Source organism: Georgenia wangjunii (assembly GCF_036421975.1).
Taxonomy (GTDB): Bacteria; Actinomycetota; Actinomycetes; order Actinomycetales; family Actinomycetaceae; genus Georgenia_A; species Georgenia_A wangjunii.
This window is the reverse complement of the sequence record NZ_JAZGON010000010.1, coordinates 57,672-141,331: the sequence shown is the minus strand read 5'-3', so window position 1 is coordinate 141,331 and position 83,660 is coordinate 57,672. Positions and strand designations below refer to the sequence as shown.

The 83,660-nt window shown below is 71.0% G+C and carries 68 protein-coding genes and 1 pseudogene (1 of these 69 only partly in view); 33 read left to right on the top strand and 36 right to left on the bottom strand.

Annotated features, from left to right (window positions below; genetic code table 11):
• Window positions 1-94 precede the first annotated feature (94 nt).
• The 8 genes from V2J63_RS13880 to V2J63_RS13845 form a co-directional block, all read right to left on the bottom strand.
• Window positions 95-1,546 (bottom strand): alkaline phosphatase family protein, encoded by a 1,452-nt coding sequence (locus V2J63_RS13880; RefSeq protein ID WP_491062242.1) that lies wholly within the window; start codon window positions 1,544-1,546, stop codon window positions 95-97.
• Window positions 1,543-2,709, bottom strand: coding sequence for a metabolite traffic protein EboE (gene eboE, locus V2J63_RS13875; RefSeq protein ID WP_331231582.1), 1,167 nt, complete (start codon window positions 2,707-2,709; stop codon window positions 1,543-1,545). The genes V2J63_RS13880 and eboE overlap by 4 nt, the downstream gene beginning before the upstream one ends.
• Before the next feature lie 3 nt (window positions 2,710-2,712).
• Complete coding sequence (locus V2J63_RS13870; RefSeq protein ID WP_331231579.1) at window positions 2,713-3,579, bottom strand: TatD family hydrolase; 867 nt, start codon at window positions 3,577-3,579, stop codon at window positions 2,713-2,715.
• A gap of 27 nt (window positions 3,580-3,606) precedes the next feature.
• A complete protein-coding gene (locus V2J63_RS13865) occupies window positions 3,607-4,263 on the bottom strand; it encodes an EboA domain-containing protein (RefSeq protein WP_331231578.1) in 657 nt (218 codons plus the stop codon).
• A complete protein-coding gene (locus V2J63_RS13860; RefSeq protein WP_331231577.1) occupies window positions 4,260-5,108 on the bottom strand; it encodes a sugar phosphate isomerase/epimerase family protein in 849 nt (282 codons plus the stop codon). The genes V2J63_RS13865 and V2J63_RS13860 overlap by 4 nt, the downstream gene beginning before the upstream one ends.
• Window positions 5,105-6,058 (bottom strand): SCO3242 family prenyltransferase, encoded by a 954-nt coding sequence (locus V2J63_RS13855; protein WP_331231576.1) that lies wholly within the window; start codon window positions 6,056-6,058, stop codon window positions 5,105-5,107. The genes V2J63_RS13860 and V2J63_RS13855 overlap by 4 nt, the downstream gene beginning before the upstream one ends.
• A 240-nt stretch (window positions 6,059-6,298) precedes the next feature.
• Window positions 6,299-8,698, bottom strand: coding sequence for a helicase-associated domain-containing protein (locus tag V2J63_RS13850; RefSeq protein WP_331231575.1), 2,400 nt, complete (start codon window positions 8,696-8,698; stop codon window positions 6,299-6,301).
• 62 nt (window positions 8,699-8,760) lie between these two features.
• Window positions 8,761-10,839: an SseB family protein gene (locus V2J63_RS13845; RefSeq protein WP_331231574.1), complete on the bottom strand. Its 2,079-nt coding sequence runs from the start codon at window positions 10,837-10,839 to the stop codon at window positions 8,761-8,763.
• A 212-nt stretch (window positions 10,840-11,051) separates the two neighbouring features.
• On the opposite strand from V2J63_RS13845, the gene V2J63_RS13840 reads away from it, so the two are divergent.
• Window positions 11,052-11,435, top strand: coding sequence for a cold-shock protein (locus V2J63_RS13840; RefSeq protein ID WP_331231573.1), 384 nt, complete (start codon window positions 11,052-11,054; stop codon window positions 11,433-11,435).
• Between the two features lie 24 nt (window positions 11,436-11,459).
• On the opposite strand, the gene V2J63_RS13835 is transcribed toward V2J63_RS13840, so the two are convergent.
• Entirely contained in the window at window positions 11,460-11,978 is a 519-nt protein-coding gene (locus V2J63_RS13835; RefSeq protein ID WP_331231572.1) for a hypothetical protein, read from the bottom strand.
• A gap of 132 nt (window positions 11,979-12,110) precedes the next feature.
• Between V2J63_RS13835 and V2J63_RS13830 the strand changes: the two genes are divergently transcribed.
• The 7 genes from V2J63_RS13830 to V2J63_RS13800 all read left to right on the top strand — a co-directional run bounded on the left by V2J63_RS13830 (window position 12,111) and on the right by V2J63_RS13800 (window position 19,493).
• The gene (locus V2J63_RS13830) at window positions 12,111-13,067 is read left to right on the top strand and encodes a DUF3027 domain-containing protein (protein ID WP_331231571.1); all 957 of its coding nucleotides are present in this window, start codon (window positions 12,111-12,113) and stop codon (window positions 13,065-13,067) included.
• 133 nt (window positions 13,068-13,200) lie between these two features.
• Window positions 13,201-14,862, top strand: a complete 1,662-nt coding sequence (locus tag V2J63_RS13825) for a sensor histidine kinase (RefSeq protein ID WP_331231570.1) — start codon at window positions 13,201-13,203, stop codon at window positions 14,860-14,862.
• Entirely contained in the window at window positions 14,859-16,076 is a 1,218-nt protein-coding gene (locus V2J63_RS13820) for a GGDEF domain-containing protein (protein ID WP_331231569.1), read from the top strand. Before V2J63_RS13825 ends, V2J63_RS13820 begins: the two co-directional genes overlap by 4 nt.
• A 237-nt stretch (window positions 16,077-16,313) precedes the next feature.
• On the top strand, window positions 16,314-16,925 hold the full coding sequence (locus tag V2J63_RS13815; protein ID WP_331231568.1) for an alternate-type signal peptide domain-containing protein: 612 nt from the start codon (window positions 16,314-16,316) through the stop codon (window positions 16,923-16,925).
• Window positions 16,926-16,930: 5 nt separating this feature from the next.
• A complete protein-coding gene (locus V2J63_RS13810; protein ID WP_331231567.1) occupies window positions 16,931-17,530 on the top strand; it encodes a hypothetical protein in 600 nt (199 codons plus the stop codon).
• Between the two features lie 11 nt (window positions 17,531-17,541).
• Window positions 17,542-18,567 (top strand): hypothetical protein, encoded by a 1,026-nt coding sequence (locus tag V2J63_RS13805; protein ID WP_331231566.1) that lies wholly within the window; start codon window positions 17,542-17,544, stop codon window positions 18,565-18,567.
• Window positions 18,564-19,493 (top strand): signal peptidase I, encoded by a 930-nt coding sequence (locus V2J63_RS13800; protein ID WP_331231565.1) that lies wholly within the window; start codon window positions 18,564-18,566, stop codon window positions 19,491-19,493. Before V2J63_RS13805 ends, V2J63_RS13800 begins: the two co-directional genes overlap by 4 nt.
• Here the strand turns inward: V2J63_RS13800 and V2J63_RS13795 are convergent.
• The gene (locus V2J63_RS13795; RefSeq protein ID WP_331231564.1) at window positions 19,415-20,173 is read right to left on the bottom strand and encodes a hypothetical protein; all 759 of its coding nucleotides are present in this window, start codon (window positions 20,171-20,173) and stop codon (window positions 19,415-19,417) included. The two genes, V2J63_RS13800 and V2J63_RS13795, sit on opposite strands and share 79 nt — an antisense overlap.
• Before the next feature lie 356 nt (window positions 20,174-20,529).
• Between V2J63_RS13795 and V2J63_RS13790 the strand changes: the two genes are divergently transcribed.
• Window positions 20,530-22,059 carry a glycosyltransferase family 2 protein gene (locus tag V2J63_RS13790; RefSeq protein WP_331231563.1) on the top strand — a complete coding sequence of 510 codons (1,530 nt, stop codon included), beginning with the start codon at window positions 20,530-20,532 and terminating at the stop codon, window positions 22,057-22,059.
• A gap of 29 nt (window positions 22,060-22,088) precedes the next feature.
• A complete protein-coding gene (locus tag V2J63_RS13785) occupies window positions 22,089-22,430 on the top strand; it encodes an Hpt domain-containing protein (RefSeq protein ID WP_331231562.1) in 342 nt (113 codons plus the stop codon).
• Window positions 22,431-22,550: 120 nt separating this feature from the next.
• Here the strand turns inward: V2J63_RS13785 and V2J63_RS13780 are convergent, their stop codons facing one another.
• Window positions 22,551-23,411 carry a response regulator transcription factor gene (locus tag V2J63_RS13780; RefSeq protein ID WP_331231561.1) on the bottom strand — a complete coding sequence of 287 codons (861 nt, stop codon included), beginning with the start codon at window positions 23,409-23,411 and terminating at the stop codon, window positions 22,551-22,553.
• A 240-nt stretch (window positions 23,412-23,651) separates the two neighbouring features.
• Between V2J63_RS13780 and V2J63_RS13775 the strand changes: the two genes are divergently transcribed.
• Window positions 23,652-24,533: a manganese catalase gene (locus V2J63_RS13775; protein WP_331231560.1), complete on the top strand. Its 882-nt coding sequence runs from the start codon at window positions 23,652-23,654 to the stop codon at window positions 24,531-24,533.
• A 100-nt stretch (window positions 24,534-24,633) separates the two neighbouring features.
• Here the strand turns inward: V2J63_RS13775 and V2J63_RS13770 are convergent, their stop codons facing one another.
• Window positions 24,634-25,224 carry an arsenate reductase/protein-tyrosine-phosphatase family protein gene (locus V2J63_RS13770; RefSeq protein ID WP_331231559.1) on the bottom strand — a complete coding sequence of 197 codons (591 nt, stop codon included), beginning with the start codon at window positions 25,222-25,224 and terminating at the stop codon, window positions 24,634-24,636.
• 429 nt (window positions 25,225-25,653) lie between these two features.
• On the opposite strand from V2J63_RS13770, the gene V2J63_RS13765 reads away from it, so the two are divergent.
• A complete protein-coding gene (locus V2J63_RS13765; protein ID WP_331231558.1) occupies window positions 25,654-25,944 on the top strand; it encodes a hypothetical protein in 291 nt (96 codons plus the stop codon).
• Window positions 25,945-26,005: 61 nt separating this feature from the next.
• Here the strand turns inward: V2J63_RS13765 and V2J63_RS13760 are convergent, their stop codons facing one another.
• The gene (locus V2J63_RS13760) at window positions 26,006-27,136 is read right to left on the bottom strand and encodes a hypothetical protein (RefSeq protein WP_331231557.1); all 1,131 of its coding nucleotides are present in this window, start codon (window positions 27,134-27,136) and stop codon (window positions 26,006-26,008) included.
• A 2-nt stretch (window positions 27,137-27,138) separates the two neighbouring features.
• On the bottom strand, window positions 27,139-27,468 hold the full coding sequence (locus V2J63_RS13755) for a PadR family transcriptional regulator (RefSeq protein WP_331231556.1): 330 nt from the start codon (window positions 27,466-27,468) through the stop codon (window positions 27,139-27,141).
• 81 nt (window positions 27,469-27,549) lie between these two features.
• Here V2J63_RS13755 and V2J63_RS13750 point away from each other — a divergent pair, with 81 nt between their 5' ends.
• Entirely contained in the window at window positions 27,550-29,133 is a 1,584-nt protein-coding gene (locus V2J63_RS13750; protein WP_331231555.1) for an OmpA family protein, read from the top strand.
• 96 nt (window positions 29,134-29,229) lie between these two features.
• On the opposite strand, the gene V2J63_RS13745 is transcribed toward V2J63_RS13750, so the two are convergent.
• Together V2J63_RS13745 and V2J63_RS13740 are read right to left on the bottom strand one after the other, a co-directional pair.
• On the bottom strand, window positions 29,230-30,069 hold the full coding sequence (locus V2J63_RS13745) for a M23 family metallopeptidase (RefSeq protein ID WP_331231554.1): 840 nt from the start codon (window positions 30,067-30,069) through the stop codon (window positions 29,230-29,232).
• Window positions 30,066-30,644, bottom strand: coding sequence for an ArsR/SmtB family transcription factor (locus V2J63_RS13740; protein WP_331231553.1), 579 nt, complete (start codon window positions 30,642-30,644; stop codon window positions 30,066-30,068). Before V2J63_RS13740 ends, V2J63_RS13745 begins: the two co-directional genes overlap by 4 nt.
• Before the next feature lie 311 nt (window positions 30,645-30,955).
• Here V2J63_RS13740 and V2J63_RS13735 point away from each other — a divergent pair, with 311 nt between their 5' ends.
• From V2J63_RS13735 to glpK, 3 genes are all read left to right on the top strand, one after another.
• The gene (locus V2J63_RS13735; RefSeq protein WP_331231552.1) at window positions 30,956-31,879 is read left to right on the top strand and encodes a beta propeller repeat protein; all 924 of its coding nucleotides are present in this window, start codon (window positions 30,956-30,958) and stop codon (window positions 31,877-31,879) included.
• 210 nt (window positions 31,880-32,089) lie between these two features.
• Complete coding sequence (locus tag V2J63_RS13730) at window positions 32,090-33,793, top strand: glycerol-3-phosphate dehydrogenase/oxidase (protein WP_331231581.1); 1,704 nt, start codon at window positions 32,090-32,092, stop codon at window positions 33,791-33,793.
• Window positions 33,790-35,304, top strand: coding sequence for a glycerol kinase GlpK (gene glpK / locus V2J63_RS13725; protein WP_331231551.1), 1,515 nt, complete (start codon window positions 33,790-33,792; stop codon window positions 35,302-35,304). Before V2J63_RS13730 ends, glpK begins: the two co-directional genes overlap by 4 nt.
• Before the next feature lie 61 nt (window positions 35,305-35,365).
• Here the strand turns inward: glpK and V2J63_RS13720 are convergent, their stop codons facing one another.
• On the bottom strand, window positions 35,366-36,964 hold the full coding sequence (locus V2J63_RS13720; RefSeq protein WP_331231550.1) for a SpoIIE family protein phosphatase: 1,599 nt from the start codon (window positions 36,962-36,964) through the stop codon (window positions 35,366-35,368).
• A gap of 758 nt (window positions 36,965-37,722) precedes the next feature.
• Here V2J63_RS13720 and V2J63_RS13715 point away from each other — a divergent pair.
• The 5 genes from V2J63_RS13715 to V2J63_RS13695 all read left to right on the top strand — a co-directional run bounded on the left by V2J63_RS13715 (window position 37,723) and on the right by V2J63_RS13695 (window position 48,151).
• Window positions 37,723-38,295 (top strand): P-loop NTPase family protein, encoded by a 573-nt coding sequence (locus tag V2J63_RS13715; RefSeq protein ID WP_331231549.1) that lies wholly within the window; start codon window positions 37,723-37,725, stop codon window positions 38,293-38,295.
• Between the two features lie 118 nt (window positions 38,296-38,413).
• A complete protein-coding gene (locus V2J63_RS13710; protein WP_331231548.1) occupies window positions 38,414-39,910 on the top strand; it encodes a peptide MFS transporter in 1,497 nt (498 codons plus the stop codon).
• 239 nt (window positions 39,911-40,149) lie between these two features.
• The gene (locus V2J63_RS13705; protein ID WP_331231547.1) at window positions 40,150-43,725 is read left to right on the top strand and encodes a glycosyl hydrolase; all 3,576 of its coding nucleotides are present in this window, start codon (window positions 40,150-40,152) and stop codon (window positions 43,723-43,725) included.
• 193 nt (window positions 43,726-43,918) lie between these two features.
• On the top strand, window positions 43,919-45,064 hold the full coding sequence (locus tag V2J63_RS13700) for a glutathione-independent formaldehyde dehydrogenase (protein ID WP_331230239.1): 1,146 nt from the start codon (window positions 43,919-43,921) through the stop codon (window positions 45,062-45,064).
• Window positions 45,065-45,799: 735 nt separating this feature from the next.
• Window positions 45,800-48,151 (top strand): glycoside hydrolase family 43 protein, encoded by a 2,352-nt coding sequence (locus V2J63_RS13695; protein WP_331230240.1) that lies wholly within the window; start codon window positions 45,800-45,802, stop codon window positions 48,149-48,151.
• A 159-nt stretch (window positions 48,152-48,310) separates the two neighbouring features.
• Here the strand turns inward: V2J63_RS13695 and V2J63_RS13690 are convergent, their stop codons facing one another.
• Together V2J63_RS13690 and V2J63_RS13685 are read right to left on the bottom strand one after the other, a co-directional pair.
• The gene (locus V2J63_RS13690) at window positions 48,311-48,904 is read right to left on the bottom strand and encodes a DEAD/DEAH box helicase family protein (protein WP_331230241.1); all 594 of its coding nucleotides are present in this window, start codon (window positions 48,902-48,904) and stop codon (window positions 48,311-48,313) included.
• A gap of 168 nt (window positions 48,905-49,072) precedes the next feature.
• On the bottom strand, window positions 49,073-53,068 hold the full coding sequence (locus tag V2J63_RS13685) for a discoidin domain-containing protein (RefSeq protein ID WP_331230242.1): 3,996 nt from the start codon (window positions 53,066-53,068) through the stop codon (window positions 49,073-49,075).
• Window positions 53,069-53,701: 633 nt separating this feature from the next.
• On the opposite strand from V2J63_RS13685, the gene V2J63_RS13680 reads away from it, so the two are divergent.
• The 4 genes from V2J63_RS13680 to V2J63_RS15830 all read left to right on the top strand — a co-directional run bounded on the left by V2J63_RS13680 (window position 53,702) and on the right by V2J63_RS15830 (window position 57,296).
• Window positions 53,702-54,172: a signal peptidase I gene (locus tag V2J63_RS13680; RefSeq protein ID WP_331230243.1), complete on the top strand. Its 471-nt coding sequence runs from the start codon at window positions 53,702-53,704 to the stop codon at window positions 54,170-54,172.
• A gap of 93 nt (window positions 54,173-54,265) precedes the next feature.
• Window positions 54,266-56,104, top strand: a complete 1,839-nt coding sequence (locus V2J63_RS13675; protein ID WP_331230244.1) for a DUF4012 domain-containing protein — start codon at window positions 54,266-54,268, stop codon at window positions 56,102-56,104.
• A 56-nt stretch (window positions 56,105-56,160) separates the two neighbouring features.
• Window positions 56,161-56,709: an LPXTG cell wall anchor domain-containing protein gene (locus tag V2J63_RS13670; protein WP_331230245.1), complete on the top strand. Its 549-nt coding sequence runs from the start codon at window positions 56,161-56,163 to the stop codon at window positions 56,707-56,709.
• 98 nt (window positions 56,710-56,807) lie between these two features.
• Entirely contained in the window at window positions 56,808-57,296 is a 489-nt protein-coding gene (locus tag V2J63_RS15830; RefSeq protein WP_434056337.1) for a CAP domain-containing protein, read from the top strand.
• 259 nt (window positions 57,297-57,555) lie between these two features.
• On the opposite strand, the pseudogene V2J63_RS13665 reads toward V2J63_RS15830, so the two are convergent.
• The 11 genes and pseudogenes from V2J63_RS13665 to V2J63_RS13615 form a co-directional block, all read right to left on the bottom strand.
• Window positions 57,556-58,406 (bottom strand): annotated as a pseudogene (locus V2J63_RS13665) (IS30 family transposase); the annotation flags it as partial.
• 55 nt (window positions 58,407-58,461) lie between these two features.
• Window positions 58,462-58,617 (bottom strand): hypothetical protein, encoded by a 156-nt coding sequence (locus V2J63_RS13655; RefSeq protein ID WP_331230246.1) that lies wholly within the window; start codon window positions 58,615-58,617, stop codon window positions 58,462-58,464.
• Between the two features lie 353 nt (window positions 58,618-58,970).
• Window positions 58,971-60,386 (bottom strand): tyrosine-protein kinase domain-containing protein, encoded by a 1,416-nt coding sequence (locus V2J63_RS13650; RefSeq protein WP_331230247.1) that lies wholly within the window; start codon window positions 60,384-60,386, stop codon window positions 58,971-58,973.
• Between the two features lie 16 nt (window positions 60,387-60,402).
• The gene (locus tag V2J63_RS13645) at window positions 60,403-61,830 is read right to left on the bottom strand and encodes an O-antigen ligase family protein (protein WP_331230248.1); all 1,428 of its coding nucleotides are present in this window, start codon (window positions 61,828-61,830) and stop codon (window positions 60,403-60,405) included.
• 159 nt (window positions 61,831-61,989) lie between these two features.
• A complete protein-coding gene (locus tag V2J63_RS13640) occupies window positions 61,990-63,321 on the bottom strand; it encodes a lipopolysaccharide biosynthesis protein (RefSeq protein ID WP_331230249.1) in 1,332 nt (443 codons plus the stop codon).
• A 20-nt stretch (window positions 63,322-63,341) separates the two neighbouring features.
• Window positions 63,342-64,433, bottom strand: a complete 1,092-nt coding sequence (locus tag V2J63_RS13635; protein ID WP_331230250.1) for a glycosyltransferase family protein — start codon at window positions 64,431-64,433, stop codon at window positions 63,342-63,344.
• A complete protein-coding gene (locus V2J63_RS13630) occupies window positions 64,433-65,344 on the bottom strand; it encodes a glycosyltransferase family 2 protein (RefSeq protein WP_331231546.1) in 912 nt (303 codons plus the stop codon). Before V2J63_RS13630 ends, V2J63_RS13635 begins: the two co-directional genes overlap by 1 nt.
• Window positions 65,341-66,486, bottom strand: a complete 1,146-nt coding sequence (locus V2J63_RS13625) for a glycosyltransferase (RefSeq protein WP_331230252.1) — start codon at window positions 66,484-66,486, stop codon at window positions 65,341-65,343. Before V2J63_RS13625 ends, V2J63_RS13630 begins: the two co-directional genes overlap by 4 nt.
• Complete coding sequence (locus V2J63_RS15825; RefSeq protein WP_434056290.1) at window positions 66,483-67,391, bottom strand: NAD-dependent epimerase/dehydratase family protein; 909 nt, start codon at window positions 67,389-67,391, stop codon at window positions 66,483-66,485. The genes V2J63_RS13625 and V2J63_RS15825 overlap by 4 nt, the downstream gene beginning before the upstream one ends.
• A gap of 32 nt (window positions 67,392-67,423) precedes the next feature.
• Window positions 67,424-68,170, bottom strand: a complete 747-nt coding sequence (locus tag V2J63_RS13620) for an MraY family glycosyltransferase (protein ID WP_331231545.1) — start codon at window positions 68,168-68,170, stop codon at window positions 67,424-67,426.
• Window positions 68,171-68,398: 228 nt separating this feature from the next.
• The gene (locus V2J63_RS13615) at window positions 68,399-70,192 is read right to left on the bottom strand and encodes a polysaccharide biosynthesis protein (RefSeq protein ID WP_331230254.1); all 1,794 of its coding nucleotides are present in this window, start codon (window positions 70,190-70,192) and stop codon (window positions 68,399-68,401) included.
• A 205-nt stretch (window positions 70,193-70,397) separates the two neighbouring features.
• Between V2J63_RS13615 and V2J63_RS13610 the strand changes: the two genes are divergently transcribed.
• Window positions 70,398-71,639, top strand: coding sequence for an MFS transporter (locus tag V2J63_RS13610; RefSeq protein ID WP_331230255.1), 1,242 nt, complete (start codon window positions 70,398-70,400; stop codon window positions 71,637-71,639).
• A gap of 140 nt (window positions 71,640-71,779) precedes the next feature.
• Here V2J63_RS13610 and V2J63_RS13605 read toward each other — a convergent pair whose 3' ends face one another.
• On the bottom strand, window positions 71,780-72,130 hold the full coding sequence (locus tag V2J63_RS13605; protein WP_331230256.1) for a hypothetical protein: 351 nt from the start codon (window positions 72,128-72,130) through the stop codon (window positions 71,780-71,782).
• A 225-nt stretch (window positions 72,131-72,355) separates the two neighbouring features.
• Between V2J63_RS13605 and V2J63_RS13600 the strand changes: the two genes are divergently transcribed.
• The gene (locus V2J63_RS13600; RefSeq protein WP_331230257.1) at window positions 72,356-73,195 is read left to right on the top strand and encodes an SDR family oxidoreductase; all 840 of its coding nucleotides are present in this window, start codon (window positions 72,356-72,358) and stop codon (window positions 73,193-73,195) included.
• Between the two features lie 39 nt (window positions 73,196-73,234).
• Here the strand turns inward: V2J63_RS13600 and V2J63_RS13595 are convergent, their stop codons facing one another.
• A complete protein-coding gene (locus V2J63_RS13595; RefSeq protein WP_331230258.1) occupies window positions 73,235-74,593 on the bottom strand; it encodes a cryptochrome/photolyase family protein in 1,359 nt (452 codons plus the stop codon).
• A 145-nt stretch (window positions 74,594-74,738) separates the two neighbouring features.
• On the opposite strand from V2J63_RS13595, the gene V2J63_RS13590 reads away from it, so the two are divergent.
• The 5 genes from V2J63_RS13590 (at window position 74,739) to V2J63_RS13570 (ending at window position 79,674) form a co-directional block, all read left to right on the top strand.
• The gene (locus V2J63_RS13590; protein ID WP_331230259.1) at window positions 74,739-75,755 is read left to right on the top strand and encodes a LacI family DNA-binding transcriptional regulator; all 1,017 of its coding nucleotides are present in this window, start codon (window positions 74,739-74,741) and stop codon (window positions 75,753-75,755) included.
• A 239-nt stretch (window positions 75,756-75,994) separates the two neighbouring features.
• Window positions 75,995-77,023, top strand: a complete 1,029-nt coding sequence (locus V2J63_RS13585) for a TRAP transporter substrate-binding protein (protein WP_331230260.1) — start codon at window positions 75,995-75,997, stop codon at window positions 77,021-77,023.
• Between the two features lie 21 nt (window positions 77,024-77,044).
• Window positions 77,045-78,154: a M24 family metallopeptidase gene (locus tag V2J63_RS13580; protein WP_331230261.1), complete on the top strand. Its 1,110-nt coding sequence runs from the start codon at window positions 77,045-77,047 to the stop codon at window positions 78,152-78,154.
• Between the two features lie 19 nt (window positions 78,155-78,173).
• Window positions 78,174-78,941 (top strand): 5-deoxy-glucuronate isomerase, encoded by a 768-nt coding sequence (locus tag V2J63_RS13575; protein ID WP_331230262.1) that lies wholly within the window; start codon window positions 78,174-78,176, stop codon window positions 78,939-78,941.
• Between the two features lie 16 nt (window positions 78,942-78,957).
• On the top strand, window positions 78,958-79,674 hold the full coding sequence (locus V2J63_RS13570; RefSeq protein WP_331230263.1) for a ribulose-phosphate 3-epimerase: 717 nt from the start codon (window positions 78,958-78,960) through the stop codon (window positions 79,672-79,674).
• Between the two features lie 132 nt (window positions 79,675-79,806).
• Here the strand turns inward: V2J63_RS13570 and V2J63_RS13565 are convergent, their stop codons facing one another.
• Entirely contained in the window at window positions 79,807-80,421 is a 615-nt protein-coding gene (locus tag V2J63_RS13565; RefSeq protein ID WP_331230264.1) for a helix-turn-helix domain-containing protein, read from the bottom strand.
• A gap of 114 nt (window positions 80,422-80,535) precedes the next feature.
• On the opposite strand from V2J63_RS13565, the gene V2J63_RS13560 reads away from it, so the two are divergent.
• Window positions 80,536-81,573 (top strand): NAD(P)/FAD-dependent oxidoreductase, encoded by a 1,038-nt coding sequence (locus tag V2J63_RS13560; RefSeq protein ID WP_331230265.1) that lies wholly within the window; start codon window positions 80,536-80,538, stop codon window positions 81,571-81,573.
• A 10-nt stretch (window positions 81,574-81,583) separates the two neighbouring features.
• On the opposite strand, the gene V2J63_RS13555 is transcribed toward V2J63_RS13560, so the two are convergent.
• The 3 genes from V2J63_RS13555 to aztD form a co-directional block, all read right to left on the bottom strand.
• The gene (locus V2J63_RS13555) at window positions 81,584-82,318 is read right to left on the bottom strand and encodes a cation efflux transmembrane domain-containing protein (protein WP_331230266.1); all 735 of its coding nucleotides are present in this window, start codon (window positions 82,316-82,318) and stop codon (window positions 81,584-81,586) included.
• The gene (locus V2J63_RS13550; RefSeq protein ID WP_331230267.1) at window positions 82,315-82,647 is read right to left on the bottom strand and encodes an ArsR/SmtB family transcription factor; all 333 of its coding nucleotides are present in this window, start codon (window positions 82,645-82,647) and stop codon (window positions 82,315-82,317) included. The genes V2J63_RS13555 and V2J63_RS13550 overlap by 4 nt, the downstream gene beginning before the upstream one ends.
• 233 nt (window positions 82,648-82,880) lie before the next feature.
• Window positions 82,881-83,660 carry the 3' portion of a zinc metallochaperone AztD gene (aztD, locus tag V2J63_RS13545; RefSeq protein WP_331230268.1) on the bottom strand. The gene runs 612 nt beyond the window's last position, so only the last 780 of its 1,392 coding nucleotides appear in the window; its start codon lies off the right edge, out of view; it ends in the stop codon at window positions 82,881-82,883.

The window sequence follows — 83,660 nt, the reverse complement described above, 5'->3', positions numbered from 1 at the left end:
ACCACAGCGTGGTCGAGCGGCGCTCTTGCATGATCACGACACCGCCCTGCGGCACTCCTTGATGATCACCGGGGTGGGGATCAGGAGGGGGGGATCAGGAGGGGGTGGGGGAGGGATGCCGGACGGGGGTCGGCTGGGCGCCGGCGGCCTCGAGCAGGAGGTCGCGAACCTCGGTCGCGGCCACGTGCGTGCGGGGGCGCGCAGGGTCGGAGCACAGGAGCACCGGCCCGTCCGCCGGGCTGTCCGGGAGGCGGCCGTGGCTGCCGCGCAGCGGCGACGGGTCGAGCGGGACGACGTCCATCGTGTACCGCATGCCCGCCTTCTTGCGGGCCAACGCCTTGGCGGCGCGGAGCTTGACCCACCGGTCCTCGGGGTCCATGAAGAGCTCCACCGGGTCGTAGCCCGGCTTCTTGTGGATCTCGACGAGGCGTGCGAAGTCGGGCGCCTTGGCGTCGTCGAGCCAGTAGTAGTAGGTGAACCACGAGTCGGGCTCGGCGACGAGGACGAGCTCGCCCGAGCGGGGGTGGTCGAGCCCGTGTGCGGCCTTGCCCTCGACGTCGAGGACCTCGGCGACGCCGGGTGTGGCGGCGAGGAGGTCGCGGATCGCCGGGACGTCGGCGGGGTCGCGCACGTAGACATGGGCGAGCTGGTGGTCGGCCGCGGCGAAGGCCGGCGACGTCCACGTGTCGAGGAGCTCACCCGTGCTGTTCGTGTGGACGTTGAGGTAGCCCGCGCGGCGCAGCACCCGGTTGACGTCGACGGCGCGCGAGACGCCGGTGATGCCGTACTCGCTCAGCACGACGACCGTCGCACCGAGGGCGCGCGCGTCCGCGAGGAGCGGTGCGAGGGCCGCGTCGACCTCGCGCGCCGCCTTGACCGCCTCGGGCCCGTCCGGGCCGAAGCGCTGGAGGTCGTAGTCGAGGTGAGGGACGTAGGCGAGGGTGAGGTCGTGGTCGGGCATGACCTTGCGGGCGGCGCCGATGATCCACGTCGAGCTCGCTATCGACGCGCCCGGCCCCCAGAAGGTGAAGAGCGGGAACGGGCCGAGCTCGGAGACGAGCTCGTCGTGCAGCGACGGCGGCCACGTCCAGCAGTCCGGCTCCTTGCGGCCGTCCGCGTGGTACTCCGGCCGGGGCGTGACGGTCGTGTCCGCGCTCGAGCCCATGGCGTACCACCAGCAGACGTTGGCCACCGTGTACCCGGGGCGCTGCTCGCGGATGGTCTCCCAGACCTTCTCCCCGCTGACGAGTCCGTTGTGCTGGCGCCACAGGAGGATCTCGCCGAGGTCGCGGAAGAACCAGCCGTTGCCGACGATCCCGTGCTCGGCGGGCATGAGCCCGGTGAGGAAGGTCGACTGCGCTGAGCACGTGACCGCGGGCAGGACGGTCTCCAGCTCCGCCTGGTAGCCCTGCTCCGCGACAGCCCGCAGGTTGGGGGTGTGCTCGAGCAGGCGCGGGGTGAGCCCGACGACGTCGAGGACGAGCAGCTTCTTCACAGCGCCTCCAGGGGTGAGGGGACTTCCAGGGGTGGCCGGGCGGTCGCTCACAGCGCCTCCAGGCCGAGGTCGACGAGGAGGTCACGGGTCCAGCGCAGCTCGGCGGCGAGGCCGGCGACGAGCCCGGCGTCGTCGGCGGGGCGCAGGTGCGCGGGCAGGACGGACCACGTGTACGTCTCGACCTCAAGGTGGTCGGTGAGGGCCCGGGGGCCGCCGACGAGTGCCCGGGCTGCCTCGCGCAGGTAGGTGCTCGTGCCCTCGAGCGGCGCGTCGGGCTCGGCGTGGACGGGGACGTGGAAGTGGACGCGCCACGGCCTCTCGCCCGGCAGCCCGCCGTCGGCGAGGGCCTCCGGGAGGTCGTCGACGGCGCGCACGGCCGCGCCGTCGTGCTCGCGCACCTGGTGGAGGAAGCGGTCCTCGGCGAAGCCGCCGAGGGCGGCGCGGGAGGCGGGCGCGGCCGGCTCGGCCACGTGGAGGGCCGCCGCGAGCTGGGACTTGACGACCTCGAGGCCGGCGCCGTCGAGCGCGGCGAGGGAGGCGGCCGGGTCCTCAAACCCCGTCGCCATGTGGCACATGTCGAGGCAGACGCCGAGGTAGTCGGGGTCGAGGCCGCTCAGGTGCTGCGCAGCGTCGGCCGCCGTCTCGACGACGCAGCCGGGCTCGGGCTCGAGCGCCACCCGCACCCGCCGGCCCGTCTCGCGCTCGACGTCGGCGAGACCCGCGGCGAGCCGGTCGAGGCCCGTGCGGGCCTGGGCGTGGCGCTCGGCGGACCACGGCGTGCGCCACGCGAGCGGCAGGGTCGAGATGCTGCCGCGGGCGGCGTCGTCGGGCAGGATCGCCGCGAGGACGCGGGCGCAGTCGAGGGTGTAGGTGAGCCGCTCCTCCTCGGTCCAGTCCGGCCGGTAGACGCGGTGCTTGACGACAGGCGCGTGGAAGCTCGCGTACGGGAAGGCGTTGAGCGTGACGACCTCGAGGCCGGCGCGCGCGAGGCCGTCCCGCAGGCGCGCGAGGTCCGGCGCGGAGCGCACGAGCTGCGCGGCGGCGTCGGCGGGCAGCCACAGGCCCACCCCGAGCCGGGCGACGTCGAGCTCGGCGCGCACGGGCCCGGCGAAGCGCTCCAGCTGGTCGAGGAGCCCGTCGACGTCCTCCGCGGGGTGCACGTTCGTGCAGTAGGCGAGGTGGACGACCGTGCCGTCGCCGTGGCGGAACCGCAGCGCTCAGCCCTCCTTGGTGACGGGCTCGCCGCGCAGGACGGAGTTGCCCTCGTACGTGGCGGCGTCGGTGGTCTCCTCGTCGAGCAGGAGGCGCCCGCTCTGCCCGTAGAAAGCGACGGGGTTGCGCCACAGGACCTCGTCGACGTCGTCGTCGGTGAACCCCGCCGCGAGCATGGCCTGACCGGTCTTGAGGGTCTTGAGCGGGTCGCTGCGGCCCCAGTCCGCGGCGGAGTTGACGAGCACGCGCTCGAGGCCGCGCCGGGCGAGGATCCGCACCATGCGGTCCTCGTCCATCTTCGTGTCCGGGTAGACGGAGAAACCCATCCAGGCGCCGGCGTCGGCGACGATGTCGACCGTCGTCTCGTTGAGGTGGTCGACGACGACGAGCTCGGGCGCGAGGCCCACCTCAGCGACGATCTCGAGCGTGCGGCGGGTGCCGGAGGCCTTGTCCCGGTGCGGGGTGTGGACGAGCACGGGCAGGTCGTGCTCACCGGCGAGCTCGAGCTGGCGGACGAAGACGTGCTCCTCCTCCGGCGTCATCGAGTCGAACCCGGTCTCCCCGACGGCGACCACGCCGTCCTTCTCGAGGTAGCGGGGCAGGATGTCGAGGACCCCGATGCAGCGCGGGTCGTTCGCCTCCTTGGGGTTGAGCCCGATGGTGGCGTGGTGGACGATGCCGAACTGGGCGGCGCGGAAGCGCTCCCAGCCCAGCAGGCCGTCGAAGTAGTCGATGAAGCTCTCCACCGACGTACGCGGCTGGCCGAGCCAGAACGCCGGCTCGACGACGGCGCGGACGCCGGCGGCGTGCATGGCCTCGTAGTCGTCGGTCGTGCGCGACGTCATGTGGATGTGCGGGTCGAAGATGCGCACTGCGTCTCCTGCGGGCTCGGTGGGGTCTCAGGGGGTGGGGAGGCGACCGGTGAGGCCGGCGGCGCTCACCTGGTCGGGGAAGTCGGCGAGGAGGGCGGCGGCGTCGGCCGGCACGTCGCGCCCGGCGGCGAGGCGCTCGTTCGCGTACGCGGCGACCATCTCGCCGAGCCGCGCGTCGGCGCGCTCCGGCAGGGCGTCGACGGCGGCGAGAGGCACCCCGACGAAGAGGCACTTGAGCACACCCTGGCGCCACGACTCGGTGTCGTAGTGACGGGTGGCGTAGGGGCCGAGCGCGGCCGCCACGAGCCGGGTGTCGTTGGTGCGCAGGGCGTCGGCGAGGAGAGGGACGGCCTCGGCGCCGAGCGGGAGGCGGTCGAGCGCGAGGAGGACGGCGCGCTTCTCGTCCGCGTCACCGAGGCGGTAGAGCTCGGCGACGTCGTCCGCGAGCCGGTCCGTGGGCACGGCGTCCGCGTGCGCGGCGAGGAGGGCCGCGCGGACCTCGTCCTCGACGCGGGCGTCCGTCCCGGGCAGCGGGCCGCGGCCGACGCGGCGCGCGGCGGCGGGGAAGAGCCGGTGGATGGCCGCCGGGTCGGCCGCGACCTGGGCGAGGAGCCCGTCGAGCTTCGCGGCACCGTCCTCGCCGAGGGCGGCGCGCAGCGTCTCGGCCGCCTGCGCGGCGCTCATCGCACGGCTCCCGCCGCGGCGCGGGCGTAGGTGCGCAGGGCGGTCATCGAACGGGCGGCGACGGCGGGCGCGGAGTCGCTGTGGCGGCTCAGCTCGACCGAGACGAGGCCCTCGTAGCCGATCTCCGCGAGCGCGGTGAAGACCGGCGGGAAGTCGATGTCACCCTCGCCGAACTCGAGGTGGGCGTGGACGCCGCGGCGCATGTCGTCGATCTGGACGTGGGCGAGGGCGCCCGCGCTGAGCCGGACGCAGCCGTCGGGGGTCTCCGCCTCGTTGCAGCGCGCGTGACCGATGTCGAGCGTGACCTGCAGCTGGCGGGGGTTGTCGAGACGGGCACGCAGCTCGAGGGCGTCGGCCACCCGGGAGACGAGCATCGACGGCTCCGGCTCGAAGGCGAGGGTGATGCCGGCGCGCTCGGCGACGGGCAGGAGCCGCCCGACGGACTCGACGAGACGGTCCCAGCCCTCCTCCTCCGACGTACCGTGCGGGAGGTTGCCGGACCACAGGTGGACCACCGGGGCGCCGAGGTCCCCGGCGATGTCGATGGCCCGGCGGATGAGCTCGGAGCGGCGTTCGCGGCCGGTGTCCGAGACGAAGGTCGGCTCGAACTGCCGGCGCGGGTCGAGGAGGAAGGGTGCGCCCGTCTCGACGACGGACGCGAGCCCGAGCCGCTCGAGGAGGCGTGCCGTGCGCGCCGTGCGGTCGACGACGTCGTCGGCGAAGGGATCGAGGTGGTGCGGGTCGAGCGTGATGGCGGCACCGTCGTAGCCGAGCTCGGCGATGATCTCGAGCGCGTCGTGCAGGCGATGACCGGTGAAGCCGTTCGTGCCGTAGGCGAGTCTCATGTTGCGGACAACCTCCTCGTGGCTAGCCGGGCGACGGGCCCGGCGGCGAGCACGACGGCCGCGGCGGGCAGTGCGCCTGCCCCGGCCGTCAGGGAAGCCTGGAGCGGGATCATCCCGCGGATCCCGACGCCGGTGGCCCGGCGCACCGTCGGGGCGTCGGGGCGGCGTGCGGCCTCGAGCTGGGCTCGGCCGACGGTCCAGGCGTACGTGGCGGCGAGCCCGGCGGCAGCGAGCCGGGTGAGGCCGCTCCGGTGCGGCGGCGCGGCGGCTGTCGTCGCACCCGCCGGCAGGGGGCGGCGCGCACCTGCCCCGGCGGCGCGCCCGCCGAGGGCGGCTGCCCCGGCGGGGCCGGCGAGGAGCGCCGCCGCGACGGCGACGATCGCCGTCGTCGCGGCGGCGCCGCGCGGCACGGCGGGGGTGGTGCCGGTGACCTCGCCGCGGGAGAGGGCGGTGACGGCGACCGTGTGCGCCGTGAGGGCGAGCGCCGCCGGAAGGGCGGGCCGGGGGTTGCCGGCCGCGCCGAGCATGACGTCGAGCCCGCGGTTGGCGGCCATGACGACCGGCGCGAGGGGGGTCGGCTTGGCGAGGAGGTCGTAGCTCCACACGGTCGCGGCGAGCGCGGCACCGATCACGAGGTGGCGCCGGCCGGCGGCGGCGGCGAGCCCGACCCCGGCGGCGGTGAGCCCCGCGGCGAGCGCGAGCGCGTGCCGGGGGCTCACCCGGCCCGAGGGGATAGGGCGCTCGGGGCGCTCGACGGCGTCGAGGTCCCGGTCGGCGTAGTCGTTGAGGGCCATGCCGGCCCAGTACAGGCAGGCCGACGCGGCGGGGAGGAACGCCGTGCGCGCCCCGGCGGGCCAGCCGGCGGCGGCCGCGCCCGCGAGCGTGTCCCCGGGGACGGTGAGGGCGGCGGGGAGGCGGACGAGCTCGGCGAGGTCGCGGGCCGTGGTCATGAGCGGCTCCCGTCGTTCGCGGGCGCCGCCGTGAGGCCGCGCGCGACCGGCGCCGGCGCGCAGCGCCGTGCCGGCTGACCTGGGATGCGGCAGCTCATCAGACCTCTTCGTCTCGGTGGAAAGTCCGCGCGGACTTTCGTTCGCAATCAACGGATAAAAGGTACCCCATCGACGTATGTGTCGGGGAGCTGCCGGGTGGGCGGGACGGGGCCGGGACGACGGCGGCCCACCGGCCCGCGGTCAGGCCCGTGAGTCGGGCCCGACGGCGGAGATCCGGTGGATGGCGACGATGATCTCCGCCTCGCGGCCGAGGTCGACCATGCGCACCCGGCCACCCTCGATGCTCACCGGGCGCACCCGGCGCTTCTCCGGCTTGCCGGTCGGCCCGATGACGATGACGGAGACCGGAGTCCCCGTCTGCGCGGCCTCGTGGAGGAGCGCGACGGTGTGGACGGGGTCCGTTGCGGCGAGGTCGCCGCTGGCACGGTTTGCGGCCGCGTGGGCGGCGCGGTCCTGCCCGGCGCGCATGCGGGCGACGAGGGCCGCCAGCTCGGCGTCGTCCATCGTCCGCACGTCGAGCTCGACGGGAGCGGGAGGCGCCACGGGCCGGCGTGCGCGCGAGGCCGGGCGCAGCCGTGCCCCGCCGGCGCCCCCGGTACGACCGCCGGTGCCGGGCAGGCCGACGACGACGGTGCCGTCCGGTCCCTCGAGCGCCGGAGCGGCGTCGGCCGCGCGCAGGGCCTCGATGAGCTCGGCCGGTGAGGCGCTCGAGACGAGCACGGTGGGCGCGATCGGGCGCAGGCGGAGCCCGGCGAGGCGCGGGTGGCTGACGAGGGCGCTCGCGGCGGCGGCGTCCTGGGTGCGGACGTAGCTCGCGGCGGACCCGACGCGGACCTGGCCGTGCTTGCGCGCGGTGTCCGTGACGAGGTACTCCAGCGCCTGGGGGAGCGGCGTGCGCGAGGCCGCGCGCAGCCGCTCGACGAGGTCCTCGCCGGCGACGCCCGCGTCGAGCGCGCGGCGGATCGAGACAGGTGTGAACCGCACGGTGAGGGCGGCGCCGCGGCTCTCGACGTCGGCGGACAGGGTGATGAGCTCGTCGAGCGCCGGGCCAGGGCGGCCCGGGACGATGCCGGTGAGGTCGCCCTGGACGACGAGCTCCTCGACCGGCTCGGGGAGGGCCGCCTCGAGCGCGGTGGCGGCGGCGGCGACCCCGATGGCGGTCGCGAGGCTCACCGTGCCGGAGCCCGCGGAGGCGGCACCCGCGCCGGGAGCGTCGAGGAGCGCGCGGCCGGCGGCGGTGAGTGCCCCGGCCCCCGTGAGCCCGAGGAGCTCGGCCTCCCCGAGGACGGCCGCGACGCTCGTCTCGGGCGGGGTGGCCCGCGGGGCGTGCCACGTGAGGATGGCGTGCAGCTCGGCGGCCGTGGGGGCGGCGCCCTCGGGCAGGTCGGCGAGCGCCTCGAGCGCGCGACGGCGCAGGCGGGCGGCCCACCCGCGCTCGAGGCCGGGCTCGAGCGCGGCGCGCAGGGCGCCGTGGTCGTTGCGGGTGCCGACGAGCCACGCCGTGCGCCGCGAGGCGAGCCACGCGGCGGCGAGGTGTGCCCAGCGCCGGCCGAGCGTGCTCTCCCGCCACTGGAGCGACTGCGCGGTGGGCTCGAAGAGGAGGCCGTCGTTGCCGTCGTCGACCGCCTCGACGAGGTCCGCCGTGGCCGCGACCTCGGCGATCGTCGCGGCGGTGGCCGGGTCCGTCTCCAGGGCGGTGGCGGTGCGCTTGAGCTCGCGCACGCCGAGGCCACCGCTGCGCAGGACCGCCGCGGGGGCGTCCTGCCACGCCATGAGGAGGAGGGCGACGAGCCGCACCGACTCCTCGGCGAGGCGGGCACCCTCGGAGCTGACGACGTGCGCGGGGCGCGTCGCGATCCCCGCCGTCGGGGGCGCGACGGCCGGCTCGGCGTGGGTGCGCCCGTCGCGGGCGGCGAGGCCGACCTCGAGCGGCAGGACGAGCTGGGTGGCGCTGAGCCGGTGGAGGATGCCGTGGTCGAGCAGCCAGCGGGCGCCGGGGCTCGGCGCGCCGGCGCTGACGACGCCGACGGGCGGGCCCCACCGGAGCGCGTCGAGCATCCGGGCGGCCGCCGACGGGGCGTCCTTCATGCGGGCGGAGAGCTCGTCCGCCGTGCGCGGCGGGGTGCCCCCCGCGGCGGTGCCCCCGGCCACCGCCGCGCCGAGCGAAGCGAGGCTGGGGCCGAGCCCGGCGGGGTGCGGGCCGAGCGCCTCGGCGAGGGCGAGGACGGGCCGCCCGCCGACGGTGAGCGCGAGCTCCTCCGCGCGGTCGACGACGTCGCGGGCCTTCGCGGCCGGCAGCCCGACGGCGCGCCCGAGGTCCTCGGCGGACGTCAGCCCCAGGGGTGCGAGGGCGACGAGGGCCTCGACCACCTGGAGGTCGCGGGTGGTGAGCCGGGCGAGGACCCGCTCGACGGACGGGCGGGACGCGGCGCGCCCGCCGAGCACCGTGACCGAGGACGGCGTGGGCACGCCGAGGTCGGGGCGCTCGCGCAGGAGGAGCGTGAGCTGGTCGTCGGTGCGCTCGGCGAGGGCGCGCGCGAGCTCCTCGCTCGTCGCGGTGCCGGGCTGCATCGGGTTCATCCGACCCACATTACGGCGCGCCCGGGGTCCCGGTGAGCCGCCGTCGCGCCGCGCGCCGGAACCTAGCCCTGCTCCGGCTGCGCGGTCGCGGCCGGCCTGGCCTCGAGGGGCGGGGTGCCGAGCATGTGCCACACCTGGAACGAGGAGAGCGTCGCGGACGGCCCCGAGGGGTTGATCCGCATCTCCTTGACCCGGCTGCGCAGGAAGAACCGCATGAGCCACTCGACCGGGAACCGGCGGCTGGAGAAGTCGGCGCCGTACGCGGCCACCTCGGCGGGCGAGGTGAAGACGACCATGACGGGGCTGCCGTCCGCCTCGTGGCGCGCGAAGACCGGGCCGGCCGTGGGTGTCCCACCCTCGGTGTCCTCGGTCTCGGGGCGCTTCTTCTCGGCGAGGAAGAGCTGGGAGTCGGGCGCGCGGAGCGCGTCGAAGAGCTCCTGGATGCTGTGCTCGCGGGCGAGGAGGTCCTTGACGGCGGTGTTGCTCGGCGCCGAGAGGGCGTAGTTGACCTCGGGCTTGCCGAGGGCGCACGAGGGGCCGCCCGGGTCGAGGATGAGCCAGCGCAGGTCCTCGTTCTGCCGGAAGAGCTCGAGCACGGTGGGGCCGGCCTGGGCGAGGCCGACGAGCTCCGCCGGCGGGGTGGTCCCGGCCTTCTCGTGGAGCTTGCGCCGGAAGTCGGCGAGCGCGACGTTGCTCGTGAAGGCACCGATCCCGCGCGAGCCGTCGGGCGCGGTGACGGTCGTCAGGCGCATGTCCGGCTTGCCGCCGTCGGTCTTGTGCACGTCGGACCCGGTCGCGTCGAGGACGAGGCGCCCGCCGAGGGCCTGGCGCAGCACGTGGAGCATGCGGTCGCGGTCGGGCTGGGCGGCGAACGTGGCGATCGCCTCGCGCAGCTGGGGGTTGTCCGGCTTGGCCCGCGGGGGCGCGGGCGGCGTCGTCCGGCCCTCCCGCGCGGCGGTGAGGACCTCCTCGACGGTGCCGGGAACGGAGCAGTAGTACAGGTGCAGCTCGTCGGCCGCGGTGAGGAGGTCCGCCGGCGCCGCGTCGCTGAGGAGGTGGACGCTCGCCCCGCCGAGGTCGCCCTCGACGATCCCGTCGACCTGCTCGACGACGGCGAGCACCTGGCCCTCGTCGGCGCTCGTGCCGTGGCGCACCACCCACGCGCCGCGCTTGTCCGTGAAGGGCAGCGGCGCGCCGACCGTCTCGATGATGTCCGCGAGGCCGAGCGAGCCGCCGAGGCGCAGCCGGCGCTGCTGGGGCCGCGAGCCGTCGGGGATGGCGATGCCGTCCCGGTCGACGTGCACGTGCACGGCGCCCGGCGCGCGGGTGCTGCGCGGGGGAGCGGGCACGTCCGGCACCGGCGGCACGCCCACCCGCGGGTCCCCGGGCGCCCCGTCGGCCGCGGCGACCGTCGCCTCGTCGGCCGCCGCCTCGTCGGCCGCCGCCGCGCCGCCCGCGCTCGTCGTCAGCCGCGGCGCCGACGCCGTCGTCGCGGGCGCCTCGATGCGCTCGGTGGGGCTGTTGCCGGTCAGGTCGCTCACGTTGCCGTCCTCGTTGTCGTGGTGCCCGACGTCGGTCGGCCGGGCGTCGTCGTCGGGCTGGGTCGTGCCGGTGGGTGGGGTCGGGCCCGCCTGCGGGGTCTCGCCCTCGGCGAGGGGGACGCTCAGGCCCGCCGCCGTGATGCGCTGCGCGACCCATTCCGGCACGAGCTCGCGCCGGCGGGGGTGGCGGGTGAGGAGGTGGACGAGGTCCTCGGCGTCGAGCGAGGCGTCCGCCGGCCCCCATGAGTCCGGCTCCTTGTCCGGGTTGAGCGTGGCGGCGACGGCGATGCGTGGCTCTGGCCAGCCGGTCGCCGTCGCGACGATCGTCGCGCTGATCCACGTGCCCGCGCCGGGGCGGGCGCCGATCTCCTGGAGCTCCCGGGCGTCACGGTAGGCGTCGCGCTCGGGGTCGAGCTCGCCGGTGCGGGACTGGCTGCCCTTGCCGCGCACCTCGGTGATGCGGATGCGGACCCGGTCGCGCAGGGGCCGCAGCTCGAGGTGCAGCTGGTCCCAGCCGGGCTGGGTCTGGACCGTGCGCATCATCCAGCGGGCGAGCGAGGTGACGAGCTCCTCCTGCCGCATCATGGGCGGGACGCTCATGGTGCTCGCTCCTCTCCGCGTACCGGCGGCGTGGTGCCGCGTCGTGGCGCGGCCGCTGGTGTGACGCGCCGCACTCTGCCCAGCACGCTACCTCGCACCGATTAGCACTGCGTAGGTGCCCGGTGGCCGGATACCCTGGGCCGGTAACGATGCACGTGTCCGCTGCGCCGCCGCAGGTGGCCCGACCCCCCGCAGAGAATCAGAGGTAGGACGTGCCCACCGGCAAGGTCAAGTGGTTCGACGCCGACCGCGGCTTCGGCTTCATCGCCGACGACGACGGCGGCGAGGTGTTCCTCCACGCGTCGGCGCTGCCGGCCGGGGTTCAGAGCCCGAAGCCTGGCACGAAGGTCGAGTTCGGCGTCGCCGAGGGGCGGCGCGGACCGTCGGCCCTCTCGGTGACGATCACCGAGCCGACGCTCTCGGTGGTCCGCGCGCACCGCAAGCCCGCGGAGGACATGGTGCCCATCGTCGAGGACCTCATCCGGGTGCTCGACCGCGCCTCCGGAGACCTGCGCCGCGGGCGCTACCCGGAGAAGGCCACGGGCGCCAAGGTCGCCCAGGTCCTGCGGGCCGTCGCCGACGAGTTCGACGCCTGAGCCTGCGCCGCCGCGGCTCGGTGCTCACTGCCCAGGTCGGGGCTCTCGCGGTCCGCTGCCCGCGTCGAGGCTCTCGCGCAACCACGGCAGCCGACCTGCGGGGAGCGCCATCTCGATGGTGCCTTCGTCCGTCGGGATGCGGACGAAGGCGCCGGCGCCGACCGGACGCGTGAACGCGTCGCGCCAGGTGTGCGGGCTCTCGACCACCTCGAGGCGCGTCGCGTCGATCGAGAACGGTGCGACCGACGACCCCGTGTAGGGAGTGATCCGCAGAGCGCCGCTGCCCGGCCAGATCTGGGCCTGCGACCACCGCCTGCTCAGCCGCGGGTGGCCGTCCCGCGTCCGCACATTGACCTCGAGGGAGTCCCCGGCGGTCGTCTGGCTGAGTCGGCGTGTGCCGAGGTACACGGCGACGAAGACCGAGAAGTGGAGCAGCGACGCGAGGCCGGCGTGAAGGGACTCGACGCGATCGCCACGCCACAGCCACAGGCTCGCGGTCACGGTGACGAAGGCGAGCGCGCCGACCACGGCCAGCGCAGCCACGCGGCGTCTTCTCGTCACGCCCGTCAGGATCGCACCGCCGGTGCGCGTCCGCTCCGGGAACGGGACGGCGACGAGGCAGGACCGCATCACGTCCGAGCCCAGCCGCCCGCCGCCACGCCTACACTGGTTGACGTGTCCGTAGCTACCACCGCCCCGGCCCGCGCTAGTTCGAGGTCCACCGCCAAGGAGGCGGTGCTCGTCGGCGCGGTCGATGTCGCGCGCGCGGCCGCCGTCGAGCTCGTCGGCGCCGGTGACATCGGTGAGCACCGCGGCGCCGTCATCGACGGCGAGCGGCTCGTGACGCACTACTTCGAGACGCTCAACCCCGGGTACCGCGGCTGGCAGTGGGCCGTGACGATCACCCGCCCGCCGCGCGGCCGCAGCGCCACGGTGTGCGAGGTCGAGCTCGTCGCCGGTGAGGGCGCGCTGCTCGCGCCCGTGTGGGTGCCGTGGGCGGACCGGCTCCGCCCGGGCGACGTCGGCGCGACGGACGTCCTGCCCTACGCGCCGCAGGACGAGCGGCTCGACCAGGGCTACGAGGCCACGGACGCCGACGCCGACGTGCTCGGCACCGACCTGCACCACGAGCTCGGCCTCGGCCGGGCCCGCGTCCTCTCTCGCGACGGCCGGAACCAGGCCGCCACCCGCTGGTACGACGGCGACCGCGGCCCGGCCGCGCCCCAGGCGCAGGCCGCGGCGGCGCCGTGCTCGACGTGCGGCTTCTTCCTCAAGATGGCGGGGTCGATGCGCACCGTCTTCGGCGTCTGCGCGAACGAGTGGTCACCCGACGACGGCCGCGTCGTCAGCGTCGACCACGGCTGCGGCGCGCACTCCGAGACCCACGCCCCCGAGGCTGTCAGCGACTGGCCGCTCACCCCGCCCGTCATCGACGAGTTCGACATCGAGGTCGTCGCGAACGAGCCGCTCAGGCCGGCTGATGACGCGAGCACCGATGCGGCCGACGCCGCGCCGGCTGACTCTGAGCCGGCCGACGCCGCGCCGGCTGACTCTGAGCCGGCCGACTCTGAGCCGGCCGTCGCCGCTCCCGCCGCCATCGAGCAAAGCGAGGCGAACCCGGGCGAGGCGTGAGCCTGGCCGGGCCTGACCGCCTTCTCGAGGCCCTCACGGGCCACGGCCGCCGGCTCCAGCACCTCGCCCGGGCGCCGCAGGAATGAGCGGCCCAGGTCGGCGGGGGCGGCCCACCACCGCTAGCCTCGGAGGCGTGCAGGAACCGACGGGGGGCGGTACCGCGGCGCGCCCGAGCTACCGCAGCGTGCTCGTGCGCCAGCTCCCGTTCGCCGGGGTCTTCCTCCTCGTCATCCTCGGCGTGCTGCTCTACGCGCCGGAGTCCTTCGCCAGCGCGACCTTCTACGCCGGCGCGCTCGCCGCGCTCCTCGCCACGACGCTGTCCATCGCGCTGCCGTGGCACTGGATGCACGAGCGCGCCCGGGTGGTCGTGCCGCTCCTCGACATCCTCGCCATCGGGCTCGTCGCGAACTCCGGCTTCCCCGCCTCGATCCTGCTCGTCTTCCCGGTCATGTGGATGTCGGCGACCTTCGGGGTGACGGGGGCGGTCGTCTCCGTCGTCGTCAGCTCGATCGCCGGGTGGGGCTCAGCCCTCACCCGCGACGCGACGGTGGTCGAAACCGACAACGTCCCGCGACTCCTCCTGCTCCCGGTCGTCCTCACCGCCATCGCCACGTACACCTACCTCGCGGAGCGCCGGTCCTCCGCGCGCCGGGCCCTCCTCACCCGCCAGAGCGCCCTCATCGAGGAGGCCCTCGCGGACGCGAGCCGCCAGCGGCAGGTGCTCGACTCGATCCTCAACACGATCGACGTCGGTGTCGTCGCCCTCAACCCGGACGGCACGATCGGGACGATCAACCGGGCCCACGCCGCCGTCGTCGAAGGACGCCTCAAGCTGGGCGACCACGTCAGCGTCCACGGCGGCATAGGCGGCTTCCGGGAGGACCGCGTCACGCCCCTGGGCCGCGACGGCTCGCCGCTCGTCCGCGCGGCGCGTGGGGAGTCGATCGACCGCGAGCTCACATGGTGGGACCAGGGCGGCGGAGAGTTCACGGCGTTCCGTATCTCCGCCGCACAGCTCGAGGAGGGCGACGGGACGGGTGGGGGCGCCGTCGTCCTCTACCAGGACATGACGGCCGAGATGAACGCCCTCGCCCAGCGCGAGGACTTCGTCTCCTCGGTCTCGCACGAGCTGCGCACCCCGCTCACGTCGATCCTCGGCTACCTCGAGCTGACGACGGACGACCCGGAGCTCCCGGAGCGGCTGCGCGGACAGCTGGGCGTCGTCGAGCGCAACGCCCAGCGCCTCCAGCGGCTCATCGGGGACCTTCTCTTCGCCGCGCGCACCCGCGTGGGGTTCGACCTCGAACCGAGCACGACGGACCTGCGGGAGGTGCTCCTCGACTCGGTCGAGAGCGTCGTCCCGCGGGCGCGCGAGGCGGAGGTCGAGCTCGACATCGTCGCGGACGAGTCCATCGTCGTCCTCGCCGACCGGACCCGTCTCGCGCAGGTGGCGGACAACATCCTGTCCAACGCCGTGAAGTACAGCCGGCCCGACGGACGGGTGACGGCGGTCCTCGACCGGGTCGACGGCGTCGCCCGGTTGCGGGTGCGGGACACCGGCATCGGGATCGCGCCCGCGGAGCAGGAGAAGGTCTTCGACCGCTTCTACCGGGCACGCTCCGTGCGGCAGGGCCCGGTGCCTGGCACCGGCCTCGGGCTGCACATCTCCCGCCTCATCATGGCCGCCCACGGCGGCGCGATCGAGCTTGCCTCCGAGCCCGGGGTGGGCACCGAGATGACGCTCACCCTGCCGCTGCACGCGGCGGGCGACGACGCACCGGAGCGCCACTCATGACCCTCGACGTCCCCACGCTCCTCGTGTTCTCGGCGGTCATCGTCATGACGAGCTCGGGCATGTTCCTCGCCGAGGCCTGGGCCCGTATCGGCCAGGAGGTCGACCGGCTGTGGTCCATCGCGTTCGCGTCGGCGATGACGACGGCCGTCGCCTACCTCGCCACCGCGGTGGAACCGGACCTGTGGTGGATCAATGCCATCGGGAACGCCACGAGCGTCCTCACGGTCTGGGCGATGTGGTGCGGCATCCGCGCGCACGAACGCCGCAGCTCGCGCATCGCCCTCGCGTTCCTCGTCGCGGGGGTGACCGCGGTGGCCGTCCTCGTCGAGGGGCCCGACGGCGGGTCCTGGGCGGGCGGGGTGGTCGTCCTCGTCGGCACGGCCCTTGGCGCACTCGGTGCCTCTGCCGCGATCCTGCGCGGGAGCCTCCGCAGCTCCCGTCCGGGGGCGCTGCTCGCGATGATCCTCGCCCTCGCCGGCGGGTACTACACCCTCCGGACCTTCATCTTCATCACGGCTGGGCCGACCTCGGAGATCTTCGTCACCTACCTCGGGACGGCGCCGTCGACGATCATCACGTCGGTCCTCGTCAACGCTGCCGCCTTCGTCGGCGTCATGCTCCGTACCCGGGGCATCGCGAGCGAGCGGGCACTCGCGGCGGCGAACTTCGACCCGGTGACCGGCGTGCGCTCGGCGGAGTCGTTCGCGACGTGCGCCACCCAGGAGCTGCGGATCGCCCGGGCTGCGGCGCAACCCGTCGCCTTCATCGTCATCGCACCGGAGGAGCTCGACGCCATCGCCGTTGCCTACGACCGCGGCGTCGCGGTGCAAGCGCTCGTCACGTGCGGCGAGATCGTCGGCGAGCACAGGCCCGCCCACGGCCTCGTCGGCAAGGACCCCGCAGACGAGGACGTGTTCCACGTGCTCGTGCGCGGGTACTCGGGGGCCGAGGTGCTCGAGTGGGCGACGTCGGTGCGCAAGGACCTCATCAACAGCCCCGTCCCCGTGCCGGGGAGCCACGTCCGGCTCACGGCAAGCTTCGGCGTTGCCAAGGCGGCCGACGCCGGGTACGACCTGCCCGCCCTGCGTGAGGCGGCCGCGGGTGCGGCGCGGGCGGCCCTGGCTGCCGGTGGGAACCGCGTCGTCGTCGCCGGCAGCGGGCCGGACACCCGGCCCGGGCGCGCCGCGAACGACGGGGCCCGCTCGGCGGGCTGAGCCGCCTCCCCCCGGTGCCGGCGCGCGACCCGCCGCCGGCCCTCGCGGAAGAGCCGTCCCACGGTGGCCTGGCTCACGGGGATGGCGCCGACCTTGAGGTTGGGCCCGATCCTCAAGACCGACGCGCACCACTCGCGCTGATCCTGAGGTGATCTCAGGCCTGCTTGAGCGGAGCGCTGAGGTTCGGTGAGCAGTATCGGTCTCGGTCAAGAACCGCTACCGAACGAAGGAAACATCATGTCGCGCTCCACCACCGCCCCCAGCTCCTCCAGGAAGGCCACGAAGGCCGTCGTCGCCACCGCCCTCGGTGTCGCCCTCCTCGCCGCCGGCGGCAGCACGTTCGCCAACTGGTCCGACACGCAGGAGTACGGCGCGAACGACATCAACAGCGGCCTGCTCACGCTGACGAGCACCGGCGGGGAGTGGACGAACTCGCTCGGCGACGACGTCGACCTCGCCGCGTACGCTGTCGTCCCCGGCGAGGTCCTCACCTTCTCCGACACCGTCACCATCAACGCCGAGGGCGACATCCTCGCGGCGACGCTCGCGACGAACGTCGCCACCATCGCCGCCGGCTCCAGCGCCGCCGCCGAGGGCTCCGTCCCCACCGAGCAGGACGTCGCCCTTGCCGACGCGCTCGTCGCCAGCTACGTCTTCACGGTCGACGGCACGGTCGTCAACGAGGCGAACCCCTTCGCGGTCACCGCCGACAACAACGGCGACGAGCTCGACGTCCAGGTCCAGGTCACCTTCCCCGACTCGGTCTCCGGCACCACCGCCCAGGACGCCACCGCGAACCTCGACGGCCTCGAGGTCGTCCTCACGCAGAACGCCGTCTCGGCCAACTGACCGCGATGATCTCCCTCCGCCCCCGCCTCCTCCGTGCGGCCGCCGCCGGCGCGCTGGCCCTCGTGCTGCTCAGCGGCACCTCGGCGAGCTACGCCCTCTGGTCGGACACGGTGGCGGCGGGGAGCGGTCAGATCGCCAGCGGCGCGCTGCGCCTCGAGCAGCAGCCGATGACGATCACGCTCGAGCGTCCCGCGGCCGACGGGACGGTGACGTCGCAGGACGTCACGACCACGCTGAGCGCCCGCCGCCTCGCCGCCGGCGACACGGTGGTCTACCGGGTGCCGGTACGGGTCGTCGCCCGCGGTGACCTGCTCACCGCGACGCTCGCCCTCGACACGACGGGGCTCGTCGGGCCGGGCAGCTCCACCGAGCTCGCCGCCGCGGTGCGGACGTCCACCTCCGTGGCGCTGACCGGGGCGGGCACCCCGGTCACCGGGACCGCCGCCTCCCGGCGCATCACCCCCGCCGACGACGGCGGCACCGTCCTCGCGACGGTCCGCCTGACGATCCCGGCCGCGCCCGCCGCGGGCCAGGACTGGGCCGGCCGGCTCCAGCAGCAGACGCTCGCCCCGGGCGCCGTCCGCTGGTCGCTCACGCAGAACTGAGAGGAGGAACGATGAACCGCACCCGCCCCGCGCGCCACCGCGCGCCGCAGCCCCGCCGTGGGCTGCCCGCCGCCGCCGCCGCCGCGACCGCCGTCGTCGCCCTCCTCCTCGCCCTCACGCCGTCGACCGGCACGCAGGCCCAGTGGTACTCCGAGGTCCAGGTCGCCACGCCCGGCGCGACGACGGACTCCCTCTCGCTGACGATGACCCCGGCCTCGGCCACCGTCGCCTCCGTGACGAACGGCTCCGCCGAGCAGACGGCCGCGTGGGCACCGCGCACGCTCAGCGTCACGCCGGCCGCCGGCAGCGGCACGACCAGCGCCGACGTCGCGACGTTCCTCCGCGGCGCGCGGGTCGGCTACACCGCCGGCACCTCGTGCGCCGCTCCCGCCGCCACGTGGACCGCGGCGCCGGTCACGTCCGGTACCGCCGCGGCCGTCACCCCAGTGACCGGCTCCGCCGCCCGGGCCACTCTTGTCGCCGGCGGCAGCCACGTGCTGTGCCTCGACGTGCGGCCCGCCCTCACCGGCTCGGCGCTGTCCGCAGCCCTCGCCGGGCGCACGATGACGCTGACGACCACCGCCGACTCCCGCTCCGTCGGCCCGGCCACGTGGACGTCCCCGGTGGCGACGTGGGCCACGACGTACCGGGTCGACCTCCCCCGACCCGACGCGCTCTCGTGCTCCGAGGGGGCCTTCGTCCCCACGACGCTGAGCTGGCGCTGGGCGGGCACGACGGCGGGGTCCACCCCCGCCATCGACCGCTGGGAGATCTGGCGGGTGTCCGGTGGGCGCGCCACCTCGCTCATGGCCACGGTCGGCGGCGCCGAGCGCGGCCTGCGCGTCACCAACGGCGACCTCGGGGTCTCCCTGTGGCAGCAGCAGGACCTCATGGTCCGCGCCTACCCCTTCGCCGGGAGCTCGGCGTACTACGCGGAGAGCACGCAGGTCGTCACCCTCCAGCGCAACATGCTCTCCAACCCCGGCTGCGCCGGGACCAAGACCAACACCTCGACGAACCCGGTGGTCCTCCCATGAGCGGCTCGCACACCGCCCCCCGTCCCTCCTCCACGCGGCACCGTGCCGCGGCGCGGCTCGGCGCGCGCTCGGTGGCGCCGTCCCGCCGGAGCACGTCCGGGCCGTCCGGCTCGCGGCCGACGACGCGGCGCGCTGGCGCCGGTGCCCCGGCCGTCCGCCGCCACGCCGCCCCGCGGGCCGAGGCCGCCGTCCAGGCCGAGGCCGTCGTCGAGGCGCAGGGTGCCGCGGAGGTGCAGGCCACCGTCGCCGCGAGCCCGGCCGTTCCCGCGGGGGCCGTGGCCCTCCCGGTGACGACCACCGCCGTCGCCGCGGCGCGCCGGCCCGTCGCCGTGCTCGCGTCGCGGATCGCGAACGTCGCGGTCTGGCTCGTCCTCGCCGTGGTCGCCGCGCTCGCGATCGCGATCGTCGTCCTCCCGCGGTTCATGGGCTGGGTGCCGCTGACGATCCTCACCGGCTCGATGGAGCCGACCATCCCGACCGGCAGCCAGGTCGTCGTCGAGCCGGTCTCCGGCGAGGCTGACGCCGCACGGCTCGGGATCGGCGACGTCATCACCTTCCTGCCCCACGCGGACGACCCGACGCTCGTCACGCACCGGATCGTCGGGCGCACGCTCGCGGCCGGCGGCGGCGTCAGCTTCGTCACCCAGGGCGACGCGACGAACGCCCCGGACCCGTGGGAGGTCACGGCGGTCCAGGTGCGCGGGCACGTCCGCTACCACGTGCCCTACGCGGGCTACGTCGCCAACGCCCTGTCCGGGGACCAGAAGACCACGGCCTCGGCCGTCGCGGCCGTCGCCCTCCTCGGCTACGCCGGCATCCAGCTCGCCGGCGCGGTGCGGACCCGCCGTCAGGCGACGTCGAGCGCGGCGGTCTCCGTGCCGGCGCGCTCCGACGTCGCGGGCGCCGGGGCTGTGGCCGGCGCGTGAGGGACGACGGCGACGCGCAGCGTGTCGACGGCCGTCTGCTTCATGTACTCCTCGGAGTACCCGGTGCTGACGAGCAGGTCGTAGCTGAGGGTGAGGACCACCTGCGTCGCGGCGGGGTCGAGCGGCGGCAGGACGAACGTCGTCGCGTAGCTGTAGGGGTCGCCGGTGACGTAGCCGGGGTGGACGCTCGCGCGGTCCTCGTACGCCGGCGGGGAGGGCAGCGGCGTGCCGTCGGCGTCGGTGACGGACGTCGTCACCGACAGGCGGGACAGGTAGACGTCGGTGCCGTAGAGCTCGGGGTACGTCGTCACCGAGAGGCTGACGGGCTTGTTCGCGTTGGACGTCCAGTCGCCCACGGCGAGGTCGGACCAGTAGTCGACCGTGACGCCGAGCGTGCCGGCGGTGAGCTCGCGCCGGGTGGACCCGCTGCCGAGGTCGTTCGGGAGCGGGGCGATGGGCGCTGCCGCGGTCGGCAGGGGCGCGGGTGCGTCCTCGACCGTCGGCTCGGCCGTGGCACCGGTGGCGGACGGCTCGGTGGAGGGCTCGGCCGTGGCCGGTGCGGCCGCGCCGCCCTCACCCTCGGCGGCCAGGGCCGCTTCCTCCCACGGCGGCGTCCCGCAGCCGGCGAGGGCCAGGGCGGCGATGGCGAGGAGCGCGGAAGCGCGGTGGCGACGTGACATGGGTTGACCTTCCTGGTCGCCGTGGGCACGGCGAGATAACTGAGCTTCGTACGGGTGGGGTGTCGTGGTGCGCCGGGCGGCTGAGGCTGGTGAAAGCGGGGCCGCAGCGGCGCCGTAAAAGCACGTTAGGGCCCGGATCGCCTAAAACCCGCACCCATGATGGAACCTTGAGGATCGATCACCCCGGGCCTTGCCCGGCACCGCGGGGGTTAGCCCCGGGGGTGAGGGTGAGTGGACATTCCGGTCATCAAACGATCACCCGCTGGTCATTAACCACGATGTCCGTTCACGCGGTGTGCTGTTCCGCGTCGCGGCCTGAGATTCCTACTCGGCTGCCCCCGAGAACGAGGAAGCGCATGACCGAGAACGCAACCCAGCCGCAAACCGCCGCCCCTCCGGGCCGCACCGCCACCGTGCCCACGGGCACCGGCACCCTGACCACGAGCCGGGCGCTCGTCACGAGCGAGCGCACGGTGGACTCCGTCATCGCCGAGATGGAGCGCTTCTCCTTCCAGCACGGGGAGCTCGTGCTCGAGGAGGAGACGGCGCCGGCCCGCATCGGCTGCGTCGTGCCCGCGTACAACGAGGAGGAGACGATCCGGCCCGTCCTCAAGAGCCTGCTAGCGCAGACCCGCCGGCCCGACGTCATCCACGTCGTCGTCAACAACACGTCGGACAACACCTTCAAGCTCGCCAAGAAGTTCTCCGGGCGCCACACGCGCAAGCGCAACGGGCACGAGCACACGACGACCGTCGTCGTCCACGACATCGGCAAGAACCCGGACAAGAAGGTCGGCGCGCTCAACTACGGCTTCCTCATGGTCCAGGACTACGACTTCCTCCTCGGCGTGGACGGAGACACGATCCTCGCCAAGGACACGGTCGCCGAGCTCGAGCACGAGATGCTCAGCGACCCGCGCATCGGCGGCGTCTCCGCGATCTACACCCTCGACAACCGCCAGCGCGGGCTCGTGGGGCCGCTCCTCCTCACGGGTCAGCGCGCGCAGTTCGCCGCCTTCAACATGCAGAACCTCGTGCGCGGCCGGAACATGGCCGTGCTCGGCGGACAGTGCTCGCTCTTCTCGATCCCGGCACTCAAGGACGTCATGGACGAGCACCACCAGCGCTCGCCGTGGGTGCGCGACTCGGAGGTGGAGGACTCCCTCCTCAGCCTGCAGATCAAGAACCTCGGCTACTCGACGAAGATCTCGCCCGTCGCGCGCGCCCAGGTGGGCGGCATGACGACGATGCGCGCGCTCGACGGCCAGCAGGTCAAGTGGAACTACGGGGCCATCGACCTCATGTGGCCCGGCCAGCGCGGGGACACCCACGGCCAGCCGTTCCACCCGAACATGCGCCTGCGGTGGATGGAGAACGTCTCCATGCTCACCAACATCGTCACGCGCATCAGCTTCCTGCTCCTGCTGTTCGCCAGCCTCAGCATCGGGGCCTTCGTCTTCTCGCCCGTGTGGCTCATCCCGCCGCTCGTCGCGATCGCGCTCAACGTCCGCACCGCACTCGCGATGAGGGACCACACCTGGCGGGACGTGCTGTTCGCCGTCCTGTTCCTACCGGCGGAGATCTACCTATGGATTCGGATGGGCCACTTCGTGAGAGCGTGGGCGAAGTTTCTCTCCGCCTCGCGCACGGACAACTGGGCGGCTCAGGCCCGGGCGGAGGGCGGCCGTGGATGGGCCTATCTCAGCCCGCTCGTCCTCGTCGTGTTCGCAGCCGCCGCACTGACGTGGATCTGGACGACGCTCCCCGAGATCGTCCAGGTGTCCCTCCTGTGGGTCGGGTGGCCGGCGCTCGGAGTCCTCACGGCGGTCCAGACGCTCTTCATGCTCCGCCGGCTCATGCGCCGGCAGCACGGGTACCGGGTCTGACCCCCGTGGCTCCGGGGAGAGTCAAGGGAGTGATCAACCAGCGCGTGCTCGCCGAGCTGAGCCAGGACATCGGCGCGGCGGCCACACGCGACTTCATCCGAGGCTTCGTCGCCATGCTCGACGGTCGGGTGACCCGGCTGCGCGACGCCCTCGCGGCACGCGAGATGGAGACTGCGCGGGTTGCCGCGATGAGCCTGCAGAGCTCGGCTGTCATGGTCGGCGCCGAGCCGCTCGGCGAGGTGGCGAAGGACCTCCTCGCGGCGCTGGACGCGGACCAGTACGACGCCGCCTGCGATGTGACGGTCGAGCTGTTCGTGCTCTCGGCCGCCACGCGGGTGGCGCTCAAGGAGCTCGTCAGCATGCGGCCGTGACCGCAGCTCATCCGCGCTCGCTCGAGCGGATGGGGCGCGGCCCCCATCCGCTCGAGCGTGTCTTGGTAGTGGCCGGCGTGCACCCGACCGGCCGGGAGCCCTCCCGCGCGGCCTCAGGCCTCAGCGGGAGGGGGTGAGGCGGTAGCCGATGCCCCGCACCGTCTCGATGTAGCGCGGCTGGGTCGCGTCCTCGCCGAGCTTGCGCCGCAGGTTGGCGACGTGGACCTCGACGGTGCGCTTGTCCGCGTCCGTCACCGGCGTCCCCGAGTTGTAGTCCTCGCCCCACAGGCGCCGCGCGAGCTCCGCCTTGGCCAGGACGCGGTGGGGGTTCTCGATGAGCGCCGCCAGCAGGTCGAACTCGCTGCGGGTGAGGTTGACGCGCTCGCCGTCGACGTCGACGAGGCGCCCGGGAACGTCCACGACGAGCCCGTTGTGCTTGCGGATGCCGGGCGGCGTTCCGGGCCCGGGCTCCGCGGGTGTGCCCGCCACCGCCGTCGGACCACCCGCGTGCTCGGGCGTCGCCGTGGCGGAGGCGTCGGCCGGGGCGGGCTCCGCGTCGGCGGTATCGCCGGGCATCGGTGCGCCTGGCGCCGCGAGGTTCCGCGGTCGGCGCAGCATGGCCTCGATGCGAGCCCGCAGCTCGCGGGGGCGGAACGGCTTGGTGAGGTAGTCGTCGGCGCCGGCGTCGAGGCCCATGAGGGTATCGATCTCCTCGGCGCGGGCGGTGAGCATGACGATGTAGGTGTCGGAGAAGAGCCGGATCCGCCGGGCCACCTCGAAGCCGTCGATGTCCGGCAGCGAGACGTCGAGCGTCGTCACGGCAGGACTCTCCGAGCGCACGAGCTCGACGCCCTCGGCCCCGCTCCCGGCGCTGCTGACGGTGAAGCCGGCCTGGCTGAGCGTGGCGACGAGAAGACCGCGGATGTCGTCGTCGTCCTCGATGACGACGGCAGCGCGAGCGCCGTATGCAGGATCAGCCATGTGGCCGAACGTACCGGGGGCGGTGCCACCGCGGCGACACATGTCGCTGGCGTGCTCTCACGACTGGACGTTGGTCGACGTGCGGGGTCCTCCACGCGGTGCGATTGTGAGGTTCCGCGAGCACGGTGTGCCGTGGACCGCGGCACCGGGGGGTGCTGCACAGGCCCGCGTCCCGCCTTCCGAGCGGACTCTCATAGCCGCCAGCAAGGGAGCCTCGGCTCCAAGGAGGAGAAGCGATCGATGTTCTTCCACAAGCAAGAGCTGCAGTTCAAGTCCACCCCTGACAAGCCGGACGCCATCTACGCCCGCAAGCTCCAGGAGGTGCTCGGCGGGCAGTACGGCGAGATCAGCGTCGCCATGCAGTACGCGTTCCAGGGCTGGAACATGCACCTGCCCGGCAAGTACCGCGACCTCGTCTTCGGGATCGGTGCGGAGGAGTTCGGGCACGTCGAGATGCTCGCGACGATGATCGCCCAGCTCCTCGAGAAGGCACCCCTCGGGATCACGACGGACGCCGTCCAGGACGACCCGACGGTCGCCGCCGTCGTCGGAGGCATGGACGTCCAGCACGCCATCGTCGCCGGCGCGGGTGCCCGTCCGGTCGACTCGAACGGCAACCCCTGGCAGGGCTCGTACATCACGTCGAGCGGCAACCTGCTCGCGGACTTCACGGCGAACGCGAACGCCGAGATGCAGGGCCGCATCCAGGTCGCCCGGCTCTACCACATGACCGATGACAGCGGCGTGCGGGACATGCTCGCGTTCCTCCTCGCGCGCGACACGATGCACCAGAACCAGTGGCTGCGGGCGATCGAGGAGCTCAAGGCAGACGGCCTCGAGGAGCTCCCCACGCCGAGCAACTTCCCGCAGAAGAAGGAGCACACGGAGGTCTCCTACCAGTACCTCAACTTCTCCGACGGCGTCCACGCCAAGGAGGGTGGGTGGGCGTCGGGCCCGTCCATCGACGGCAAGGGCGAGCACACGTACCACGACGGCCCGACGACGTCGGCGCCGATGCCGCCCCCGACCCGCCCCGACGCTCGGCTCTACGGCACGACCGACCTGCCGAACCGCGTCGAGAAGATCGCCGGGACGGTGCAGGACAAGCTGCACCGCGAGTAGTCGCCGGCGGGCTGCGGCGTCGTCGCGGCGTCGCAGCCGGAGCTGACGGGAGCGGGAGCCGGCCGAAGGTCGGCTCCCGCTCCTGCGTGCTAGGAGCCGGTCAGGGGAGGCGGAGCGCCGCTCGGGCGATGGTCCGCACGGCGGGGCGCATCTGGTCGAGGGACTGGCGGTACACGGCCTCGTCCAGGCGGTAGGGGTCGACGACGTCGTCCTGCTCGGCGGGCACGTGCGCCCGGCGTGCCGACGCGAGCGGGATGAGCGCCGCGAGCCGGTCGGCCGGTGCGGCGTCGGCCCCGGCGGCGGCGTCGAGGTCGGCGGCAGGGACCTGCTCGGTGAGGCGCGCGAGCTCACGGAGCGTGAACGTGCGCCGGACCGCGGCCGGGACGAGGTCGACGACGTCGCCCCGGTGCAGGCGGGTGGCGGCGAGGACGAGGTCGGCGTCGCGGACGAGGTCCGGGGTGAGCCGGCGGGCCGCGAAGCCGGAAGTGTCGACGTTGATGCCCTCGAGCAGGGCGCTCATGGGGCCGTGGATCGGCTCGCCCACGAGGGCCCCGGTGCCGGCGCTCGTCACTCGGATGTCCGGCACGTCGGCGAACGCCCCGCGGAGCAGGCGCTCGACGGCGGGGGAGCGGCACACGTTCCCGGTGCACACCACGAGGATCGTGAAGCTGTCGCCGCCGCGGTACGCCATGTGTGTCTCCTCGTGTCGTGCATCACCCGTAGGGGAGCATCATCTCGCGTCGGCGAGGTCGTCGTGACTGTTCGTGCGCGCACCGCGGATGGCCGCTCGGGCGACTGCTCCCGCGATTGCTCTGAGGCTTCGCTGGATCATCCCGGAGTAAGCGGTGAAACAAAGTCCGCGCGTCGAAGATATCCGCTCGCCGCATAATCCTGGTGAATGGCGAGTTGCGCACCGCGCAAAGCGCTGGCCGGGCGTAATTCGGTGGGCGGACCGATATCGCCGATGAAGGGATGCACAGCGACGCCGGTGCCCAGCTTTTCGCGCCGATGCCCTGCGGGCGTCGGTGGCGGGTCCGTGCCGACCTCGTAGGGTCGGGAGGATCGCTGCGTCCCTCGGCCCGCGCCGCTCTCGCAGGCCGTTCACGACCCGAGGAGCCCCGTGCCGTCCTATCGCGTCCGCATCGGCGTCGGGATGCTCCGCCCCGGAGTCGACCCGGAGAGCGTCCTGCCCTGCGGGGCGGACGCAGCCGCGGCGCTGACGACTGTCGAGGCGCGCGACGTCGAGCTGCGCGGAGGGCGTGCCAGGATCCTCGTGCGGTTCACGGCCGCCGACGACGCCGACGCGCACCTCACTGCCCGGGCCGTCCACGCCGCCGTCGACGCACTGGCGCAGGTCGGGTTGCCGGAGCTGACCTGCCGCTACGGGAACCGCTGGATCTCCGTGCGGTAGGTCGCGCCGGTCGGTCAGGCTCGGGGTGCCGGCTCGCGGAACCGCCGAGCCGGGCCGGGGCTCATCGCTCTCGGGCCGGGGCGCGGAGGAAGCCGGCGACGGAGAAGCACGAGGCGACGAAGGCGATCGCCATGATCCAGCGCACGTTGCCCCACTCCCAGCCGTGCTGCAGGCCTTCGAAAGCCAGGTACCCGAGGATCGGAACGGCGGCCACCCAGCCGGCGCGGCGCCAGCGCTCGCGCGCGCGCCTGCCCGACGTCGATCGCGGCAGCCGTGAGGCGTACGCGCCGGGAGAGCCGAACTCCTCCGCCATGCTGGTGCCATTGGTCGCAGCGTGACCACGGGCCTCGGCGATGGTCGAGCGCACGTCGTTCTCAGGCATCTCGATCCGGAGGCGCAGGATGCCGGCCAGCTGGGCAGCCCACTCGTCATCAGACGCCACCGTGCCGGCGGAGGTTGTGGTGCCGTCGGCGGCGGTGATCGTGCCGTGCGCCTCGATCGTCTCGGTCTGGCGTCGGGCGCGGATCTCGTCACCGCCGGGCAGGAAGCGCACGATCGCGACGGTGACGAGGGCGTGGACAGCGACCAGGGCGACGTACCACCACACAGATCCGGTGAAGAGCGGGCGGTCGTTGCCAAGGATGATGGCCGCCAGCAGGGCCGATCCTCCGGCGACGGCCGGAACGAGCGCGCCGGCGATCGCCCACAGGCGGCGGGTCCGCATGAGCAGCGTCTCGAACGTCGTGATGGACACGAAGGCTGTGATGCTGGTCAGCGTGGGCAGCAGCAGCTTGCCGAGGGAGTAGTCGGTCGTCCAGTTGCCGGAGACGACCTCCAGGACCATGAGCATGACGACGAGCAGGCTCGCCATGCACGCCGCCGGGCCCGGGACGTCCCACCAGCTCGTGCTCGGTTCGGGAGGGGCGAGTGGCGCGCCGTCGGCCCGCCACTGCTCCATCTGCGTCCCGACGTACTCGACGGCCTCGCCGAACAGCTCCTCCGGCCCCTCGCCGGACTCGCGCACAAGCTCCAGGACCCGCGTCAGCTCGTCGGTGACGAGAGCGGGGTTGATCCGGTCCAGGTAGAAGCGGCCGATGACAAGCTCGGCCCACTCCCTGTCGGCGGCTTCACCGCGGGCCCGCGCGAAGGCGGTGGGCAGCGCGTCGATGCTCGGTCGGCTCCTCGTGGTCATGCTCAGTGCCCCTTCGCGGGATCGAGTGCTTGCGTCAGGCCATGCCACTTCGTGAGCCCGTCGACGAGGTACTCCCGGCCGGTGTCGGTGATGGAGTAGTCCTTGCGGCCGGGACCGGAATTGCCCTGCTCCCAGGTCGTCTCGACGTGGCCCGCGTCCCCCAGGCGGCTGAGCGCCGGATAGAGCGAGCCGCCCTTGAGCCGGCCGAACCCTCGACCCTCGAGGCGCTGGGCGATCCCGTACCCGTGCAGCGGCGCGTCGAGCAAGCAGCCGAGAATGGCCAGGTCGAGGCTGGCTCGGATCCAGGGCAGAGGCCACTCGGGGTCGGGCATAGATCTAAGTATATGATGTACCTACGTACGTAATGCAAGGATGCCGGTCCGGACCGCGAGCGGGGCTACTAGGGTGGCTCGGTGCTTTCTCGACCTCTGCCCCGTTCCGTCCTGCCTGTTGCGGCCTGCGCGCTCCTCCTTGCCGGATGCTCGAGCCCGGCCCTCGCCCCGGCTGCGTCGCCGGGGGCGTCGCCCGCGCCGACGCAGACTACGGAGGAGGAGCCTGCCTCGCCGACGCTGCCGCCGCGCGACTCCGTCGTCGTCGAGGGCGAGATCAACGGTGCGCCGGTCGAGGTCGAGGTCGGTCCGGTCGTGCGCGACGGAGAGCTCGCCGTCCTGCGCGTGGCGACGACCGCGACCGGGGCCGAGGACGTCAACCTCGGCGGTGCGCTCGGCTTCGCCTTTACCGACCTCGGCCGCGTGGCGCCCGACGCCGTCCGCCTCGTCGACGCCGCAGGCCGCACGGTCGCCCTCATGGCGCACGACGCCGACGGCACCCGTGCCACCGAGGTCGATGACCTCCGGGCGCGTGCAGGCGAGGGGCCGGCCACGTTCCACGCACTCTTCGCCGCCCCGTCCGGGGACACCACCGCCGTCCTCATCCCGCACGTCGGGTTCGTCCCGGACGTGCCGGTCGTGGCCGACGGGCCGGTGGGCGCGGCCGACGTCGCCGCCGTCATCGACGCCCAGCCGGCGGGCCTCGTCGCGCCGGTCCGTGCGCTCGATTCCTACCGCGAGATCGCCGGCGGCACGGTGCGTGCTCGCGAGGTAGGGCAGCGGACCACCGTCGGTATCACCACCGACGTCCTCTTCGCCGACGACTCGGCCGACCTCTCGCCCGACGCCGACTCCGCGCTCGCGGCGGCCGGCGCCGAGCTGGCCGGCGTCGAGGCGGGCGAGCTCGTCGTCGTCGGGCACACCGACGACGTGGGCACGCCCGCGCACAACGCCGACCTCTCCCGGCGCCGCGCGCAGGCCGCGGCGACCCGGCTCGGGGAGCTCGTCGATCTCACGCACTTCGACGTCACGGTGGAGGGCCGTGGGAGCGACGAGCCCGCCGTCCCGGGCACCTCGGACGAGGCGCGCGCGGCCAACCGGCGCGTCGAGCTGGTCTTCGCCAGCGCGAAGCGTCCGGGCACGGACCCGGCCGTGGCGTCCGAGGGCGCGCACCCGGAGGCGGTGGGTGCCGTGGGCGGTGCGGCCGAGGGGGTCGTCGTCACCTACCGGGAGGACGAGGTGCGAGTGACCGTCGAGAGCGTCCGGCGCGTCGGCAAGGTGCTCGTGGGCGAGCTGCGCCTCGAGCGGGTGGGCGGTGAGCGCGGGACGATGCCGTGGCCCGTGTCCCAGACGGCGCTGGACGCGCGCGGTGAGTTCTCCCCGCAGCTCCAGTTCGCCGCCACCGGCGTCACGCTCCTCGCGGGGAACGAGCGGGTCTTCCCGCTCGACTACCTCGTCTCCGACGAGGACGACTCCTACCGCCACCCGCTCGCCGAGCTGACGGTCGCCGACCCGCTGGACGTCGGGGACACGGACACGGTGACGGTCGTGTGGCCGGATATCGGTGCGGACACCGTCACGCTCGACCTGCCGCGGGTCGCGCTCGTGGGCGGGCTCGTCGAGGCGGGCGCCGCCTGGCGGATCACGGACGTCCCGGTCGAGGAGTAGGCGGACCCGACCGCGGCCCGGGGCGGCGGACCCCGGGCCGGGCGCGGGCAGTGGCCCCGCCGCCACATCCAGGTGGTGACGCGGCTGAGCGCGGCCCTATGCCTCGAAGATCTGCCCGCTGGGTGGGAACCAGGCGAGGGCCGTCGCCTTCGGCTCGCCGGCTCCCCAGCGGGCGTCGCGCTCGGCCGGGTCGACCGACAGGTCCGGCCAGAGCATCGGGACGCCGGCCGCCGCCTGCGGGATGGCGTGGTCCATGAGCTGGACGTGGAGGTGCGGCTCGGACGTGTTGCCGGTGTTGCCGACCGCTCCGAGCTGCTGCCCCGCCGTCACCCGTTCGCCGGTGCGGACCGTGGCCGAGCCGCGGCGCAGGTGCGCGTACGCGGCGTACGTGCCGTCGTCGTGCGCCACGATGACGTGGTTCCCGAGGATCCGCGACGCCCCGCCGAGCTCACGCACGAAGCCCTCGATGGTCATCATCCACAGCACGGTCGGCCACGTGTCGCGGGCGCCGTGGTCGCGGGCGGCGTCGCGGGCGGCCACGACCGTCCCGGGCGCCATGGACAGGACCGGTTCGCCGAAGGCGGGGTACGACTCCGGCCGCCGGGTGCGTAGCGACCATCCGAGCGACGCGCGCGCATCGGACGAGGGGCGCAGCAGGTCGACGGCGTACGTCTGCCCGTAGGCCTTGACCCCGTGGCTGGGGACGGCTGAGCCGGGGCTGTTGAGCGCCACCCAGCGTCCGCGCACCGGCGCCGGCAGCGGGACCGGCGCCCGCTCGGAGCGCGGTGGGCGGACGAGCGAGAGGAGGAAGAGGCCGACGACGAGCACGAGGTCGAGCCGCGCGGGCAGCCACGTCGGCAGCGTCACCCCGGTGATGACCGCGAGCGCGAAGAGGCGCAGCCACAGCGTCTGCCAGCGGGCGATCGTGCGCTTCATCGGCGGGCTCCGAGGACCGTCGTGAGGAGGGGGACCACGCGCGCCACCGGCACCTCGTAGCGCCCGCCGCCCGCGGCCCGGAGCCAGCCGGCCGCGACGAGCTGGCGCACGTGGTGGTAGACCTGCCCGCTCGTGCCGATGCCCTCGGTGCCGGTCAGCTCCTGGACGGTCCGGGCGCCGGAGAGCACCTGGCCGAGCAGGCGCAGGCGCACGGGGTGGCCGAGCGCGGCGAGGCTGTCGGCGCACTCCGCCCAGTCGAGGCCGAGGAGGTCGTCGGTGGTGGCGCCCTCCTGCCACTCGGCGGCACGGCCGTCGGGCAGCGTCACGGTGCCGGTGATGAGGACAGCACCGGGTGCCTCGACCCGGGCGTGGAGGCCCTCGAGCGCCCAGAAGACGGAGGGGTCGGGGGTCCTTGCCGCGGGCGGCGCGGTGGTGGGCGCGGTGGTTGCGGCGGGCGCACCCCTGCCCGCGCGCTCCTCCGGGTGCTCCGTGCGCAGCGCTTCGGCGCTGGACACGAGGCGCTCCAGCTCAGCGACGCGTTGCTCGAGGGTCGCCAGACGATGGTCGCTGCTCATCCGAATACGGTAGTACGTAATTCCGTACATGCATACACCTGCGCCCGCCGGTCCGGCCAGGCGGGTGCCGATCAGAAGCGGCGGGCGCTCGGCGGCGGTCGCGAGGGAGGCCGCTGACGCGACAAGAGCGAAGCGGCGCCGCAGGGGCGCGACGTGAGCCCGACGCCCCTGCTCGCCGGAACGTACCCCCGGGCCCCTGGATGAGCTGGCCGGTGAGGCGCGGGGGCCGTCGTTCCCGGGGGTCCGGCCGACCGGCCGCCGATGGATAGGATCGAGCGGTGCGAGTTCCTAGGGGGAGGGCCGCGTCATACGTGGCGATCGGCGCGCTTGTCGTGCTCAACGCCGTGCTCATCTTCATGCTGCTCCGCCCGCCCGAGCCGCCGGCGAGCGACCCGCTCCCGGACTTCACGCCGGAGCCGGCCACGACGTCGGCCAGCGCCGGCACCAAGGTCCCGCCGGGCGGGACCACGTCGCCCGAGCCCGCCCCGGACGCGACAACCGGCGCACCCGCGCAGGTCGGCGCCCAGCCGGCCCAGCGCCTTCTCGCCGCCTCGACCGAGGCCGTCGCGTGGCGCGCGAGCACCGGCGACTGCGAGGCCCCCGCTGTCCTCGAGTACACCGAGGACGGCGGCGCCACGTGGTCCGCCCGCGAGCCCGGCGTCACTCCCGTGTCGCGGATGAAGGTGCAGTCCGGTTCGGCCATGTTCGTCATCGGCGGCACGGACGGCTGCAGCCCGACGTACCGCTCCACGTCGAACGCCGGCGTCACGTGGTCCACGGCTGACGAGTACCTCGGCGGCTCGTGGTTCCTCCTGCCTGCCGACCGGACCCGCATGAGCGCGCCCGCCGGCGAGGTCCCGGTCCCGTGCGAGGGCGAACCGGTCGGCCTCGCCGGCCTCGACGCCGAGCGCGCCGCCGTCCTGTGCACCGAAGGCACTCTCCAGCTCACCTCCGACGGCGGCTCCACATGGGCTGCCGCGGGCTCGACTCCGGGTGCTCTCGCGCTCGGGCTGCGGCCCGACGGCTACGTCCTCGCCACCGCGAGCCCGGACTGCGCCGGCGTCGAGGTGCGCCTCCCCGACGCCGCGGGCGCCGGCCTCGACGACGCCGCCGGCTGTGCCCCCGCCGCCCAGGCCGAGCCCGGGCAGGTCGCGGTCTCCGCCACGTGGGACACGGTGTGGCTGTGGTCGGGCGACGAGGTCCTCGTCTCCGCCGACGCCGGCCAGACCTGGTAGCGCCGACCTCGCTGCCGGCCCGCCGGGCCGGCAGGCCAGCGTAAAGAAGGTGCGCCCGCGCGGGGGACCTCCAAGACTGATCAGTGCGAGGTCCCACCGAGCAGCGGCGCAGCGTCGCCCCAGACGGAGCGGCGCAGCGTCGCCGGAGAAGGAGCGGCCGTGCTGAGTACCGCGCTCACCGCGCAGACCCGGCGCGCGGCCCTCGACGCCATGAGCGACGACGAGGGCATCGACGTCCTCGTCGTCGGCGGGGGAGTGACCGGCGCGGGCATCGCCCTCGACGCCGCCACCCGCGGCCTGCGCACGGGGATCGTCGAGGCGCAGGACTGGTCCGCCGGCACATCGAGCCGCTCGAGCCGGCTCGTCCACGGCGGCTTGCGCTACCTCTACCAGCTCGACGTCGGGCTCGTCGCCGAGGCGCTCAAGGAGCGCGGCACGCTCCTGACGACGACGGCGCCGCACCTCGTCCAGCCGCAGCCGTTCCTCTGGCCGCTCAAGACGCCCGTCGTCGAGCGCGCGTACAGCGCTCTCGGCGTCGGCCTGTACGACTCCCTCTCGATCCTCGGCTCCCGCGGGCGCTCCGTCCCGGTCCAGAAGCACTACACCCGCGCCGGCGCCCGCCAGCTCTTCCCGTCGCTGCGCGAGGACGCGCTCGTCGGGGCGATCCGCTTCTACGACGCCCGCGTCGACGACGCCCGCCTCGTCATCGCACTCGTGCGCACCGCCGTCGGCCACGGCGCGCTCGCGGCCAGCCGCGCCCAGGTGACTGACCTGCTCAAGGACACGACCGGCCGGGTCGTCGGCGCCCGCGTCCACGACCTCGAGGCCCGCGCTACCCGCGAGGTCCGTGCCCGTCACGTCATCATCGCCACCGGGGTGTGGACCGAGGACACCCAGGCGCTCGGCGGCACGGACGAGGGCCTCAAGGTCCTCGCGTCCAAGGGCATCCACATCGTCGTCCCGCGGGAGCGGATCGCGGGCAGCGCCGGGCTGTTCGTCCGCACGGAGAAGTCCGTCCTCTTCGTCATCCCGTGGGAGCGCTTCTGGATCATCGGGACGACGGACACCGCCTGGCACGAGGGTCACCAGCACCCCGTCCCCACGCGCGCGGACATCGACTACGTCCTCGAGCACGCCAACTCCGTCCTCGCGGACCCGCTGACCCGCGCCGACGTCATCGGCACGTGGGCCGGCCTGCGCCCCCTCCTCCAGCCGGGCACGAAAGGGCCGGCGCCGACGTCGACGAAGGTCTCCCGCGAGCACACGATCACCGAGGCGGCGCCCGGCCTGGCCGTCATCGCCGGCGGCAAGCTGACCACCTACCGCGTCATGGCGCAGGACGCCGTCGACTTCGTCCTCGGCGAGGCGCGCGCCCGCGCCGTCCCCTCCATCACCGCGGCGGTGCCGCTCGTCGGCGCCGTGGGCTACCGCGCCGTCACCCGTCGGCGCCCGCGCATCGTGCGCCGCTACGGCTGGACGGCCGAGCGCGTCACCCACCTCCTCCACCGCTACGGCGCGGAGATCGCGACGCTGCTCGCGACGGTCGACGGCGATCCCGCCCTCGGTGAGCCGCTCGCCGCGGCGCCGGAGTACCTGCGCGCGGAGGTCGCGTTCGCCGTCACGCACGAGGGTGCCCTCCACCTCGAGGACGTCCTGCGCCACCGCGTCCGCCTCGACGACGAGACCCGCGACCGCGGCGCCGGCGCCGCCCCGGAGGTCGCGGAGATCATCGCGCCCCTGCTCGGGTGGGACGCGGCGCGCACGGGCGCCGAGGTCGAGGCCTACCGCGCGCGGGTCGCCGCGATCGAGGCTGCGCAGGAGGAGAGCAGCGACGCCGCCGCCGAGGCTGTGCGGCTGCGCGCCCCCGACCTCGTCCCCCTCGTCCCGCTCGTCCCGACCCAAGGAGCCTCGTGACCGACTACGTCCTCGCCATCGACCAGGGCACGACGAGCACGCGCGCCATCGTCTTCGACCACGACGGCACGGTCGTCTCCGTCGGGCAGGAGGAGCACGAGCAGATCCTGCCGCGCGCCGGCTGGGTCGAGCACGACCCGATGGAGATCTGGCGGAACACGCGCGACGTCGTCGCCCTCGCCCTGACCCGGGCGAACCTCAGCTACCGCCGGATCGCCGCCGTCGGGATCACGAACCAGCGCGAGACCACGGTGGTGTGGGACCGCAAGACCGGCGAGCCGGTCCACAACGCCATCGTCTGGCAGGACACGCGCACGCAGAAGATCGTCGACGAGCTCGCCGACGGCGAGGGCCACGACCGGTACAAGGAGCGCACCGGCCTGCCGCTCGCGACGTACTTCGCCGGGCCCAAGGCGCGGTGGATCCTCGACAACGTCGACGGCGCCCGCCGGCGCGCCGAGGCCGGCGACCTCCTCGTCGGCACGACGGACAGCTGGGTCCTGTGGAACATGACGGGCGGGCCGGACGGCGGCGTCCACGCCACCGACGTCACGAACGCCTCGCGCACGATGCTCATGAACATCGACACCCTCACGTGGAACGAGGACATCGCGAGGGAGATGGGTATCCCGCTGCCGATGCTGCCGGAGATCCGCTCGTCGGCGGAGGTCTACGGCAAGGGTCGCGAGGCGGGGATGGTGCCGGGCGTACCGATTGCGGCGATCCTCGGCGACCAGCAGGCGGCCACGTTCGGGCAGGCGTGCTTCGAGGTGGGTGCCGCGAAGAACACCTACGGCACCGGGAACTTCCTCCTCCTCAACACGGGCACCGAGCTGGTCCGCTCGCAGAACGGGCTCATCACGACGGTCGGGTACAAGATCGGCGACGCGCCCCAGGCGTACTGCCTCGAGGGCTCGATCGCCGTGACCGGCTCCCTCGTGCAGTGGCTGCGCGACAACCTCGGCATCATCTCCGACGCGGCCGAGGTGGAGGCGCTCGCGGCCACCGTGGAGGACAACGGCGGGGCGTACTTCGTCCCGGCGTTCTCCGGGCTCTTCGCCCCGCACTGGCGCTCCGACGCCCGCGGCGCGCTCGTCGGCCTCACCCGGTACGTCAACAAGGGGCACCTCGCGCGGGCGGCGCTCGAGGCGACGGCGTTCCAGTCGCGGGAGGTGGTCGACGCGATGAACGCGGACTCCGGCGTCGACCTCACCGAGCTGCGCGTCGACGGCGGGATGGTGGCCAACGAGGTGCTCATGCAGTTCCAGGCGGACATCCTCGGGGTGCCGGTCGTGCGGCCCAAGGTCGCCGAGACGACGGCGCTCGGTGCGGCGTACGCCGCGGGAATCGCCGTCGGGTTCTGGTCCGGCCAGGACGAGGTGAGCGAGCACTGGGCCGAGGACAAGCGCTGGGAGCCGGCGATGGAGCCCGACGAGCGCGAGCGTCTCTACCGGAACTGGAGCAAGGCCGTGCGCCGCACCTTCGACTGGGTGGACGACGACGTCACCTGAGTGGCGCGGCGGAGCCGGCGACTGCAGGGCCGCCGCACCGCCCCGCTGGACGGGGCTACTGCTACTCCGGCGCCGCCGGGACGTGGTCGAGACCGACCATGTCGAGCACCTGGGCGGCCAGGCTCGCCGGTGGAGCGACGATGGTCATTCGCTGACCGTGGATGGCGTGCTGGTCGCGGGCGCCGAACAGAGCCCGGACGCCGGCGCTGCCCAGCACGTAGGTCTCGGTGAGATCGACGACGAGGGGGTGCACACCGCCGCGGCTGGCGATCTCCAGGTTCGCGGCGAGCTCGGCGACGTTGGTGATGTCCACCGAACCCGATACCCGCAGCGTCCGCGGCGGGCCGTCCTCGAACGTGGCGGAGAACTCCACTGCTGGGCTCCTCGGTTCGAGGGGGGCCGGCTCGGACGCCAGCACGGCGGGATGGTGCATCCTATGGCGCAGCGTCACCACCGTTGTGCCGAGTCGTTCCCCCGGCGCGTCCGGGGCGTCCGGCCGTCCGTGGTCGATGGTCAGGTCATCGATGACCTTCCCGGCGATCCACAGTCCGCGCCCGCCGACGTCAGCCGGTGCTGCCCCGGGGGCGCACCAACGGCCGTCATCGCCCACGGCCACGTTGAGCATCCCGTCCGTGCCGAGCTCCGCGTGCACCCGCACCACGCCGTGCTGGCCCGACGGGTAGGCGTGCTGGACGGCGTTGCTGACGAGCTCGGTCACCGCCATCTCGATCGCCCGGAGGTCCTCGGGCCCCGGACCGAGCGGTGCGAGCCAGCGACGCACCGTCGCCCGTGCGGCGGAGACGCCCCTCGGCTCGGCGGGGAGCTCGTGTCGCAGCGCCTCGACGGGCGTCGCGCGGCGCTGCACCGCGAGCACCGTCACGTCGTCGTCATAATCGGTCCGGGTGAGCAGCTCCATGCTCCGCTGGGCGACCCTGTCCACCACCGGCGTCGGCGCACCGGTCGGAGCGGCCCCGTCCGTGGCTGCCTCGCCCGCGACCTGCGCCAGCATGGCGAGCCCGGCGGCGAGCGGCTCACCGGGCCGCTCGATGAGGCCATCGCTGTAGAGCAGCAGCACGTCACCCGGGTGGATCTGCTCCGTCGCGGTCGTCGGCCGTGATCCGGTGCCCAGCGGTGCCCCGCCGGTTGCTGCGAGGTACCGCGTGCTCCCGTCCGCGGCGATGAGGAGGGGAGGTGGGTGCCCGCACGTGCTGTACTGCAGCACCCCGGTGGCCGGGTCGAGCACGCCGGCGCAGACCGTGGCCGCCCGCAGCGCCGGTGTCCGCGTCGCCATCCGGTCGGCCTGCGCCAAGGACTCCTCGAGGTCGCCCGTCTCGACCAGCGCGACGTCGAGCACCGCACGCAGCTGTCCCATCGTCGCCGAGGCCGCCACGCCATGGCCGACGACGTCGCCGACCACCAGCGCCAGGCGGCCGTCCTCCAGCGCGACGGCGTCGAACCAGTCACCACCCGCCGCCTGGTCGCGCGCCGCGACCAGGTAGCGCGCGGCCACGCTCACGGCGGGCAGCACCGGCAGGGCGGTCGGTAGCAGCACCTGCTGCAGCTCCATGATCACGTCGCGGGCGGCGAGGTAGCGCCGCTCGACGTCGCTGCTCCGTCGTTCCGCAGCGTCGGCCCCCGCCTCGCGCTGGTGATCGGTCACGGATGGTAACTCTCGCAGACCGAGCGGAAGACGCCACCCGGGTGAAGCCGGCCCATTGACCGGGGCCGTGGTCGGGCGTGCCACCGCCGTGCGCCTGGTGGTGGCTCCGGCGCCGTCGTGCCCCAGACGGGCTCGCCCGTCGTGCCTGTAGCTGCAACGGACGTACTCCGGGGCGGAACCACGTCGGTCCGTCGGTGCGACATCGCTCCCGGATAAGTCGCACCCTTGCCGTCGACGGTCTGGTGCCGCAGGGCCAGGCGCTCAGTCATACCGCCGCGGGCGTCCCTGGGGCATTTGCGAAGATCATTCGTCACGATTTGATTGCGATCGCTCGTGATCGACCGCCCGCCGGGGCCGATCCGCGGCCCTGCGGCGATAACGGCGGGTATCCCGTGCGCGAAGAATCGACGTCGGGACGTCCAAGAACGGGCGCCGAGGGGCCCTGGGATCCCGGTTCGGCTCGACTTTCGGCTAGACGTGCACCTCAGTCGTTGACAGTGCATACCCGACGGCGGGAGCGTGCATTTGTGGGAGATGCGCGGGGGAGGGCTGCGCATCTCCCGTGCTTGTCGGCTTGGGGGATGCGTGGTGGAGGGCTGCGCATCCCCCAACGCCGGCAGAGCAGCTGAGGGGCGCGACGGTGCCGGGCGTCAGCGACCGGACTCCGTCGTTCCCGTTGGCTCGACGGTCGTGGGTGCCTCCCGCAGGTCGTCTCGTTCGCGCCGCACCCGCGGCGCCCCGTACTAGCGTGGTCGCCCGTGCCTCTCCTCAGGCCGGGCGACCCGCTTCCGCGCCGCCCCCGTCGCATCCTCGTCGCCGGCGCGTCCGGAGCGGGCAAGACCACGCTCGCCGCCCGCCTCGGTGAGGCGCTCGGCATCCGCCACGTCGAGATCGACGCCCTCTTCCACGGCCCCGGCTGGGTCCCGCGCCCCTCGTTCGTCGGCGACGTCGAGGCGTTCACCGCTGAGGACGCCTGGGTGACGGAGTGGCAGTACCGCCTCGTGCGCGGCCTGCTCGGTGAGCGGGCCGATGTCCTCGCCTGGCTCGACCTGCCGCGCCGGACGGTCCTGCGCCAGGTCACCGCGCGCACCGTCGTCCGGCGGCTCCGGCGTGAGGTGCTGTGGAACGGCAACGTCGAGCCGCCGCTGCGGACGATCCTCACCGACCGCGACCACGTCATCCGCTGGGCCTGGCGCACCCACCGCAGCGTCGAGGAGCGGGTCGCCCGCCTCCTCGAGCAGCGGCCGGACCTGCCGGTCTACCGGCTCCGCAGCCACCGCGAGGCCGACCTCTGGTTCCGCCGCGTCGTCGACGACGCGCAGCGCGACTAGCTCCGGGGGGCGCGCGCCGAGGGCTGCGACCGACGGCGCCAAGACCGACCCGCGCAGGCCTTTCCGCTGGTCCCCGCTGCGGTCGCGATGAGGCACACGCAGTGCCAGAGTCGCCGTCGTGGACCCTGACGCCGCACCGGCCAACCCCGCCCCACCCACCACCGTCGCCCCGAAGGACGGGCGCCGAACGTTCTTCGGGCACCCCCTCGGGCTCGCGAACCTCGCCGGCGTGGAGATGTGGGAGCGGTTCAGCTTCTACGGGATGCAGGGCATCCTCGTCTACTACCTGTACTACTCCGCCACCGAGGGGGGCCTCGGGCTGACCGAGGCGGAGGCGACGTCGATCGTCGGCGCGTACGGCGGGCTCGTCTACCTCTCCGCCATCCTCGGCGCGTGGGTCTCCGACCGGCTCTTCGGCGCCGAGCGCACCCTCACCGGCGCCGCCGTCCTCATCATGCTCGGGCACATCTCGCTCGCGGTCATCCCGAGCTTCGCCGGCGTCGGCATCGGGCTCATCTGCATCGCGACGGGCTCGGGCACGCTCAAGGCGACGACGAGCTCCGTCCTCGGCGACATGTACGAACCCGGCGACGACCGCCGTGACGCCGGCTTCTCCATCTACTACATGGGCGTCAACCTCGGCGCGCTCGTCGGCCCGCTGCTCACCGGTCTCCTGTGGGACATGCGCGGCTTCCACTGGGGCTTCGGCCTCGCGGCCCTGGGCATGGCGGCCGGGCTCATCCAGTACCTCGTCCTGCGCCGCACGACGATCGGCGCGGCCGGCCACGAGGTGACGAACCCGCTCCCCGCCAACCAGCGCGTCCGCTACGCCGGCATCGTGGGCGCCGTCGTCGTCCTTGTCGTCGTGCTGTCGTTCCTCGGGATCATCACGGTCGCGCGGCTGTCCGGGATCGTCGTCGTCCTCACGCTCGCCGCCGCGGTGGCCCTCTTCGCGCTCATGCTCCGCTCGCGCAAGATCGACGACGTCGAGCGTGGCCGCGTCGTCTCCTTCATCCCGATGTTCGTCGCGAGCGCCGCGTTCTGGTCGCTGTTCCAGCAGCAGTTCACGGTGGTGGCGGTCTACTCCGACCAGCGGCTCGACCGTGACCTCTTCGGCTGGACGATGCCGCCGAGCTGGGTGCAGTCCATCAACCCGGTCTTCATCATCATCTTCGCCGGCGTCTTCGCCGCGATGTGGCAGCGCCTCGGCCCGCGCCAGCCGACGACGCCGTGGAAGTTCGCCATCGGCACCGTCGTCATGGGCATCGCGTTCCTGCTGTTCATCCCGTTCGCAGGCGGCGGCGAGAACAGCACGCCGCTGCTGTGGCTCGTCCTCATCCTCTTCCTCTTCACGATCGCCGAGCTGTGCCTCTCCCCGGTGGGGCAGTCCCTGTCGACGAAGCTCGCGCCCAAGGCGTTCCACACGCAGATGGTCGCGCTGTTCTTCCTCTCGATCGCGGTCGGGTCGGCCGCCTCGGGCTGGCTCGCGCGGTTCTACGACCCGGACAACGAGACGCCGTACTTCCTCGTGCTCGGCGGGGCGTCGATCCTCATCGGCGTCGCGATAGCGGCGATGAACAAGTGGATCACGCGAAAGATGGCCGGGATCCACTAGCACTCGGGCGCCGACGGCGGATGTCTCCTTGCGGGCCGGGCGCCGACGGCGGATATCTCGTTACGGCAGCGCGCGGACGGCTGTCGTCTGGGCGCGGCGCGGGTCGTCTCGAAGCCATTGACCCCGACTGGCGCATGCCAGTAGCGTTGGCGCGTTGAATCCTTTCAGGGCTCGGCGAACCGGCCAGTGGCAACGATGCCCTCGGCTCGGGCTGAACATCACCGCTCAAGGGAGAGAAGATGTCCAAGGACCCACGCTGGCGCAGGGCACTCGTCGGTGCCACGGCCGCCACGCTCGTCGCGGGAGCGGCGCTCACCGGCGCGGCGGCCAACGCCTACCCGGCCCCGATACCTGCCGGCACGCCCGCCACCTCCTCCTTCGCGGAGGAGCTGGAGAGCAGGTACATCGATCCGGACCGGATCTACAGCAGCGATGTCCGCTGGTGGCTGGGCGAGGCCGCCCACACGGACGAGACCCTCCTCGAGGAGATCCAGGCGCTGTACGACTCCGGGTTCCGGGGCGTGGAGCTGGCCATGCAGAACGACAACGGCGCCCCCAACGAGGACTACGGCTACGGCTCCGCGATGTGGACCCACAAGTGGAACCTCCTCATGAACACGCTCCTCGATCTCGGGATGAGCGTCTACCTCACGTCCGGCACCAACTGGGACACGTCCAACGTGCCCGGGCTGGACCCGACGAGCCAGGCGGCGATGCAGAACCTCGTCCTCGGCACCGCGACGGTGGAGGCCGGCCAGAGCCTCGCGGCGCTGCCCGCACTGGAGGAAGACGCGCGGCAGGAGGGGGCTCAGTTCGTCACCGCCTACGCCTACCGGCTGGTCGAGGGCGACACCGTCGACCCCGAGAGCTTCATCGACCTGGCGCCGCTCGTCACGCAGGGCGCCGACGTGTGGACGCAGGACCTGGACTGGACGGCACCGGACGACGGGGCGTACCGCGTGTTCGCCATCTGGAGCCAGGGCACCTTCCAGGCCTCGAACCCGGCCGCGCAGCCGAGCTACGCGACGAACTACTTCGACGAGCGCGGGGTCGCCGCCCAGCGCGCGTTCTGGGAGGACAACCTCCTGAGCGACCCCGCGCTGCGCCAGAAGATCCTCGACGGTGACGTGCAGCTCTTCATGGACTCGCTGGAGATCGAGTACGGCGACGGCGGCTTCACCTTCTGGGCGGAGGACATGGCCGAGGAGTTCGAGGCCCGCAAGGGCTACGACATCACCCCGCACCTCTTCCTCATCTCCGGCGTCGTGGCGAACGTGCACAACCCCTACGACTCGGTTGCGACGACGGGGGACTACCGGCTCGAGGGTGCGGAGCAGCGCCGCCAGGAGATCGTCAACGACTACCAGGACGTCCTGACCGAGCTCTACATGGAGCGGATGCTCACGCCCCTCAAGGAGTGGCTGAACTCGGTCGGCATCGACACGCGCGTGCAGATCTCCTACGGCAAGCCGATCGAGATCTCCGAGCCGATCATGGCGGTCGACTACCCCGAGGCGGAGAACTTCAACCAGTACAACCAGGTCGACATCTTCCGTCTCTGGACCGGCGGCGCGAAGCTCGAGAACAAGGTGCTCTCCACAGAGTCGAGCGCGCAGGCCCCGGCGTTCAACGCGACCCGTCAGCTGCACCTGCGGGACGCGTACTCCCACTACGCCGCCGGCTTCCAGCGGGTGATCTGGCACGTCTGGGCGGCCGGCTTCGGCTACGGCAACTACGAGTGGCCGGGCTTCGCGCCCTTCGGTGGTTTCGGCGGCGGGGCCGGCGGGCGCCACGACTTCTTCCACCACCCCGGCACGCGGCACCCTGACTTCGCGGACTACGACGAGTTCAACGCGCACCTGGGCCGCGTGCAGCAGCTCATGCAGACGGGCGAGTCCCGCACCGATGTCGGGTTCGTCCACCAGAACTGGGCCCAGGGCGTGCGATTCGGGGGCGGCGTTGGCAGCGACAACGCGGCGATGAACTGGCAGCTCGCCCACCAGGGCGTCTACTACCGGTCGACCGAGCTGCAGGACAACGGCTACACGTACGACTACTTCAGCCCTGACTTCCTCTTCGACGGCGACGTCGCCTTCGACCCCGAGACGCAGACCATCGAGAACGCCGGCTACAAGGCGCTCGTCCTCTACCAGGACTGGCTCGACGTCGACGGCGCCCAGCGGATCCTCGACTGGGCGCAGCAGGGGCTCAAGGTAGTCATCCTCGAGGACGCCGCCTCGCGCACCCCCTTCAACGACGCTCGAGGCGACGAGCTCGCGGCGATCGTCGACGAGCTGAAGGCGCTCCCGACGGTCCGCACGGCTGACGTCTTCGACGCCCCGGCGGCCGGGTACTTCAGCGCCGAGCCGGGCGGTTACGACGACAACGTCATGGAGAAGCTGCAGGAGCTCGGGGTGCACCCCTACACGGGGTTCGCGGAGGAGAACCTCCAGCTGCTCACGCAGACGAGGCAGGACGAGGCGGGCAACCGGTACGTCTTCGCCTACAACTACGGCGACGACGAGTACCACCAGTACAGCCACAAGGAGAGCGTCCGGGACCTGACGTTCGGCACCAACGCCCAGACCGACATCGAGGTGGACGGCCACTACGTCCCGTACGTCATCGACGCGTGGACGGGCGAGGTCGTCGAGCTCGCCGACTACCGGTGGGAGGACGGCCGCACGGTCGTGCCCCTCGACGTCGACCAGTACGACATCGAGCTGCTCGCGTTCGAGAAGGTGGACAGCGAGAAGCTGCACATCGCCTCGACCGACGCCCAGTCCGCTTACGCCGTGCCGGACGGCGTGGCCGTGCGCGCGACGGAGAGCGGTGACGTGACGACCGAGCTGAGCGACGGCCGGGAGTACGTCCAGGACGTCACGGTGCCGGAGGCGTACGACATCACCGACTGGGACCTGACGGTGCAGTCGTGGCGCCCGAACGAGACCGCCGGTGACCTCGTCCGCACGGAGACCATCGACGGGCTCACGACGGTCAACCGGAAGACGTCGACGGCGATCACGCCGATCGACGTGCAGCTGGAGACGCTGACGACGTGGAACAACATCCCCGAGGTCGGTGAGGCCGTCTCCGGCACCGGCCACTACGAGGCCACCTTCACCTGGGACGCCGACGCGGCCAGCGGCGCCTACCTCGACTTCGGTGACACGCTCGAGTCGAGCATGAAGGTGTGGATCAACGGGCAGAAGGTCGGCGGTCACGTCAGCACGAACCCGACGAAGGTGGCGCGGGACGTCGGCGGTGTCGGCGGGCCGACCATCGACGACGGCACCGGCCAGCAGGTCCCCCTCGTGGGCGACTCGCTCTACACCGGTGGTCTCAACTGGATGGATCCGCAGGCGGACATCAGCCCGTACCTCGTGGACGGCCAGAACGAGATCGTCATCGAGTACAGCTCGGTCCTGTCCAACGTCCAGCTCGACCGTGAGGTCGTCTCGGCCGAGGAGCACTTCCGGGGCTGGTGGAAGAACAACCAGGAGTACCTGGAGTTCGGCCCCCGGCAGGCAGTGATCACGCCGTTCGTCGAGCTCGAGTACGCCGCCGAGGAGCCGACCGAGGAGCCGACGACGGACGAGCCGACGGAGGAACCGACCACGGGCGAGCCCACGGTCGCCCCGACGACGGCGGCACCGACCGACGGCACCACGCCGCCCGGCTCGGGCGGGCCCGGCGGTGAGCTCCCGAGCACCGGCGCCGACGGCGTGGCAACGGGTGCGCTCGCGGCACTCGTGATGGCCCTGGCCGGCGCGCTCGCGCTCGCGGCGCGGCGCCGGGCGGTGGGCGTCAGGTAGTCGGCCGAGACCGGAACGACGAGGGGTGGGGGGGGGAAGGGGGCGGAAACCTCACCACCCTTTTCCCCCCCCCCCCCACCCCTCGCCGTCTGTGTCCCGCCGGAGTCCGGCTGGTACCGAACCACCCCGAGAGGCGCCCTCCCCGACCCCGACCTAGCGTGGACAGCCCGCAGAAGGACAAGAGGAGACGCACATGAAGGCTGTCGTGTTCAAGGGCCCGTTCGATCTTGCCGTGGAGGAGGTGCCCACGCCCACGATCGAGGAACCGTTGGACGCGATCATCCGCATCACGACGGCGAACATCTGCGGGTCGGACCTGCACCCCTACGAGGGCCGCGCCGAGCTCGACGCCGGCATGGTCCTCGGCCACGAGAACATGGGGATCGTCGAGGAGGTCGGCTCAGGCGTCAACCGCATCAAGGTCGGCGACCGCGTCTCCGTCCCGTTCAACCTCGCGTGCGGCACATGCCGCAACTGCAACCACGGCTTCACCTCCGCGTGCCTGCGCGCCAACCCCTCCGGGCAGCCCGGCGCCGGGTACGGCTACCCCGCGATGGGCCCGTACTGGGGCGGCCAGGCCGAGTACCTACGGGTGCCGTGGGCGGACTTCAACCTGCTCACGCTGCCCGAGGGCACCGAGAACGAGGCCGACTTCACGATGCTCTCCGACATCTTCCCCACTGGGTACCACGGCGCCGAGCTCGCCAAGGTCGGTCCGGGCAAGACGGTCGCCGTCTTCGGCGCGGGACCGGTCGGGCTCATGGCGGCCTACAGCGCCATGCTCCGCGGCGCCGCCCGCGTCTTCGTCGTCGACAAGGAGCCGGACCGCCTGCGCCTCGCCGAGGAGATCGGCGCCACCGCGGTCGACTTCTCCAAGGCAGATCCGGCCGAGGTGATCATGGACGCGACGCAGGGCTTCGGGGTCGACTGCGGCATCGAGGCCGTCGGCTACCAGGCCCACGACCCGAGCGGCGAGGAGCACCCCGAGATGGTGCTCGACAACCTCGTCGCGGTGGTCCGGGCGACGGGCCACATCGGCGTCGTCGGCGTCTACATGCCCGAGGACCCGGGCGCGGCCACGGAGCAGGCCAAGGAAGGGCGGATCGCGTTCGACTACGGGCAGGCATTCACGAAGGGGATCAGCATCGCCGGGGGTCAGTGCCCGGTGAAGGCGTACAACCGCGAGCTGCGCGACCTCATCATCGCCGGGCGCGCCAAGCCGTCGTTCATCGTCTCCCACGAGCTCGACCTCGACTCGGCCGTCGAGGCCTACGACCGCTTCGACAAGCGCGAGGACGGCTGGACCAAGGTGCTGCTCCACCCGGGCAGCGCCGCGTAGGGCTCGCCTCTCGGAGGACGACGACGCCGCCTCCGCCCGCTCTCGGGCGGGGGCGGCGTCGCTGCGCGGAACTGGCCGAGCCAGCGGGCCCTCTCCCGTGGTGTCGCGGCACTCCTGCATGATCACGAGAGAGGGGGAGGGGGAGGGGGAGGGGGGCCGGTGTCCTGGCTCCCGACTCCGGGCGCCGGCGCCCGGTGGCCGGCGGCCGACTTCGGTCCCGTCTCCCGGAGACATGACGCGCGTCGCGCTCTAGAGTTAGCGCTAACAGTCACGCGCTCGGTCGTGGACGACGCAAGCGAGCGACTGGTGCACGGCCCTCTTTGGCAACGTACAGCGGCACATCCGGTCGGCCCGGGTGGGAGTCGCACAAGCGGGGAGGAGGAGACGATCAACGCAACGACCCAACCCGGTTACTGACCCACCACGTCGGCAGGTCCCGAGGACGCAGTCGCTTGGAGATCCGCACCGACCACCCGCGACAAACGACGTCGCCGGTGATCGAGGAGGGATCGGTGGCCATGAGCGAAGGCGAACTCACCCGCCTGGTCGTCCCGCCGGAGGGCGACAGGCCCTCGAGTGAGCGAAAGCAGAGCAAAGGAGCATGCGATGTCAGAACTCCCACACCCTCCCTCGTTGACGAGCCGGAGACCCAGAAGTAGAGCCTCGTCTCGCCTCCTCGCCGTCGGGATAGCAGGTGCTTTGTCCGTCGGGATGCTGGCAACCTCGCCGGCGGCCGTGGCCCAGCTTCCGGTCGAGGTCACGGCCCTGGCCACCGACGACGAGAACGCGCAGATCGACTGCAGCTCGGCGATCCAGTCCGACCTCACCGACGTGCGCGGCGACCTCATGCTGCCGACCGTCGGCAGCGAGTGGGGCTCGACCATCGCCTGGGCGTCGAGCGCGCCGGAGGTCATCTCGACGTCGGGCTGGGTGACTCGTCCGGCGAACGGTGAGGCCGCGGCGAACGTGACGCTGACGGCGACGGCGACCCTCAACGACGCCGTCGCGACCTGCACCTACGACGTCACGGTGACGCCGATGCCCGAGGAGAAGGTCTACGAGCGCTACCTGTTCGCGTCGTTCCACGGCGGGGACGACGGCGGCCGGAACGGCGAGCAGATCTGGATCAGCGCGTCCAAGGGCAACGACCCGTTCAACTGGTACGAGGTGAACTACGAGGACGGAACGTCCGTCTCCGACCCGATCCTCCAGACCGTGACCCCGCCCCGCGGGACGACCGGTCTGCGTGACCCCTCCCTCATCCGGTCCGCCGACGGCGACCGCTTCTACCTCCTGGCCACGGACCTCAAGACCTACCAGGACGGACAGTCCTGGTCGTACCGGCAGTCGCGCGGGTCCCGCAACCTCGTCATCTACGAGTCGGACGACCTCATCAACTGGTCCGAGCCGCGCTTCGTCGAGGTCGAGGACGAGCACGCGGGCAACGTGTGGGCGCCCGAGGCGTTCTACGACCCCAACCTCGGCCAGTACATCGTGTTCTGGTCCTCGAACCTCTACCCGGACACCGACATCGCCAACCGCAACACCTCGCAGATCTCCTACAACCGCGTCCGGATCGCGATGACGCGGGACTTCGTGACCTTCACCGAGCCGACCAGCTGGATCAACCTCGACCGGTCCACCGGCCGGCAGGGCTGGGGCATGATCGACTCGACGATGATCGCCACGGACGACAAGATCTACCGCCTGACGAAGGACGAGAACGGCTTCCGGGTCCTGCTCCAGTCCATCGACTCGTGGGAGGACCTGTACGACACGTGGGGCGCGGAGGAGACCACCCCGCACGTCGTGAACCGGAACCCGATCAACCCGCTGACGGAGAACCCGAACGCGTGGACGATGGTCGGCGACCCGAACGGGTCGAGCAAGTGGCAGATCCCCGGCCTGAGCGGCGGGAACCTCGAGGGCCCGCTCGTGTTCAAGGACAACGTCGAGGACATGTACTACGTCTTCATCGACTACGCCTCGGGCGGCGGGTACGTGGCCTGGCGCTCGCCCTCCATGGACCTGCCGCCGGACGAGTGGGAGTACCTGGGCCAGTCCTGGTGCAACACCACGGGCCTGTCCAGCAACTGCACGGCGGAGTCGGAGACCTCGCCGTACTGGTCGCTGCCGGTCAGCCCGCGCCACGGGTCGGTGCTTCCCGTCACGCTCGAGGAGTGGGAGGCCGTCATGAGCCACTACAACTCCCCGGTCCACGTGGAGACCTCGCTCGTCACGGAGGACGGCTCCGCCGTCGCCGAGGACGAGTGGGTCAACGAGGCGCCCGAGCTCGAGGTGACCTGGACGGACTTCAACGGCACCGACCACGCGCCCGCGTGGCTGCGCCTGGTCGAGGGCCACAACGACGGACCTCGCGTCGTCTCGCCCGACATCATCACGTCCGGGATCACCCAGGGTATGACGCTGCCGGTCAACGCGGTCGAGGGGACGAACTGGGCCCAGGTCGAGTACCGGGACGCCTCCCTCGGCGGAGACGACGTCATGCTGTGGACCGTCGACGTGTCCTACAAGCTCGACACGACGGCGCCGACCGTCACCGCCTCGGTCGACGGCGCGGAGCTCGCGATCGCGGCGACCGACCCGGCGCCCGCCAACGGCGCTGAGAACTCGGGCCTGGCGTCCTGCCAGTACCAGGTCGAGGACGGCGCGTGGACGGACTGCGCGCCCACCGTCACCCTCGACGCCGCGGCCAGCGACCGCACGATCACCGCCGTCGCGACCGACAACGCGGGCAACGAGACGACCGTGACGACGGTGGCCGAGGGCACGGGGCTCGACGTCACGACCGACGTCGCCATGCGCTGCGTGGTCGGCAGGACGGTGCTCGCCGTCCGGCTCGGGAACGACAGCGAGGTGCCGGTGAACCTCGAGGTCTCGTCGAGCTACGGTTCGAAGTCCTTCACGAACCTCGCGCCGGGCAGGGGCGTCGCCCAAGCCTTCACGACCCGCGCGGTGAACATCCCGGCGGGTGAGGTCGAGGTGACCGCCCGCGCGATGATCGACGGCGAGGAGTTCACGCAGACCTTCGTCGAGGACTACTCCGCCTCGAGCTGCGGCGGCTAGCTCGAGCGGATCGGCCGGATGCCGGCGGCGAGGACCCCCTCGCCGCCGGCATCTGTCGTTCCACCGAGCCCGCCGCGCGCCTCCGAGTTCCGGCGGCCGACGGGCAGCTCACCACTGACAGCCCAGTCGCTCCAGGCGAGCGTCAGATCGCGCGCGCACTTATCGCGAGCGGTCCACCCAGGTGAGGATCTGGGCGGCCGCTTCGTGAGGGGCGAGCCGGCTGTTGTCGAGGCGCATGTGGCGGTGCTCGCTGAGCAGGAGGGCGCCCGGAAGCGGTAGGCCGAGACTGGCCTCATGCCCCGTGTTCATGACGAAGCGCTCCATGTCGCGGACGTTGGAGTCCGACCACGGCACGTCCCGCTTTGACCGCTTCTCCGCCAGGCGCAGCTCGGTCCGGTTCCGCTGCAGGCGCGTGTCCAGGTCCGCGGCCAGCTCCACGAAGGCCACATCCGCGCGCCTTTCGACATAAGGGCGGATGTGCGTGGCCAACTCGTCAGCGTCCGTCTGCAGGTCAAGTCCCCAGACGTACGTGAGCAGCAGGTCCGTGCCGAACGAGGCGGCTTCCTCGACGACCTGAGCGCGCCAGGTGCTCAGGAGGCGATTGAACGGCGGCGTGCCGTAGTCGAAGACCTCCAGGAGAGGCTCGATCAACGCGTGGTTGTGGAGCAGGCGGAACTCGCTGCGGTTGGCGATCTCCCGTCCGACGGTCATCTTCCCGACGGCGGGAGGACCGAAGATGACAAGGAGCCGCATGAAGCGACTCTGCCACACAGGGGTCAGCGATCTACGCTGCCCGCCCATGCGCGCACCCCGAGGCGCCTCTCCTCACCCGCACGAGACGCAGTCGTTTGCGCCGTCTTCCTCTCGTGAGCACACTGCGCTTCCGCATGATCACGAGAGGAAGACGGACGTTGCCCGGGGTTAGCCGCAGGTGCGGGCGCCGTACGCAGCGGTCACGGTCGTCGTGCCGGGCAGCCCGTCGGCGGTGGACGACACCGTCACCTCTCCGGCCGGTACCGATCCGAGCCGGGTGGTGAAGGCGACCGACGTCGAGCGGTCCGCACCCAGCGTCACCGTCTTGGACCCGTACGGGCTCGTGATGACGGCCTCGACCGGCTGGTCGGACTCGTTCGTCACCCGCGCCGTCTCGACGACGCGGCCGACGACGCAGCGCGTATCCGCCACGACCGAGACCTCGAGCCCGGGCGGGAGCTCCGGGTTCGCGGCGCCCGGTGCGAGCACCTGGAGGCTCCGCAGGCCGGCGTCGCCCGGCGTCCAAGCGGTCGTCACCGCGACGTACCGCGCGGTCCGGTCGACGGCCACGCTGCCCACCTGCTCGCCGGCTGCCACCTCGGCGACATCCTCGAAGGTCAACCCGTCGTCGCTCGTCGACACCGTGAGGCCCGGCGCCGCGGCGCCGTCCCACGTCGCAATGACCGTGCCGATGTCGCGGGCGGCACCGAGGTCGGTCACCATCCGCCCGCCCGGGCCCGGCACCCACGAGGTGCTCGGGTCGCCGTCGACGGCGAGCGACGGTGACGTCATGCCCGCGGGCAGCACCGACGCCGGGAACGTCAGCGTGCTCAGCGCGTAATCCGGAACGGGGTACGGCGCAGCGTCGAGGAAGAGCAGGCGGGCCGTGTCCTCGGCCGCGTCCGCCCCGACGACGACGGCGCGCGTCTCGCCCGTCGCGACGTTGCGGACGTCCACCGCGGCCGCAGCGCCCTCGGGCGCCGTCAGCTCGATGCTCCGCCCGTCCGGCACCGACGCCGCCAGCCCGGCGAGCCCGCCTTCGCCGTCCCCGGCACTCACGACGAACCGCGGCGCGAGGACGACGGCGCTCCCGGCCGGCACCTCGACCTCGAGCTCCGACGAGCTCGCCCCCACGGTCTGCGACCCCGCGTAGAGCGCCACCTCGGCGCCGTCGTGGGGGACGGTGACGGTCGTCGTCATGGCGTCGGGGCTGAGGTTGAACAGGGAGACGTAGCCGTCGAGGTCGCTCACGAGCACGGCCTCGTCGTCGGCTGTCGCCACCGCGCGCCCCGCCGTCGCAGCGGTCACGGCAGCGTCCCCGACCACCATCTCGACGAGCGCGCCGCCGCCGTCGTCGGCGAGGCGGATCGTGTGCCGGGTGTCCCCGGACCGCGCCACCGTGATGGGCGCCTCGGCGCCGCGCACGACGAACCCGCCCGTGTCCTCGACGTTGATCCACCCGCCGGCCGACTCGAGGATCTCGTCGCCGCGCTCGCGGTGCCGCCCGACGGTCTCCCACGTGACGCCGTCGAGCGAGGTCTGGACGAGGTACTCCTGCCCGGCGGCGGACTCCCAGCCGAGCTGGGCGTGCGCGACGTCGCGCGCCTCGCCGAGGTCGACCTGGATCCACGAGTCGCCGCGCGTGCGGTCGGCGCGCGAGACGGCCCACCGGGTGGAGGCGTTGCCGTCGGTGACGAACCCGGGGGAGCGGCCCTCGTCGTTGCTCGACGCCGTCGCCGGGCGCCCGGCGGCGAGGTTCGCCCCGCCGCCCGGCCCGAAGACCCGGAAGTGGTAGAGCGAGTACCCGTAGTCCGGGTTGCCGCGCACGCCCTGCATGCGGACGTAGCGGGCCGTCACCGGCCCCGCCTCGCCGTCCGCCCGCGCGAGGCCGACGTCGTCCAGCCGCGCCACGTTGGCGTCCTCCGGCGCGTTGCCGTAGCGCTCGACCGTCGTCCACGTCTCGCCGTCGAGCGAGGTCTGCACGAGGTACTCCTGGCCCGCGGCGGACTCCCACGCGAGGCGGACGGCGCCCACCTGCGTCGCGGCGCCGAGGTCCACCTGCACCCAGGAGTCGCCGCGCGTGCGCTCCGCGGGGGCGACGGCCCAGCGCGTCGTCGGGTTCCCGTCGGTCACCCGGCCCGCCTGGCGCCCGTTCCCCGTGTCCTCGCTCGAGGCCGCCGCCGGCTTCCCCGCCGCGAGGTCCGCCGCGGCGTCGGGTGCGAAGACGTGGAAGGCGTACATCGAGTACCCGTACGTCGGGTTGCCGCGCACGCCCTGCATGCGCACGTACCGGGCGCTGACGGCGTCGAAGGAGAGCTCGTCCACGCGGGCGGCGTTGGCGTCGGCCGGGTCGGTCGGCCGCTCGACCGGGAGGGAGGCCGTGACCTCGCCCTCCGCCGTCGTGTACGTGCGGGAGCCGTCGAGCCCGTTGTACCCGCTCATGTCGAGGTTGCGGACGTGGACCGTCCCGTCCCCGCTGCCCGCGCCGGAGGACGCGTAGATCGCCGACCCGGTCGGCAGCGTCACCTGCCCCGCGTAGCCGTCGCCGATCCGGAAGAGCGAGGACGTGCCCTCGAACCCGTCCCGCGGCCCGGTGTAGGTCCGCACGGACCGCTCGTCCACGCGCGCCCCGGTGGTCGGGTAGAGGAACGGCGAGCTGCCGGAGATGTGGAAGAGCCACGAGTCGTGCGCCGGCACCCACGGGAACTTGACGAAGCCCTGCCGGCTCACGGCCCCGGCCCACGCCGCCTCGGACTGCTGCATGACGATCCCCGGCTCCGCGCCGAAGTCGCGCACGCCGGCGAGCGCCGCGAAGAGCTCGTCCTCGGGCGTGGGGACGACGGGCCCGGCCCCGGACTCCGCGGCGTGGACGTGCAGCAGGTAGGAGATGGCGATCTCCGCGCGCGCCTCGGGCTCGTACTTCGGCTCCCCGGAGAACTTCGTCAGCCGGTACACCGGCGGGTACATCTGGTAGTCGGTGAGCGCGGCGGCGAGGGAGGCCTCGGCGCGGGCGGCGTGCGGGTTGCGCAGCACCTGCCCCTGGAACGCGAGAGGCAGGACGTCGCGGCCGTAGAGGAACTCGCGGTCGTTGACGAGCGGCATGAGCGGCTCGCCCTGGGCGGACATGACCATCTCGATCGTGCGCCACAGCTCGGCCGAGTTCGGCTGGGTCAGGAGGATCTCGGGGATCTCCTGGTCGGCGAGGAGGAAGTGGATGGCGTTGCGGGCGCCGGAGCGCCAGATGTCCGACTGGTAGTGCGGCCCGAAGGAGCCGTGGTTCTCCACGAGGTAGGTGTCCCAGATGTTCTGGGTCGTGTTGCTCGAGATGGGCTTTCCGGCGACGACGGCGGGGTTGTTGCGGTCCGCCGTCGGCTGCCCGGCGGCGTTGCGGCCCCAGTCGGCGAGCTGGGCGGCCCAGCGGCCGGCGTCGGGGTCCTCCGGCGCCCACGCGAGGCCGGGTGCGAGGGCCTGGGTGTAGACGCCCGCCTCCTCCAGCGCGGTGTCGCCGTCGTGGTTGCCCTGCGGCCAGTGGGCGTTCCACCCGCCGGAGAGCGGGTCGCGACCGAAGTTGAGGTCCGCGGTGTAGCGGGCCTGCTCGGCGGCGATGGTCGTGAGGTTCGCCTGGGTCGTCGCGTCGAGCTCGTCCCACAGGAGCCGGCCGGCGGCGAGGAAGTAGGACTGGAACGTCGACTCCCAGAAGAGCTGGCGCCCCCACGTGCCCTGCGGGTCGACGAGCCGGTTCGACGCCGCGTAGTGCGTGATCGTCGCGAGGGTGTGCTCGCGCAGGGCGTCCTCGCTCGTGCCCGCGAGCTCGGCGTCGTACTCCCCGTGCGTGAGGAGGACGGCGTTGCCGAGGACGACGGCGAAGTTCATGTCCCGCAGCTCGTAGATGCCCGCGGCGGAGTCGTAGACGGACTCGGTCCAGCGCGTGTGGCGCAGGAGCGCCTCGTAGTAGTGGGCAGCCGTCGTGTCCGGGGCGCCGTACGCCGGCGCTTCCTCCTGCGCCTGCTGCGGAGGCGTCGTGTCCGCGGCGGCGGGCAGCCCGGGCAGGAGCAGCGCGGCGGCCGCGGCGAGGCCCGCGAGCCGGCGGCGGGTTAGTCGCCGCTGCCGCGGCGGGCGCGGCTCGGAGGTGCGGGTGGTCGTGGGGATCGCGCTGCGTCGCATGCCGGCACCTCGTCGTCGTGTGAGCCAGGGCGGGCGGGGGAGCGGCGCATCGTCAGCTCCGGCGACGGCGGCACCCCAGGTCCGTCATGGACGTTACCAGGCGCGTATGACAGCGCAGCCATATCGGAAGCGCCTCGCGAAGTCGCCGCGCAACGGCCCCGCGGGGTTTGGAAGCCGTCGACTTGCCAAATGGGTGAAGTTCGGGGCGCCTCGACCATGGGTGGTACCGTCCTCGACTATCGGCTACGAAAGTTTAGACGTTCGTCTAGACGGGTAGGCGGGACATGAGCCAGCACCACGATCCACCGGTGGCTGGGAGGACGACGGGGACGAACGCCGCCGACGCCCTCAAACAACGCGGAAGGTTCAGGGGCGGATGAGCGACGAAGCACTCGGCCGTGCGCGGGCGCGCACGGCGTCGATGGCCCGACGGGCACGGCGCACGAGGACGAGCACCATGAGCGGGGCCGCATCATGACCGCGGGCGGCTTTGCGGCCGCGCCGACGCGGCCGCGGCACCGGACCCGGACGACGACGGCGACCACGGCGGCGGATACGACTGCGACGCCCGAGAAGACGACGGCTCCCGCGCGGGCGAGGGGCACGGAGGCCAGGCTGGGGCCGGCGGCCATCGTGTCCGCGCTGCTCACCGGCGTGCTTGTCGTCGCGGTCCTGGCCGCACTGGCGCTCGCCGTCGCGCCGCGGGTTCTCGGGGGAGCGCCGCTCACGGTGTCCTCGGGCTCGATGGAGCCGCTCTACTCGGCCGGCGATGCCGTTGTCGTCGTCCCGGTCGCGGCGGCGGAGATCCAGGTCGGGGACGTCGTGGCGTTCCAGCCCGTCTCCGACGACCCCACGCTCATCACGCACCGGGTGGTCGCCACGGTGCTCGGCGGTGAGGGCGGCACCCAGTTCGTCACCCGCGGTGACGCCAACGCCGCCGATGACGCCCCGATCGTCGCGGAGCAGGTCATGGGCCGCGCGCTCTACCACGTGCCCGCCGTGGGGCGGCTGGGCACGTGGGTGGGCGACAACGCCGGCGGGTTCGTCGCGGCCACCGCGATGGCCCTCTTTGCCTACGCCGCGGTCCAGCTCGTCCGGCGGTAGACCCGGACGGCGACGCGGAGCCCGACGGCGGTCCTCGCCTTTCGTCGCACCGCACGCGTCGGGCGCACCCCCGGGGAGTGATGAGATGTACGCGTGAGCTCACTCCTTCCCCTCCTTGACGACGACGCGCCGGCGCCCGGCCGCCGCGAGCGCGGTATCGCCCGCAAGCGGCGCAGCCGGCTGCCGGTGTTCGTGGGTTGGGGCGTGGTGGTCGCCATCGTCCTGCTCGGCGTCGCGGTGATCCTCCTCGCGCTCGACGCGCGGACCGCGTACGCCGAGCTACGGGCGGCCATGCCGCAGGTCTCCGAGCTCAAGGCGCAGGTCCTCGCGGGGGACAACGAGGCTGCCGCCGCGACATCCGCCGAGCTCCAGGAGCACACGAACAAGGCGCGCGACGCCCTCCACGGCCCACACTGGGCGCTCGCGGGCATCATCCCCGGCATCGGCCCCAACGTCGACGCCGCGCAGACCGCCGCCGTGGTCGTCGACGACCTCGCGACCGATGTCCTGCCGGACCTCGTCTCCGTCACCGACGCGGTGAGCCCGGCCGCCCTCGCCCCAGTCGACGGCCGGATCGACCTCGTCCCCTTCACGACGGCGGCGCCCACGGTCATCGCGGCCAACGAGGCGGTCTTCGCCGCGACGGAGCGACTCGGCACGATCGAGTGGGACGCCATCCACGAGCGCCTCCGCACCCCGCTCGCCGAGCTCGAGGCCGAGCTCGGCGACGTCGCCGCGCTCACCGAGACCGCCGCCCGTGCCGTCCAGCTCATCCCGCCCATGCTCGGCGCGGACGAGCCCCGGCAGTACCTCCTCATGGTCCAGAACAACGCCGAGCCCCGGAGCACCGGCGGCCTCACCGGGGCCTTCGTGCTCCTCCGCGCCGAGGCCGGCGCGATCTCCCTCGTCGACCAGGGACCCGCGGGCTTCCTCGGCTCCTACACCGAGCCGGTCCTCGAGCTCACCGATGCCGAGGTGGCCCTGTTCGGCGACCAGATCGGCCGGTACCCGGGGAACATCACGGCCACGCCGGACTTCCCCCGCAGCGCCGAGCTTGCGTCCGCAATGTGGCGCACCACCCACGGCTCCGAGCTCGACGGCGTCGTCAGCATCGATCCCGTGGCACTGGGGTCCATGCTCGCCGCCACAGGGCCCGTCACGCTGCCCACCGGTCAAGTGCTCACCGCGGCGAACGCCGCCCAGACGATGCTCAACACCGTCTACCTCGAGATACCGGACCCGGCGATGCAGGACGCCTTCTTCCAGGTCGCCGCCGCAACGATCTTCTCTGAGGTAATGGCCGGCGCCGGCAACCCGGCGGCAGCCGTGGGGGCCTTGACGCTGGCCGCGGACGACGGCCGCCTCATGGTGTGGCCCGCGCGGCCGGAGGAGCAGGCGCTACTCGCCGCGTCGACGCTGACTGGAGAGCTGCGCGGGCGGGACGGCGACGCCCCGGTCATCGGCGTCTACCTCAACGACCTCAGTGCTGCGAAGATGGCCTACTACCAGCGCATGGACGTCGACGTCACAGCGAGGGCGTGCCACGCGGACGGCTCCCAGGACCTCACCGTGACTGTCACGGTCGCATCGGAGGCGCCGGAGAATTCCGCGGATCTTCCGGTCGCACTCGCGGGCAACGGAGAGGTCGTCGCGCCGGGCGACATGCGCTCGCACCTCCTCGTCTACGCGCCCGAGGGGGGCCGCATCACCGCAGTTCGTGCCGCAGACGGAACGCGCCAGCCCGTGCTGCCCCACGTACACGACGAACTCGTCGTCGCGGCGCGCGAAGTGATTCTCTCGCCGGGCGACGTATCTGTGGCCGAGTATGATATCGTTGCCACCGCGGAAACGCCGCTCCCTGCTGCGACTAGAGTCACACCAGGGCCCGGTAGCGGAAAGTTTGCAGTCTCGGCTACCCCCTGCGCCGGTTGACCGGTAGGGTGGGGCCGACAGACCGGGCGGTTCAGACGTACCTCAGGGGGAAATCCATGATTCGACGCGCAATTGGCGCTGCTGTTGCAGCCGCCGTCATCGTTCTCGCACCCACAGCTGCGATCGGCTACACGGGGGCTGACTACGACGCAGTCGTCTCCACGACCAACCCCGCGCCGGGCGAGGCCGTATCGGTCGTCGTGACGGCCCCGTCTGGCACCGACGTCACCCTTACGGTGAGCGCAGACGGTGTCTCCGACGACGCAATCCAGATCGCCGGCACGAAGGCGCTCACGAAGACGGCCGTGAACGGCGAGGCCGTCTTCTCCTTGACCTTGAGCGAAGAGGGCGTCTACACCGCTGTCGCCACGGACGCTGACGGCAACGTCATCGAGACATTCACCCTCGTTGTGGGCGATGGCGTACCTGGTGAGGGCGACGGAGACGGTGACGACGCCGCTGGCGGCGACAGCGACGAGGCGGCCGGTCCGGCACTTCCCGAGACGGGAGCGACTGCGACGCCGCTGCTGATTGGTGGCGCCGTGCTGCTGCTCGTGGGCGCGGGCATCGTGTTTTTCATGCGCCGCCGCAGCCAGAACGTCTGAGCAACGCAGCACTGAAGCGCTGACGAGGGCCCCCGCGGATTTACGCGGGGGCCCTCGTTGTTCGCGAACGGTGCGACTGCAAAAGAGGTGCAGCTGGAATGCGTGTACGGGGTCTGATCATGCTTACGTGGTCGCTAGTATTCCTGAGCGGCTGTGCGGGTGTCATAAATCCCGGTAAGGATCCGGTGTCGACTCTAACGGAAGTGCCGACGGTGGCGTTGACTACTAGCGCCTATGCTGATGAATTGGTGGCATGGACCAACGCGGCACGCGTGAACGAGGGGCTGGATGCCCTCGCGGAATCGTCATGCGCTAAAACCGCAGCACAGGAGCGGGCGCGTGACCTCAGTGGCGGCGAGCTTGAGCACGCGCCTCTAGCCCCGGTCATTGAGGCCTGCGCGCCTCGGACAACTGCCGCGGAAAACTTGGCGAATAGCGCGGCGGCGCCCGCAGAAGTTGTCGACGCTTGGATGGGATCACCAGGGCACAGGGCAAATATCGTCGACCCCGCTCTCGCCGAGATCGGTATCGGATGCGTAAAGCACGGCAGCGAGATTCTGTGCTCCCAGGTGTTCCTCGGACCCTAACGGGCTCATCCCGATTCGGGGTGTAGTCGGGGTCTCTATCTGCCGGCCCCGAGTAGTGATCTGGCGATGTAATTCGTCAGGTCGCCGCTGGGACTGCGTCCCAGCGAGCGGTTCGGCACGGCGTGCAGTGTCCGCCGCGCGGAGTAGACCGACATAGACGACGGCCACACCCCTGGGGTGTGCATGACGGAGGCGAGCCGGCTCAACGAGCTCGAGCAGGAGAACCGCGAGCTGGGCCGGGCCGAATTAGATGGCGGATTCAACCGGTGGTCGCAACGAGTTCTGCGAACTTCTCCGATGGTGTCAGACAGCGGAGCGTCTTGCGGGGCGGCCATTGAGAGAGTCCTGAATCGCTATCAGGTCCGGGCGACTGATGATGCTCAGATCGGTGTTCTTGAGCAGGTACTGGCGTAACAGGCCATTGGTGTTCTCGTTGCTGCCGCGCTGCCACGGCGAGTGCGGGTCGCAGAAGTAGATCGGGACCCCGGTATTCGTCGTGAACTCGGCGTGCTTGGCCATCTCGGCACCCTGGTCTTACGTGATCGTGCGCGCCAGCGGCGCCGGCAGCGCCATGATGGCCCTGCGCATCGCGGTCTCGACATGACGGGCGCTCTTGCCGCCGGGTAGGTGCAGCAGGGTGAGTCGCGTGCTGCGTTGGATGAGGGTTCCGACGGCGCTGCGACTGTTCTCCCCGAGGATGAGATCGCCTTGCCAGTGCCCAGGGACGGCGCGATCCTCGACTTCGGCGGGGCGCTCGCTGATCATGACCATGCCGGGGATCCGGCCGCGGCCGTCGGTCGCCGTCCGGGGTCTGCGGGCCGTGCGTCCCGACCGCAGACACCGCGCGAGCTCACGGCGTAGCTGCCCGCGGCCCTGGAGGAACATTGACTGGTAGATCGTCTCGTGACTGGCGTCGATCTCGGCCCGCCCGACCCAGCCGCGCAGCGTCTCGGGATTGATACCGAGCTGCTCACCCACGCGCCGGCACGCCGCCTTGCCCGACCCCTGGTCCCTGGCGTCCAGCACGAGCCGGACCGCCCGCTCCCGAAGCTCCTCGGGATACTTCCTCGGTGCTGCCATAACTCTCATCCTCCGTGGATTGCGAGCCTTCACGAAACCCGGGACGGTTGACCGTTGCAGCGTCCTCCGGGAGATCCAGGGCGGCTCACATCCGGTAAGCATCGGCCCGCACCTCCCACAGCTGGCTCGAGGCCGCGATCACACGGGCCCGGCCCGGGCCAGAGCCCGCCGGCGCATCGAGTCCGAGGTCGAGCTCGCGCTGGCCCTGGTTCAGCTGCTCTCTGGTGGCCTGCATCAGCACGGCGATCTCGAGTTCATCGTGAGCTGACCCGACATGGGTCAGGCTCCGTCGGACACAACCGCGCGGGTCCACTACTCGCACGGCCGTAGCCCTCCGTCGAGGGGCCTGACTTCACGGATAAATGGCGACACAGCGTGCGGCTACCCGCGCCCCTAGTGTCCCGAATCAGGCACACGCAGCGCGCTGACCAGCGTAAACACACTCAGCGGGGCCTTTTCCGTGGAAGCCGGCCAGGGGAGTCGGCCAGAGACACGCAAATGGGCCTGGCTAGGCACGTATGAGGTCATGCGAGCCTGTGGGCGACATGTGTTGTACAGCTTGAAGGCGGTCCATTCGACGCTCCCGCGTTCAACTCACCTGCCAGCGCGCTCCGACCTTTGATTCCTGCGAGCGTGCCGGTTGCGGTCACCAGTCTCCACCGAACGGTACGAATCATACGAGTAGCCATATCGGTCGCCGTCTTGCCTGGAAACCTTATTGATAACAAGGCCAAGTAGATGAGCATTCACAGTCGCAAGCGACTCGAGGGAATCCCGCAACTGCCCCTTATGGATACGGTCCGCCCCCACCACAACGAGCATTCCGCCAACCCCGCTGCTTAGCACGGCAGCGTCCGTGACAGGAAGTAGGGGCGGGCTGTCCAGTATCACCACGTCGTAACGGTCCGTCAGGTCGCGAAGGAGCGCGTTCATTGCCCGCGACCCGAGAAGTTCGCTCGGGTTCGGCGGAACTTGGCCGGACGTTAGAACGTCTAAGGTGGAACTTCCCCAGGGTTGAAGGACATCGTCCAAACTGGCCTTGCCGATCAGCACCGTTGTGAGGCCCACCCTGCCCTCGAGGCCTGTGTACTCCGCGATACTAGGCCGGCGGAGGTCTGCGTCCACGAGGACTACCTGTGATCCCGCGTCCGAGAGAGAGACCGCTAAATTGACTGCAGTGGTGCTCTTGCCCTCACCGGAAACGGAGGAGGTTACGACAACTGAACTAGGCCTGTCGGCAAGGTCTAGAAACTGCAAGTTCGTGCGGAGCCGCCGGTATGCCTCGGCTCTTTGCCCCTGAGGGTCATCATGCATCACAATCGGGTGCGCGGAAGCGTTCTCGTCGTAGCCGATGGTGCCGATAACCGATACGTCCGTAACCGCCGCAAGGTCCGTCTCGGTGCGAACCTTTGTGTCCAGCCGATCTCGTAGGGATGCGACGGCGATCCCGAGAAGGGTCCCCAGAACGAGACCGACAAGAAGGTTGCGCGGCGTATTCGGTGCACTGGGTGTGGCCGGGGGCAAAGCAGGCGTCATGATCGTCGCGCGCACCGACTCGGCTTCGCCAGAAGCGCCGGGCGTGAGGGTCGCAGCAGCTGTGGAAAGTTCCGCCGCGACGGCGTTCGCAATCCTGGCGGAGAGTTCAGGAGATTCCGAGGCCGCCGATATCTCGAGCACAACGGTCTCGGGAGGCACCGATACGCTCAGCATGGACGCCAGTTGGCGGGACGTCACGCTGAGGTCCAGCGCATCTATTACAGGGTCAAGCACAAGCGGGGACCTCGCGACCTCAGCGTACGAACTCATCTGTCGTTCGGTGAACGTCGATCCTTGGGCGAGCTCTGAGACAGAGCCGCCAGCCTGGGTCGCAAAGAACACACTAGTCGTTGCCGTGTAGTGAGGGGTCATGTTGAGGGAGATCGCCGCGGTTAACGCGAACGTCGCGAGCGCCACGATCAGCGCAGTCGGCCAGCGTTTCGCAAGTACTCGTGCGTAGTCAGTAAGTTCCACGATAGTTCACCTAACGTTAGATCGGGTCTGAAGGTTTATGATCGAGGCGTGTCTGCTTCCCCGTAGCGAGTGGCGATGGCGAGGCAGTTTGTCGCGGAGCCTGCACACCCGTTGAACTATGTGCGATGGCCAAGGCGATTCCGAAGAATGCCCACGCCGGGCGAAAGTTCTCCAGGTTGAGCGTCATTGCCTCGATCCCTAGCCCAGTAATGCCGAGTAGACATAACACTGCAACGGGAGACCCACGGAGGTGCGCGCGATAGAGCAGATGCGCAACCAGAAGGGGGAGCCATAGGAAAACACCTAGGCCCACCATGCCTGCTTCGGCGAGCAGGCTTAGGTATGTATTGTGGGTTACCAGCTCGATGCCAAGGCCGTGCATATCAGACGCTCGCGCTGGAAATTGTCCAGGGCCGATTCCGAGCATCGGGCGTGTCGACCACAACTGCACCGCAGCGGCCCAAAGGCGCGCCCGCACATCGTTCTGCACCTCACCGGAAAAAAGCGACAGTGTGCGTGTTAGCGCATCCGAGGTCCATGACACCGGCAGTGCGAGGAAGAGTACCGCCACGCCCGCCACCGATGCGAGCGCGGCTGTGCGAAGTTGCCGTGCCCTGGCGCCGCCCCCCGCTATAGCAACGGCGAAAAGAACGGCCACAACGAGGCTCGCGAGTGCCGCCCTCGAGCCCGTCAGCATGATCGCCACGATGATAGGTAGGAGGTGCCACGATAGAGGACGCCTTGTCGCCAGGACATTCGCAGCGGCAACCACACCGACGGACACGATCAGGTAGGTCGCATAAGCATTTGGATCTTCGAAGGTTCCAGTCGCTCGATACGCGAAACTCAGGCCTAGGTTCAGTCCTAGCGTGTATGCGCCTACGCCTAGAATGCCGACGAGAGCGGCAGCGGTGGCGGCGCCTCGCCAGAGCAACAAGATGCGATAGTCGCCCGCGCGAAATGCTCGTGTCGCCTCGGTGTAAAACCAGTAAAGGTAAACCGCGACGACGCCCAACTTAAGGCACGCAAAAATTCCAGCCGAGAGATCAGTTGAGTAGTGTAGGAGAGCGGCTGAAACGAGCGACAGCCACAGCGTCACCTGCCACCAAAGTGCGAAACTTAGGACGGGCGAACCACGATTGGTGGCACGTCCAGGCGAGCGCGGTCGCGCGAAAAGTGAAAGCACCGCCAGGGGAACAAGAACATCCGCCAAGCCAAGATTAACGCGAGCGCCGAGGGGTGCGTAAAAAGCTATGGGGAGCATGAGAGTCCCCAACTCTATGATGCTCAACTTCAGCCGCGTCGATACGACGAACGCTATTAAGAAGGCAAACCCTAATGCCACCACGAGCATTGCTAGCGAGCCACGAGACGACGCGACCGGTACGATGGAGAACCCGGCGATTGCAATGAGACACCAACGCGTCAACGGAGCGTCGTTCATGCAGAGGCACCGCCGTTCTCCATCGACACCCCGAGTCGGCGCGGCATGCACATACGACATTGCGGCGCTACTACCGTATCGAACCCTCCTACGTCTACTCTCCGGGCCACCGTGCTGCGCCTTACGAGCGCGGCAGGGTGGGGCCGCCAGGGGCACCTGTCACGATGCATTCCGAACATCCCTTCCGAAATGTTGGGCGACGGCACGATACGAGAGTGCAAGCGCTATCAGGTGCATGGCGGCGGCACACACAGAGTAGACCCATAGGGCGGTCAGTGGCGGCGCGTCAAGCTTGCGTGAGAGGTACAAGCTGGCGACAACGACGACGACCCTGGCAAAGTCCCATCCGACCTGGGTGCGGGTCTTCTGAAGAACGATCAGCGCCTGCGTCAGGGGCACCGCAAGGATCTGGCATCCGACCGCGATTGCAAGCGGCCGCGCATAGTCTCCGCTCATCGACCATTCGCTACCAAGCAATCCATGGAGAAGCGTGGGAGCCGCGACCAATATGGTGACGGTTGTCAAAACGGCCGCCGCAGACAGTCGTCGAAACGTCCGGATAAACAGTGTTCGTGCGCCCGGATCCTCTTCTCGGACGGCCCTAGCAAATCTGGCGAGAAATACTTGCGCAACCGAAGCTGCGACAAGCGCAACCGGTACAGAAACGCTTCGCTGCGCCATGCCGAGCCATCCCGCAACAGCGGGACCATAGAGCCCGGATACGAGCACGACTGGCAGGTGCACTCCTGCCACGTTCAGTAGCCCGGACGGCGCCAGTAGAAGGGGAAATCGGAGGTAGACCTTAGCGCTAAGCCATAGTCGGCCGAGGTGGGCCCGTAGCGGGCGCACCTTATTGCGGCGCCACGCGGCCCGAATCGACGAGCGGCTTAGTAGACTAACTACCCCAGCAAACTCTCCCGCAGCTTGGCCGAGGAGGAGGCCGGCGGGAGTCGGGGAAACGAGTCCCGCGCCACACTGGTATGTGACGAGAACAAGGCTCCGGATCACGCTTCGACGCGCTATCGCGCCGTATCGTTGACGTCGAAGCGCAAGGTAGTGAAGTACCGTGAAGGCTGCGGCGACGGAGGAAATGAGCGGCACGTAGAGTATCCACGGATAGAGGTCGTGGTGGCCGAGATGCGTAGTAATGAGTTCACCGCTCGCGAGAATGACCAGCGTGCCCATGACCCCCGTAGCGACAGCCATTATCAGGCTAACGAAAGCGACCGACACCGCGTCCGAGTCCTTCGCCGGTATAGCGATTGCGAGTTCATATCGTCCGGTCGCCAGTGGTCCGACCATCACGGCGACGGCAACCACAGCGGTAAAAACGCCGAAGCTATCGGGCGTGTAAAGGCGCGACAGAAGCGGCATACTCGCGAGGACCAGCACCTGACCCACAATAGTGCCCGACATAAGTTTCCCGAGGCCGCGGACGCCGGGGCTGATTCGAGCGGTGATTCCTGCCGTTACAGAAGACAGCGTGAACACGGTCGGCCCTCCGGACTCATTTAGGAAAGTGCCGTGTTCTGGAGGACCGTGTGGACGAAGGCAAGTCGCTTTTGCTCTTTAGGGCGCGCCGAGACGAGTTCCATGGTCTCACGGGGTACGGAGCGCCCCTTCCAGTGCCGTACGAAACTGCGCACCGCTGTCACGGATTGCTGGTCCACTTCGAATCCATATCCCAGATTCAAGACGCCCTGCGCCCTTGGCAAGTCAGGATCTTCATGGGCTATTATACACGGCAGCCCTTTCGCCAAGTACTCGCGAACCTTCAGGGGTGATGGAGTGCGGCGCCCGACACGCTCCAGGGCCAGATTGCCGAACCCCACATCCATGGTGCGGAGGACGTCATTCAGCGCATCGAGACCTTGAAAGGCTAGGACATGCACGTTTGACGGCGCGTTGCTTGGAACGTCCGTTACGCCGACGACGAAGAAGTCAAATTCTGGGAGTTGCTTTGCGAGGGCAAGGTATTTGTCCACGCCCTGCCATGCGTAGGGCGATCCGACACTCAGGATGCAACGCGGTCTGGCCACGGTGCTCGCTGGGGGTTCCGCGTATGCTGGGTCAGTGGCTGGCAGAACGATGCCGTTTGTGATCACCGTGTGGGGAACGTTCGATAAATTGAGGTGCGGAAGATTGGCGAGACTCGGATCTACAAAAACGATACCGTTTACGCTGCGGATGAGCCAGGGAGCGAGCCCTGCCATGATGCGTTGCGGAGCGGAAAGCAACTTTTTTTCAGCGGCGATATCGCCGTGCAACTCCAGCACCGTCGGCCACTTGCGGGCAGCCGCAATCACGGCCGGAAATGGATCGGAACGGAGGTACATAGCGTCGAATGACAAGCGTCGCAGTGTTCGCGGAATCTGTAGGGATGCGTGCAGCGAGTTTCGCCCGGACAAAACATGTAGCCCATGTCCTTTGGGTGCTTCTATGTGCGGCATCCTACTTTCTTCGCGGCAACACACGATTATCTCAGCGCGTACGCCGCTCTGGCGCCACAGGTTCATCCGATCGAAGAGTCTATCAAGAATGCCTGGATGCCGTGAGGGGTCGAAGCCGAAGACGTTGGCGATAGTGAACTGGCGATCGGGCACTAGGATGCTCCATCTTGCGAATGCGGCGAACGTTTATTGCGCTGGGTTTGGCTGGTCGTTGCGAGGTGTCGAGCGAGCACAACAATGACCCGGCGTCCGTACTTCATGACCGAGAAAAAAGATACCATCGCCAGAGTAGGAAGGCGGATGGCTCCTGCCGTGTACAGATGCCTATAAGCGAGAAGCTCCCCCTTCTCCATTGCGAGAAGATCGGCGCTCAAGCCAGACTCACCGAAATGTGGCTTGTGCTGTGCGCCAAGAGGAGTGCCGATCAACACTGCTCGACCCCCGGAGTGCACTATGCGCAACCAGAGGTCGTAGTCCTCACTATGGCGCATTCCGACATTGAAACGGTGGGCAACGTCGCGACGAACTAGAACGCTCGACGTTACGAACAGGTTCCGCCTTAGCAGCGTCGTCCATCGTCCAATCATCCTAAGCGGGATCTGACGGGTGCGGACTCGCGTGATCGTCGTGGAAGCTGTCGGCGAGTCGACGATGTGTCCTACAAAAGCTACGTCGGGGATACGCTCAAGTGCATCTACCTGAACTGCAAGTTTCGAGGGATACCAGGAGTCGTCGGCGTCTAGGAAGGCGACATACGCGCAGTGTGAGCGCGTCCAGCCCGTGTTGCGGGCCGTCGCGGGCCCCTGATTAGACTTCATTCTGACGACAGTAATAGGGAGGTCTTCGTAATCGGCGACGATGGCGGTCAGTAGCGCCGATTCTGCCTCTGCGCTGCCGTCGTCCACCACTATAACCTCGGCCGGCGCGAAGACCTGGGAGCGGATTGATTCAAGTGCGCGCCCGATCGTTCGACTCGACTCGTAAAAGGGTATGATGACTGTCACGTCGGTGCTCGGGATACCGGTCGAGCAGCGGTGATCCTGCGCTGAATGCTGGCCGATCATCGTCGTTCCGTTTCATCGGCGATGATTTTGATGTGCTCTGTCCAAGCGCGCCATAGGTCGCTCTGATTATACCTGCTAAGGATGTGATCGTAAGCGTTCAGGCCGAAAAGCGCGGCTTCCGCGTCGTTCGAAATTATTCGGCACAATGCATTGGCGAGCTGGCTGGAGTCTCCGACGGGTACGCTTAATCCGGTGTGATTCGCAATGACGGCCTCGCTCGCGCCGGTCGCGTTGCTCGCTACGGTTGGCACTCCGTATGAGGCCGCCTCTAGTACTACGTTCGGCAAACCCTCGCGATAAGAGGGGAGCGCCAACGCGCGCATGCCGCGGTAGAAATCGGACAGGTCCGACTGGTGTCCCATCAAGCGAACCCCAGGCGTGCGCGCTAGGCGGTTCTCGAGCGCGCGAGAAGCGCCGTCGTCTTCCGCGGCACCGGCTATGTGCAGTTCGGCACCGGGACATCTGTTGCGCACAATTGTCCATGCGTCGGCGAGGTCCGCGAGTCCCTTGTCCGGAGTGATGCGTCCGACGAATCCAATATAGGAGCCGTCTCGACTTCGGTAACTGTCGGGAGCGCTCAGTGGTGCCACGCCGTTGGCGGACCCGTTGTGTAAAATTTCAACCTCACCCTCTCGTGCGAGACGTAGATGGACGAGTTGTCGTCGGAGTTCATAACCCACGGCGACCGTGCTCGTGGCGCAAGCGATGGCTAGGCGCTCGCTCAAGGAGAGCAGGAAGCGAGTCGCGCCTGAGGTAGTCTCTAGTCGCAGCCCGTGCACGACGTAGATGGATGGTGTGCGGGTTAGGCGAGAAGCAATCGTGCCTAGAAGTCCCAGTTTGGGTGAGCCCCAAACAGCAATGGCGGGGCGCTCGACGCGCAATATGCGAATGAGTGCCAGTAGGGTCGCCAAGTCCCTTATCGGTCGGGGGTCTCGGGCGGCTGAAAGTGGAATGTAGCGCGCGCCCTCCGACTCGGCAAATGTGCGGGGGTCACCCTCGTTAGAGCATGTGAGCGCGACGTTCCACCCTGATCGCGCCAGATGTTGGTGGAAGCCTGAAAAAAACCCGCGCACGGAGTGGCCGCTCGTGACGCCGAATAGTATCTTCGGCGTTTCAGTGCGTGACCCATATCGTGCTGTCATGCTCGCCCCTCCCAGTTTGACCGTGGCGCAACTAGGTGTGGGATTGTGTCGAGCCACCCAGGGGTGCGCGGTTGGCCGAACCAGAGAAGTTCAAGGCGACGTGCGTTCGCACTCATGGCTGGATGTGCCATGCCGCTCACGCGAGCGAGTCTGACCAGGACGCGGGCTACTGACTCGGGGATGGTCTTGGGTGGACGCCCGCCGATAAGGTGGAGGAACTCCGCGGTAGTCAGCCTCTCGTCCGGGGTTAGCACCACAGGCGGGAGTTTGCCCGGGAAGGTCGCAAGGAATTCGACACTCATTGCTACGGTGCGGACCTGAACTTGAGGCGTGTGCCGAACCCCTCCGCCGGCCACGCTGGACAGTCGGCTGGCCGCAAGGCGCCCGACAGATCGACTCACGGACCGTTCCGGCCCGTGCACTGAGGTGGGCCGCAGGGTACAAACCTCAATCCCGGGTACCGACGCTACCCACCGTTCGCCAAGAGCTTTGCTGGCTGAGTAGGGCGAAAATGGCGCCGATCGCATGGTTTCGTCAAGAGTCGTGCGGCCTTGTACGGCGGCGGAACTTATATGGATTAGACGCGGCACGCGTGCGCGTGCGCACGCGCGGGCTAGGAGGAGCGGCCAATATGCGTTCGCGCCGATTAGTTGCGGAGAAGTGGGAGCGCTCGCGTCGGCGATTCCGGCGGCGTTCACGACAGCGTCCGAGCCGCGAACAGCGGCCTCTAACCATCGCTCGATGTCAGGGTCGTGGGTGTCCGGCCGGGGAGTACCGCTTAGATCACCGTCGTAGGTGAGGCGCGGCGCGCTCGGGGAACTGACTTCATGATCATGAAGGCGCGCCTCCGCGGCTATGGCGCTACCAACGAAGCCGGTTGCCCCGAACAGTGTAAGAGAGGTCATGAAGTGCTGTAATCCTTACTGGGAGTTCCGCTCTAGCGGCGACTGGTTGGCGGTGCGGGGCTCCTCCGGAAGCGCAGTGCGTTGGGCAAGAAGATGTAGACTAGCGTGCATGTGATCGCTGCGATGGTGGCGCCAGTGGCGGGTAGAAAAACATAGCCTAGAGTCAGGATGATTGAGAGCCCGGCGACAATCAGAGCAACCGCCGAGTGGCTCAAGCCGCGATTGTGAACGAGGGTCTGGTAAATGTGTTCGCGATGGGCTGCCGTGAGTGGCGCTCCGCGCAGCATGCGACGAATTAGAGTGAAGCCCGTGTCGGCGGCATAGAGCGCAAGCGGGGCTAGCAACAGCTTGAGGGGTACCTCGCTGGTGGCGCCGACGAGTATTCCGCCTGTCGCGAGTGCTCCGAACAGATAGCTTCCTACGTCGCCTAGGAACATCTGTGCGCGAGGAGCATTCCAGGGAAGGAAGGCAATCGTAGACCCCGCGGTCAGCGCGCCGACTAAGGCGAGTGCCGGAGTCTCGTTCGCAACGCCGACATAAACGGCTGTGCCCGCCCAGACAGCGAGCGATAGCGCCGTGATGCCGTTTATTCCGTCCATGAAGTTAACGACGTTTACGACGGTGGGCATAAGTATACCGCCTAGCAGCGCCCACACCATCCCACCCAGGATCAGACCAAGAACGGCACCGGCCGCCGCCTGGGAAGCTAATCTGGGGCGTACGGCAAGAGTTAGTTGGTCATCGGCGAATCCAACTAGCGCCAGTGTTAAGGCTGCCACAACAACTGCCCATGGCACACGAGAGCCAGAGATGGCCGCGAAAAGGGAGCCCGAGGCGATACCTAGGGCGCATGCGATACCGCCGCCTCGAGGTGTCGGGGCGGTGTGTGACGAACGGTGGTTCGGTAAATCAACGACTCCGTGCCGTGTGAGTGTGGTGCGAACTAGAGGTGCCGCGGCGGTCGTAACTGCGAATGCGATACCCGCGGCGAGCCAAATATCCACACGTCACCTGCCGGGCGATGTGTACGCCGACCGGGTCGGATTGAGGTTCGTGCCGGTGCTTGCAATCCAGTGCTCGGGAAACGAATCGGCGCCTTCCCACTGCCGTGGGTCGGTAGCTGGCACGGCGACGTGGGAGATGAGCGGATGGAACGGCCGGCTGCCGGCCTCGTCCACGCTGAAGAGGTCCTCGTCGAGCTTCTCTCCCTCTCGGAGCCCGGTGAAGACGATCTCGATCTCCTTGCCGGAGTGGGCGATGAGCCGACGGGCGACGTCGAGGATCTTGATGGGCTCACCCATGTCGAGGACGAGCACCTCGCCGTCACGGCCGATCGCGGCTGCCTGGATGACAAGCTCGCACGCCTCGGGGATGGTCATGAAATAGCGGGTGACGTCGGGGTGGGTGACCGTGACCGGTCCTCCGCCCTCGATCTGAGTGTTGAAGGTGTGGAGCATGGATCCGCGCGAGCCGAGGACGTTCCCGAACCGGACGGAGAGGTAAGAGCCCGTGGCCTCGGTCGCTTGCCAGGCGGTGAGCTGCTCGGCGATCCGCTTGGTACGACCGAGCACGCTGGTGGGGTTCGCGGCCTTGTCCGTGGAGATGTTGACGAACTGGCCCACGCCGTAAAGGCCCGAGAGCTCGAGGAGGTTGAGCGTCCCCATGACATTGGTTTTCCAAGCCTCGTCCGGGTACTGCTCGAGCATGGGCAGGTGCTTGAGTGCCGCGGTGTGAAAGACCACCTCGGGCTTGTGCCGGGTGAAGACCGCCTCGAGTGCTTCACGGTCGCGGATGTCGCATAGCACCATGTCCGGCGTGTCCAGCAGGCCCCGGCCGTAGATCGATAGTTGCACGCCGTGCAGCGCCGATTCATCGCGGTCGAGCAGGATCAGCTCGGCCGGGCCGAACTTGTGTACCTGGCGGGCGAGCTCGGAGCCGATTGAACCTCCCGCGCCAGTGACGAGCACGCGCTTACCTGTGAGGTAACCCGCGATGGACGAGATGTCCGTTTCGATCTGTCGGCGGCCGAGGATGTCCGAGATCTCAACCTTACGCACGTCGCTCAGCTGGACGCGGCCAGCGAACATCTCGCTCACGGGTGGGAGGACGAGGAGCTTCATGCCGGCGCCCTCGACAAGGTCGGAGATCTCCGTGATGAGTTCCGGGCTCGCGTTGGAGATGGCAAGGATGACAGTCGTGACGTCCTCGCTCTTGGCGACCCCGAGGAGGTCTGACCGGTTGCCCAGCACGGGGATGCCGACCATCCGGAGGTTTCGCTTGCTCCGGTTATCATCGATGAGCCCGACGACGCGGTAGGGGGAGCTCGAGTCGGTATGGATGAGGCGGAGGAGTTGATAGCCCGCGTCGCCCGCGCCGTAGACGAGGGTGCGCTCGGCGTCGGCGGCGATGATGCGCGCGCGGACCCGCCAGACCCGGTAGCCCCAGCGGCCTGCCGCCGTCACGAGGAGTGCCATGGCGGGCGCCATGAGGGCGAGCCCGTTCGGAAAGTTGTCGAGCGGCCGGATTCCGATGAAGAGGCCGACGAAGGCCAGGCCCACGACCGCCGTCGACGCTGCGATCCCGAAGGTCTCCTCGAAGCTGCCGACCCGGTAGCGGCCCTGGTACAGCTTGAGCGCGAGTCCGATGACGACCTGAAGCCCGGCCGCGAGGCCGAGGTAGAGGATGACGGCGGACCACTGCACGTCCGTCAGGTAGAAGCTGTAGCGGCTGCCGACGACGAACGCGACGGCCAGCGTCCAGCTCGCGACGTCCCAGAGGACCATCGCGGCGCGCCGAACCATAGGTCTGTTGAACAAAGGAACCCCACCCGTTCCGAGGAAAAACGCTGACGCCTCCGGTATAGGGGCGCTCCTCCAGGGTACCCAAATCTTCACGTGTCATTCTCGTGAGAAGGCCCACCTCGAGTCTATACCAACGTCTACGCGCAAGGGTCCGCGGCGTGGGCGGCTAGGACGTATGGTGCGATGAGGTAGAGGATGGCCCGCCATGACCTCCGCCGTGCGCTCCGACGGGCCGATGTTCCCTCTCCGGAGCGTCGTGCTCGGAGCGTTCGTCCCCTCCCTCGCCTTCGAGGTGGGCGTTGGAGCAATGCTCCCCATCATCGCCATCACGGCGACGGGCCTCGGATCCTCCCTCGCCCTCGCCGGGTTCATGGCAGCGCTCCTGCCGCTCGGCCAGATCCTCGCCGACCTGCCGGCGGGCTCCCTCGCCGCCCGGCTCGGCGACCGGGGGGCGATGCTGCTCGCCGGGCTCGTGGCCGCCGTCGGATTCCTCGGGTGCGCCCTGGCGCCGGGGCTCGGGGTGCTCGGCGCGAGCGTCCTGCTCATCGGCGCGGCCAGCGCCGTCTTCAACCTCGCCCGCCACGCCTACCTCACCGAGATCACCCCTCCGCTGCGTCGGGCGCGCGTCCTGTCCACGCTCGCCGGGGTGCACCGCATCGGCCTGTTCATCGGTCCGTTCGCCGGGGCCGCCGTCATCCACGGCGGCGATGTCCAGGACGCCTACTGGCTCGCCGTCGTCACCTCCGTGCTCGCCACGGTGTCGGTGCTTGCCGTCCGGCAGGAGAAGACCGCGGGCGGTCGCGCGCCCGGTGGGGCTAGCGGGCCGCGGCGGAGCATGACCTCGGTGCTGCGCGAGCACAGGCAGGTGTTCGCCACGCTCGGCGTCGCCGTCATGCTCGTCGGTGCCGTGCGCGGCGCGCGGCAGACGGTCCTGCCGCTGTGGGGTGAGCACCTCGGGTTCGACCCGGCGGTGACGAGCCTCGTGTTCGGGCTCGCCGGCGCCGTCGACATGCTCCTGTTCTACCCGGCCGGGAAGGTCATGGACCGCTACGGGCGGCTGTGGATCGGGATCCCGTCGATGGTGGTCATGGCGCTGAGCATGGTGCTCCTGCCGTTCGCGACGACAGTGGCCGCGGTGAGCGTCGTCGCCGTCGTCATGGGGCTCGGCAACGGCATGGGTTCCGGGATCCTCATGACGCTCGGCGCGGACGTCGCGCCGCCGGCGGAGCGTTCGCAGTTCCTCGGGATCTGGCGGGTGCTCCAGGACGGGGGCTCGGCAGCAGGGCCGCTCATCGTCTCGGCGGGCGCCGCCGTCGGCTCCCTCGCCGCGGGGATCTGGACGATGGGCGTGCTCGGGGGAGCGGCGGCGGCCGCGCTCGGAAGGTGGGTACCGCGGTGGTCGGTGCACGCCAACCGCACCACGCGCCGTCGGGCCGGGATCGGGTAGCCACCGCCCGGACCGGGATTTCGCAGGGGCATCCGGGGCGCAGTCACGGGCCCCAGCTCCGCTGAGATCTGTCCGACAGGGACGGGTCTTCGGTGCAGTGGGGCCCGTCCACCGTGCTTCTGCCGCGCGTGCGGCAGGACCTACCCGACGCTGCGCGCGTCGCGGTAGGTGAAGCGCTCGAAGCCCAGTTCCGCGATCTGCGCGGCCAGCTGCCGGCACTCCGCGTCCCAGGCGTGCGCGTCCCACCGGGCCAGCTCGTCCGCGAAGTCCGCGCGGGTGCCGGTGGAGCGGACCTGCTGGAGCGCGTACTCCCGCTCGCCGCGAGCGCACACCCGGCGGGCGACCTCGAAGGCGTCGCGGGCAGCGGTGGCGTGCGGGTAGACGGTGGTGCGCACCTCGTGCTCGACGCCGGAGGCGACGACGAGGTCGAGGCTCTCCCAGATGGTGCGGACGGCGTCGATCTCGACGCGCGGGGTGGGGTGGTCGTTCATGCTCTGGCTCCTCGGTCCGTCCGGTCTTGGATGAGGACGACGCTACGGACCGCAGGTGCGCGGGACCCCAGGATGTAGGGGTGTGTTGGGACGGTGGGCACAACATGTAGAGGTGGCATGTCCCGAAGCGGTCGCCGTGCCGGGACGTACGTCCCCACCGCCTTCCTCGCGGGCGCTCGCGGACGTGCCTACCCTGCACACGCACCGACGACCGAGGAGACCACCGTGGACCGCAGTCGACCCATCGCCGTCACCGGCGCCACCGGCAACCTCGGCGGCGGCGTCGCCGCTGCCCTGACGGCGGCCTCCCGGCCGCTGCGGCTCGTCGTGCGGGACGCCTCCCGCGCGCCGAGCGGCGAGCACGAGGTGGCAGTCGCCTCCTACGGCGACCTCGACGCCTCGACCGCGGCCCTGCGCGGCGTCGACCTCCTCTTCATGGTCTCGGCCTCGGAGAGCGAGGACCGGCTCGCCCAGCACCGCACCTTCATCGACGCCGCCGCTGCCGCCGGGGTGCGCCACGTCGTCTACACGTCCTTCCTCGGCGCCTCACCGGGAGCGACCTTCACGCTGGCCCGCGACCACTGGCACACGGAGGAGCACCTGCGCGCTTCGGGGATGGCCGTCACCTTTCTGCGCAACTCGTCCTACCTCGACTTCCTCCCCTCCCTCGTCGGAGAGGACGGCGTCATCCGCGGTCCCGCCGGGAACGGGCGAGTGGGGGCCGTCGCGCGCGCCGACATCGTCCGAGCGGCGGCCGCTGTCCTGCTGGACCCGGCGACGCACGCCGGACGGAGCTACGACCTCACCGGGCCTGAGGCGCTCAGCCTCGCCGAGGTCGCCGAGACCATCACTCGGGTGACCGGCCGGACGACGCGCTTCCACGACGAGACGCTCGAGGAGGCGTACGCCTCGCGCGACGTGTACGGCGCACCGCGGTGGGAGGTCGATGCCTGGGTCTCCACCTACACGGCGATCGCCGCCGGTGCGCTCGACGTCGTCAGCGACGACGTCGAGCGGCTCACTGGCCGCACGCCCCTCAGCCTCGCCGACCTGCTGCGGCAGTAGCGGCGCCTGCGCCCGCGGCTCCTCCGCCAGGGCCGCCCGCTACGTCTTGGCGTCCTCGTAGCGGCGCAGCGCCTCGGCCCGCTCGGCCGCGTGGTCGACGATGCGCTCGGGATACCCGTGAGCCAGGCCGCCCGGGATACGCCAAGGCTGGTGCACCGCGGCGCCGGGGATGCGGGCGAGCTCCGGGACGTACCGGCGGACGTAGTCGCCGTGAGGGTCGTACCGCTCGCCCTGGGCGACGGGATTGAAGACGCGGAAGTAGGGCGCGGCGTCCGTGCCGGTGCCCGCCACCCACTGCCAGCCATGGTTGTTCGAGGCGAGGTCGCCGTCGCGGAGGTGGTCGAGGAAGTACCGCGCCCCGTGCTGCCACCAGACGTGCAGGTCCTTGACGAGGAAGCTCGCGACGACCATCCGCACCCGGTTGTGCATCCACCCCTCGGTGAGGAGCTGGCGCATGCCCGCGTCGACGAACGGGTAGCCCGTGCGGCCCTCCTCCCACGCCCTCACCCGCTCCGCCGCGGAACCGGCCGGGTCGTCGTACGCCATGGCGCTCAGGTCCGCGCGCAGGTCGCCCCAGGCGGACTTCGGCCGGTGCCACAGGACGTCGGCGTAGAACTCCCGCCAGCACAGCTCGGTGACGAACCGACGGGCGCCGTCGGAGCGCCCGGCCGGATGGGCGGCGACGTCCGCCAACATCGTGCGCGGGTGGATCGTGCCGTACTTGAGGTGGACCGACATCTGCGACGTGGCGTTGAGGTCAGGGCGGTCCCGGTTGCTGCCGTAGCCGGCGAGGTCGTCCTCGAGGAACTCCTCCCACCGCGCGCGGGCCGCACCCTCACCGATGGCGATGGTCGGCGTAGCCGGCTCGTCGCCCCAGGGCAGCGGCGTCGACTCGACCGGCCGGTGCCAGGTGAGGCCGGCGGGGACCGTGGCCGGGGCCGGCCAGCCGTGCTCGTGCCAGGCGCGCGAGAACGGCGTGAACACCTTGAAGGGCTCGCCGTCGGCCTTGCGCACGAGCCCGGGTCCGACGGCGTAGGGCGTGCCGGTCGCCACGAGGGGCACGTCGCCCAGGGCGAGCTCGACGCGGTGGTCCCGGCGACGTCCGTACGGCGTGCTCTCCCGGCTGACGTGCACGCTCGAGGCCCCGACCTCGCGGACGAGCCGGGGGATCTCGGTCTCCGGGTCGCCCACGCGGACGACGAGCGCGCCGTCGTACGCCGTCGCGAGGTCGGCGACGGCCGCCGCCAGGTGGGCGCGGCGGACCGTCCCCGCGGAGGCGAGGAGCGTCGGGTCGGCGACGAAGACCGGGAGGACGTCGCCGCCGGCCTCGTGCGCCGCGAGGAGCGCCGGCAGGTCGGACAGGCGGAGGTCCCGCCGGAGCCACAGCAGCGCAGTCATGCCCGCCATCATCCGGAAGCGGGTGGCGTCACGCGCGTTGTGACCGTTGACACACGCGCAGTCGGCGTGCCAACATCGCGGCGTGGGAAACCGGGTTCCTAAAGCAACCGCGAAGCGGGCTCGGCCGCAAGCGACCATCAGCGATGTGGCCGCCGAGGCCGGCGTCGCGCGCGCCACGGTGTCGAAGTACCTGGCCGACGGCTCGCGAAACTATTACGTCGCGGAGTCGACTCGCGAGCGCATCGCCTCAGCCATCGAGCGACTCGGCTATGAGCCCAATGCCGTCGCGCGCAGCCTGTCCAACAGCCGGTCCTACACGATCGGCGTCATCGTTCCGAGCATCACGAACCCGTTCTATCCGGGTCTCATCGCAGGCATCGAAGACGTGGCCGGCGCCGAGGGGTTCACCGTGATCCTGGGCAGCACGGAGGGGAGTCTGGAGCGTGAAGAGCGCATCGTCAGCTCTCTCCGTCAGCGGCAGGTGGACGGCATCGTGCTGGCCTCACAACAGGTAGAGGACGGGGTCGTGGAGCGCCTGGTCGAGTCCGGCCTGGACGTCGTCCTCGCGTCCCGCCCCGCCTCCAGCCTCATGACGGACACGGTCATGGCAGACGACATGGGCGGTACGCACGCGGCGATGGAGCACCTGCTCGAGCACGGTCACGAGCGCATAGGGCACATCGCGGGACCGGCCGGCGTCGCCACCTTCCGCAATCGCGCCGAGGCGTTCCGGGCCTCCTGCCACGAACACGGCGCGGGTCGGAACGCGACGCCGGTCGTCGTCCAGGCTGAGTCCGCCACCGTTGAAGGTGGTGCGCGCGCCGCGGAGGAGCTCCTCGCATCCCCGGGCGTGACCGCTGTCTTCGCCGCCAACGACCTGATAGCGATGGGCGTTCTTAGCTACTGCGCCAGCATCGGGCGGCGGGTTCCGGAGGACCTCGCCGTCGTTGGGTTCGACAACGTGTGGGTGTCACGGATGCCGGGGATCGACCTGACGACGGTCGACGGAAAGACCCGAGAGGTGGGACGGATGGCCGCAGAGCGCGTGGTGGAGCGAATCCGCGACCGATGGGCGCCGGTGCAGTCGGCGCCGGAGCCCCAAGCCATCACCCTCTCCACCGAACTCGTTCGCAGACGCACCTGCGGATGCCTGACCGCCTGACCGCCTGCCGACAGCTGTAGAGCGGAAGCCGGATCTAAGCCCACCAGTACGCCAACGACGGGAGACGGCATGGTCGATGTGGGCCAACGACGGCAGTAGGAAACCGGTATCACGTCGGTATAGCCCGCCGGCCCCTACGGTTCGCGACTTTGCCGGGGAGCCTGTGCGGCCTTCCGGGCACGTAGATGTTTCACCCCGCAACAGAGCAAGTTCTAGAAACTCAATGGAGAGGATTTACGATGACTGCGACGAAGACGATCCGCTGGGCTGGTGCCCTCGGTGTGGCCTCCCTGCTGCTGGCCGCTTGTGGCGGCCCCTCGGACGAGCCGGCGGATGGTGCGAGCGGCACCGGAGACGGCAGGGAGATTCCCCTGTCGCTCAACCAGACCGAGGACCACCCCAACTTCCTCGCGCTGAGCGAGTTCGCCGAGAACGTTGCCGAGCGCACCGAGGGGCGAGTGAACATCCGGGTGTTCCCCAACGCTGTGCTCGGTGAGCAGCAGGAGAGCGTCCAGCTGGTCGGGGACGGGTCCGTCGGGATGGCTAGCATCTCCGCCCCGCAGATGGTGAACCTCAACGAAGACTTCATGGTGCTCGACATGCCGCTGGTCTTCGACTCGGAGGAGCACCAGATGGCGACTATCAACGACATGGAGATCGTGGGCGAGCTGTACTCGTCCCTCGCGGACAGTCAGTCGTTGACGGTGCTGGGTGCGTACACGCAGGGCGCGCGCTCGGTGTACAACTCGCGCGGACCGATCGAGACGCCTGAGGACCTTGCCGGCCTGAAGGTTCGCGTGCAGGAGAGCCCGCTGCACATCGCGATGATCCAAGCGATGGGAGGAACGCCCACACCGATGCCGTTCTCCGAGGTCTACACCGCTCTGCAGGGTGGCGTGATCGACGCAGCGGAGAACAACGCGCCGTCCTACCTCACGCAGCGGCACTACGAGACCGCGCCGTACTTCTCCTACACGAACCACCTCATCGGAGCGGACTTCCTCGTCGTCAACTCAGAGCTCCTCGCATCCTTCTCCGAGGAGGACCGGGCGGTTGTCGAGGAGGAGTTCGCGGCTTCTGTGGAGACCTTCATGTCCATCTGGCAGGAGCAGGTGGCCGCAGCGATCGAGGAGACCACTGCCGCGGGGGCTCAGTACAACGAGGTCGATGCGGAGGCCTTCCGGGAGGTCCTGCAGCCCGTCGTGGACGACGCCCTGGAGACCGAGACGCAGCGTGAGCTGTTCGAGGCAATCCGTGACCGAGCCTGACCACGGACGGCGGTGCCGCCCGTGGCTGCAGTGAGGCGAGACATCGACGAGCAGGCCCGGCGCCTGTCAGAGACGGCGGCAGCGGCCGGGCTGGACCGGTTGCTGCTGGCGGACCCGCTGTCGTTGTCCTGGCTCCTCGGGGTGCGCTGGAGCGTCCGCATGGGCTCGGACAAGCCGTGCTTTGCCGTCCACCTCGACGCCCGGTCGGGCGGCCTACCCGCGGTGCATGTCGTCACCCCCCGCAACGAGGCGGCGCGCCTGGTCGAGGTCGAGCTGGCCGAGGTGGCCTACTCCGGGGAGATGGGTGTCCTCACGCACGAGTGGAACGAGGGTCCGTGGTCGGTGATCGACACTGACGGCCGACTCGGGTCCGACATGCCGGCTGCCGGGGTGCGGAGCATCGCGGAGGACATTGCTCGTGTCCGCCGAGCGCTCGTCGCGCCTCAGAAGCTGGAGCTCGCCGCCGTCACCGCGCGCGTGACGCGGATCGTGGAGGCGACGGCGAGGCGCGCCAGAGTCGGCATGACGGAGAGGGCTCTCGCTGCGGAGACCGTCGAGGCCCTGGTCCGTGACGGGCTGGAACCGCTCGTCGTGCTGGTGGGGTCGGGTACCGACCTGGACCGCTTCAAGCATCCGCTGCCCCGCGACGTGCCCATCGGCGGCCGGTTCATGGTCTCGGTCGGTGCACGGGGGGCGGGTGTGGTCACCAGCGTGACCCGCTATGGCACCTTCGACGGGTTGACTGCGCGGGAGGCGGACGAGTATCGGCGTCTCCAAGAGGTTGAGGCCGTCCTCCTGCGCAGCAGCACGCCCGGTGCCCGACTCGGCGCGGCCCTCGACGCGGGGAAGGCGGCGTACCGCACGCACGGCTTCCCCGCCGAGACCTGGCGCGAGCACCACCAGGGCGGGATCGCCGGCTTCGCACCGCGAGAAGTCATCGCTGGCGGCACTGACGACCCCGTGCTCCAGGAGGACATGGTCGTGGCATGGAATCCCTCAGCTTCCGGATGGAAGGTCGAGGACGTCGCACTGGTGTCAGCCTCCGGTGCCCACCCCCTAGGCCAGCCCGGCGAGGGCTGGCCCGCGCATGACGTCGGAGGCGTGACCCGCCCCGCCGTCCTCGAGATCTGAACCGACGAAAGGCATTGTGATGAAGAGCGTGCACCTGCTACCCGATCAGCTCGCCACCCGGCGCAGCCCGGCCGAGATAGGACAGGAGCTCACCTCGGTCCAGCGGCTGGAGGTACGAGACAGGACGGCGGTCACCACGCAGGACGAGGAGCTCGTCGTCGTCGTCATCCAGGGCGACCTCAGCTGGCACCACGAGGGCGACCAGGGCGACGCGACCTATCGCGACATGATCTACGTGCCCGCCCGCAGCGAGGTTTCTCTGACCTCGGCCGACGGGGCGACCGTCATGTGCTTCTGGGTGCCTTGCGACCGGGACACCGCCTTCGTCCACATCCCTTTCGCGGAGGTTGACGCAGACTCCGGCCGTCACCACACCTACGGTGATCCGGCGATCGGCAGCCAGCGGGACGTGTGGGACTTCATCGATGGAGATTTCGACTCCCAGCGCGTGCTCTGCGGGCAGTCGGTCGGGGAGCCAGGCGGGTGGACGGCGTGGCCGCCGCACGAGCACGGCGCCAAGCGTGAGGAAACCTACGTCTACTTCGGTCTCCACGGGTCGTTCGGCGTCCAGCTCGTCTACGAGAGAGGGGAAGGCATGGATGACCCGATGAGCGTCTCCCTCGTTCGGGAGGGGCATCTCGTCTCGGTGCCCGGGGGCTACCACCCCAGCGTCGGCAGCCCTGCCGGAGGCATGTCCTACATCTACTTCATGGCCTCTCGGCAGAAGGAGGATCGCAACTTCATGGACCTGACGATCCAGCCCGAGTACGGCGAGACGTTCGACTGACTGACAGGGCAGACCATTGATCAACGCACCTTCGCTGGCCAACTCAAACCTCCTTGACCTCGGGGAAGACCTCGACGCACTCGTGCGTGGGGGGTGCCGCACGGTCCATGTCGATGTCATGGACGGGCACTACGTACCGAACCTGTGCTTCCCCGTCTCCGCCGTCGCCGCGATCAAGGACAGATATCCGGACCTGGTCGTCGACGCTCACCTCATGGTGGACACCGTCGAGGACTACATCGAGCCGCTGCGCGTCGCGGGCTGCGACGCGATGAGCTTCCCCATCGACGCCACGCGGTTCGTCCGCAGGACGCTGTCCACGATCCAGGCCGCGGGCATGCGCGCCGGGGTAGCGATCAACCCGTCGCAGGACGTCGCCGTCGTCGAGCCGGTGCTGCGCTACGCCGACTACGTCGTCCTCATGTCCGTCGAACCGGGCTTTGCGGGCCAGACGTTCCTCGACGGGTCACTCGACCGACTCGACACGCTCGCCAGCCTCCGTGAAGCGACGGGGTCCTCCGCCCTCATCCAGATCGACGGCGGCGTCACCTATGACGTGGCGGAGGAGGGCGCGCGGCGCGGAGCCGAGATCTTCGTCACCGGAGTCTTCACCGTCTACGACCCCGAGCTCAGCCGTGAGCGTGGGATGGCGGAGTTCGACTCCAGGATGGCTCGTGCCGGCTATCCCGCCAGTTCGGAGCACCTCGCGGCGTTGCGTCGGACGACGGACTAGCGTCGCGCACCTCCGCCCCCTGCGGCGCCGGTCAGACGCGCGGTCGGGACGCTGTACGTCGACGGCGGCGCACCTCAGGTGCGCCGCCGTCGGCACTCTCGCGGGAGTAATCGCTACCGGCAACCGGTCCGATTACTCCGCGCGCTTGGGGCGGGCGCGGACGTGCGCCTGCTGCCCCTGGGGGCCGAAGAGCGCGAGGAACTCGACCGGCTCGGTGTCGGCGTGGCCGATCCAGTGCGGCAGGCGGGTGTTGAACTCGACGGCCTCGCCGGCGTCGAGGACGAGCTCGCGGTCGCCGAGCACCATCCGCAGCCGCCCGCTGAGGACGTAGAGCCACTCGTACCCCTCGTGCGAGCGCGGCGACGGCTCGGGCGGGGAGTCGGTGGCGTGGAGGATGTACTTGTACGCACGCAGGCCGCCTCCGGCGCGCTCCGTGAGCGGGATGACGGTGCGGTCGCCGTGGCGCTCGGGGCGCAGGTGCACGCGCGGGTCTCCCGTGGGCGGGGCGTCGACGAGCTCGTCGATCGGCACGGCGTACGTGCGGGCGAGGGGGAGCAGCAGCTCGAGCGTGGGGCGCCGCCCGCCCGACTCCAGGCGCGACAGGGTGCTCACCGAGATGCCCGTCGCCGTGGAGAGCTCGGACAGCGTGAGCTCGCGGTCGGTCCGCAGGGCGCGCAGCCGCGGGCCGACGCCCGCGAGCATGGCGTCCGCATCACTTCCGGCGGATGCGCTCTCGTCGTCGGTCATGGCTCCTAGTTTGCCATAGTGGCAAAGGCGGTTGCTGCTGCGGCTCGTCCCGGCGCACACTCGGGGCAGCCGGGCGCGGTGCCCGGCGGCAGGGTGAGGCAGAGGAGACGGGCCATGAGCGGAGCGCACGCACTGGACGGAAGCAGGACCTACGACGTCGTCGTCATCGGCGGAGGTGTCGCCGGGCTGAGCGGGGCGCTCACCCTCGCGCGGGCCCGGCGCTCCGTCCTCGTCATCGACTCCGGCGAGGCGCGCAACGCGCCGTCGGCCGGGGTGCACAACTACCTCGGGCGTGAGGGCACGCCGCCCGGCGAGCTCGACGGCATCGGCCGCGAGGAGGTCGCGCGCTACGGCGGGCGCATCGTCCCCGGGGCCGTCACCGCGGCGACGCGCGACGACGACGGGCTGTTCGCCGTCACCACCGCCGACGGCGGGTCCGTCCGCGCGCGCCGGCTGCTCGTGACGACCGGCGTCGTCGACGAGCTCCCGGACGTGGCCGGGCTGGCCGAGCTCTGGGGCCGCAGCGTGCTCCACTGCCCGTACTGCCACGGGTGGGAGGTGCGCGACCGCGCCGTCGGGATCGTCGCGACGGACATCGGCATGGCCATGCACCAGGCGCTGCTGTGGCGGCAGTGGACCGACGACCTCGTCCTCTTCCAGCACACCGCGCAGGAGCCGACGGCGGAGCAGCGGGCCCAGCTCGACGCGCGCGGGATCCGGCTCGTCGTCGGTGAGGTCGCGGGGGTCGAGGCGGCCGACGGCGCCGGCGTCATCGACGGCGACGAGGCCGACGGCGGGCGGCACCTCACGGGGGTGCGCCTCGCGAGCGGCGAGGTGGTCGAGCGGCACGCGGTCGCCGTCGCGACGACGCTCCACGCCCGCGCCGACTTCCTTGGCACGCTCGGCCTCGAGCCGGCCGAGCTGCGCTTCGACGACGTCGTCATCGGCGAGGCCGTGCCGGCGCTCAACCCGATGGGCGCGACGGCGGTGCCCGGCGTCTACGTCGCCGGGAACGTCACGAACCCCATGGCGCAGGTCATCGTCTCCGCGGCCGCCGGGATGATGGCGGGGGCGGTCATCAACGGCGAGCTCGCCACCGAGGACACCGAGCGCGCCGTCGCGACTCGCGCGGCAGGCGCCGTCGTCCGCTGAGCGCCGCTGCCTAGACCCGGCTCGCGTCGTCGGAGCCGCCGCACGCGCACGCGCACCCGGCGTCGTCGGCGCCAGCGGCGTCAGTGCTCGACGCGAGCAGGGCGACCGGGGAAGCGCAGCAGTCGTCGCCGCGCCAGGCCTCCAGGCCCTCCTTGACCGCGACGGCGGCGATGATGAGCGCCGCGAGCGGGTCGGCCCAGGTCCATCCGAGGGTGGAGTTGAGGACCAGGCCGACGAGGAGCACGGCGGAGAGGTAGGTGCACAGGAGCGTCTGCTTGGAGTCCGCCACGGCCGAGGCGGAGCCGAGCTCGCGGCCGGTGCGCCGCTCGAACCACGACAGGAACGGCATGACCGCGAGGCTCACCGCGGCGAGCGTGATCCCGACGGTGGAGTGCTCGGGCGCGGCGTCGGTGAGGAGCGACCGGACGGCGTCGAGGCTGACGAAGACGGCCAGGCCGAAGAAGGAGACGGCGATGAGTCGCATCGCCGTGCGCTCGCGCCGCTCGGGATCCGCTGCCGAGAACTGCCACGCCACCGCGGCGGCGGAGAGCACCTCGACGAGGGAGTCGAGTCCGAACCCGACGAGCGCCGCTGACGAGGCGATCCGGCCGGCCGTGATGGCGACGACGGCCTCGACGACGTTGTAGGTGATCGTCGCGGCGACGATCCACCGGATGCGTCGCGCGAGGACGGCGCGGCGGGCGCTGGTCAGCACGCCGGAACCGGGGGTGGTGGCGAGGCTCATGAGCAGGCGCACCCCTCCGGGCCGCAGCACGACGCGTCGACGGCGACGGCAAGGTCGAGGAGGCCGTCCAGCGCCGGCGCGAGCGCGTCCCCGGCGAGGCGGTACCAGGTGCGGCGGCCGTCCGGGACGGAGTCGACGAGGCCGCACCCGCGCAGGCAGGCGAGCTGGTTCGACATCACCTGCCGGGACACGCCGAGCGCCTCCGCGAGGTCCGACGGGCACGCCGGCGCCGCGCGCAGCTCGAGCAGGATGCGGGTCCGCGTCTGGTCCGACAGGGCGTACCCGAGGCGCGCGAGCGCGGTGGCGTGGGCGAGGGTGACCGTGCTCATGGCGACGACAGTACACGGGTCCGTGTACTGATGGCGGCGCGCCGAGACGATCGCGTCCGGGCCGCACGATGGCGGCCGGCTCGCACGTGGCCCCCGAGCAGTGGAGGTGCTCAGGCGAAACGGCGGCGCCCTCCCGGTGCTGGCGGGGACGCTGGGGGCGTCCGCGCGGGCACGGGGAGGGCGCTCGTCGGTGCTGGCTGCTGGCCGGTCCCGGTGGTGGGGCCGGAGCGAGGTCAGTGGTCGTGGGTCTCGCCCTCGTGGTCGTGGCCCTGGTCCTCGCCCTCGTGGTCGTGGTCCTCGCCCTCCTCCTCGTGGGCGTCCTCGGTGCCCGGGGCGCCGGCCTCGATGGCGGGCGGCGGGGAGCCGGTGACGGACGTGATCTCGTCCGGCGTGTGCGGCAGGTCGTAGCTGCGCATGACCTCGCCGGTGGAGAGGCTGACGGCGTGGAGCTGGTTCGTCGCCGGCTCGGTGACGTAGGCGATCGAGTCCGCCACGTGGAGGGCGGGGCGGGGCTGCTGCCACTCGAGCGGCTCCTCCCAGGGCGCGACGATGAGCGCGCGGGCGAGCTCCTCACCGGTGTCGGGGTTGATGACCCGCAGCGTGCCGTCCGTGGCGAGGACGAACGCCTCGCCCTGGGGGCCGCGGGCGAGGGAGCGGAAGCTGTAGCTCGCGCCGAGGTCGACGAGCCGGAGCGTGCCGGTCGCGGTGTCGATGAGGGCGATGCGCTCCGGGCGCTCGAGGTCCGCCTCCGGGTCGGTCTTGTAGTCCCCGAGGACGACGGCGGAGGTCTCGTGGCCGACGAGGTTGCCCGAGCGGGCGTAGGCGTCCTCGACCGGCACCTTGGAGAACGCGCCGCCGGAGAGCAGGAGCGGGCCGTTCTCGCAGCCGACGACGACGGCCTCACCGGCGGCGACCGCCTCGCCGTGCAGGCCGGGGCAGTCGTCCGAGCCGGTGATCTCGTTGCCGTCGGCGTCGAGGACGACGGCGCCGTAGCGGCCGTCGTCGTCGCCCGC

Bases quoted from the DNA above. Each gene is read 5' to 3' on its own strand.
- V2J63_RS13805 (WP_331231566.1), top strand. From the start codon at position 17,542: ATGAACCGCACCCGCCCCGCGCGCCACCGCGCGCCGCAGCCCCGCCGT.
- V2J63_RS13565 (WP_331230264.1), bottom strand. From the start codon at position 80,421: ATGACCGACGACGAGAGCGCATCCGCCGGAAGTGATGCGGACGCCATG.
- V2J63_RS13865 (WP_331231578.1), bottom strand. From the start codon at position 4,263: ATGAGCGCCGCGCAGGCGGCCGAGACGCTGCGCGCCGCCCTCGGCGAG.
- V2J63_RS13850 (WP_331231575.1), bottom strand. From the start codon at position 8,698: ATGAACCCGATGCAGCCCGGCACCGCGACGAGCGAGGAGCTCGCGCGC.
- V2J63_RS13555 (WP_331230266.1), bottom strand. From the start codon at position 82,318: ATGAGCCTCGCCACCACCCCCGGTTCCGGCGTGCTGACCAGCGCCCGC.
- V2J63_RS13795 (WP_331231564.1), bottom strand. From the start codon at position 20,173: ATGTCACGTCGCCACCGCGCTTCCGCGCTCCTCGCCATCGCCGCCCTG.
- V2J63_RS13560 (WP_331230265.1), top strand. From the start codon at position 80,536: ATGAGCGGAGCGCACGCACTGGACGGAAGCAGGACCTACGACGTCGTC.
- V2J63_RS13615 (WP_331230254.1), bottom strand. From the start codon at position 70,192: ATGGTTCGGCGCGCCGCGATGGTCCTCTGGGACGTCGCGAGCTGGACG.
- V2J63_RS13605 (WP_331230256.1), bottom strand. From the start codon at position 72,130: ATGAACGACCACCCCACCCCGCGCGTCGAGATCGACGCCGTCCGCACC.
- V2J63_RS13820 (WP_331231569.1), top strand. From the start codon at position 14,859: ATGACCCTCGACGTCCCCACGCTCCTCGTGTTCTCGGCGGTCATCGTC.
- V2J63_RS13740 (WP_331231553.1), bottom strand. From the start codon at position 30,644: ATGAGCAGCGACCATCGTCTGGCGACCCTCGAGCAACGCGTCGCTGAG.
- V2J63_RS13585 (WP_331230260.1), top strand. From the start codon at position 75,995: ATGACTGCGACGAAGACGATCCGCTGGGCTGGTGCCCTCGGTGTGGCC.
- V2J63_RS15830 (WP_434056337.1), top strand. From the start codon at position 56,808: ATGCGTGTACGGGGTCTGATCATGCTTACGTGGTCGCTAGTATTCCTG.
- V2J63_RS13780 (WP_331231561.1), bottom strand. From the start codon at position 23,411: ATGGCTGATCCTGCATACGGCGCTCGCGCTGCCGTCGTCATCGAGGAC.
- V2J63_RS13630 (WP_331231546.1), bottom strand. From the start codon at position 65,344: ATGATCGGCCAGCATTCAGCGCAGGATCACCGCTGCTCGACCGGTATC.
- V2J63_RS13775 (WP_331231560.1), top strand. From the start codon at position 23,652: ATGTTCTTCCACAAGCAAGAGCTGCAGTTCAAGTCCACCCCTGACAAG.
- V2J63_RS13860 (WP_331231577.1), bottom strand. From the start codon at position 5,108: ATGAGACTCGCCTACGGCACGAACGGCTTCACCGGTCATCGCCTGCAC.
- V2J63_RS13595 (WP_331230258.1), bottom strand. From the start codon at position 74,593: ATGACTGCGCTGCTGTGGCTCCGGCGGGACCTCCGCCTGTCCGACCTG.
- V2J63_RS13705 (WP_331231547.1), top strand. From the start codon at position 40,150: ATGTCCAAGGACCCACGCTGGCGCAGGGCACTCGTCGGTGCCACGGCC.
- V2J63_RS13690 (WP_331230241.1), bottom strand. From the start codon at position 48,904: ATGCGGCTCCTTGTCATCTTCGGTCCTCCCGCCGTCGGGAAGATGACC.
- V2J63_RS13610 (WP_331230255.1), top strand. From the start codon at position 70,398: ATGACCTCCGCCGTGCGCTCCGACGGGCCGATGTTCCCTCTCCGGAGC.
- V2J63_RS13770 (WP_331231559.1), bottom strand. From the start codon at position 25,224: ATGGCGTACCGCGGCGGCGACAGCTTCACGATCCTCGTGGTGTGCACC.
- V2J63_RS13550 (WP_331230267.1), bottom strand. From the start codon at position 82,647: ATGAGCACGGTCACCCTCGCCCACGCCACCGCGCTCGCGCGCCTCGGG.
- V2J63_RS13745 (WP_331231554.1), bottom strand. From the start codon at position 30,069: ATGAAGCGCACGATCGCCCGCTGGCAGACGCTGTGGCTGCGCCTCTTC.
- V2J63_RS13755 (WP_331231556.1), bottom strand. From the start codon at position 27,468: ATGCCCGACCCCGAGTGGCCTCTGCCCTGGATCCGAGCCAGCCTCGAC.
- V2J63_RS13575 (WP_331230262.1), top strand. From the start codon at position 78,174: ATGAAGAGCGTGCACCTGCTACCCGATCAGCTCGCCACCCGGCGCAGC.
- V2J63_RS13815 (WP_331231568.1), top strand. From the start codon at position 16,314: ATGTCGCGCTCCACCACCGCCCCCAGCTCCTCCAGGAAGGCCACGAAG.
- V2J63_RS13800 (WP_331231565.1), top strand. From the start codon at position 18,564: ATGAGCGGCTCGCACACCGCCCCCCGTCCCTCCTCCACGCGGCACCGT.
- V2J63_RS15825 (WP_434056290.1), bottom strand. From the start codon at position 67,391: ATGACCTCTCTTACACTGTTCGGGGCAACCGGCTTCGTTGGTAGCGCC.
- V2J63_RS13730 (WP_331231581.1), top strand. From the start codon at position 32,090: ATGAGCGACGACGAGGGCATCGACGTCCTCGTCGTCGGCGGGGGAGTG.
- V2J63_RS13810 (WP_331231567.1), top strand. From the start codon at position 16,931: ATGATCTCCCTCCGCCCCCGCCTCCTCCGTGCGGCCGCCGCCGGCGCG.
- V2J63_RS13700 (WP_331230239.1), top strand. From the start codon at position 43,919: ATGAAGGCTGTCGTGTTCAAGGGCCCGTTCGATCTTGCCGTGGAGGAG.
- V2J63_RS13760 (WP_331231557.1), bottom strand. From the start codon at position 27,136: ATGACCACGAGGAGCCGACCGAGCATCGACGCGCTGCCCACCGCCTTC.
- V2J63_RS13845 (WP_331231574.1), bottom strand. From the start codon at position 10,839: ATGAGCGTCCCGCCCATGATGCGGCAGGAGGAGCTCGTCACCTCGCTC.
- V2J63_RS13685 (WP_331230242.1), bottom strand. From the start codon at position 53,068: ATGCGACGCAGCGCGATCCCCACGACCACCCGCACCTCCGAGCCGCGC.
- V2J63_RS13645 (WP_331230248.1), bottom strand. From the start codon at position 61,830: ATGAACGACGCTCCGTTGACGCGTTGGTGTCTCATTGCAATCGCCGGG.
- V2J63_RS13625 (WP_331230252.1), bottom strand. From the start codon at position 66,486: ATGACAGCACGATATGGGTCACGCACTGAAACGCCGAAGATACTATTC.
- V2J63_RS13670 (WP_331230245.1), top strand. From the start codon at position 56,161: ATGATTCGACGCGCAATTGGCGCTGCTGTTGCAGCCGCCGTCATCGTT.
- V2J63_RS13790 (WP_331231563.1), top strand. From the start codon at position 20,530: ATGACCGAGAACGCAACCCAGCCGCAAACCGCCGCCCCTCCGGGCCGC.
- V2J63_RS13855 (WP_331231576.1), bottom strand. From the start codon at position 6,058: ATGACCACGGCCCGCGACCTCGCCGAGCTCGTCCGCCTCCCCGCCGCC.